This window comes from Variovorax paradoxus NBRC 15149, from assembly GCF_001591365.1.
Taxonomy (GTDB): domain Bacteria; phylum Pseudomonadota; class Gammaproteobacteria; order Burkholderiales; family Burkholderiaceae_C; genus Variovorax; species Variovorax paradoxus.
This window is the reverse complement of record NZ_BCUT01000006.1, coordinates 114162-222572: the sequence shown is the minus strand read 5'-3', so window position 1 is coordinate 222572 and position 108411 is coordinate 114162. Positions and strand designations below refer to the sequence as shown.

Sequence of the window (108411 nt, the reverse complement as noted above, 5' to 3'; positions counted from 1 at the left end):
CGAGCGCAAGGTGCAGCGCGCCTACGTGGTGGAGAACCGCCACCGCACGCCGATCGCGGTGCAGGTGCTCGAGGCGGCCCCCGTCTCGGTCGACGAGCAGGTGCGCGTGGCTGCGCAGTTCTCGCCGCAGCCCGGCGAGCTGGCCTGGAACAAGCAGCCCGGGCTTGCCATGTGGCGCTTCGACCTGGAGCCCGGAAAGACCGCGCGCGTCGCGGCCGACTACAGCATCAGCTACCCGAAGGACGCGCGCCTGCAGATGCGCTGACCTGCCTGCCGCCGGGCGTCAGTGGGCCTTGGGCGACCGCGCCTTGCGGGCGGCACCGGCGCAGGCCGCGCACACGCCATGCAGCGTCACTTCGTGGCTTTTCACCTGGAAGCCCTTGGGCACCAGGTCGGTCATGGGCCCGGGGCAGGCATGCAGCATGAAGACCTGCCCGCAGCTGCTGCAGTGGAAGTAGTGATGGTGGTGGTCGGTCTCTTGGCCGTGCTGGTGCGAATGGCGGTGCGCATCGGGCTTGCAGGCCACTTCGTAGCGCGCCGGCTCGCCGGGCAGCTCGACCTTGGCGATCTCGCCGTCGGCCAGCAGCATGGAGACCTGGCGGTACACGGTGGAGAGGCTGATCTCGGGCACGATGGCGCGGGCGCGCTCGAGGATTTCAGGTGCGGTCAGCACCAGGCCGGTGTCGCTGAAGGCCGAGAAGACCGCGTTGCGTTGGCGCGTGAGGCGTTGCATGGCTCGATGATAGTGGGCGGGTGGCCTCCAGCCGGTCAGTCCGGCCGTGGCCCTTCGCCCTCGGCCGATTCGGCAGCCGGCTTGCGCTTCTTGCCGCGCGCGGCCTTCTTGGCCGCACGCTCCGCATCGGCGCGCAGCCCCTCGGCGAGCCACTGCGCAAACTCCTCGGGCGTCTCGAGCGTGACGCGCCCGAGGTTGCCCGCGCGGAACTCGTGCATCACGATCTCGGCCGCCTTCTGCAGGTTGACGCGGCCCTTGCCCAGCAGCGCGCCGCGCTTGCGGCCGATGGCGTCGAGCACTTCCTCGTCCTTCATGGCGGCAATGGCCGCGGCATCGAGCTCGGCCAGCTTGAAGCGCTCGGTGATGCCTGCCGCGTAGTGCGTCTTCAGATAGTTGAGCAGCTCCAGCGCCACTTCTTCCTCGTCGAAGGCATTGCGCCCGACGGCGCCGCTGGCCGCCAGGTTGTAGCCGCTCTTGGGCACCACGATGCGCGGCCACAGCATGCCGGGCGTGTCCCACAGGTAGAAGTCGTCGGCCAGCGTGATGCGCTGCTCCAGCTTGGTGATGCCGGCCTCGTCGCCGGTCTTGGCCTTGCGGCTGCCGGTGAGCGTGTTGATGAGCGTCGACTTGCCGACGTTCGGAATGCCGCAGATCAGCACGCGCATCGGCTTGGCCATGCCGCCGCGGTTGGGCGAAAGCTCGCGGCAGGCGCGCACGATGGCCTGCGCGGGCGTGGTCAGGCTCGCGTCGAGCGCAATGGCGCGCGTGGCCGGCAGCGCGTTGTAGTGCGCAAGCCAGAGCGCCGTGCGCGCCGGGTCGGCCAGGTCCTGCTTGTTGAGCACCTTGAGCGTGGGCCGGCCGGAGGTGAGTTCGGCCAGCATCGGGTTGGCGCTGGAGCCGGGCAGGCGCGCGTCGAGCAGCTCGATGACCACGTCGATGTCCTTCACCCGCTCGGTGATGGCCTTCTGGGTCGTGTACATGTGCCCGGGGAACCACTGGATCGCCATCGATGGATGTTCTTTCTTTCGCTCTGTGGGGGAAGGTTGGCCCGAAGGCCGGTGCGCATTGTGGGCTTTGTGTAGCTGCGCAGGCCCATTTTGCCTGTGCCCGGGCGCACCGCGCCCTCTAGAATCCGCGCGCTGCATGCGCAGCCACTTTCAATAAATACGAGGGAAATCCATGTTCAAGCGCCTTGCCGCTGCCGCCCTGCTGGCAGCCACCGTCGTTCCCGCGACCGTCGTCCATGCCCAGCGTCCCTCGCCGCCGCCGGGCCCGCTGGTCAGCGGCTACCTGTGCTGCAACATGCGCACCTACGGCAACTCGATCAGCGACATCAACTACGACGAGCAGGGCACCAGCATCGTGGCCGTGGGCACGCCGGCGCGCATCACGGGCTACGACTTCCGCTGGTTCAACCTCGATCTCGCGGGCAAGCCCCAGCGCATCAAGAACGACTACAGCCGCAACATCACCTTGATCGACTTCGCGCAGCGCTACGTGGTGACCCAGGACCCGAAGCAGAAGATGGCGGCCTTCGCACCCGCCGTGCGCGACGCCATCATGGCCGGAAAGGTGGCGCCCGGCATGACGCGCGAACAGGTGCTGATGGCCATCGGCTACCCGGTGGCCAGCGAGAACCCCAGCCTCGATGCGCCCATCTGGCGCTACTGGCGCGACAGCTGGTCGGAGTACCAGGTGAGCTTCGACGACAAGGGCCTGGTCAAGGCCGTGGTGGGCGACCCGGTGGCGCTCAGCCGCGTGCTCGCAGCAACACCTTAGTTCGCTTCAGCGCGCGTCGCGGTGCGGCGCGCGCAATCCCCTAGAGGTTTTTGCATCGCGGGGGACGGTTCCGCCCCTATCATTTGACCGAGTGCGGCGCATGGACGCGCCGGCCCGAGCCAAACTTTTTGATGGAGCTACCGCGATGAAACCCGTCTCCGAACTGCTCAAGCGCCACGATTCCGCGGCCTGGCGCACCTCGCCCGACACCAGCGTGTTCGATGCGCTGGCCACCCTGGCGCGCTTCGAGGTCGGCGCGCTGATGGTGATGGACGGCGACCGGCTGGTGGGCTTCCTGTCCGAGCGCGACTACACCCGCAAGGTGGCGCTGCAGGGCAAGAACTCCAAGGAGATGAAGGTCTCCGAGATCATGACGCCCGACGTGATGACCGTGACCCCGCAGACCCGCACGCGCGCCTGCATGGCGCTGATGAGCCAGCGCAAGTTCCGCCACCTGCCGGTGGTCGACGGCGCCAAGGTGGTGGGCATGATCTCCATCCAGGACCTGATGGACGACATCATTGCCGACCACGAGGAAACCATCGCGCAGCTCACGACCTATATCCAGAGCTGAATCCCGCCTCGTCCCGGGGGTTGGGGAACACGCTACGCGTACCCGGGGCGTTCAGGGTGCACAGTAGGGCTTCGTTCATCCATCATCAGGGACAAGACAATGCAGATCCAGGTCAACACGAGCAACGGCGTCAACAACAAGGATGCGCTGGAGCGCTGGGCCGACGCGGAAATCAAGCAGCAGTTGGGCCGCTTCGTCGACGACGTCACCCGCGTCGAAGTGCACCTGAGCGACGAGAACCACGACAAGGCCGGCGGCGGAGACAAGTGCTGCGTGATGGAAGCACGCCTGGCCCACCACCAGCCGCTGGCCGTCACCCAGCACGCCACCACCCTGGACGAGGCCTTCCGCGGCGCGGCCGACAAGCTCAAGCGCCTGCTCGACAACACGCTGGGCCGCCTGAACAACCACCGCGACCGCGATTCGATCCGCAAGGACACGGGCTTCATCGCGGAGTAGGCGGCCGGCCGCCGCGCCTTTTCTGCCCGGGCGGCGGCGCGCGCGGCGCTTCGGCGGGCAGCAGCGGCGGCCTGTGGCCGCTCTGCATCCAGTCGTCGTAGAAATCGATCTTGCGCTCGACCAGCGACAGCGCCTGGTTCCAATCCGCGATGGTCTCGGCCACGCGCGCGCGGTGCGCGGCCAGCAGGTCGCGGCGCTGGCGCAGCGTGGCCTTGCCCTGAAGCGCGAGCGCGGTGTATTCGCGCATCTCGGCAATCGACATGCCGGTGCGGCGCAGCCGGTCCATCAGGTCGAGCCAGCCGACGTGCAGCTCGCCATACAGGCGCCGCCCGCCCTCGTCGCGCACCACGCCCGGCACCAGGCCCTGCGTTTCGTACCAGCGGATGGCATGCACGGTGCGGCCGGTGCGCTGGGCCAGCTCGCCGATGTGGAATGGGGTGCCGCCCTCAGCCGGCATGGGCAGGAACCGCAGCCGGCGGCGCCTCGAGCGCCCGCTCGACCAGCGCGGTGTCGAAGTACTCGGTCAGCTCTTTCACCTTGCCTCCTTCGATGCGATAGATGTAGCAGTAGCGGTTGTTGTAGCGCTTGCCGGCCCGGGTGGGCACGTCGCCGCTGAACAGCACCACCACCCGGTCGCCCTCGGCAATGATGCGCTCGGTCCTGCTCACATAGGGCCCCGCGAACTGCGCGAACAGCGGCTTGAGCAGCTCTTCGCGGATCGCGGCCTTGCCCGTGTAGGTGCGCGACCACGGCGTGCTGCCTTCGAGCGTCCAGCGGGCGTCGTCGGCCAGGCTGTCGATGAAGAACTGGCCGTTGCCCTGGTCCAGTTCGGAATGGATGCGCTGCACCAGCGCCCTGCTGTCGTCTGTCGTGTTCATGGCTGCTTTCCCCGGATGGATGAATGAACCGGAAGGCCCGGTGAATCCATTGGAAATGCTCGAGTGCACTCGAGGTCAAGCGGCCATGGACCGGATGGCGGATCAGCCCTTGCGGGCGTTCGCCATCGCCTTGCCGACCTCGTTGCTGCCCTGGGCCGAGCCGCTCTGCGGCACGATCTCGCCCTCGCGCGAAGTCACTTCGGCGAGCCGCGCAGCCAGCTGCTCGGGCGTGTCCGCGCCGATGCCGAGCCAGGCGCCCTGCGTCAGCGTGATGTGGGCGGCCTCGAAGGTGCCGGCGCCGGCGCAGAGAATGGTGCGGTTCGGCGCGTTCTCGGCCGCCAGCACCAGCATGGCGGGCACCACGGCCTCGGGCTTGAGCGCGTCCAGCACTTCCTGCGGCATCAGCCCCTCGGTCATGCGGGTGGCCGCGGTCGGCGCCAGGCAATTGACGCGGATGTCGTTCTTTGCGCCTTCGATGCTCAGCGTCTGCATGAGCCCCACCAGCGCAAGCTTGGCGGCGCCGTAGTTGCTCTGGCCGAAGTTGCCATAAAGGCCGGACGACGACGTGGTCATGACGATGCGGCCGTATTTCTGCTCGTTCATGAGCGCCCAGACGGCCTTGGTGCAGTTCACCGCGCCCATCAGGTGCACGTCGACCACCAGCTTGAAATCGGCGAGCTCCATCTTCGCAAAGCTCTTGTCGCGCAGGATGCCGGCGTTGTTGACCAGGATGTCGACCCGGCCCCAGGCGTCGACCGCCTGCTTCACCATGGCCTGCACCGCCTCGAAATCGGTGACGGAGGCGCCGTTGGCCATCGCCTCGCCGCCCGCGGCCTCGATTTCGTCCACCACGGCCTGTGCCGCGCTCACCGAGCCGCCGGAGCCGTCGCGGGCGCCGCCCAGGTCGTTGACCACCACCCTGGCGCCGCGCGCCGCCAGGGCCAGCGCATGCTGGCGGCCCAGGCCGCCGCCCGCTCCGGTCACGATGGCCACTCGGCCCTTGAAGTCGATGGTGCTGTTGCTCATCTCGCTGCTTTCTTTCCTTGGGAATGGGTGTGCCGAAGGCCGCCACGGCGGCCGCGTGGCGTTTTACCCCAGAAAGGCGTCCCGGCGGGACCACCCGGAAGCGGGCTCAGTCGCGCGCGTGACGCAGCGTTTCGCAGTAGGCCACCAGCTGGTCGAGCTCGGCGGACTTGTCGAAGAAGGCATCGGCGCCCAGCTGCGCGGAGCGCTGGCGCATCTCGGAGGTGGCGTAGTTGCTCAGCACCACGACCTTCTGCTTGGCCGCGCGGTGGCGGCAGGCCCGGACCACGCCCAGGCCGTTGCCGTGCTCCAGGAAAAGATCGACGATGGTCAGGTCCCAGTCGTCGCGGTGATGGTCGAGCCAGTGCACGGCTTCTTCCTCGCTGCTGGCGCAGGCCACCACGTCCGCGTCGGCCACGTCGTGCAGGAAGCCGACGAGGTTTTCGCGAATGAGCGGGCTGTCCTCGACAAGGTAGGCCTTGAAAGTCATGCCGCAATCTCCGGCCGAACCAGGGGCCGGAGTCGAAATCTGAAACTGGCGGGTTGCATGCCGCCCATGGTCGCCCCGGCAGCGGCGGCCACGGTGGGCGATGCCGGCCAATGCCTGTAGGCCATCGCGCTTCGCGCCTGTCGTCAGGCGGGCCGTGTGGCAGTGGGACGCGCCGGGCGCTCAGGCCGCGACGGCCACCCGCCCGCGCCCGATTCCCAGGCGCGCGGGGGACACGTACTGCTCCCGGTAGATCTCGAAAGGCATGGTGTCGGCGGCCTCGATGCGCTTTTGCTCCTGGATCGATTCCTCGGTCATGCGCTCGAATTCGGCCTGCTGCTCGGCCGAGAACGGCAGCGCCAGCAGCGTGGCGCGGGTCTGCTCCGCCTGGGCGCGCACGAAGCCGATGAAGGAATTGCCGTGCTGCTCCTCGACCGCCGCCAGCACCCGCGCCGAAGGCAGGCTGCCGGGGTCCTGCAGCGCGGCCAGTGCGGCGTGCACCGCATCGGCATGCTGCGTGCCGCCGCTCGCGGCGTCGAGCGCGGCGGCGATGGGCCGGCACTGCTCGACCAGCTCGATGCCCCAGTCGGCCAGGCCCACTTCGCGGCCGCCGCGCAAGAGCTGCAGGCCCGGCTCGCGTCCGCGCGCCGCCGTGAGGTGCTGGTTGTGGGCCAGTTCGGCGATTTCCTGGGGCGTGTCGGCCGGGCTGTCGCTCAGGAGGCACTGCAGCAGGAACACATCGAGAAAGCGCATGGTCTGGGCATTGATGCCCACGGGCTCGAAGGGGTCGAGGTCCATCAGCCGCACCTCGACGTATTCGACGCCGCGCTCGCGCAGCGCATGCAGCGGGCGCTCGCCGGAGTGGATCACGCGCTTGGGGCGGATGGTGCCGTAGAACTCGTTCTCGATCTGCAGCAGGCTGGTGGCCAGTTGGTTGTAGTCGCCTCCGAGGTTGCGGATGCCGATGGCCTCGTAGGCCGGCCAGGGCCGCGTGAGTGCGTCCTGCAGCGAGGCGCCGTAGCCCTCGAGGCTGTTGTAGCTCACGGCCAGCGAGGCCTGGGCGTCGCTCTGGTAGCCCAGGCGCCCCATGCGCAGCGAGGTGCCGTGCGGCATGAACATGCTGCCGTCGCCCAGCGGCTGCAGCTCGTGCGGGCGCCCCGCGACAAAGCTGGAGCACAGCGCGGGCGAAGCGCCGAACAGGTACAGCAGCAGGAAGGCATGGCGCCGGAAGTTGCGGATGAGCGCGAAATACTGTTCGCTCGACACGTCGGGCAGCGACCAGTTGTAGTGGATGCCCGAGATGGTCTGCATGCGCCGCCCGTAGCGGTGGCTCAGCCCCATGCGGTAGACGCTCTTGGCGCGCCCGACGTTCGAGGAGCCGTAGCGCCCGATGGGAATGGTCTCGTCGGTCGGCAGGCCGCAGGGCATGCTCGAGACCCAGAGGCGCTCGTCGCCGAGCGAGTCGAGCACGCGGTAGGTGAACTGGTGGACGCGCGTGAGCTCCTCCAGCGCCGACTCGGCGCTGGCATGCACGCCCGTGATGAGCTCGAGCTGCGATTCGCTGAAGTCGGTGGTGATGTGCGGATGGGTCAGCGCCGATCCCAGGGCCAGCGGGTGCGGCGTGAGCGCGAGCTTGCCGTCCGGCAGCGCGCGCAGGCTTTCCTTCTCGATGCCGCGCCGCATGCCCTTCAACCGCGCGGCTGAGAGCGCACCCAGCCTCTCCTGCAATCTGCTGCTCATATTGTTATGACCCGTCAATCTCTGAGGGGCTGGAAGGTAGCACGGCCGCGCGGGCGCTGCTCGTGCAGGGAATCCCGCCATCCGCTATGCTGCGCGCCGCTATTGTTTTGATAGCTTGACTCATGCGGGCTCGATTTCTTCCGACTGGTAGATGGAGATCTGCGGCGTGCCGTCGGCCATGGCGGCCAGCGCCTTGCCGAAGGCGCGCGACGCCTCGACGCGGAAATGCGCCTTCAGCGCCGCCATGTCGCTCCAGCGCTCGACGAAGCTCAGCCGCAGCGGCTGCTGCACGTCGGCGCTGACCTCGTGCGAGATGCAGCCGGGCTCGGTGCGCGAGCGCAGCACGTGCTCCACGCTGATGGCCAGCATCGCCTGCAGGGTTTCGGGTTTCGCCATGGCGTGTCCGATGACGAGGATCATTTTTTTGTCTCCAGTACATGCAGAAGAAAGCGGTTCAGGTCGGCGATCTCGTCCATGCAGACCGAGTGCGCCATCGTGTACTCATGCCACTCGACGGGATAGCCCAGCGCGGCGAGCGCGTCGCGCGACCGCAGCGCCGCTTCGAGCGGCACCACCGGGTCCTGCCGGCCATGGGCCAGGAAGACCGGCGTGTCGTGGTTGGCCGCATGCCGCTCGGCCGCGGTCGTGGCGGCAATCGGCAGGTAGCCCGAGAGGCCGACGATGCCGGCCAGCCGCTCGGTGTGGCGCAGGCCCGTCATCAGCGCCATGGCGCAGCCCTGCGAGAAACCCGCCACCACGATGCGGTTGGCCGCGATGCCGCGGGCCTTCTCGCTGGCGATCAGCGCCTCGATCGCGGCCTGCGAGCGGCGCAGGCCCGCCTCGTCCTCGCGCGCCACCAGGTCGGCCACGGCGATGTCGTACCAGGCCGGCATGCGGTAGCCGCCGTTGATGGTGACGGGGATCACCGGTGCATTGGGAAACACGAAGCGCACCGGGCCCACGCTCGAGAGGTCGAGCTCGTTGGCAATCGGCACGAAATCGTTCCCGTCGGCGCCCAGGCCGTGCATCACGATGACAGTGGCGGTGGGATTGGGAGCGGTCTCGATTTCGATCGGGGAGCTGGACATGGTCGGTAGAAGGTATTCAAAAAACGCGAAAAACCAGACCTTAGCGCATTCGGGCGGCCCAGGGCGCGGGCTCACGGAATGCAACACAATGCCGGTTCCACGGAAAACCCATGAGCCCGCATCCGAAGCCTCCCATCGCCGCCGCGGCGCCCGACAGCGAAACCCTGCTGCGCAGCAGCGGGCTGCGCGTGACGCGCGCCGCGCAAACCGTGCTCGAATTGCTGGAGCACGCCTCGCAGCCGCTCACGCACGACGACGTGGTGGCCGCCTACACCACGGCCACCGGAGAGGCGCCCGACCGCGTCACGGTGTACCGCGTGCTCGACCGCCTGGTCGACGCCGGCCTGTGCGACCGCCGCGTGGGTGCGGACCGCGTCAACCGCTTTTCGCGCCATGTGGAAGCCGCCTCGGGCAACACCTTCGAATGCGACCAGTGCCACAAGGTGCTCGCGCTCCCCTCCGATCCCGAGCTGCCCAAGGTGATGAGCCGGCTCGGCCGCGAGCTGCGCAAGCAGGGCATCGACACCCGCCACACCGCGCTCACGCTGCACGGCACCTGCGGGGAATGCAGGGGCTGAGGGAGCAGGCGCCAGGCACCCATGCGGCCAGGTTGCGCGCATAGACTCCTGCGCTCGATGCAAGACCCTCGCCTGCCCATCCTCTACAGCTTTCGCCGCTGCCCCTACGCGATGCGTGCCCGGCTCGCCCTGGCCGCCAGCGGTGAGCATTGCGAACTGCGCGAAGTGGTGCTGAAGAACAAGCCGCCCGACATGCTCGCCGCCTCGCCCAAGGGCACGGTGCCGGTGCTGGTGCTGCCCGATGCCGCCGTGCTGGAGCAAAGCCTGGACATCATGCTGTGGGCGCTGCGCCGCAACGATCCGCTGCGCTGGCTCGCACCCGAGGCAGGCGCGCTCGACGGCATGCTCGCGCTCGTGGCCGCGTGCGACAACCACTTCAAGCCGCAGCTCGACCGCTACAAGTACCCGGGCCGCTTCGCGGACGCGCCCGCCGGCACTGCGCGCGAACTGGGTGCGCAGTTCCTGCTGGAGCTGGAAGCCCGGCTCGCCAATGGCCCCGGGCCGCAGCTCTTCGGCGCGCGCGCGGCGCTGGCCGATGCCGCCGTCATGCCCTTCGTGCGGCAGTTCGCGATGGTCGAGCCCGCATGGTTCGAAAGCCAGCCCTGGCCACTGCTGCGCGCCTGGCTCGCGGGCTGGACGACCTCGCCGCTGTTCGAGCGCGCGATGCACAAGTACGCGCCCTGGGCCTCGGGCGAAGCAGGCGCCGCCTACCCGCCGGCCTGACAGCACTCCCCTACATCCACGCACAGGAGCCCCTCACCCATGCACACCCCCTCCACCGCCGCCACCCGCCATTTCTCGGGCACGTACGCCGAGGCGCGCGCCAAGTTCCTCGATGCCGCGGCAATGCGCGGCGCCGCGGTCGAATCCTTCGTGCTGCCGACGCACCGCGGCGCGCTCGGCGAGGAGCTGGCGACCGACGTGGCGCTGATCGGCGCCAGGGATGCGAAGAAGCTGCTGCTCGTCACCTCGGGCACGCACGGCCCCGAGGGCTTCTGCGGCTCGGGCGCGCAGCTTGCCACGCTGCACGACGCCGACCTGCTGGGGCGGCTCCACCAGGCGGGCGTGGCGCTGCTGCTGGTGCATGCGGTCAATCCGCACGGCTTCTCGCACCTGCACCGCACCAACGAGGACAACATCGACCTGAACCGCAACCACATCGACTTCGGCGCGCCGCTGCCGGTGAATGCGGAGTACGCCGAGGTCGAGCCGCTGGTGCTGCCCGCCAGCTGGCCGCCCACTGCCGCCGACGATGCCGCCATGGCGGCCTACATCGAAAAACACGGCATGCGCGCATTCCGCGCGGCCGTCACGCGGGGCCAGTACAGCTCGCCCGACGGCCTGTTCTACGGCGGCACGGCGCCCTCTTGGAGCAACCGCACGATGCGCGCCATCCTGCGCAGCTATGCCGCGTCGGCCACGCACATCGGCTGGATCGACATCCACACCGGCCTCGGCCCCTACGGCCATGGCGAGAAGATCTACCCGGGCCGCAATGCGCCGGCCGACCTTGCGCAGGCGCATGCCTGGTGGGGCGCCGACGTGTTCGCGCCCTTTGCCGGCGACTCGGCCTCGGCCGACGTGTCGGGGCCGGTGGTCTCCATTGCCTATGACGAGTGCCCCGATGCGAGCATCGCGCCCATGGGCCTGGAGTTCGGCACGCTGCCCGACAGCGAGGTGCTGACCCGCCTGCGCGCCGACACCTGGCTGCGGCGCCATCCCGAGGCGCCCGAAGCGCAGAGGCGCGAAATCCGCCAGCAACTGCGCGATGCCTTCTACTGCGACAACGACGAATGGAAGGGCATGGTGCTCGGCCAGACGCGCGTGGTGCTGCTGCAGACGCTGCAGGGCCTGAAGAAGGCCTGATTCGGCGAGTGGACTTCAGCCGAAGTTCGGCGCGCGCCGTTCGCGCAGCGAGGCCACGCCCTCGCGCACGTCGGCGCCCGCGAAGCCCATGAATTCGAGCGCCAGCGAGGCATCGAAGGCCGGGCCGGCCTGGCGCAGCCAGTTGTTGAGCGCGTACTTGGTCAGGCGGATCGCGCTCTGGCTGCCGACCGCGAGCCGGTCGGCCACCTCGTAGGCGCGCGGCAGCAGCTCGGCCTCGTCCACCGCGAGCGACACCAGGCCGATGCGCTCGGCCTCCGCGCCGCTCACCGGCTCGCACAGCAGCAGGTGGTACTTGGCCTTGGCCATGCCGCACAGCAGCGGCCAGACGATGGCCGCGTGGTCGCCCGCCGCCACGCCCAGGCGCGTGTGGCCGTCGACGATCTTCGCGTCCCTGGCGGCAATCGAAATGTCGGCCAAAAGCCCCGCCACCAGGCCCGCGCCCACGGCCGGGCCGTGCATGGCGCTCACGATGGGCTTGTCGCAGTTGATGATGTTGTAGACCAGGTCGCGCGCCTCTTTCCAGACGCGCTGGCGCACCGCGTCGTCGGTGGTCATGTCCTGCACCATGGCCAGGTCGCCGCCGCCCGAGAAGCCCAGCCCCTCGCCCCGCAGCACCGCGCAGCGCACCGTGTCGTCGGCCGCCACGTCGCGCCAGATCTCGGCCAGTTCGCGGTGGCCGTCGTGGCCGGCCGTGGGCAGCTTGCCGTTGGCCGCGCGCATCTGGATGTCGAGCACCGCGCCATGGGCGCCGCGGCGCGTGATGGCAAGGGTCTGGTAGCGTGTGTATTCCATGGCGTGTCTCCGCCCCGCATCGCATGCGGGGACTTGCTTTTGCGTCGAAGGACGGGACGCCTATTTTCGCGCCGCCACCTCGCGGCAGCGCTGCACATTGGCCTCGAAGCGCGGCGCCAGCCCGGGCTCGCATCCATCGCTCGCGGGATTGAGCCTGCACATGCCGACGACCACGTAGTCCATCACCGCCTCGGTGCACATCGGGTACTTGGCCAGGTCGGGATTGGCTTGCGCCTTGAAGCCCCAGCGCTCGGAGAACTCCACCGTGCGGGCCATCGCACCGTGGAAGAAGCTGCGGTCCCTGGCCGCGATGGCGGCCTCCATGCGCGGCAGCTCCTCGTTCAGGTAGCCGACCGAATCCAGCGGGAACGACGCCGGGTCCTGCTGGGCGGCCGCAAGGGAAGCGGCCAGGACGAGCGGCAAGGCGGCAAGGGTGCGCAGCAGCGAGGAAGGCGCAGAACGCGAAATGGGACGGTGTGGTTGCATGGCTTGGGATTTTGCAACGTTTGGAAGCATCTTTGAACGCCGGGCGATGCGTGCGCACGACGCCTGGCGCGGGCTACCGGCTCTTTTTCTGCCGATCGAACTTGCGCCAGTACTGGAACTCGTCCTCGTGCACTTCGAGGTCGACCTCCGAGATGCGCGACTGCAGCCGCTCCTGCACGTCGGCCACGGCCTTGTTGTAGACGATGGGGCCGACCTCTTCAAGAAAGAAGCCGAGCAGCGCGCCGGCCGCGATGTTGCCGATCTTCTCTTCCATGTTCTCGTTGAAGTAGCGCTCGATCGACGCGATGGCCTGCTGGCGGGCTTCCTTGGAGATTTCGATGGTCATGCGTGCGGCTCTCGCTGGTGGATCGATCGATTGTGCCGCTACCATGCGCTGCGGCCCCAGGGCCGGCACGACAACAACATACAACACGGAGACCGCCCCATGAAGTTTCGCCCCGCCGCACTGGCGACCCTTGCCCTGGCCGCACTCGCCGCGGTTTCGGGCTGCACCAATCTGACCCCCGCCACGGCGCAGCGCCAGCTGATGCTGGTCGCCAACGACGAGAAGCAGTCGTGGAGCGACGCCGGCGCCGTGATCCTCGCGCCGATGGGGCGCGACACGGTGCAGGTGCTGGACATCGGCACCGATCCGCTCGCGCCCAGGCTCGTCGGCAGCCTGCAGCTGGACAACACCATCGCCGGACCGCCCGTCAACCTCGCGATCACCCCCGGCGAAACGCTGGCGCTGGTGGCCAATTCGCTCAACGTGGTGGAAGAGAACGGCGTGCGCCGGCAGGTGCCCGACAACCGCCTGTTCGTGATCGACCTGAGCACCACGCCGCCCAGGCTGATCGACACGCTCACCGTGGGCAAGCAGCCCTCGGGCCTGTCGATCAACCGCGCCGGCAACCTCGCGCTGGTGGCCAACCGCGCCGACAACTCGGTCAGCGTGCTGCGCATCGCGGGCAAGCAGGTGACGCTGATCGACACCGTCGCCATGGGCGACTCGGTGGCGCACGTGCGCTTCACGCCCGATGGCAAGCGCGCGCTGGCGGCCAAGTTCACCAGCCACAAGATCGCGCTGCTGGAGGTGAACGGCGAGAAGGTCAGCTACAACAAGGTCGACCTCGCGGCGGGCCTGTGGCCCTACAACGTCGACGTGACGCCCGACGGCAAGCTCGCGCTCACGGCCGACAACGGCAACTCCGGCGCATCGGACGGACAGGTCGACACGGTGAGCGTGATCGACCTCGAGGCGGTGCCGCCGCGCGTGGTCGACAAGGTGGTGGTCGGCGACGGGCCCGAGGGCCTGGCCGTGAGCCCGACCGGCAAGCATGCGGTGGCCGTGATCCTGCGCGGCAGCAACTCGGCAAAGAACGCCTACTTCTACAACCGCAACGGGTCGGTGGTGCTGCTGAAGATCGACGGCAAGAAGGTCACGCGCGCCAACGAGGTGGTGGTGCGCGGCCTGCCCGAAGGCGCGGTGTGGAGCGCCGACGGCCAGTACCTCTACGTGGGCAACTTCATCGACCAGGACATCACGATCCTGCGCGTGGATGGCGACACGCTGGTGCCCACGGGCAAGTCGTTTGCGCTGCAGGGCCATCCGGCCGCAATGCGCGGGACAATGTCGCACTGACGCAACCCACCACCCCAGACGAAGAAGCCATGGCGCAACCCAAACGACAACTCCGCACGCTCGAGCGCGGCATTCTCTGCCTCGTGATCGGCGCCGCCGTTCTGCTGGCGCCGCGCTTCCTGCAGGGCACGCGCTGGTTCGAGATGGTGGCCGGCGCCTACCTGGTCGGCTGGTTCGCGCTGGTGCTGGGCGTGGCGCTGGTGGTGGTCGGGCTGGTCCGGCGCGGCAAGTAGCGCGGCAACGGGCCGGCCCGCAGCCGGCAGGGCTCAGCCCTTCTTGCCGCGCAGCTTGCCGGCGAGTTCCACGCACGCCAGCACGATGGCGCCCGCCACGATGCCGATGCCCGCATTCACCCCCATCGACCCGAGCGCGCCGAACACGCCGCCGGTGGCCTGGGCCCAGTCTTCGACGGCATGGCCGAGGGCCGGCACGCCGTGCACCAGGATGCCGCCGCCCACCAGGAACATGGCCGCGGTGCCGGCCACCGACAGCGCCTTCATGAGCCAGGGCGCGGCCGCGAGGATGCCGCGGCCCAGGGCCTGCGCGGCCTTGCTCGCCTTCCGGCTCAGGTAGAGGCCCGCGTCGTCGAGCTTCACGATGCCGGCCACCAGGCCATAGACGCCGATGGTCATGACCAGTGCAATGCCCGCCAGCACGGTGAGCTGCGTGAGAAAGGACTGGCCCTGCACGGTGCCCAGCGTGATGGCGATGATCTCGGCCGAGAGAATGAAGTCGGTGCGCACCGCGCCCTTGATCTTGTCCTTCTCGGCCGCCACCACGTCGACGGCCTCGTCGGCCACGGCGCGCTCGTGGCGCGCGGTGTCGGCCTCGTGCGCCTGCCTGTGCAGGAACTTGTGGGCGAGCTTCTCGAAGCCCTCGAAGCAAAGGAAGGCACCACCCACCATCAGGAGCGGCGTGACCAGCCAGGGCAGCCAGGTGCCGATGGCCAGCGCCGCGGGCACCAGGATGAGCTTGTTGACGAACGAGCCCTTGCACACCGCCCAGACCACCGGCAGCTCTCGGTCGGCCTTGACGCCCGAGACCTGCTGCGCATTGAGCGCAAGGTCGTCGCCGAGCACCCCGGCCGTCTTCTTGGCGGCCACCTTGGTGAGGACCGAGACGTCGTCCAGGACGGTGGCGATGTCGTCGAGCAGCAGAAGCAGGCTGGTGGCCATGGCAAGGGTCGGTGTGGAAAAAAAAGAAGCGGCGAGCTTAGCCGCAACCGCGGCGCGCGCCGGCAATACCCGTACGCGGCCGGCCGCCGGGCTCAGGCGTCAGGCAACGCTGCGCTTGAGCCGGATTTCCTCGACCCGCACCGTGCCCAGCGCGGTGGTCTTGGCGGTCTTCATTTCGCGCTTGAAGCCGGCGAGCTCGAAGAAGCGCATGGCGCGGTCGTTGCGGATGGGCACCCAGGCCGTGACCGTGGTGCAGCCCTCTTCCTCGAGGCCTTCGCGCGCGGCGTCCCAGAGGGCGACGCCGATGCCCTTGCCCCAATGCTCGGGCTTGACGTACAGGGCCCAGATCTCGCCCGTGGTGGACGGCGTCTTGGGGTCGCGCGAGCGGTCGAAGCCGACGAAGCCGACGATCTCGCCGTCCTGCACCGCCACCTGCACCTGCGGCTCGCTGAACTCGATGGCCTCGCGCCACTTGGCTTCGCGGGAGGCGGGCGCCAGCACGCGCAGCTCTTCTTCGGGCAGGATGCCTTCGTAGGCAGCCTTGGCGGCCAGGGCATGGACTTCGGCGACGGCCTTGGCGTCGCGCATGGTGGCGGGGCGAACTTCGTGATCTGACATGGATGCGGGGAAATCAAAAGGAACTGCGTATTGTCGCCGCACCGCTAAACTGCCCGCTACTACGCCGCATACGCAGCATCAAAAGGAGTCGATATGGCCAAGGGTCAACAGCGCGCAAACAAGGAAGCCAAGAAACCGAAGAAGGACACTTCGCCGCCCAAGCCGGTGGGCACCGGCGGCATCGAACCCGTCCGCACGATCACCACGGCGGTGATCCCGCGCGGCAAGCTCAAGAACAAGTGACCGACGAGGCCCCCGCCGGGCCGGCCCCGGCGCCCGCCAAGCCGGCCCAGCCCCGCAACCCGCTGCACGGGCTCACGCTGGAAGCCATCGTCACGGCGCTGGCCGACCACTACGGCTGGGAGCAGCTCGGCGAGCTCGTTCCGATCCGCTGCTTCGCCATCGACCCGAGCGTGGGCTCCAGCCTCAAGTTCCTGCGCAAGACGCCCTGGGCGCGCGAGAAGGTCGAGAGCCTCTATCTCTTCATGCTGCGCGAACAGCGCCGCGAGCAGCAGCAGCAGCAGCAACAACAGCCCCCGCAGCGATGAGGGTCCGGCTCGAACCGTCGGGCCTCGGCTTCGACGCCGAGGCCGGCACCACGCTCTTGAAATCGGCCGAGGCGGCCGGCATCGAAATGCCGAGCTCCTGCCGCAACGGCACCTGCCGCACCTGCATCTGCCAGCTGGTGGCGGGCTCCATCCGCCACGTCATCGAATGGCCCGGCCTGAGCGCCGAGGAAAAGGCCGAGGGCTGGATCCTGCCCTGCGTGGCCGAGGCACAGAGCGACCTCACGATCGATGCGCCCCAGGCGTTTTCGGTGTTCTGACGGCCGCGGCGCGGCGCCCTACTTGGCCGCCGCGGGCATCGCGACCACCAGCCGGTCGCGCCGCGCCAGCGACGGGAACAGCTTGAACCAGCCCAGCGCCACCATCATGGTTCCCACGCCGCCCACCACCACCGAGCCCACCGGCCCGAGCAGCGCCGCCGTGGCGCCCGATTCGAACTCGCCCAGCTGGTTGCTGGCGCCGATGAAGATCGAATTGACCGCGCTCACCCGGCCGCGCATGGCGTCAGGCGTTTCGAGCTGGACCAGGGTCTGGCGGATCACCACGTTGACCATGTCGGCCCCGCCGGACACGGCCAGCGCAATCAGCGAGACGATGAAGCTGCGCGAAATGCCGAACACCACCATGCACAGCCCGAAGAGCCCGACGGCCATCAGCAGCGTGCGGCCGATGTTGCGCTCGATGGGCCGGCGCGTGAGGGCGATCGACATCGCCAGCGCGCCCACCGCGGGCGCACCGCGCAGCAGGCCGAGCCCCCAGGGCCCCGTGTGCAGGATGTCCTTGGCGTAGATCGGCAGCAGCGCCACCGCGCCGCCCAGCAGCACCGCGAAGAGGTCGAGCGAGACGGCGCCGAGCACCGGCTTGCGCTTCCAGATGAAATCGACGCCCGCGAACACCGTGGCGAGCGTGACCGGCTCGCGCGCGGCCGGCGTGTAGGCATAGCGCAGCCGCAGCACCAGCGCGCAGGCCACCGCGAAGCACAGCACGCTGGCGCCGTACACCACCGCCATGCCGGCCACGAACAGCAGGCCGCCGAGCGCCGGCCCGCCGATGATCGCGCCCTGCATGCCGGCCGAGCTGAAAGCCATGGCGCGCGGCAGCATCGCGGGCGGCACCAGCAGCGGCGTGAGCGCCTGTTGCGCCGGCATCTGGAAGGCCCGCACCGCGCCCAGCACCAGCGACAGGCCCAGCAGCAGGCCGCGCGTGTCGAAGCGCTGCACCACCGCGAGCAGCAGCACCAGCGCCACCAGCCCCTGCACCGCAAAGCAGGCCGCCACGATGCGGCCGCGGTGGTGGCGGTCGACCACATGGCCGGCCAGCAGCGCGAGCAGCAAGGCCGGCACGAACTGGTAGAGGCCCACCAGCCCGAGGTCCCAGGCGCTGCCGGTGAGTTCGTACATGTGCCAGCCGATGGCCACCAGCAGCATCTGCGAGGCCGCGGTGCCGAAGAGCCGCGCCACCCACATCTGCATGAACGCTCGCTCGCGCCGGAGTTCGGTAAAGCCCGGGGAAACGGGAGCGGAGGCGGGAGAAGAGGCGGGAGAAGAGGCAGGGCCGGACATCTGTTCGAGGATAGCCGAGGCTTCATGAGCTTCGCATGAGCGCAGCGCCAAGGTGCAGCAGCGAGCGCGGGCTCTGCTCTCTACACTCCGGGCTACCCATGCCGGACATCGACCTCATCCACGAAGACGCCCACCTGCTGGTGCTGAACAAGCCCGCCGGCCTGCTCTGCGTGCCCGGGCGCGGCGAAGACAAGCAGGACTGCCTGAGCGCGCGCGCCATGCGGCGCTGGCCCGATGCGCTGATCGTGCACCGGCTCGACATGGCGACCAGCGGCCTGGTGCTGATGGCGCGCGGCGCGGCCATGCAGCGTGCGCTCGGCGATGCCTTTGCCGAGCGCCGCGTGCACAAGCGCTACGAGGCCATCGTGGACGGTGCGATGCCGGTGCAGGACGAATGGTCGGTCATCGACGCGCCGCTCATGGCCGACTGGCCCAACCGCCCGCTGCAGAAGGTGGACCCGGCCGGCAAGCCGAGCCTCACGCGCTGGCGTGCGCTGTCGTCTTCGTCTTCGTCTTCGTCTTCGTCTTCGTCTTCGTCTTCGTCTTCGTCTTCGTCTTCAGCACCGGATGGGAATTCGCAGGCCACGCACCTGCTGCTGGAGCCGCTCACGGGGCGCTCGCATCAGTTGCGCGTGCACCTGCTGTCGATCGGCCATCCGATCCTGGGAGACGCGCTCTACGGCAGCGCCGATGTCCAGGCACGTGCGCCGCGCCTGCTGCTGCATGCCAGCGAACTGGGCTTCGTGCACCCGGTCACGCAGCAGAGCCTTTGCCTGCAGAGCCCGTCCGGCTTCGATTTCTCTCGCCTTACAGCCCGCCCTTGACCACGAGCACCGGCATGGGCGCGTCCTGCAGCACGCGCTGCGTGACGCTGCCCAGCAGCAGCTTCTCGATGCCGCTGCGCCCGTGCGAGCCCATCACGATCAGGTCGGCCGCAATGGCGATGGCGGTGTCGACGATGCCTTCGTGCACCACGTGGCCGTCGATCACGCGCTGGTCGCTGTGCAGGCCCTCGGCGGCGAGCGCCGCCACGCCGCGGGCGAGCGCCGCATTCGCGCTCGCGGTGGCCGCGGCCAGGTACTCGTTCTGGCCCAGCGCATAGTCCGCACCCACGCCGATGAAGGGGTAGTTGTCGATCACGTGAATCAACGTGATGCGGCTTCCGAACGCCAGCGCCAGGCCGCTGGCCTTGCTGACCGCGAGCATGGAAGTTTCGGAGCCGTCGATCGGAACCAGGATGTGATTGAACATGGCGGACCTCACTTTTTCGTTCGCGGACAGGCGCGGCTCGCAACCGAGCCGGGCCCCGAATTTAACCTCTGCGCCGGGCAGTGGCTGTAGGACTCAAGCCAGCAGGATCAATCCCCCTGGAAAGCCCCGGCGCGGCAGGTGACGACGAGTGTGTCGCGCCAGCCGGCGCCGCCCTCCTCGAGCGGCTGGATCGGCGTGGACTCGTGGATCACGCGCGCGTCGTCGAGCAGGAGCAGCGTCCAGGGCTCGGTCATGGTGAAGCGCTCGCCGCGGCGGCCGCTGGCTTCGAACACGCGCGTCTCGCCGCCCTTGATGCCGCTGCGCCCGACCAGCGCCACCGCCACCAGGTCGACGCCGTCGCGGTGCGCGCCTTCAGGCGTGGGCCGGCCGATGCCGCCCGCGGTGTCGATGCGGAACTGGTGCGCCTCGACGAACCACGGCTGCGCCGCCGCCGCGCCGCGCATGCCGCTCGCGGCCTCGCCCAGGCGCTGCAGCAGGCGCTGCCAGGCCGGCTGCGCCACCGTGGCTTCGTGCATGGGCGCGAACCAGCGCTGCATGCCGCCATGCAGCGCGTTGTATTCGACCGGCTGCCAGTGCGCGCGGTGCGGCGCCTGCACGATCGAATCGCCTTCGACCGTGAAGCAGGCGTGGCGCCGCGTGCGATAGCGGCCGCCGTCCTTCAGGTATTCGTCCGGCGGGAGATCGTTCCAGTCGGCATGCAGTGCTTCGAGCTGCGCAAGCGGCACACCCAGCCAGTCGCTCACGCCCTGCGGGCTCAGCACGGCATAGCCTTGCTCGCGCAGCGCGGCCTGCAGCTCGGCAGGCTGGACGAAGGGTGGAGCGAACGCGGCCGTGGTCACGACGCGGTGACCTTCACGTCCTTCCAGAACGCCACGCGGTCGCGGATTTCCTCGGCCTCGGGCTTCGGGTCGGCGTAGTACCAGGCAGCGTCGGTGTGGAGCTCGCCGTTGACCAGCAGCGAGTAATAGCTGGCCGTGCCCTTCCAGGGGCAGGTGGTCTTGTGGTTGCTGAAGGTCACGTGGTCGCGATTGAGCGAGCTCATCGGGAAATAGTGGTTGCCTTCGACGAGCACGGTGTCGTCGCTTTCGGCGATGGTGACGCCGTTCCAGGTTGCTTTCATGTCTTGCACTCCAAGGGGCGGGGGGCGCGGGGCGCAGTTGGCGGATGCGGTGGCGCGCGGGGAAGGGATATTGTGCCCGTTGCTTTTGGGGGGCGAATCCATGGGGGCGGTATGCCGACGGATTGAGGTTCTGGGTTTGTTTGAGTTTTGGGGCCGGGTCTCGCCCCGGCGGGCGAGCTACTTTCTTTTGCTTCGCCAAAAGAAAGTAGCCAAAGAAAAGGCGACCCCACTGTCTGCGACCCTCCGCTTCGCTGCGGGCAACCTGCGGTGCTCGCGTTTCGCGGGGTCTCGCCCAAACTCGCTTCGCTCAAACAAGGGCGAGCCCTGATCCGCGAAACGCTGCGCTCCTCGGCGCATACAGAGGGGCTTCGAAACCACACGGGCCTTTGCTTCGCTCGGCCACCAAGCCACCGCAGGCGCGCAGCGCCTGCGGTGGTTGGCCTGTTGGTGTTGGCTGTTGGGTTTGGGGCCGAGCGAAGCGAAGGCCGCCCGCTCCAACCCCTTCTGTATGCGCCGAGGAGCGGAGATGGAGGCGGGATCAGGGCCGCAGCTGTTTGAGCGCAACGCAGTGGAGCGAGTTCTGCGGACCCCCGCCGTAATCGAGCACCGCAGGTTGCCCGCAGCGAAGCGAAGGGACGCAGACAGTAGGGGTCGCCTTTTCTTTGCTTACTTTCTTTTGGCGAAGCAAAAGAAAGTGAGTCGCCCGCCGGGGCGAGACCCGGCCCCGAAACTCAAAACAATTCAAGCCCCCAACCAATGCACGCTGAAGAGCCTCTCCGGATCCGTCCACACAGCCCCCGGCCGGAACCCCGCCTTCACAGCCAGCGCCCGCAATCCTTCCACAGTGAACTTGTGCGAGTACTCGGTGTGAATGGTCTCCCCTTCCTCGAACGCAAACCGCTCGCCGTTCAGCGAAACGATCTGGTCCCGCCGGCTCACCAGGTGCATCTCGATGCGCTGTTTCGGCGCGTTGTAGAACGCCGCGTGCGCAAAGCCCTCGAGATCGAAGTTCGCGTCGAGCTCGGCGTTGGCGCGCCGCAGCAGGTTGAGGTTGAACGCCGCGGTCACGCCCTGCGCGTCGTTGTAGGCCGCATGCAGGCGGCCCGGGTCCTTCACCAGGTCGACGCCGATCAGCAGCCCGCCGCCGCGCAGCATGCGCGCCGCGAGCTGCAGGAAGGCCAGTGCCTCGTCGGGCTCGAAATTTCCGATCGTCGAGCCGGGGAAAAAACCCACGCGCTTGCCCGCACCGGCGAGCGGCGCGGGCAGCACCAGCGGCATGGTGTAGTCCGCCGCGATCGGCTGCACCGCCAGCTGCGGGTAGTCGGCCCTGAGCCGCTCGGCGGCGGCCGCCAGGTGCTCGCCGGAAATGTCGATCGGCAGGTAGCGCCTGGGCGCCTCGAGCGCATCGAGCAGCAGCCGCACCTTGGTGAGCGAGCCGGCGCCGAACTCGACGATCTCGGCGCCCGGACCCACCTGCGCGGCGATCTCGCCCGCGCATTCGCCAAGAATGCGCAGCTCGGTGCGCGTGGGGTAGTACTCGGGCAGCTCGCAGATGCGGTCGAACAGCTGCGAACCCGCGGCGTCGTAAAAATACTTGGGCGAAATGCTGCGCGGCCTGCGCGCGAGGCCCGCCTGCATCTCGCGGCCGAACTCGGAGAGCAGCGCCGCATTTTTTTCCGCGGCGGCAGGCGCGACAGGCTGGCGCTGCTGCGGCTGGGCGGCGGCAAACGAAAAGGAGGACGAGGAGCTTGGATTGCGCATGATTCAGATGTCTTTCGCGAGCCGCAGCCCCGAGAACTGCCAGCGCGCCGCCGGCGGAAAGAAATTGCGGTAGCTGGGCCGCGTGTGCCCGGCCGGCGTCGCCACGCTGCCGCCACGCAGCACCAGTTGGCCCACCATGAACTTGCCGTTGTATTCGGCCGCGATGCCGGGCATGGGCCTGAAGCCGGGATACGGGTCGTAGGAGGAGCGCGTCCACTGCCAGACGTGGCCGCTCATCTGCGAGATGCCGGGCGCATCGAAGGCCGCTTCCCATTCGAATTCGGTCGGCAGGCGCGCACCGGCCCATTCGGCATACGCGGCGGCCTCGTAGAAGCTCAGCTGCGACACGGGCGCATCGGCCTCCATCGGCCGCACGCCATGCAGGCCGAACACCTGCCAGCCGCCCTGCGGCTGCTGGGCCTGCAGCCGGGGATCGTCGGCGGCCAGCCAGTAGGCGGGATGGCGCCAGCCCTGCGCCTGCACCGCTGCCCAGCCGTCGGAGAGCCAGAGCTCGGGGCGCTGGTAGCCGCCGTCGGCAACGAACTGCGCATAGTCGCCGCAGCTCACCAGCCGGTCGGCAATGGCATAGGGCTGCAGCAGCGCCGCATGGCGCGGGGTTTCGTTGTCGAAGGCAAAGCCCTGCTGCGGCCCCTCATGGCCCACCTGCACCATGCCGCCGGGCTGCGGCAGCCAGCGCATGGCCGGCGGCACGGCGGCCAGCCGCAGCGCAGGCCCGGCCGCGGGCCGGTAGGCGGGCAACAGCGGGTTGCACGACAAGGCATGCAGGATGTCGGTGAGCAGCAGCTCCTGGTGCTGCTGTTCGTGGTGCAGCCCGAGCGTGACGATGGGTTCGATGGCCGCCCAGTCGCTCTCGCCGGCGCCGCCGTCGAGCAGTGCGATCACCGCTTCGTCGACATGGGCGCGGTAGGCATGCACCTCGTCCACGGAAGGGCGCGTGAGCAGCCCCCGCTGCGGTCGCGGATGGCGCGGGCCGAGCGCTTCGTAGTACGAGTTGAAGAGGTAGTGGAACCGCTCGTCGAAAGGCCGGTAGCCCGCCGCATGCGGCTGGAGCAGCACGGTCTCGAAGAACCAGGTCGTGTGCGCGAGATGCCATTTGGTCGGGCTCGCGTCGGGCATCGACTGGATGCACTGGTCTTCGGCGGAGAGCGGCGCGGCGAGTGCCAGGCTGGCGGCGCGCACTTCGCGGAACTTGTCGCGCAGTGCGCTCGCCGCCTGGGTGATCGGCCGGGAAAGCGTCATGGTGTCTCCAGTCGGGTCAACCGCAATTTGTAGCCGATGGCCGCTGCAAAGGCGCGTAGGACAAGTTCGCGCCCTTAGCACGCCGTGGGCCGGGGGAGGCACAGGCAACCATCGGTGGGGGGAGCCACTTTGGCACAAGATCGGCCGGCTTGCAGGGCGGCTGGGTATCGGCTGCGTATCATCTGTTCGATGCAAACGACCAACGCCTCCGCCCGCCCCCATGTCGTCATCGTCGGCTGCGGATTCGGCGGACTCGAAGCCGCCCGCAGGCTCGAACGCGCCGACGTGGACGTGACGGTGATCGAAAAGACCAACCACCACCTGTTCCAGCCGCTGCTCTACCAGGTGGCGACCGCCGGTCTCGCCGCGCCGTCGATCGCGGCGCCGGTGCGGGCCCTGTTCCGCGCACAGCCGCGCATCACCACGCTGCTCGGCGAAGTGAGCGCCATCGATCCGGCCGCACGCGCGGTCCGGCTGGCCAACGGCAGCCTGGTGAGCTACGACCACCTGGTGGTCGCGGCCGGCGCGGCCCACAGCTATTTCGGCCATGACGAATGGGCGCCCCTGGCGCCGGGCCTCAAGACGCTGTCCGACGCCTTCGAGATCCGCCGCCGCGTGCTGATGTCCTACGAGGCGGCCGAGACCGCCACCGACCCCGAGCGCCGCCGCGCCCTGCTCACCTTCGTGGTGATCGGCGCCGGCCCCACGGGGGTCGAGATGGCCGGCACGCTGGCCGAGATCGCCAAGCACACGCTCTCCGGCGAATTCCGCCGCATCGATCCGGGGAGCGCACAGGTGCTGCTCGTCGAGGGCGGGCCGCGCGTGCTGCAGGCCATGCCCGAGAGCCTGAGCCAGAAGGCGCTGGAGCAGCTCCAGCGGCTGGGCGTCGAGGTGCGGCTCAATGCACGCGTGACCGCCATCGACGCCACCGGCCTCGAAGTGGAAGCCGGCGGCGGTGCCAGCGGCGCTCCGGCCACCAGCTACCGCATCGACAGCAGCTGCGTGGTGTGGGCGGCGGGCGTGGCGGCATCGCCGCTCGGACGCATGCTGGGCGAGGCGACCGGCGCCGAATGCGACCGCGCGGGCCGCATCAAGGTCGAGCCCGACCTGAGCCTGCCGGGCCATCCCGAGATCAGCGTGGTGGGCGACCTGGCCGCGGCCCTGAGCTACGCCCCCGGCAAGCCGCCCAAGCCGGTGCCCGGCGTGTCGCCCGGCGCCAAGCAGATGGGCCGCGCGGCGGCCGCCAACATTCTTCGCCGCATCGCGGGCGTGCCGACCGTGCCTTTCCGCTACCGGGACTACGGCAACCTGGCCACCATCGGCCGCAATTCGGCGGTGGTCGACCTGGAAACGCCCTTGGGACCGCTGCGCTTCAGCGGCCGGCTCGCGTGGCTGTTCTGGCTGTTCGCGCACGCGTACTTCCTGATCGGGTTCCGCAACCGCATCGTGGTGCTGATGGACTGGGCCAGCGCCTACTGGAGCTTCCAGCGCAATGCGCGCGTGGTGGCGGACGTGCGGGGCAAGAGCGAGTCGTAGGCTCAGAACAGGAAGCGGTCCGGGTGGTCCTCGCGCTGGCGGCGCCGCCATTCCCAGGGCGGCTGCGGCCTGGCGCCGGCCCACAGCCCGAGCCGCTGCGCACGCGCGCTGTCCTGCAGCTTGAACAGTTCGCCGCCGCGGCGCGTGGCGATGCCGTTGAAGTCGTACACCCAGGCCCAGCCTTCGGCCACCATGCGGGTGCCCGCATCCTCGCCGTTGCAGCGCACGTCGGCCACGGTGCGGCCGTAGCGGTCGGTGTCGCGCTCGGTGATGACCGCCTGCTCGAAGTAGCAGATGCGGCTCAGCGCCTGCCTGCTGCGCTGGCCGTAGGGCTGCGCGCGCTCAGGTGCGTCGATGGCGGCAATGCGCACCTTGACCTCCTCGTAGGCACCGAGGCGCCCGCAGCGCGCCGTGAGCGTGTCGCCGTCGCTGATGCCGACCACCAGGCAGGTGCGGGACGAAGAAGCGGCCTGCGACAGCAGCGGCAGCAGCAACGCAAGACAAACGGCGAACGGAAAGCGCAGGCGCATGGGCGGGGAAAATCGGGCGGTCGAAGCCCCGGATTCTCGGCGCGAAATGCGCCGCGCCCCGGCCGCGAACCCGCTGTTACCGCGCGCCGTTCTCGTCTTCCTGCAGCAGCCGCCACATCACCTTGCCGCTGCCGCTCTTGGGCAGCGCGTCGACGAACTGCACCTTGCGCGGGATCTTGTAGACCGCCATGTTCTCGCGGCACCAGTCGATGATCTGCTGCTCGGTGGTGTCCTTGTGCGTGGCGCGCAGCACCACCACCGCCTTGACCGATTCGCCGCGGTAGTCGTCCCGCGTGGAAATGACGCAGGCCTCCTGGATCGCGGGATGGCGGAACATCAGCAGCTCGACCTCGGCCGGCCACACCTTGAAGCCGCTCGCGTTGATCATGCGCTTCAGGCGGTCGGTCATGAAGAAGTAGCCGTCCTCGTCCATGCGGCCCATGTCGCCCGAGCGGAAGAAGCGCTTGCCCTCGAACTCGACGAAAGCCGCCTGGGTGGCGTCGGGGCGCTTCCAGTAGCCCTGGAACACCTCGGGGCCGTGGATGATGATCTCGCCCGATTCGCCGATGGGCATTTCGGCCAGCGTGTCGGGGTCGACCACGCGCGCATCGGTGCTCATGAACGGAATGCCCAGGCACTGCTGCTTGGGATGGTCCGACGGGTTGGTGTGCGAGGGCGCGGCGGTTTCGGTGAGGCCGTAGCCCTCCTGGTACTTGAGGCCGTACTGCTCGAAGAGGCGCTGCGCCACGGCCTGCGGCATGGCCGCGCCGCCGCCGCCGATGTGCGTGATGCTCGACAGGTCGTAGCTCGCGAAGTTGGGGCTGGCCATGAGGTCGATCACCATGGTGGGGATGTTGGTCCAGCTCGTGACCTTCCAGCGCGAGATGAGCCGGCCCGCCACCTCGCGGTCCCAGCGCGGCATGATGACCAGCGTGGCCGCCGCGAGGATGGAGGTGTGCATCATGCTCACCACGCCCGTGATGTGGAACATGGGCACCACCGCCAGCACCACCGCTTCCGAGGTGGCCTGGCCCCAGAGCTGGCCGGCCACCGCGTTGTGCATGAGGCTCGAATGGTGGTGCACGCAGCCCTTGGGCAGGCCGGTGGTGCCGCTGGTGTAGGGCAGCAGCGCCATGTCGTTGGCGCCCACCACATGCTCGGGCGCCGCATGGCCCGCGGCCAGCGCGTCGGTCCAGGCCATGGCCTTGCCGCCCGCGAGCTCGGGCAGCGGATGGCGCGTGGCGAGCCACTCCTTCCAGGCCGGCGCCGGCGCGTCGTCGCCGCTCGCATCGGCGTCGAAGGCGTCGGTGAACTGGGTCACGATCATGTGGGCCAGCTGCTGCGCGGGCGGCAGCGCGTTGCTGGCCTTGGCAAGCTCGCCGGCCAGGTCGCCGGTGGTGATGGCCACCTTGGCGTCGGGGTCGACGATGTAGTGCTTGAGCTCCTCGGCCCGGTTCATCGGGTTGACCGGCACCACCACTGCATTGGCGCGCAGGATCGCGAAATGCGCGATCACGAGCTGCGGACAGTTCTGCATGTCCAGCACCACGCGATCGCCGCGCTTCACGCCCAGGGCATGCAGCGTGCCGGCCAGCCGCTCGACCTGGTCCGCGAAGCCGCGATAGCTCAGCACCCGGCCGAAGAAGACCAGCGCGGCCTTGTCCGGATAGCGCGCCGCCGAGGTTGCGAGGTTGTGCCACAGCGAGGTGGCGGGGACGGTGATCGAATGCGGCAGGCGCTTGGGCCAGAACTTGTGGTGCGGGCGTGGTTGCATGGTCAAGGCGGGCGGAGGGAGAGGGAGAGAAAGAAGACAGGCCGCAGCCTAAGCCGAGCCGCGCGCCGCTCCCATCGGGGAAGCCCCCGGACGCGTCACCTTGGCGACGCCCTGCGCGCATTGCTCGATCTTCGCGATCTTCTTCGCATGCGCCCTGCGACTACAGACAAGCGCGGCGTTCCGCGCGATACCTGCGTCTCCCACCACCCGTCACCCCGACCGAAGGAGAGTTTTCATGGCAGCAGACAAGCACGCAAGCGTTCACTGGGAAGGCGCCGGCAAGACCGGCAAGGGCCAGGTCAGCACCGAGACCGGCGCCCTCAAGGACTATCCCTACGGCTTCGCCAGCCGCTTCGAGGACGACAAGCGCGGCACCAACCCCGAGGAGATCGTCGGCGCAGCCCATGCGGCCTGCCTGACGATGGCCTTTGCCTTCGCCCTGGAGAAAGAGGGCTTCACCGCCACCCGCATCGACACCAAGGCCGCGGTGCGGCTGGCCAAGGACGGCGAAGGCTTCAAAATCGACCGCATCGCGCTCGAGCTCGACGCCGCCGTGCCCAAGCTGGAGGAAGCGAAGTTCCAGCAGATCGCGGCCGCCGCCAAGGCCGGCTGCCCGCTGTCGAAGGCGCTGGCCAGCGTGCCGGAAATCACGCTGAAGGCGACGCTCGCCGCTTGAGCCGCTGCTTATGATCGTCTCCACTTGAAGAAAAGAGGAGACGATCCATGACCCGCCCAGCCCGCACCGCCCTCGTGGCGGCTTTGTTTTCGATCGCGTCTTTCGGCCTCGGCGGCGCCGCCATGGCCGCCTACCCCGACAAGCCGATCAAGCTCGTCATCGGCTTTCCGGCCGGCGGCCCGCTCGACCAGCATGCGCGCCTCCTGACCGACAAGCTGCAGGCGGTGCTGGGCCAGCCGCTGATCGTCGACTACAAGCCCGGCGCGGGCGGTTCGGTGGGCGCCGATGCGGTCGCCAAGAGCCCGCCCGACGGCTACACGCTGATGCTGGCCAACACCGGCGTGGCCGTGATCAACGGCGCGCTCTACAGCAAGCTGCCCTACAACACGCAGCGCGACTTCGTGCCCATTGCGCGCACCGCGATGCAGCCGCTGGCCCTGCTGGTCACGCCCAAGCTGCCGGTGCAGAACCTGCGGCAGTTCATCGACTACGCCAAGGCGCGGCCCGGCCAGGTCAACTACGGCTCGGCCGGCAACGGCGGCATCAGCCACCTGGTGCCGGAGATGTTCAAGACCGCCACCGGCATCTTCATGGTGCACATCCCGTATCGCGGCAGCGCCCCGGCCTTCACGGACCTGATGGCCGGGCAGGTGCAGTTCATGGCCGAGTCGATTCCGCAGGCGGCCAACTACCACAAGCAGGGCAAGGTGCGCGCACTGGCCGTGACCAGCCGCGAGCGCAACCCCGCGCTGCCGGATGTGCCGACGGTGATCGAGTCGGGCGTCAAGGGCTTCGAGGTGGTGGGCTTCTACGGTTTCTTCGCACCGAAGGACACGCCCAGGGACGTGGTCGCCAGGCTCAGCGACGCGTTCAAGCAGGTGCTGACGAGCGCAGAGGTGCGCGACCGGATGGTGAGCCAGGGCGCGGACCCGGCCTATCTGGGCAGCGAGGACTTCGCGCGCTTTCTTGCCACCGAGACGCCGCGCTGGGACAAGGCGGTGAAGGCTTCGGGCGCGCGGATGGATTGATTGCTGGCAGTTCCGGGTCGCTCTTGTTCAGGGCGGCGTGCACAGGCCACCGGGTACTCCCTCCGCGAATGTCTCCCGTCGGCGGGAGCGCGCCCTGAACAGCGGCACCCTGAACAGCAGCGCCCTGAAAAACAGCACCCTGAGCCGCGCGCCACGCACCACCGGCACGCAGCGCCGGCCCATTTCGGTGCACATAGCTTGCATACCAGTTGGCACAAAAGCTGCTGGTATGCATGCCAATGTCTACATCCGCATCCGAAATCAGTGCACGCATCGTCGAGGCGGTGATGGCGCAGAAGCTCGCGCCGGGCTCGCGCCTGGGCGAGCAGCCGCTGGCCATGCTGTTCGACTGCAGCCGCACCATCGTGCGCGAGGCGCTCACCCGGCTGGCGGCGCGCGGCATCGTCACTGTGAGTGCGCGGCGCGGCTGGTTCGTGATCGAGCCCTCGCAGGACGAGGCGCGCGAAGCCTTCGAGGCCCGGCGTGTCATCGAGCTCGGCCTCATCCGCAGTACGGGCAGCACCGGCAAGATCGACAAGGCCGCGCTGCGCCAGCTGAAGGCGCACCTGCAGCGTGAAAAGGCCGCACTGAAAGAGAGCGACGTCGGCAACCGCAGCTTCCTGCTCGGCGACTTCCACGTGTGCCTGGCCGAATGCCTGGGCAACACGCTCTTGGCCGACACGCTGCGCGACTTCACCGCGCGCACCACGCTGATCGCCATGCTCTACCAGTCCACGCACGATGCCGTGCAGTCCTGCGAGGACCATGTGCAGATCGTCGCCGCCCTCGAGCGGGGCGACCACGCCGCCGCTGAGGCGCTGATGGCCGCGCACATCGGCACGGTGCAGTCGGCGCTGCGCGTGCAGGCGCCGACCGATCCGCTCGCGCAGCTGCGCGACGCGCTGGCGCCGCTGCAGCAGAAGAACAAGAAAACCGCCGCGGCCGTTCCCCGGCGGCGCAAGGCCGCCGCGCCCTCCCCCGACGACACCGATTCATCGACTTACCTAGGAGCCCTGCTATGACTTTCTCTTCGTCCAAACGCCACCTCTCTCTCGCGCTTGCATCCGTTGCCATGCTGGTGGCGGCAGGTACGGCCCAGGCCCAGAACGCGCTGGACAACGTGCTGAAGGCCAAGACCATCAAGATCGCCGTGCCGACCGACTATCCGCCCTACGGCTCGGTCGACAGGAACATGAAGCCCCAGGGCCTGGACGTGGAAATGGCCGAGCTGATCGCCGCCAAGCTCGGCGTGAAGGTCGAGCTGGTGCCCGTGACCAGCGCCAACCGCATTCCCTACCTGCAGACGCGCAAGGCCGACCTCGTGATCTCCACGCTCGGCAAGAACCCCGAGCGCGAGAAGGTGATCGACTTCTCCGCCGCCTACGCGCCCTTCTTCCAGGCCGTGTATGCCGCCAAGAGCATGAAGCTCACCAGCTTTGCCGACATGGCCGGCAAGACCGTTGCCGTGACGCGCGGCGCGATGGAAGACCAGGAACTGAACAAGGTGGCGCCGCCGAACGTCGACTACCGCCGCTTCGAGGACAACAACGCCACCATCGCGGCCTTCGTGGCCGGCCAGACGCAGACCCTGGCCACCAGCGCGGCGGTTGCCGGCGACATGCTCGCCAAGAACCCGAAGGTGAGCGCCGAATTCAAGCTGCTGCTGAAGGACAGCCCCTGCTTCGTCGGCGTGGCCAAGGGCGAAACCGCATTGAAGACCAAGGTCAACGAGATCATTGCGGCCGCCAAGAAGGACGGCACGCTCGACGCCATGTCGAAGAAGTGGCTCGGCAAGGCCGCCGGCGACCTGCCGGTCTGAGCCTCGCTCGCTGAACCCCGAACAAAGGCGCGGCCATGGAATTCGACTTCGGTGCTGTTCTCGTCGACTGGCGGCTGCTCGCCAAGGGCATCGCGTGGACGGTCGGCCTGACGGCCATCGCCACCGTCATCGGCATGGCCGTGGGCGTGGCCTGCGCCTGGGCGCGCGCCAGCGGGCCGGCGTGGCTGCGCTGGGTGGTCGGCAGCTATGTGGAGCTGATCCGCAACACGCCCTTCATCGTGCAGCTGTTCTTCATCTTCTTCGGACTGCCCGCGGCGGGCGTCAAGCTCACGCCGGAGGTGGCATCGATCATTGCGATGGTGATGAACCTCGGGGCCTATTCCACCGAGATCATCCGCGCCGGCATCGAGGCCACGCCCAAGGGACAGATCGAGGCGGCCGTGAGCCTGGCGCTCGACAAGGTGCAGGTGTTCACCCGCGTGGTGCTGCCGCCGGCGCTCAAGAAGGTGTGGCCCGCCATGGTGAGCCAGATCATCATCGTGATGCTGGGCTCGGCCGTGTGCGGACAGATCTCCACCGAGGAGCTGAGCTACGCGGCCAACCTCATCCAGAGCCGCAACTTCCGCGCCTTCGAGGCCTTCATCGTCGCCACGCTGCTCTACCTGGCGCTGGCCGTTGCGCTGCGCAGGCTGCTCAACTGGGCCGGGCCAAGATTCTTCTTCGGCCGCTGAACGCAGGACGCCACCACCATGGTCGATTTTTCTCTCTGGGACATCCTGCGCAACCTGCTGATGGCGCTGCGCTGGACCGTCGTGCTCTCGCTCATCGCCTTCATCGGCGGCGGGCTGGTGGGCGCGCTGCTGCTGTTCCTGCGGCTGCGCGGCGGCAGCGCCATGGGCCGCGCCGTCGGCCTCTACGTGCAGCTGTTCCAGGGCACGCCGCTTCTGATGCAGCTGTTCCTCGCCTACTTCGGCATTGCGCTGTTCGGCATCGACGTGTCGGCGTGGACCGCGGCCAGCGTGGCGCTCACGCTCTACACCAGCGCCTTCCTCACCGAGATCTGGCGCGGCTGCGTGGCCGCCATTCCCAAGGGCCAATGGGAAGCCTCGGGCAGCCTGGCGCTGAGCTTCAATGAGCAGATGCGCCACGTGATCCTGCCGCAGGCGGTGAAGATCGCCATTGCGCCGACGGTGGGTTTCCTGGTGCAGGTGATCAAGGGCACGGCGCTCGCCTCGGTGATCGGCTTTGTCGAACTCACCAAGGCCGGCAGCATGATTTCGAACGCCACCTTCCAGCCCTTCGTGGTGTTCAGCTGCGTGGCGCTGCTTTATTTCGTGCTGTGCTTCCCGGTAAGCCTGTACGCCAAGAATCTCGAGAGGAAATCCCATGGCCGCCGTGCTTGAATCCCAGACCTTTGCCGCGCCGATCGTGCGCGTGACCGCCCTGCGCAAGTCGTATGGCGCCAACGAGGTGCTCAAGGGCATCGACCTCGAGGTGAAGCGCGGCGAGGTCATTGCCATCATCGGCAAGAGCGGCTCGGGCAAGAGCACGCTGCTGCGCTGCATCAACGGGCTCGAGGTGTTCCAGGAAGGCTCGCTCACGGTCGATGGCAAGCCCCTGCTGCACGAGAGCGCCATGGCCATGCGCGAGCTGCGCCAGCGCGTGGGCATGATCTTCCAGAGCTTCAACCTGTTTCCGCATCTCACGGTCGGCAAGAACGTGATGCTCGCACCCACGCTGGTGAAGAAGCGCAGCGGCATGGAGGCGGCTTCGCAGGCGCGCAAGCTGCTCGAGCGCGTGGGCCTGGCCGAAAAATTCGACGCCATGCCCGAGCAGCTCTCGGGCGGCCAGCAGCAGCGCGTGGCCATCGCCCGCGCGCTGGCAATGGAGCCGGCCGTGCTGCTGTGCGACGAGATCACCTCGGCGCTCGACCCCGAGCTGGTGGGCGAGGTGCTGCGCGTGGTGGAGTCGCTGGCCGACGAAGGCATCACGCTCCTGATGGTCACGCATGAGATGAGCTTCGCGCGCAAGGTGAGCGACCGCGTCATCTTCATGCACCAGGGCCGCGTGCACGAGATGGGGCCGCCGGCCGACATCTTCGGCAATCCGCAGACGGCCGAGCTGAAGCAGTTTCTCTCGTCGCTGCACGACTGAAGCGGTAGGCGGGCGCCGCGCTACTTGCGGCCTGAGCGCGCACGCGCCGGCTTTCGCACGGCCATGTCCGGCGGCGCTTCGAAGTTGTCGTCCTCCCCCAGCCCGGTGGCCACGCCGAGCCGGGCCGCCAGGTGCGCGGCGTCGTAGGGCGCGTGCACCTTGACGTCGTTGTCGAAGTAGCAGAACACGTCGCGCCCCTTGCGCCCGGAGAGCCGGCGCGAAGGCACGGCCAGCCTTGCATCCTTCACCTGCCGTCCATGTCGCCAGGCGTCGATGCGGTCGGCCCAGCGGTCGAGCGCGGCATCGTCGTCGCCGCTCGCGTAGAGCTCCTTGTCTCCGTGCAGCCGCATGTAGACGAAGTCGGCGCAGAGGTCTTCAAGCAGCGGCCAGCGCCCCGCCGTGTCGGCCACCACCAGCGCGACGCCATGGCGGCGCAGCATCGCGATGAAGTCCGCATTTGCAAAGCTGGCATGGCGCACTTCCACCGCATGCCGGATGCGCAGCTTTGCGGGCGCCTTCAGCAACGCACGCTCGTCGCTGAGCTTCTCGTTGTGCTGCCGCGCGAGCTTGAGGGCGGAGCGGCCGTCCCTGGGCAGCAGCGCCAGGAATTCCTCGAGGCGATCGGCGTCGTAGGCGAAGGACGGCGGCAGCTGCCAGAGGATGGGCCCGAGCTTGGCGCCCAGCGCAAACACGCCCGAGGCAAAGAAGTTGGCCAGCGCGGCGCGCGGTTCCTTGAGCCGCAGGTTGTGGGTGATGTAGCGCGGCCCCTTCACCGCAAACACGAAATCCTCGGGCGTCGCGTCGTGCCATGCCTGGTAGGACACGGGGCGCTGCAGCGAATAGAACGAGCCGTTGATCTCGATGGTGGGCAGCATGCGCGAGGCAAAGTCGAGCTCGAGCCGCTGCGCCAGCCCCTTGGGATAGAAGCGGCCGCGCCATGGCGCATAGCGCCAGCCAGAAATCCCGATTCGCGTCGTGCCCTGCATCGTTGGTCTTTTTTTCCGGAGCCTTGAACGTGGCCTGCCGGGCGGCCCGGCCGCGTAGGAGATTTTCCTGTCCGCATAGCAGCATGGGCCCAGCGCGCCGGCCGGAGGCCGTACTGGCCGGAACCCCGCGGGCTGTGGCAAGCTCCGAGGAGTATGCAAATCCGCTCCCTGCCCTTCACCACCTCCCGCCGCTGGATGCTGCGCGCGCTGTGCGGCGCCGCGGCCCTGCAGGCGCCGCTTGCCGCGCTGGCCGGCTTCAACTTCTTCACCAGCGAATACACCGCCACGCGCGACGAACTGCAGGCGCAGATCGCCAAGCGCTTTCCGGTGGCCGAACGCTATGCCGAGATCTTCATGGTCGGGCTGCGCGACCCGCAGCTGGGCCTGGACGCACGCGGCAACCGCGCGGCCATCACGGCCACGCTGACCATTGCCAGCCCCCTGCTGGCCGCCTCGCCGGTACAGGGCGTGGTCTCGGTCAGCAGCGCGCTGCGCTACGACGCCGCGGCGCGCGCGCTGCGCCTGGACCATCCCAAGGCCGAGCGCCTCGAGCTGCAGGGCGTGCAGGGCCGCGATGCGGAACGCCTGCAGCAGGTGGGCGCGGTGGTGGCGCAGGAGCTGCTGCAGGGGCAGGTGCTGCGCAGCTTCACGGCCGAAGAACTCACGGTGGGGCGCAAGACCTACGAGATCGGCGACATCACGGTGCAGGACGACGGCATCAAGGTGCAGCTGAAATGAAATTCCCACTGCTTGCCGCCGCGTTGCTCGTCGCGGGCTGCGCGGCCATTCTCCCCACGGCAAAGCAGCACTTCGACCTGCAGGCCCACCGCGGCGGACGGGGCCTTGCACCCGAGAACACGCTGGCGGCCTTCTCCAACGCGATCGACCTGGGCGTGAGCACGCTTGAACTCGACATCGGGCTCACGGCCGACGGCGTGGTCGTGATCTCGCACGACACCGCGCTCAATGCCGACCACACGCGCGACGCGAACGGTGCGTGGCTCGCATCGAAGGCCGGCCCCACCGTCCGCTCCCTGACGCTGGCCCAGCTTCAGAGCTACGACGTCGGCCGGCTGAATCCCGCGAGCAACTACGGCAAGCGGTTCGCGCTGCAGCTGCCGCGCGACGGCGAGCGCATTCCGACCCTGGCCGCACTGTTCGACCATGTGCGGGCACGCGGCGCCGCGGCGGCCACGGTGCGCTTCAACATCGAGACCAAGATCGACCCAACCAAGCCCGACGAAACCGCCGCGCCCGAGCCGATGGTGCGCGCCCTGCTCGCCGAGATCGACAAGGCGCAGATGGGCGGCCGCGTGACCATCCAGAGCTTCGACTGGCGCACGCTTGCGCTGGTCGGCCAGCTTGCGCCGCAATTGCCGCGGGCCTACCTGAGCTCCGCGCGCACGCTCAAGGACAGCCGCTGGACGGCCGGCCTCGACGCGGCGCAGTTCGCGTCGACGCCGCAGCTGGTCAAGGCCGCGGCCGGCACGGCGGGCGGGCCCGTCATCTGGTCGCCGGCCTACAACGACCTGACACGGCCCGCCATCAAGGAAGCGCAAGGCCTCAGCCTCAAGGTGCTGCCGTGGACCGTGAACCAGCGCGCCGACATGCTGCGGCTGATGGACTGGGGCGTGGACGGCCTCATCACCGACTACCCCGACGTGCTGCGCGACCTGATGCGCGAACGCGGCCTCTCGCTGCCGCCACCCGGAAAGGCTTCGCCATGAACACCGCCGCACGGCAACTCGAAACCATCGGCGGCGGCATCGCGGCGCTGCAAGGGGGCGGCGGATCGGTCGCCGCGCTCTCGAACGAGGCGCGTGCGAGCAGCGAACTGCTCGCGGCCCTGCCGCCGCGCTATGGCGAGGTGCTGCTGAACCTGCTCGACCGGCTCGAATCGAGTGCGCTGTTCAGCGAGGAGAGCTGCTCCTTCAGCCAGAAAGACCTGCTCGACAACCTGCAGGCGTGGGCCGACAAGGCCCGCGCGCAGCTGCCATCCTGAGGAGAAACAAGCCATGCAAAGACGCACCCTTCTTCTGCGCGCCGCCCCGCTGCTCGCGCTCGCATCCACGGCGGCATGGCCGCTGGCCGCATCGGCCGCCGCACCGATGGTCGAGATCTGGAAGGACCCGAACTGCGGGTGCTGCCAGGACTGGGTCAGGCACCTCGAGGCGAACGGCTTCGCCACCCGCGTGCACGATGCTGGCAACAGCGCCGCGCGCACCCGGCTCGGCATTCCCGCCGCGCTGGGCTCGTGCCACACCGGCCTGGTCGGCGGCTATGCGCTCGAAGGCCACGTGCCCGCGCGCGAGGTGCACAGGCTGCTGCGCGAAAGGCCCAAGGCCATCGGCCTCGCCGTCCCTGGCATGCCGGTCGGATCGCCCGGCATGGACGGCGCCGCCTATGGCGATCGGCGCGATCCCTACGACGTGCTGCTGGTGCTGGCCGATGGCGGCAGCCGCGTCTACCAGGGCTACCGCTGAGGAAGAACGCGCCGCGCGTCAGCCGAAGCGGGTGGGATCGAAAGGCGCCAGCGCCGTCTCGGGCGCGGTGCCCGCGAGCAATTGCGCCGCGAGCCTGCCGGTGCGCGCCGAACCGCACAGGCCCACGTGCCCATGCCCGAAGGCCAGCACGATGTCCGCACTGGCCGCGGACGTGCCGATGCAGGGCAGCCCGTCGGGCAGGCTGGGCCGGTGGCCGAGCCAGTGCTTCACGGCCACCGCCTGCGGCGCCTGGGCGGCCAGGGCCGGAAACATCGACAGCAGGTGCCGGTGCAGGATCTCGGCGCGCCGCCAGTCGGGCGCGGCATCGAGCCCGCCGATCTCGACCTGGCCGGCCGCGCGCAGGCCGCCGTCCATCCAGTGTGCGATGAGCTTGCCGTCGGCCGCCATCGTCGGCGTGCGCGGCCCCACCGAAGCGCCTTCGACGACCACGTGGTAGCCGCGCTCGGATTCGAGCGGCACCGGCGATCCGGCCGCAGCGGCCAGCGGGCCCGAGCGCGCACCGGCGCAGATGGCGGCGGCGTCGCATGCGATCTCGCCCGCATCGGTGCGCACCGCGCGCAGCCGCCCGCCCTCGATGCGAAAGCCGGTGGCGCGTGCCGCCACGCGCTGCGCGCCGGCCTCCTGCGCATGCCGCGCGAGCGCCGCCACATAGGCACCGGGATTGCGGCAGTGCCCGGCCTCGGGCACGAAGATGCCAAGCGTGTAGCGCGCGTCGAGGTCGGGCTCGCGCCGGCGCAGTTCGGCCGCCGGCCATTCCTCCCAGTGCACACCGGTGCGCCCGCGCACGCGCCAGCCGAGCGCATCGCCTTCGAATTCCTCGCGCGACCGGTAGGCATGCAGCAGGCCGCGCCGCTCGATGAGCTGAGGCACGCCGGCCTCGGCGGCGAGCCGGGCATGCAGGGCCGGCGCATCGGCCAGCAGCGTGCGCAGTGCGTCGGCCGTGCGCTGCACGCGTGCCTCGGTCCAGCCCGAGGCCAGGTAGCGCAGCAGCCAAGGCAAGGCCCGCGGCAGATGGCGCCAGCGCAGCGCGAGCGGCCCCAGCGGATCGGCCAGCCAGCCCGGCACCTTGCGCCAGGCGCCGGGCAGCGCGGGCGGCACCACGGAATGCGACGAGAGCCAACCCGCATTGCCGTAGCTCGTGGCCTGCGGGCCACCTGGTTCGCCGGGCTCCACCACCGTCACGCGCAGGCCGGCGCGCAGGGCCTCGATGGCGGTCGCGCTGCCCACGGCGCCTGCGCCGATCACGGCCACGTGGCGTCCCGCGCCCTCGCCGGAGAAACTTCTTGCAACTGTCATGGGGGCCTATCGTAGAGGGGCGGTCCCATAATCGGCCGCCATGCCTGCTCCGTCATCCGCTTTGTCCTCTTCCGCTGCTTCGTCTGCCGGCGCCATCACCGATGTGGCCGGCATCGAAGTCGGCCATTTCTCCGATACGCGCCGGCCCACCGGCTGCACCGTGATCCTCGCGCGCGAGGGCGCGGTGGCCGGCGTCGACGTGCGCGGCGCCGCGCCGGGCACGCGCGAGACCGACCTGCTCTCGCCCGGCAACCTGGTGCAGCAGGTGCACGGCGTGATGCTCGCGGGCGGCAGCGCCTGGGGCCTGGCCGCGGCCGAAGGCGCGATGCGCTGGCTCGAGGAGCGCAACGTCGGCATGGACGTGCGCTTCGGCACCCTGCCCATCGTGCCGGCCGCCGTGCTGTTCGACCTGCCCATGGGCGATGCGCGCATCCGCCCCGACGCCGCCGCCGGCTATGCGGCCTGCGAAGCGGCCACCCGCGATGCGCCGGAAGAAGGCAACGTGGGCGCCGGCAGCGGTGCGCTCGTGGGCAAGCTCTTCGGCGTGCACCGCGCGATGAAGGGCGGCATCGGCACCGCCTCGGTCACCGTGGGCGGCGTGACGGTGGGCGCGCTGATCGCGGTCAACGCGCTGGGCGACGTGATCGACCCCGACACCGCGCAGCCGGTGGCCGGCGCGCGCACCGAGGACGGCCGCGCGCTGCTCGACACCCGCCGCGCCCTGCTGCGCGGCGAGCTGCCCAAGCCCCTGCTCGCGGGCACCAACACCACGCTCGGCGTGATCGCGACCGACGCGGTGCTGACGAAGGTGCAGGCCAACCGCCTTGCGAGCGTGGCGCACGATGGCCTGGCGCGCGCCATCAACCCGGTGCACACCATGAGCGACGGCGACACGCTGTTCGCGCTGGCCACCGGCCGCATTCCGCTCGAAGGCCCCGGTGCCGAATCCCGCCCCGGCATGACCGTGCTCGGCACCATGGCGGCCGAAGCGGTGGCGCGCGCCACCCTGCGCGCGGTGCTGGCGGCGCGCTCCGTCACCGTTGGCGAGCTGCACGTGCCGTGCGCGGCCGATCTCGCCGCAACGAAAGGTTGAGTACCCCATGGCCATGCCCAAGACACTGAAGCTGATCCTGCTGTCGATCCGCGACCTGATCGCCTCGGCCGGTCCCGTCGTGTTCCTCGTGATCGGCCTCCTGATTGCCGCCTACTGGTGGCTGCAGCCGCAGCCGCCCAAGCATGTGACGCTGGCGACCGGCCCCACCGGCAGCGCCTATTCGCAGTTCGGCAAGCGCTATGCCGAGCTGCTCAAGAGCAGCGGCATCGAGGTGGAGCTCAAGGCCACCACGGGCTCTTCCGAAAACCTCGAACTGCTGCGCAGCGGCGGCGCCGACGTGGGCTTCGTGCGCGGCGGCAGCGCCGACCCGGTGGCCGACGAGGAAGCCGGCCTCACCTCGCTCGGCAGCCTGTTCTTCGAGCCGATCTGGCTCTTCTACCGCGCCGACAGCGCGCAGAAGATCGACCGCAAGACGGCCACGCTGACTTCGCTCGCCCAGCTGCGCGGCCTGCGCGTGAACGTCGACCTGGCGGGCAGCGGCCTGCCCGAGATCATGGAAAGGCTCTTCAAGGCCAACCACCTCGAGCCCGATGCGCTGCTGCTTTCCAACCTCGAACAGGCGGCCGCGGCCGAAGCGCTGCAGGCCGGCCTGCTCGATGCCATCGTGCTGTCCTCGGCGCCGCAGTCGCCGCAGGTGCAGCGGCTGCTGCGCGCGCCCGACATCAAGCTCATGGACTTCGGCCAGGCCGATGCGTACACGCGGCGTTTTCCGTTTCTCTCGGCGGTGACGCTGCCGCGCGGCGTGGTCGACCTGTCGAAGGACCTGCCGCCCACGGATGTCTCGCTGCTCGCGGCCACCACCTCGCTGCTCTCGCGCGACAAGACCCACTCCGCGCTGCGCCAGCTCTTCGCAGAGGCCGCGCAAAGCGTGCACAGCGACGCCGGCTGGTTCAACCGCGCACGCGACTTTCCCAACACGCGCACCAGCGAACTGCCCGTGAGCCCCGAGGGCGACCGCGCCATCAACGGCACGCCGCCGTTCTGGCAGCGCTACCTGCCGTTCTGGGCCAGCAACCTGATCGAGCGCATGTGGCTGGTGCTCGGCGGCCTGCTGGTGCTGATGCTGCCGCTGAGCCGCGTGGTGCCGCCGCTCTACCAGTTCCGCGTGCGCCGCCGCGTGTTCCGCTGGTATGCGCGGCTGCGCGACATCGAGGCCAAGGTCGATGCGCGCCAGGGCGGGCGCGACGAACTGCTCGACGAACTCGAGGAGCTCGACCGCGTGGTCAACAAGGTGGCCGTTCCGCTGTCGTATGCCGACGAGCTCTATGCGCTGCGCAACAACATCCACACGGTGCAAAGGCGCGTGCAGATGCGCTGGCCGCAGCCCGGCGATTTCGCGCCCCGCACACCGCCGACCGAAGAAGCCGCAAAAAGCGCTTGACTTGGAGCGCGCTCCAACCTCGAGAATTCCCGCCATGGAAGTCCACCTGACCATTGCGGAAGTCGCGCGGCGTACCGGCCTCACGGCCGACACGCTGCGCTACTACGAGCGCATCGGACTGATCGCCGCGGTGCCCCGTGCACCGGGCGGCCAGCGCCGCTATGCGAGCGCCGACCTGGACTGGCTGGCCTTCCTGTTGCGCCTGCGCGAGACCGGCATGCCCATCCAGGGCATGCAGGCCTTCGCCAGGCTTCGAAGCCAGGGGGACGCCAGTGTCGGGGAACGGCGCGAGATGCTCGAACAGCATCTTGCCGAGGTCCAGGCCAAGGTGGCGGCGCTGCAGCAATCGATGCAGGCACTGTCGCTGAAGATCGCGCACTACCGTGCCATCGACAAGAAGCGTCCCTCGTCACCGGGCACAGCCCCCGAAGGAAAGACGAGCGATGACCCACCCACAAGCAAGCCACAACGGCAACGACAACAACCTGCGCTACGAGCGCGGGTTGGCCAAACTTCAGGAAATCGACGGTGAAGGCGGCGTCAAGGTCGTCGAAAGCCTGGCCGGCATCGCACCCGACTTCGCGCGCCTCCTGATCGAGTTTCCGTTCGGCGACATCTACTCGCGCCCCGGCCTCGACCTGCGTTCGCGCGAGATCGCGGTGGTGGCCGCGCTCACGGCCATGGGCAATGCCGCGCCGCAACTCAAGGTGCACATCCAAGGCGCGCTCAACGTCGGCGCCACGCGCACCGAGGTTGTCGAGACCATCATGCAGATGGCCGTGTACGCGGGTTTTCCGGCCGCGCTCAACGGCCTGGCGGCGGCGCGCGAAGTGTTTGCGGCCGACGATGAAAAAAGCGCGCGGCCCCTTGCGGAACCGCGCGCTCTTGTCGAAACGCCCTGAGGCTTACTTGAGTGCCTTGTAGCGCATGCGCTTGGGCTTGGCACCCTCTTCGCCCAGGCGCTTCTTCTTGTCGGCTTCGTACTCCTGGTAGTTGCCGTCGAAGAAGGTCCACTGGCTGTCGCCTTCGGCGGCAAGGATGTGCGTGGCGATGCGGTCGAGGAACCAGCGGTCGTGGCTGATGACCATCACGGTGCCGGCGAACTCGAGCAGCGCGTCTTCGAGCGCGCGCAGCGTTTCCACGTCCAGGTCGTTCGACGGCTCGTCCAGCAGCAGTACGTTGCCGCCCGCGATCAGCGTCTTGGCCAGGTGCAGGCGGCCGCGCTCGCCGCCCGACAGCGTGCCGACCTTCTTCTGCTGGTCGGCGCCGTTGAAGTTGAAGCGGCCCGCATAGGCGCGGCTCGCCATCTGGAACTTGCCGACGTTGATGATGTCCAGGCCGTTCGAGATGTCTTCCCACACGGTCTTGTTGTTGGCGAGTTCGTCGCGGTGCTGGTCCACGAAGGCCATCTTCACGGTCTGGCCGATGACGACCTCGCCCGAATCCGGCTTTTCCTTGCCCGCGAGCAGCTTGAAGAGCGTCGACTTGCCGGCGCCGTTCGGGCCGATGATGCCGACGATCGCGCCCGGCGGCACGGTGAAGCTCAGGTTGTCGATCAGCATGCGGTCGCCGAAGGACTTGCTGACGTTGTGGAACTCGAACACCTGCTGGCCCAGCCGCTCCGCCACCGGAATGAAGATTTCCTGCGTCTCGTTGCGCTTCTGGTATTCCATGTCGCTCAGCTCTTCGAAGCGGGCGAGGCGGGATTTGCTCTTGGCCTGGCGTGCCTTCGGGTTCTGGCGCGACCACTCCAGTTCCTTCTTCAGCGCCTTGGCGTGGGCTTCTTCGCTCTTTTGCTCCTGCGCCAGGCGTTCGCCCTTCTGCTCGAGCCAGGTGCTGTAGTTGCCCTTCCAGGGAATGCCGCGGCCGCGGTCCATTTCCAGGATCCACTCGGCCGCGTTGTCCAGGAAGTAGCGATCGTGGGTGATGGCCACCACGGTGCCCGTGAAGCGCTGCAGGAACACTTCGAGCCACTCCACCGATTCGGCGTCCAGGTGGTTGGTGGGTTCGTCGAGCAGCAGCATGTCGGGCTTGGACAGCAACAGGCGGCACAGCGCCACGCGCCGCTTCTCGCCGCCTGACAGCAGGCCGATCTTCGCGTCCCACGGCGGCAGGCGCAGCGCATCGGCGGCGATCTCGAGCTGGTGCTCGGAATCAGTGCCGGCGGTGGCGATGATGGCTTCGAGCTGGGCCTGTTCGGCCGCCAGCGCGTCGAAGTCGGCGTCTTCGGCGCCATAGGCGATGTACACCTCTTCGAGGCGCGCCTTGGCCGCAAACACCGCGCCCATGGACTCTTCGACCGATTCGCGCACCGTGTGCTCGGGGTCGAGCTTGGGTTCCTGCTCCAGGTAGCCGATCGTCATGCCCGGCATGGGCAGCGCTTCGCCCTCGAACTCCTTGTCCACACCCGCCATGATCTTGAGCAGCGTGGACTTGCCCGAGCCGTTCAGGCCGAGCACGCCGATCTTGGCGCCGGGGAAGAAAGAGAGCGAAATGTCCTTCAAGAGCTGCCGCTTGGGCGGCACGGTCTTGCTGACGCGGTTCATCGAATAGACGTATTGAGCCATCTGTGGATAGTTACCTTGGGTAGCGGAAATTGGGGGAAAAGTGCGGGCGCCCGAAGAAGCTTTCGAACGCGGCAAACCATGGATTATCGACTCATGCGACAATAGCCACCGTTGCCGGGTCCAGTTGCCCGCAACACCGGCTCTCTGCCGGGGACGAAGAAAGCGCCTTTCAACCCTCTTGCGAGGGCGGACTTTCCGGCTCCCACCCCTGACCTTCATCAGCCTTGACTGGCTCGGCGTCACAAAAGACGCCAAGCGGGCCGATGCCACTGCGCCGTGTATGGCGCTTATTGTTTCCAATGAATTTTGACGAACTGAAGCTGGCTCCCGCCATCTTGAAGGCTGTGCACGAGCACGGTTACGACACCCCCACCCCCATCCAGGCGCAAGCCATTCCCGCGGTCCTCGAAGGCCACGACCTCCTGGGCGGCGCCCAGACCGGCACCGGCAAGACCGCTGCCTTCACGCTGCCCATGCTGCACAAGCTCAGCACGGGCGCGAGCGCCACCAACAAGTTCGGCGGCATCGGCATCCGTGCGCTGGTGCTCACGCCCACGCGCGAACTCGCGGCCCAGGTCGAAGAGTCGGTGCGCACCTACGGCAAGTACCTGGAGCTCGACTCCACCGTGATCTTCGGCGGCGTGGGCATGAACCCGCAGATCAGCAAGCTCAAGAAGGGCGTCGACATCCTCGTGGCCACCCCCGGCCGCCTCCTCGACCTGCAGCAGCAGGGCATGCTCGACCTGAGCCAGGTCCAGATGCTGATCCTCGACGAAGCCGACCGCATGCTCGACATGGGCTTCATCCATGACGTGAAGAAGATCCTGGCGCTAGTGCCCAAGGAAAAGCAGAGCCTGCTGTTCTCGGCCACCTTCAGCGACGAGATCCGCGACCTGGCCGCCACGCTGCTCAAGAACCCGCAGAGCATCCAGGTGACGCCGCGCAACACCACCGTGCAGCGCATCACGCAGGTGATCCACCCGGTGGGCCGCGGCAAGAAGAAGGCGCTGCTCGCGCACATCATCAACGAGAACAAGTGGAGCCAGGTGCTCGTGTTCACGCGCACCAAGTTCGGCGCCAACAGCGTGGCCGAATTCCTCACCAAGAACGGCATCGAGGCGATGGCGCTGCACGGCAACAAGAGCCAGAGCGCCCGCACCCAGGCGCTGGCCGGCTTCAAGAGCGGCGACATCCGCGCGCTGGTGGCCACCGACATCGCGGCCCGCGGCATCGACATCGACGAGCTGCCGCACGTCGTGAACTACGAGATCCCGAACGTCAGCGAAGACTACGTGCACCGCATCGGCCGCACCGGCCGCGCCGGTTCGAGCGGCGAGGCCGTGAGCTTCGTCTGCATGGACGAAGAAGGCTTCATGCAGGAAATCGAACGCTTCACCAAGCAGACGATCCCGGTGCAGTTCGTCGAAGGCTTCGGCCCCGAGGAAGGCGAACGCGCCGAGCCGATCGCCATGGGCCGCCAGACGATCTGGGGCGGCGCCGGCCGTCCGCCGAGCCGCGACGTGATGCAGGCGGCCGCCAAGGCTGCCCGCACCGAGATGCTGCAGCGCATCCGCGAGAACAAGGCCGGCCAGGGCGGCGGCGAGCGCGCCGGTGGTGGCGGCAACGGCGGCGGCCAACGCCGCGGTGGCGGCCAGGGCGGCGGCGGCCAGGGCCGCAATGCCAATGGCGGCGGCCAGGGACAGGTCCAGGGCCCGCGCGGCCAGGGCGCCCGCCCGGCACAAGGCCGCGGACCGCAAGGCCCGGCACGCGCGCCGCACCATGCGCCGCAGAACCATCTGCCGCATGACGAGCGCCAACCGCGCCATCACGGCAACAGCCACAGCCCGACGCAGGCCAACCAGGTCGCGCACCTGCGCGCCGAAGCGGTCGCCGGCGGCGACGGCCAGCCGGATCCGCTGCGCACCAGCGTCGACCACATGGGTGGCGGCCGCGGTCGCGGCCGTCCAGGCGGCGGCGGTGGCGGCTACGGCGGCAACCGTTCGGGCGGCGGTGGCCGTTCGGGTGGTGGCGGCGGCTACGGCGGCGGTGGCGGCGGCAACCGCTCAGGCGGCGGCGGCCGTTCGTTCGGTCGCTGACCGGCGCAGCGGGTAGATGGAACATCTGCCCGGCAACAAATACAAAGGGCACTTCGGTGCCCTTTGTTTTTTCGTTGCCGGTATGGCCTCTCCCGCGCGCCGGCCGCAGCGGACACAATCCCTTGCCATGCAAGACATCCCGCCCAACTACGCCACGCTCTTCGTTGCCACCTGCAACCTGCTGAATCTCGCGAACCCGCACCGGGTGTACTACGAGAACCAGGACGCCTATGACGAGCGCGAATACGAACGCAAGATCGCCTGGACCGGCGAGCGCTTCCACGCGCTCAATGCCGACGTGCTCGCGGTGCAGGAGGTCTGGGACGAGAGCGCGCTGAAGGCCGCCATTGCGCGCAGCGGCCTGCGCTACGACTTCGTCTCGGTCCCCGGCGCGGAGAACACGCCGCCGCCCGCGAGCCCGCCGGGCACGCCTGCACGGCCGGGCGCACAGGGCACGCCTCGGGTCGGCATTGCCACGCGGCTGCAGGTGGACGAGGTCCGGTCCTTCGTCGACTTTCCGCCCGGCTTCGGGGTCGAGGTGCCGGGCCTGGGCCCGCACACGCGCTTCGAGCGCCCGCCCCTTCTGGCCACGCTGCGCATGAAGCACGGGCAGCAGGTGCACGTGCTCACGGTGCACCTCAAATCGAAGCGGCCGAAGTTCCTGCAGGACGCGCAGGGCCATGCCCTGGAAGACCGGGAGGACCGCAAGGTCGGCGTGATGGCTTCGCTGCGCTCGCTGGTCATGCGCGGCGTCGAGGCGGCGGCTCTGCGCTGCATCGTGATCGACCTGCTGCAGGGCACCAACACGCCGCTGGTGGTGATGGGCGACTTCAACGACGACCCGCACAGCGTCACCACGCAGCTGGTGGCCGCCACCTCCGAGGTGGCCTACGACAAGGCCGCGCGCGACGTGGCGCTGTTCAACGCCTACGAGATGCAGGGCGAATCGGCACTCAAGAAGGACGTGGCCTATTCGCACATCCACCAGGGCTTTCCGGCCGTGCTCGACCAGATCTTCGTGAGCGAGGAATTCGTTGCGACGAGCCGGCGCAGCCTGGGCGACGTGCGCCGGGTCGACTACTTCAACGACCACCTGCACGAAGGCCGGGACCGCTCGCGCTCGGACCACGGCTTCGTGCGCGCGCTGCTGCGGCTGCGCACCGACTGAGCCGGAAGCTCAGGGCATGCGCCGGCCGCTCTGGCGGTCGAACAGGTGCACGCGGTTGGCATCGATCGCCAGGCCCACGGTCTGGTCGGGCTGCGCGTCGACGCGGCCATGCACCGCGAGCACCAGCTTCGCTTCGCCGACCTGCACCAGCAGTTCGGTCTCGGCGCCCGTGGGCTCGACCACGATCACCTGCGCATCGACGCCGCTGCCGCCGCCCAGCGTGATGTCGCCGGGGCGGATGCCGTAGTGCACCGGCTGGCCATCGGGCGCCGAGGTGCCCGGCGGCACGGGCAAGCGCGCGCCATGTGCCTCGACATGGCATTCGCCGCCCGAGCGCCGCACCGTGCCCTCGATCACGTTCATCGACGGCGAGCCGATGAACTGCGCGACGAACAGGTTGTCGGGGCGGTCGTACAGGTCGAGCGGCGTGCCGATCTGCTCGACGATGCCGTCGTGCATCACCACGATGCGGTCGGCCATGGTCATGGCCTCGATCTGGTCGTGCGTCACATAGACGGTGGTGGTCTTCAGGCGCTGATGCAGCGCCTTGATCTCGGCACGCATGGCCACGCGCAGCTTGGCGTCGAGGTTGGAGAGCGGCTCGTCGAACAGGAACACCTTGGGGTCGCGCACGATGGCGCGCCCCATGGCCACGCGCTGGCGCTGGCCGCCCGACAGCTCGCGCGGATAGCGCCCGAGCAGTGCATCGAGGTTGAGGATCTTCGCGGCGCGCGCCACGCGCTCGTCGGTCACCGACTTCTCGGCATTGCGCAGCCGCAGGCTGAAGCCCATGTTCTCGCCGACCGTCATGTGCGGATAGAGCGCGTAGCTCTGGAACACCATGGCGATGTCGCGGTCCTTGGACTCGAGGTCGTTGACCACGCGGCTGTCGATCATGATCTCGCCGCCGCTGATGTCCTCCAGGCCCGCGAGCATGCGCAGCAAGGTGGACTTGCCGCAGCCCGAGGGCCCGACCAGCACCACGAACTCGCCATCGGTGATGTCGAAGCTCAGGCCCTGGATGATCTGGACCTTGCCGAAGGATTTCTGGATATTGCGAAAGGATACGGATGCCATTTTTATTCCCAGGGTTCGCTCAGCTCTTGACGGCGCCTGCAGTGAGGCCGCCCACCATGTAGCGCTTGAAGGCGTAGTAGATCGCCGCGGGCGGCAATGCATAGATGAGGCCGGTGGCCATCAGCAGCTCCCACGGCGAATCGTCGGCCGAAAGAAAGTTGCCGAGCGCCACCGCCAAGGTCACGCTCCTGTCGTTCGACAGCAGCAGGAAGGCGTAGAGGTATTCGTTCCATGCCAGCAGCAGCGAATAGGTGCCCACCGCCACCAGCGACGGCACCATCAGCGGCAGGTACACCAGGCGGAACAGCTGCAGCGGCGAGGCGCCGTCCATGCGCGCGGCCTCGTCGAGCTCGTAGGGCAGCTTGTCGGAGGCCTGCTTGAGCACCCAGATGCAGTACGGCGAGGCGATGGTCACCATGGCAAGGATCAGCGCCCACTGGCTGTTGAGCAGGCCGTAGTTGCCCATGGTCTTGTACATGGGCACGGCAAGAAAGGCCGCGGGAATGAAGTAGGTGAAGAGCGCCAGGTTCATCACGGTGCGCCCGCCCCGCACGCGCAGCCGGCTGATCGCGAACGCGGCCGTGGTTGCGACGAACAGCGTGAGCGCCCCGACCGACAGTGCGATCAGCAGCGAGTTCCCCAGCTGCAGCCAGAAGTGGTCCAGGTAGAAGTGCTTCTGCTGGAACACGATGCGGAAGTTGTCCAGCGTCGGGTTCTTGGGCCACAGGTGGCCCGAGGTCGCGGAGTCCTTCGACGAGATCGCGAACAGCACCATGTGGTAGACCGGGATCAGCGTCCAGAGCAGCACCGGAATGCCGATCAGCAGCAGCTTGGCCTCGGTCGCTATGGCCTTGGGGGTCCAGCGTTTCATATCGTCCTCCGACGAGCCGCCTCTAGGAGGGCGAGCGCCCCCCCGGGGGGCAGCGAACACACGAAGTGGTGAGCGTGGGGGCTCATTTCGAGAGCCTTTTCATCATGAAGTAGACGAGTGGCAGGACGAGCGGCAGCGCCACCACGATCGATGCCATCGACAGGTCGACCTGGTCCAGCCGCAGATAGCGGATGCCCAAGGTTGCGAGCACGTGCGTCAGGTCGGCAGGTCCGCCGCCGGTCAGCAGGTAGACGCTGTTGAAGTCGCCCAGCGTCCAGATCATCGAAAGAATGAGGGACGTGACGTAGAGCGTCTTCAGCGCGGGCCAGCTCACGAAGCGGAACTTCTGCCACGTCGAGGCGCCGTCGACCGAAGCGGCTTCATACTGTTCGGCAGGAATGGCCAGCCGCCCTGCCACCAGGATCAGCGTCCAGAACGGCAGCGACTTCCATACGTGCACCACCATCGCCAGGGCCAGTGCCAGCGAAGGATCGTTGAGCCAGTTGGGACCATCCGCGCCGGTGAGGCGGAAGATGGTGCTGTTGATCACGCCCCACTCGGGGTTGAGCATGAAGCGGACCGACAGGATGGTGGGAATGGAGGGCATCGCCCATGGCAGGATGAAGATCGCCGAGACGATCTTGATCCACCAGCGCGATGTCACGAAGAAGCCCGAAAGCACCAGGGCCACGAGCATCTTGATGTTGATCGCCACGACCAGGAAGATGGCCGTGTTGATCACCGAGCGGAAGAAGATCGGGTCTTCGACCAGCTTGACGTAGCTTTGCGGATGGCGCGCGAGCCACAGCCCGTACCCCACCGGATAGAGCACGAACACCACGAACACCAGCAGGTAGGGCACGACCATGACCGCGCCCCAGAACTGCCAGCGCGCGTGCCGCGCCCCGAGATTGACAACAGGCGCCAGGGATGGCGCGGCGGTGGCAGTGGAGCTCATGCGAGTCGGCCCGGTGAAGGTGTTTTGGGGATGCGGCTTACTGCGCCGCGACCGTCTTGATGCGCGCGATCAGCTCGTCGACCGCCTTGTCCACCGGCACCTTGTCGGTGACGACGCGGCTCATGGCCTTGGCCCAGACGTTCTCGTTGTTGAGCACGGTGAACTTGTAGTTCTTGGTGAACTCGAAGGTCACGGTGCCGGCGGCGTACTGGTTGAACACCGACAGGCGATGGCGGTCGGCCTTCCAGAACGGGCTCGCCTGCGCGGCCTTGGTCACCGGGAACCAGCGGCCGAGCGAACCCTCGACGTACGGCGTGAGGTTCTCTTCCTGCATGAGGAAGGCAACGAACTCCTTGGCGCGCGCCTTGTTCTTGGCGTCCTTGAACACCACGCCGGTCTTCACCGCGGAGCGGTAGACCATCTTGCTGCCGTCAGGCTTGTTCGGAAAGCCCGCCGTGTGGATGCGCTCGGTGTAGTTCTTGCGCGCTTCCTCGCGCTGCTCGGGCGTGAGCGAGGCGTTGTTCGAATCGTCGAGCCACTTGGCGGCAATGGAGATGGTCGCGTTGTGCGTCATCACGGTCGTCTTGTTGTGGAAGGCGACGTTGTTGTCCGGGTCCTTCCAGCTGGTCGACGAGGGCGGCGTGCAGCCCTTCGTGTAGGGCGTGGTGTAGTCGGTCAAGGCGCTGATCAGGCCGGCGCGCACCTTGGGGTCGTCCACCAGCAGCTTGCCGCTGTCGTCCACCAGCTTGACGTTGTAGGCGTCCATGAAGGTCAGGAACGAATAGAAGGAATCGCTCGAATCCACGCCCATCGGCATGCCGATGCCGAAGGTGCGCTTGCCGGTCTGCTTGCGGCTGCCGGACTGCACCTTCTCGCACCAGAACGACCAGTAGTCCTTCCAGGCGGTGGGGATGTCGGACTCCTTGAACCCGGCCTCGTTGAGCATGTCGTTCCAGTACTCGATATGCATCGTCTGCTGCTTGATCGGGAACGCGTAGTAGGCCTTCTTCTTGGTCTGGTCGTTGTAGAGGAAGGCGGTCTCGAGCGTGTTGGGCGCGAAGCGGTCCTTCATGGGCGCGAGCACGCTGCCGATGTCCTCGAGCTTGCCGTCGTAGGCCCACTTGCCCGTGACCTGGAAGTCGTACACGTCGGCATACGCCACGTCGGGCGGGCTGCCGGAGTCGAGCGCGGACACGGTCTTGGGAATCATGTCCTGGATCGGGTACTGCGACAGCTCGATCTTCACGTCCTTGTTCTTGTCCTCGAACTTCTTGATGGCCGCAAACAACGCATCGTCCTCGGCCTTGTAGAAGCCCTTGACCCACCAGACGGTGAGCTTTTCCTGCGCGGCGGCGGGACCTGCCGACGCCAACAACCCCAGCGCGAACAACGTCGGCGCTATCAGCGACTTGACGACTTTCATGGTGTCTCCTTCTTTTTCGGTGGAAATGCTCGAACACGAGCGTGGGTGAAAAAAATCTGTGGCAACCTGCGCCGGCTCGCGCCTGGACCCGGGCTGCCCGGCTAGTGGGCCTTGAGCCGCGGCGGTGGGCGGCTGAGCCGCGGCAGCCGGCGGCGCGACGAGCCGAGCACGTCTTCGATGTCCTGCCGCGCGCCGTCGATGAGGCGGATGACCGCCTGCTCGGCCTTGGCCGGATCGTGCGCAATCACCGCGTCGAGCACCGCGCGATGCAGCGGCAGCGAAAGCGCGGGACCGTCGGGCTTGCTGGTCGATATCTCGAAACTGGTGCGAAGCAGTGCGTTGAGCGCCTTGCTCATCTGCGCGAGCATGCGGTTGCGCGCTGCGCTCAGGAGGCCGGTATGAAAGCGCAGGTCGAAGGTGACGTAGTCGCCGCCGTTCTCCACGGCTTCCTTCATGCCGGCGTAGGCACGCTCTATTTCCTCGATGTCCTGCGGGCTGGCGCGCTCGGCCGCGAGCCGCACGGCCGCCGGCTCGACCACGCGCCGCAGGTCCTGCAGGTCGCGCAGGAACTCGGGCGTGAGCCCGGCACGCGACTGCCAGGTGATGACGTCAGGGTCGAACCAGTTCCACTTGTCCTGCGGCAGCACCCGCGTGCCCACCTTGGGGCCCGTCACGATCAGGCCCTTGGCCGCGAGCGACTTGATGGCTTCGCGCACCACGGTGCGGCTCACGCCGAGCTCCTCGCCCAGAATGGGTTCGGCCGGGATCGACGCACCAATCGCATAGCGGCCGGCCACGACAGCTTCGCCGAGCAGCTCGAGCGTGCGACCGTGGATGTTCTTGATCATGTGCGTGATGTGAAATTTGATATGCCGACACTCGAAAACACTAAGGGTCCGGCAAGCTCTTCGCACTTATCATATGATGATTGAAATGATCGATCGGCAGGACAAACCCTGAGGTTTGGGGCCGCAAGCGGTCGCAAACGGAGACAACCCGATGAGCACTTCCCCTAAGAAAAAACCCGAAGACCTGCGCAGCCAGCAATGGTTCGGCCGCCATGACCGCGATGGCTTCATCTACCGCAGCTGGGTCAAGGGCAAGGGCGTGCCGCACGACCAGTTCGACGGGCGCCCGGTCATCGGCATCTGCAACACCTTCAGCGAGCTCACGCCCTGCAACTCGCACTTCCGCACGCTCGCCGAGCAGGTGAAGATCGGCGTCTACGAAGCGGGCGGCTTTCCGCTCGAATTCCCGGTGATGTCGCTCGGCGAAACGCTCTTGCGCCCCACCGCCATGCTGTACCGCAACCTCGCGAGCATGGACGTGGAAGAAAGCATCCGCGGCAATCCGCTGGACGGCGTGGTGCTGCTCATGGGCTGCGACAAGACCACGCCCGCGCTCATGATGGGTGCGGCCAGCGTCGACCTGCCGACCATCGGCGTCTCCGGCGGCCCGATGCTTTCGGGCAAGTGGCGCGGCCAGGAGCTGGGCTCGGGCACCGGCGTGTGGCAGATGAGCGAGCAGGTGCGCGCCGGCACGCTCAAGCTGCAGGACTTCTTCGAGGCCGAGAGCTGCATGCACCGCAGCCACGGCCACTGCATGACCATGGGCACCGCCAGCACCATGGCCAGCATGGTCGAGTCGCTGGGCATTGGCCTGCCCGGCAACGCCGCCTACCCGGCGGTGGACGGCCGGCGCAACGTGCTCGCGCGCATGGCGGGGCGGCGCATCGTCGACATGGTCCATGAAGACCTCCACATGTCGAAGATCCTCACGCGCCAGGCCATCGAGAACGCCATCAAGGTCAATGCGGCCATCGGCGGCTCCACCAACCTCGTCATCCACCTGCTGGCCATTGCGGGGCGCATCGGCGTCGATCTTTCGCTGGACGACTTCGACCGCCTGGCCTCGGACCTCCCCTGCCTGGTCGACCTGCAGCCTTCGGGCCGCTTCCTGATGGAAGACTTCTGCTATGCGGGCGGGCTGCCGGTGGTCATCAAGGAGATCGCGCAGTACCTGCACAAGGATGTGATCACGGCCAACGGCCAGACGCTGTGGGACAACGTGAAGGACGCCGAGAACTACAACCCGCAGGTGATCCGCCCGCTGGCCGAGCCCTTCAAGGACAAGGCCGGCATCTGCGTGCTGCGCGGCAATCTCGCGCCCAACGGCGCCATCATCAAGCCCAGTGCCGCCACGCCCGAGCTGCTGGTGCACAAGGGCCGCGCGGTGGTGTTCGAAAGCGCCGACGACCTGCACAAGCGCATCGACGACGAGAACCTCGACATCGACGAGCACTGCGTGATGGTGCTGAAGAACTGCGGCCCGCGCGGCTATCCGGGCATGGCCGAGTCGGGCAACATGCCGCTGCCGCCGAAAGTGCTGCGCAAGGGCATCACCGACATGGTCCGCATCAGCGACGCGCGCATGAGCGGCACGGCCTACGGCACGGTGGTGCTGCACACGGCGCCCGAGGCAGCCGCGGGCGGACCGCTCGCGCTGGTGCAGGACGGCGACATCGTCGAGCTGGACGTGCCCAACCGCAAGCTGCACCTGCATGTGAGCGACGAAGAGCTCGCCAGGCGGCTCGAGAAGTGGGTCGCGCCCAAGGCGCCGCTCGATTCGGGCTACTGGAAGCTGTACGTCGACACGGTGCTGCAAGCCGACCAGGGCGCCGACCTGGCCTTCCTGCGTGGTCGCCGCGGGGCCTTCGTGCCGCGCGACAATCACTGACATGACAAGACTGGTCGCCATCGATTGGGGCACGAGTTCACTGCGCGGCGCACTGCTCGATGCCGACGGCAAGGTGCTCGAAGAGCGCAGCGATGCGCGCGGCATCCTCAAGGTGCCGCAAGGCGGGTTCCCCGCGGTCTTTGAAGCGCTGTTCGGCGACTGGATGGGCCTCGAAGGCGCGCGCTGCCTGATCTCCGGCATGGCCGGCAGCAAGCAGGGCTGGGTCGAGGCGCCGTACTGCGCCTGCCCCGCCGGCCGCGTCGAGGTGGGCCGCAGCATCATCGACATCGACGTGCGGCCGGGCTCGCGCATTGCCATCGTGCCGGGCCTTCGCGACGAGCATGACGGCGTTCCCGATGTCATGCGCGGCGAAGAGGTGCAGATCTTCGGTGCCATGTCGATCGCCGGCCTCGACGAAGGCGTCTTCGTGCTGCCGGGCACGCACAACAAGTGGGCCACGGCCAGGAAGGGCCGCGTCGCGGGCTTTCGCACCTACATGACCGGCGAGTTCTATGCGCTGCTGAGCCAGCATTCGATTCTTGCGCGCACGCTCGATGCCGATGCGCCGCTCGACGAAGCGGCCTTTCTCGACGGCGTGACGCGCTCCGAGAACGGCCACGGCCTGCTGCACAACGCCTTCGGCACGCGCACGCTGGCGCTGTTCGAGCGCATGGCCACGCCGGAACTCTCCAGCTATCTCTCGGGCCTGCTGATCGGCGAGGAACTGCGCACGCAATCGCTGCAGGCCGCCGGCGAGGTCGTGCTGATCGGCGCCTCCGCCCTCACCCAACGCTATGCCCTGGCGCTGCGCGCCACCGGCACCGCCACGCGCACGCTCGGCGCCGAAGCCACCTGGGCCGGGCTGCATGCGCTGTCCGGCTTTCTCGACGCAGACCGGAATCCGCCATGACCACACCGCAACAAAAATTCGAAACCGCGATGCGCGCGCTGCCGCTGGTCGCCATCTTGCGCGGGCTCACGCCGGCCGAGGCCGCCGACGTCGGCGATGCCATCGTCGAATCGGGCTTCCGGCTGCTCGAGGTGCCGCTCAATTCGCCCAAACCCTACGCCAGCATCACGCTGATGCGCACGCGCTTTCCGCAGGCCCTGGTGGGCGCCGGCACGGTGCTCGACGTGCAGCAGGTGCGCTATGTGCATGCGGCCGGCGGCGAGCTGGTGGTGTCGCCCAACTTCAATGCCGAGGTGATCGCCGAAGCCGTGCGGCTCGGCATGGTCTGCCTGCCCGGCGTGCTGACGCCGACCGAAGCCTTCGGTGCGCTGGCCGCGGGCGCGACCGGGCTCAAGCTGTTTCCGGCCGAGCTCGCATCGCCCGCGGTGGTGAAGGCCCTGCTCGCGGTGCTGCCCCAGGGCACGCCGCTGATGCCCGTGGGCGGCATCACGCCCGCCAACATGTCCGATTGGCGCGCGGCCGGCGCGGCCGGCTTCGGCATCGGCTCCGCGCTCTACAAGCCGGGCAAGCAGGCTTCGGCCGTGCGCGCCGATGCGCAGAAATTCGTCGCGGCCTTCACCGGCGCGGCCGCCACCTGAAGAAAATCTTCTTTCCAACGTCCACGAGGGAGCGTCGATGTCCGCCGATTCAGATTACGCCAGCCCCGCCGTGCGCAAGCTGCGCGAAGACCTTGCGCTCGCGCTGCGCGCGGCTGCCCACCACGGCTTGTCCGAAGGGGTCTGCAACCATTTCAGCGTGCTGCTGCCGGGCGCGCAGGACCGCTACCTGATCAATCCGCGCGGCCTGCACTGGAGCGAGATCGGTGCCGACGACATCGTGCTGATCGACGTGCACGGCGAAGTGCTCGCGGGGCGCCACCGCGTGGAGCCCACGGCCCTCTTCATCCATGGCGCAGTGCATCGCATCACGGGCCACGCGGTCGTGCTGCATTGCCACATGCCCTACGCCACCGCGCTCACGCTCACGGCCGAGCGCGCGCTCGATCCCACGCTGAGCCAGAACGCGATGCGCTACATGAACCGCATCGCCATCGACGCGGTCTACAACGGCCTGGCGCTCGACGATGCCGAAGGCGAGCGCATCGCGCGCGCCATGGCGGGCAAGGACATTGCCTTTCTTGCGAACCACGGTGTGATCGTGGCGGGCGCCTGCATCGCGCATGCCTACGACGACCTCTACTACCTGGAACGCGCGAGCCTGCACCAGGTGATTGCGCAATCGACCGGGCGCCCGCTGGTTCCGGTGGACGCCAAGATGGCCGCGCATGTGGCGGCGCAGATCCAGGGCGAACGCGAGCAGTCGGACCTGTTCTTCGAGGCGCTGCGGCGGCTGCTGCCTCCGCCGCGCGGCTGAGGTCCGTCCACCGGGCTGCGAAGCACCGGAGCTTCGCGCAGGATGGCACCGGCGGCCGCAAAGCGGCTTACAGCTCTTCATCCGATTTCGCTCCAGCCTTACAAAGCGTTCACATGGGGCCGCGAGGATAGGGCTTCCAACCACTCCATGGGAGTTGCCATGAAAAAGCTCACTTACGCCATCGGCGCCGCGGCCCTGCTCTCGCTGGCTGCACTCAGCGCACCGGCACAGGCCCAGACCGGCGGCCGCTTCATCCAGGCCCAGGTGTACGTGGTGCCCGCACCGCCGCCCCCGCCGCGCCACTACTACGCACCGCCGCCTCCGCGGCACTACTACGGTCCGGGCTACTACCACGGGCGCGACCGCTACGAGCATCGGCATCGCCACTGGGAAGAGCGCCGCTACGGCCGCCGGGACTACGACGGCGACGGCGTGCCCAACCGCTACGACCGCCGGCCCGAGAACCCTTACCGCTACTGATCGGCCGGGCGCATCGACCTGAAGCGGTTCAGGCCTGCGCCACGCGCTGCAGCAGGCCGCGGGTGGTGCGCGGCCAGCCCACGCGGCCGAACCAGGCACCGCCGGCAATCGCCGAGGCGATGACGATGCCGTACACCACCAGCGCCGCCCCCTGCGCCGCGAACACACCGGCCAGTCCGCCGCCCCAGCGCAGGGCCAGCCAGCCACCCACGCCGGCCACCGCGAGCCGCGCGATGTTGCCGAGCACCGGCCACAGCAGGCGCCCCGCGCCCTGCGAGGCGAAGTACAGCACCAGCCCCACGCCGAAGAAGCCGTAGAGCGGCCCCACCACGCGCAAGTAGTGCGCGCCGGTTTCGAGCATGGCCGGGTCGCTGCCGAACAGCAGCAGCCATGGCAGCGGGAACAGCGCCGCGGCAAGGCCGATGGTTTCGGTCAGCGCAAAGGCCAGCGCCGCGCCGGCCCAGGTGGCGCGCAGCGCGCGCTCCCGCTGCCCCGCGCCCATGCAGGTGCCGACCATCGCGACCAGCGGCGCGCCCAGCCCGAACACCAGCGGCACCAGCAGGTATTCGAGCCGCGATGCGGTGCCGTAGCCCGCCAGCGCGCCCGAGCCGAAGTGCCCGGTCAAGGCCGTGGCAATGCCGATCGAGAGGTTGGTGGCCACCGTCGATACCGCGCCCACCAGCCCGATGCGCAGGATGTCGCGGAACAGCGGCCAGCGCAGCTTCAGTGCGGCGAGCGTGGGACGCAGCAGGCTGCGCGGCGAGCGCAGGTAGACGATGAGCGCGACCGAACCCAGCAGGTAGTACAGCAGCAGCGCCATCGCGCCGCCCGCGATGCCCATGCCCGGCAGCGGACCCCAGCCGAAGATCAGGAGCGGCGATGCCGGAACGAGGAACATCACGCCCACCACCGTCACGTTCGCCGGCACCGCCATGTTGCCGGTGCCGCGGATGATGGCCGAGAGCGAATTGAAGAGCCACACCAGCACCGCGCCCGCGAACACCCAGTTCGAGTAGGTCAGGGCCGCATCGAGCGCCGCGCCGGTGCCGCCCATGAGGGTATAGAGCCAGCGCCCGCCACCCAGCAGCGCGAGCGAGAAGCACAGGCCGAAGCCGATCGCGATGGCCACCGCATGCCACACCAGCGCGTCGGCGTCGGCGCGGCGGCGCGCGCCCAGCGCACGGGCGATCGACGAGGCGATGCCACCGCCCATTGCGCCGCTCGATGTCATCTGCATCAGCATGACGATGGGAAACACCAGCGCCATGCCCGCGAGCGCATGGGTGCCCAGCTTGCCGACAAAGTAGGTTTCGATGAGTCCGACGGAGGCTTGCGCCACCATCACGAGCACGTTGGGCGCGGCCAGGCGCAGCAGCGTGGGCACGATCGGCGCCTCGAGCAGGCGGCGCGTGCGCGGGTCGAGGTCTGCGGACGTCGATGCAGTCATGGCGCCGCTCCCCTCAGGCGCGCGCCGGCGCGGCCGGCACGGCCGCAGCGGCAGCCTTTGCGGGACGGCGGATCGCCATCACGATCAGCGCGGCGACCAGGCAGGCCGCACCCGCCGCATACAGCGCCGGCGTGTAGGTGAGCAGAAGCGTGCGCGCAAAGCCCGCGCCGTAGGCCGCGGTGGCGGCGCCCAGCTGGTGCGCGGCAAAGACCCAGCCGAACACCAGGCCCACCTTCGCGGCGCCGAACTCGGCGCCCGCGAGCTTGACGGTCGGCGGCACGGTGGCGATCCAGTCCAGGCCGTAGAACATCGCGAACAGGCCAAGGCCATAGATCGTGAATTCCGAATGCGGCAACCAGAAGAGCGACAGCCCGCGCAACCCGTAGTACCAGAAGAGCAGCTTGCGGTTGTCGTAGCGGTCCGAGAGCCAGCCCGAAAGAATGGTGCCCACGAAGTCGAAGGCGCCCATCATCGCGAGCACCGAGGCCGCCGGCACCGCACCCAGGCCGTTGTCGCCGCACAGCGAGATGAAGTGCGTCTGCACCAGGCCGTTGGTGCTGAGGCCGCAGATGAAGAAGGTGGCCGCAAGAATCAGGAAGGTGCGGTTGGTCGACACTTCCTTCAGCACGCGGAAGGGCGTCGCAAAATTCATGGCTGCGGCAGGTGCCGCCGGCGCCGCCGGCTGCGTGCCGGGCCGTTCGCCGTACGGCAGCAGGCCGAGGTCGGCGGGCCGGTTGCGCACCAGACACAGCGCGAGCAGCGCGATCAGCACGCTGCCGATCACGATCGGCACGATGGCCGAGCGCCAGCCCCAGTGCTCGATCATCCAGGCCGCGAACGGCAGGAAGGCCAGTTGTCCCGTGGCCGAACTGGCCGTGAGCATGCCGATGACCAGCCCGCGCCGCGCAACGAACCAGCGGTTGGCCACCACCGCGCCGAGCACCAGCGCCGTCATGCCCGTGCCCAGGCCCAGCATCAGGCTCCACAGCACGAACAGCTGCCACAGCTGCGAAGCCATGGTGACCAGCGCCATGCCCAGCCCGACCAGCGCCAGGCCGGTGCAGATCACGGCCCGCAGGCCGTAGCGCTCCATCAGCACCGCGGCAAACGGCCCCATGAGCCCGAACAGCGCGAAGCGCAGGGCCAGCGCCGAGGAGATCTGCTCGGTGCTCCAGCCGAACTCCTTGCCCAGCGGCTGCAGCATGGCGCCCGGCAGGCCCAGCGCCGCCGACATGGTCAGCATGGTGAGAAAAGTGATCGCGGCGACGATCCAGCCGTAGTGGATGCCGCGGCGCTGCAGCCATGCGGAAACGGGGGTGGCGAACATGGGACCTCTGCTGTTGGAATGGATTGGGAGGAAAAATATGTTCCGCACGCGGCCGTTGCCGCGGCTTGGTTGTTCTTTGCGGGGTGGCTTCAGTCCTGGAGGTCCGGCGAGTCGTCCGTGCCCAGCAGCTCGAGCGATTCGTCGATGAGCTGGTGCAGCGCCAGCACGCGCTCCACGCCCAGGAGCGCATTGAGCTTCTGCTGCGCGGCTTTCCAGTGCAGCTGCGCTTCGCGCCACTTGGCTTCGCCCGCCGGTGTGAGCGCCACCAGGCGGCTGCGCGCATCGGCACCCGCGCTCTGCTCGATCCAGCCCGCGGCAATCAGCGGCTGCAGGTTGCGGCTCAAGGTGGAGGCCGTCATCCGCAGATCGGCCGCAAAATCGACAGGGCGCACCGGGCCGAGCCGCTTGAGGTTCGACAGCAGCGAATACTGCGTGGTCTTGAGGCCGCTCTGCGAGACCTCCGCGTCATAGTGCTGCGAGAGGCGCCGCATCAGCTGGCGCACCTTGAAGCTGGTGCAGCCGCGGGGTTTGGTCTGGATGTCCATGGTTTATCATTGTAGGTACAACCATTGCATATGCAACTTAATCGTCCCGCAATGCCCACAGGAGAAACACAGGAATGACGCAAGCCCCCTCCCAGCTCGAGGCCTGGATCGCCGAAGAACGCCGGGTTGCCGGCCGGCTCGAAAGCGGCCCCGGCCCCGGACTCGCCCGCCCCGAGCAGATCGCCGGCAAGACCGGGCTCGAGATGATGCAGGCCATGCTGAACGGGGACATTCCCTTTGCGGCCATCGCGAAGACGCTCGACTTCACGCTGCTGTCGGTGAGCCCCGGCGTGGCCGTTTTCCAGGGCACGCCGCTGGCCCAGCACCTGAACCCGCTCGGCACCATCCACGGCGGCTGGATTGCCACCGTGCTCGATTCGGCGCTGGGCTGCTCGGTCCACACCATGATGCCGCCCGGCCGCGCCTACACCACCGCCGAACTCAGCGTGAACTACGTGAAGGGCCTCACGCCCAAGGTGCAGCGGGTGCGCGCCGAAGGCAAGGTGATCCATTGCGGCCGGCAGCTCGCCACCGCCGAGGCGCGGCTCGTGGGCTCCGACGGCACGCTGTATGCGCACGCCACCACCACCTGCCTGGTGTTCGAGATCCCGTCGCCGCGCTGAACGCGATCGGCCCGCAGCCCATGCCCTCCTCCATCCCCCGCGACCCCACGCTCGCGCCGGCCTTCGAGGCCCTGCTCGCGGAGCGCTACAGCTGCCGCGGCTACCTGGCCGAGCCCGTTGCGCGCGAGACGATCGATGCCATCCTCCGGCTGGCGCAGCGCACCGCCTCGTGGTGCAACTCGCAGCCCTGGCAGGTGATCGTGGCCAGTGCCGCGGCCACCGAACGGCTGCGCCAGGCCTTCGATTCGGACGAAGCCGCGGCCGATGCCGCATTCGACATTGCACCGCCCGCGGAATACCGCGGCGTGTACCGTGAGCGCCGCCGCGAATGCGGCTTCCAGCTGTATGAAAGCGTGGGCGTGGCGCGCGGCGACCGCGAGGCCTCGCAACGGCAGGCGCAGGAGAACTTCAGGTTCTTTGGCGCACCGCATGTGGCGCTCGTCACCACCGAGGCGCTGCTCGGCACCTATGGCGCGCTCGACTGCGGCGCCTATGTCAACAACTTCATGCTGGCGGCGCGCAGCCTGGGCGTGGCCAGCATCGCGCAGGCGGCCGTGGCCTCGCGCTCGAAATTCCTGCATCGCTGGTTCGATATCCCGGACGATCGCCAGGTGGTCTGCGGCATCGCCTTCGGCTACGAGGACCCCTCGCACCCGGCCAACCGGTTCCGCACGTCGCGGGCGCCGCTGGCCCAGGTTTGCCAATGGGTGGATTAGCAATGTAAGTGCAAGGAGGTAAAAAACCGCCCCAAGGGCAGTGATAATGATTCTCATCGTCACCCTCGCGGTGGCGATGACTTTCCACAACACGTCTCTGCACCTGGAGGATCCTTCATGACCGACCGCCCCGGCGTCCAAGGCCGCGCCGCCCGCGCACTGATCGGCGTCACCGCCGCCTGGCTGGCTGCCGCCGCTGCCCTGCCCGCGCACGCTGCCAGCGATGAGCTCACGCTCTACACCACGCGCGAAGCCGCGCTGATCCAGCCCCTGATCTCGGCCTTCAGCGCGCAGAGCAAGATCAAGGTGAACACGGTGTTCGTGAAGGACGGCCTGCTCGAACGCGTCAAGGCCGAAGGCGCGCGCTCGCCGGCCGACGTGCTGATGACGGTGGACATCGGCAACCTGATGGACCTGGTCGATGGCGGCGTGACGCAGCCGGTGAAATCGGCCGCGCTCGAATCGGCCGTGCCCGCCAACCTGCGCGGCGCCGACGGCCAGTGGTTCGCGCTCTCGCTGCGCGCGCGCGTGCTCTACGCCGACAAAGACCAGCCGATCACCAGCTTCCGCTACGAAGACCTGGCCAACCCCAAGTGGAAGGGCAAGGTCTGCATCCGCGCGGGCCAGCACCCCTACAACACGGCGCTGATCGCGGCCATGATCGCGCACGACGGCGAGGCCAAGACCGAGCAGTGGCTGCGCGGCGTCAAGGCCAACCTGGCCCGCAAGGCCACCGGCGGCGACCGCGACGTGGCGCGCGACATCCTGGGCGGCATCTGCGACATCGGCCTGGCCAACTCCTACTACGTCGGCCAGATGAAGAGCGCTGCGGCAGGCACCGACGCGCGCAAGTGGGGCGACGCCATCAAGGTGGTCCGCCCGACCTTTGCCGGCGCCAAGGGCGGCGGCACGCACGTCAACATCAGCGGCGCGGCCGTGGCCAAGAACGCGCCGCAGCGCGCCAATGCGGTCAAGCTGCTCGAGTTCCTGGTGTCGGAGCCGGCGCAGGCGCTCTACGCACAGGCCAACTACGAATATCCGGTGCGCAAGGGCGTGGCGCTCGATCCGATCATCGGAGAGACCATCGGCGAGCTGAAGGCCGACCCGCTGCCGGTGGCCGAAATTGCCAAGTACCGCAAGCAGGCCAGCGCGCTGGTCGACAAGGTCGGCTTCGATCAGTGATGGAAATGGCAGGGCACGCCTTGCCGATGCCCGGATGTTGATCGCGAAGCGCCACCCGCTGGTGCTGCAGGCGGCGGGCCCGGTCTGGCGCTTCGCCTCGATGGCCATCGCCATCGGCGTGCTCGCGCCGGTGCTCATGCTCGTCTGGCTCGCCTTCGGCTCGGGCGTCGCGCACTGGGGGCCGCTGTTCGCGCACGTGCTGCCGCAGGCCGCGCTGAACACGGCCCTGCTGCTCATGGGCGTGGGCGCGCTGGTGCTGCTGATCGGCACCGGCTGCGCATGGCTCGTGACGGCCTGCGACTTTCCGGGGCGCGGCGTGCTGAACTGGGCGCTGCTGCTGCCGCTCGCAATGCCGACTTACATCGTCGCCTTTGCCTACCTGGACCTGCTGCATCCGATCGGCCCGGTGCAGGGCGCGATCCGCTGGGCGCTGGGCTTCGACAGCCCGCGCCAGTTCCGCCTGCAGGACCTGCGCTCGATGCCGGGTGCGATCTTCGTGCTCGGCTTCGTGCTCTACCCCTACGTCTACATGACGGCGCGTGCCATGTTCATGACGCAGCCCGCGCACCTGATGGAAGCGGCGCGCACGCTGGGCGAAAGCCGGCGCGGCGCCTTCTTTCGCGTGGCGCTGCCGCTGGCGCGGCCGGCGCTCGCAGTGGGCCTGAGCCTGGCGCTGCTCGAAACGCTCAACGACATCGGCGCCTCCGAATTCCTGGGCGTGAACACGCTCACGGTGGCGGTCTACACCACCTGGATCACGCGCTCCGACCTGGCCGGTGCGGCGCAGATCGCCTGCGCCATGCTGTTCGTGGTGGTCGCGCTGGTCTGGCTCGAACGCAACGGGCGCCGGCACCAGCGCTTCGGCTCGGCGCAGCGCATGCGCGCCGTGCAGCCGCGGCGCCTGCACGGCGGCGCCGCCTGGCTCGCCACCGCCATGGCGTCGCTGCCGGTGCTGATCGGCTTCGTGGCGCCCGCGCTCTACCTGGTCTGGGAAAGCGCCAAGCGGCTGCGCCAGGGCGGCGGCGTGTCGCAAGGGCTGCTCGCCAGCCTCGGCAACACGGTCACGCTGGCCGCCGGCGTCACCGTGGCGGCCGTGGCCGCGGGGCTGGTGGTGGCGTGGGCCACGCGCAGCCAGGGATCGCGCCCGAACCGCGCACGCTGGCAGGCGCGCGCGGCCACGCTGGGCTATGCGCTGCCGGGCACGGTGCTCGCCATTGGCCTGCTCACGCCCGCGCTCGCCTTCGATGCCGCGCTGGCCGGCATGCTCGGCCTGCAGGGCCTGCCGCTCATGGGCGCGGGCATCGTGCTGGTGGTGGCCTGCGCGATCCGCTTCCTCGCCATGCCGGTCGGCGGCATCGAGGCCGGGCTCGCCCGCATTCCGCCCGCCATCGAGCAGGCTTCGCGGCTGCTGGGCGAAACCAGCGGCGGCACGCTCCGGCGCGTGCACCTGCCGCTGCTGCAGCCCGCCATTGCCACGGGCGCGCTGCTGGTCTTCGTCGATGCCATGAAGGAACTGCCGGCCACGCTGCTGCTGCGGCCGGCCAATTTCGACACGCTGGCCACCTGGCTCTATGCCGAGGCCGCCCGAGGCACGTATGAAGAAGGCGCGATTGCCGCGCTCGCCATCGTGGCGGCCGGCCTGCTGCCGGTGGTGCTGCTGGCGCGCAACCAACTGGGCACGCCAGCCGCAGAGACACAATGAGTTCCCCTCTTTCCATCGAATCGATCCAGCTCGCCTACGAAACGCCGCGCGGCCTGCATGCCGTGGTCAACGACTTTTCGCTTTCGCTGCGCGCCGGCGAGATCGCCTGCCTGTTCGGCCCCTCGGGCTGCGGCAAGACCACGGTGCTGCGGGCGATCGCGGGCTTCGAGCCGCTGCGCGCGGGCGCCATCCGGCTCGGCGACGTGCTGCTCTCCTCCACCCAGGTGCACCTGCCGCCCGAGCAGCGGCGCGTGGGCATGATGTTCCAGGAGTACGCGCTGTTTCCCCATCTCTCGGCCAGCCGGAACGTGGCCTTCGGCCTGCGCCGCTCGAGCCGTGCGCAGCAGCAGGCCCGCGTGGCCGAGATGCTGGCGCTGGTGGGCCTGGCCGATGCCGGCGAGCGCTTTCCGCATGAGCTGTCGGGCGGCCAGCAGCAACGCATTGCGCTCGCCCGCGCACTGGCGCCTTCGCCCGAACTGCTGCTGCTCGACGAGCCGTTCTCCAACCTCGACGGCGGCACGCGCGAGCGCCTCACGGCCGAGGTGCGCGGCATCCTCCGGCGCGCCGGGCAGACCGCGATCCTGGTCACCCACAACGAGGCCGAGGCCCATGCCATGGCCGACCGCATCGGCGTGATGCACGGCGGCCGCATCACGCACTGGCTGGACACCACTGCCAAATAGCACAGGGCGCCCGTTCGGCGAATGGGCTTTTCGGGAAAAGGTTGTTCGGGGCCGCAAGAATTGCCGCGGTCCCAACTGCAACTTTTCCGGAGCGCCCACGCCATGTCCAACAAGCCCCTCACCCTCGTCAGCCACCTGCTGTGCCCCTATGTGCAGCGCGCCGCCATCGCACTGGCCGAAAAGAACGTGCCCTTCGAGCGCGTGGTGATCGACCTGGCGAACAAGCCGGACTGGTTCGTTGCCATCTCGCCCCTGGGCAAGGTGCCGCTGCTGCGGCTTCAACGCCCCGACGGCAGCGAAGCAGTGCTGTTCGAGAGCAATGTGATCTGCGAGTACCTCGAAGAAACCCAGCCCGGCCCGCGCCTGCATCCCGAAGATCCGCTCACCCGCGCCGAGCATCGCGCATGGATGGAGTTCGGCTCGGCCATCCTGGGCGACCTGTGGGGCTACGAGACCACGCGCGACGCCGAAGTGTTCGAGCAGAAGCGCCTGGCCCTTGCCGCCAAGTTCGAGCGCGTCGAAGCCGCGCTGGGCGCCGGCCCCTACTTTGCAGGCAAGAACTTCAGCCTGGTCGACGCGGTGTTCGCGCCGATCTTTCGCTACTTCGAGGTGTTCGATGAGATCAGCAACTCGCACATCTTCGATGCCCTGCCCAAGGTGAATGCGTGGCGCAAGGCACTGGCGGCGCGGCCGAGCGTGCAGAGCGCGGTGGTGCCGGAGTATCCGCAGCACCTGCGCGAATTCCTGCGCAAGCACGAGGCGCACTTGCTCGCGCTCGCCTAGCGCCGACAATGGAATTCTTCCCCCCGCAACAACAGAGATCCCACGAGATGCGACTCCTCCACACCATGCTGCGCGTCGGCAACCTCCAGCGTTCGATCGATTTCTATACCCAGGTGCTTGGCATGAGCCTGCTGCGCACCTCGGAGAACCCCGAGTACAAATACAGCCTCGCCTTCGTCGGCTACGGCGGCGGCAACCCCGGGCAGGCCGAGATCGAGCTCACCTACAACTGGGGCACCGAAAGCTACGAACTCGGCACGGCCTACGGCCACATCGCGCTTGGCGTGCCCGACGCCTACGCGGCCTGCGAAAAGATCAAGGCCGCCGGCGGCAACGTCACGCGCGAAGCCGGGCCCGTGAAGGGCGGCACCACGGTGATCGCCTTCGTGACCGATCCCGACGGCTACAAGATCGAGCTCATCCAGGACAAGGCAAAGGCTTCCGGCGACGGCAGCCCCGCCGGTTCCGACGCCCTGCGCGCGTCCTAGCCGGGCCCCCGCGGCGCCCGCGCCCGGCGCCGCCATCAGCGCTTCGCGGCCGCTGAATTGAGGATACAAATGATCACCTTTTAAAGGCGATCGGCATATTCTTTGCTGGTATTTTCAAGGGGTAGTGCTGATGCAGGACGCATCACATTCTGATACCCGGAATCGCGATCGAAGAGCTTCACAGTTCAGCAAGATCGTCCATTCGGACGCGGCGCCGAATGCTCCTTATTCCTTGAACTATCTTCTACATGAGCGCTTTCTTCCAAGCGGAATGAAAATTGACGATTCTGAGCATACGCGGCAAGCCTATTGATCCGGCCATATCGCTGATCATCTTTTTCTTTTCCGCCCTGATCGTCGGCGTCATTCCGTTTCTCTACCACGACACGGCGGCCCAGAATTTTCCGGACGAAGAAACGCTATTGAGTTTCTTCGGCGCCGATTTGTGCCAGCTCACCTCCACCACGATCGAGGAAAGAAACTCCTACGCCTGCAGCGCATTCCTGCTGGAGTCGGCCGGGCTCAGCGCCAAGACGGCGCCCATTGCCGGCGCCTTTCTGAGCGTCACGCTCACCGTCATCCCCATACTCCAATTCAGCCGAATTCCCCTTGGCGTATTTTTCGTCTCGCTCGGCTGGGGATTCATCAGGGCCATTTTTCTTTCGGTTCTTTCGAAAGACATGCTGTCGGCCTGCGTGGTGCTGCTTTCGGTGATGGCGGCGCAGCACAGCGGGTTCGGGCTGACGTGGTTCCTGTCGTCGACGATCTACGGCTGGGTGGTCAGAAAGTATTGGCTGCTGGTCAGCGCCGTCTGGCTCGGGCTGCGCTTGATAAGAAAGCAGCTCACCGTATTCAGGCTCCTGGTCATCATCGTCCTGGTCTATATCGCGCTCGCGCTGACCTTCCAGATCGCACTGGGCGCCACCCTGGACTTTGCCCGCGCAACGGTCAATGAGAACCGGGAGGTCGGCGCCGAAGGATCGCGGACGGTCATCGAGGCGGTCATCGCTTCCGACAATGCCCTGCTGCAGGCGCTCAACGCCACGATCACCTTCTTCCGCCTGGCTTTTCCGCTCGAGCTTCTGCGCTTTGGTTCGGTCAGCCAACTGGCGTTCATCTCGATCATGCCTTTCACGTTCGTGTGGATGGTGAAAGTCATCGTCGAGGGCGCGAAGTCGGGCAACAAGAACCTGATCCAGGCCGGCAAGGTGGCCCTTGCGCCTTTGTCCTTTCTCATCATCGAGGGGGTGTTCGAGCCAGACTTCGGCTCGTTTGCGCGCCACTTCGCCATTGTGAGTCCGCTCGTCTTTTCGGCCATGGCACTGGCGCAGAAAACCGAACTGGCCGAAAAAAGGCTGCTGCGGCGCAGGCAGGCCGCTGCCATTTCGAGCAACCCGCTCTTTGTCCGCCCCACTCGTCAGGATCGAATTTCGTGAAATCCCAATCCATTGCGGTGGACCAGCCACAGTACGTCGAATCCATCCAGGCAGGCCGAGGCATTGCCGCGCTGCTGGTCGTGATTCATCACGCGGCGCAGAAAGCCCATGCGCTTTCCGGCGGCGCCATTCCGCTGTTCGATTTCGGGATCATCGGGGTCGATATCTTCTTCATGATCAGCGGCTTCATCATCTACTTTGTCACGGCCAACAAGACCATGACCCACGTGGAATTCATGGAGAAGCGGATCATCCGTGTGTTTCCCCTTTATTGGGGACTGTCCTTGCTGGCGTTGGTGGTCTTCATGCTTGCGCCGAAGCTGATCAACAGCAATGCGCAGGAGCCCACCGACATTGCCGCGTCATTCTTCTTGTGGCCCACGTCCGCCCCGTACCTGGTCAACAACGGATGGACGCTCACCTACGAAATCATTTTCTACGGCTTGTGGGCGCTGGTCGCATTGCCGACCGCCAGGCCAAGGAACGCCTATCTCGCGTGCCTGGTATTGGCCGCGGCATCGTTCATTGGATTGCTTTCCGGCCTCGACTACAAGGTCATGAATTTTTCATTGTTCCTGGAGTTCGCATTCGGCGTGACCATTGGCGTGGCGTTCAAGAAAGGGCTGATCCGGCAGAGCGCGCCGGTGTCCATCGTCCTGATGGCCGCCGGGGCATTTCTTGCGCACCTGGCCATTTCGGAAGGCCTTGGCAGCAGCGAACTCCGGGGATTTGCGCTGGCAATTCCCTCCGCAATGATTTTCTTCGGGTTGATATCGCTCGGGGCGTTCTGGGCCAGGCTGCGCGTGATCCTGGCCATCGGGGACAGCTCCTATTCGCTGTACCTGTTCCACCCGTTCATCCTGGTTGCGATCCCTCTCACAGTCAAACTGCTGGGCTTCAGGTCGACGCCTCAGATCCTCGCCATTTCCGTTGCGATCTGTATCGCGTCGATCTGGGCTTCGCACATGGTCTACCGCTTCGTGGAATTCCCGCTCACGCAGATGATGCGGGGAATGATCAAGTCCGCGAAATCCTTCAGCGCGGCCAGGGCAAGGTGACGGCGCCGCGCGCGCAGATGCCGATGGTTCTTCAGCAGCCCAGCAGGTCGGCCAGCTGCCTGATGTCGCGCGCGTGCAGGTTGTTGTCGGGGTTCGGCGAAACGTCCTTCGGCTGGGCGCGGCCGAATTCATGGGGCCGCTCGATGTAGGCGGTCTTGAGGCCGCAGGTGCGCGCCGCCGCCAGGTCGTCGTGGTGCGCCGCGGCGAGCATCACCTGCCCCGGCGTCGCATCGAACACGCCCGCCACGCCAAGGTAGGTGCGCGGATCGGGCTTGTAGGCCTTGAACACCTCGGCCGACAGCACGCAGTCCCAGGGCAGGCCGGCGCGCTTGGCCATTTCGGTCAAAAGGCCGATGTTGCCGTTGGAGAGCGTGCAGATGGTGAACTTCTTCTTGAGGCGCGTGAGCCCCTCCACCGCATCGGGCCACGCCGGCAGGCGGTGCCAGGCGCGGCTCAGGTCGCGCTTGGCGGCGCCGTCGAGCCGGTCGGCCAGGCTGAAGTCGTGCAGCACCTGTTCGAGCATGCTCAGGTGCAGCTCGTCGAGCAGCGTGAAGCCGCCCTCGCCCGCCGCAATGCGCTCCATCACGGATTTCATGGCGGGCTGGTAGCCCGCGCGCCAGGCCAGCGCAAAGGCGGCGCCGTCGACGCCCGGCAATGCGCGCTCGGCCTCGGCGGCGATGCCGCTGTGCCAGTCGACCACGGTGCCGAAAACGTCGAAGGCAATGACCTTCAGGTCACTGGCGTCGAAATCCGCACGCATGACCGGCTCAGCGCGAGAGCTGGCTCGCCGCGCGCGCGAGCTGTTCGATGCGCGCCCAGTCGCCGTTGCGGATGGCGTCGGCCGGCACGATCCACGAGCCGCCCACGCAGGCCACATTCGAGAGCGCCAGGAACTCGGCTGCGTTGTCGGCATGGATGCCGCCGGTCGGGCAGAAGGTCACGTCGCCGAACGGGCCCTGCCACGCCTTCAGCATGGGAATGCCGCCCGCCTGCAGCGCGGGAAAGAACTTGAGCTCGGTGTAGCCGTCTTCCTGCGCCGTCATGATCTCGCTGCCGGTGGCCACGCCGGGCAGAAGCGGCAGGCCGAGGTCGTGGCAGGCCTTGCCCACTGCACGCGTATAGCCCGGGCTCACGCCGAACTTCGCGCCGGCCAGCGCCGAGGCCTGCGCATCGGCCGCGCTGCGGATGGTGCCCGCGCCGGCCACGGCCTCGGGCACGTCCCTGGCAATGGCCTCGATGCATTCGAGCGCCTGCGGCGTGCGCAGCGTGACCTCGAGCATGCGGATGCCGCCGGCCACCAGCGCGCGCGCCAGGGGAATGGCATGTTTCACGTCGTGCAGCACGATCACCGGAATGACCGGTGCATCGCGCATGACCTCGAGTGCGGTGAGTTTGTCTGTCATTTCATTGCTCCAATGTTCACAGCCACGAGCATGCGCCTTCTTCCGCCGTCAGCGCATTGCGCCGCATGCCAGCGAACAGCTCGCGGCCCAGGCCGTGGCTGTCTGCGATGCGCTGGGCCTCGGGCAGCTCGGCGATCTCGCGTTCGGCCCATTCGTCGTCGGGCACCAGCACCGCCAGTGTGCCCGCCACGGCGTCCAGGCGCACGACGTCGCCGTCGCGCACCTTGGCGAGCGGGCCGCCCGCGGCGGCTTCCGGCGAAACGTGGATGGCCGCGGGCACCTTGCCCGAGGCGCCGCTCATGCGGCCGTCGGTGACCAGCGCCACGCGAAAGCCCTTGCCCTGCAGCACCGACAGCGGCGGCGTGAGCTTGTGCAGCTCGGGCATGCCGTTGGCCTGCGGCCCCTGCCAGCGCACCACGCAGACCACGTCGCGCTCCAGCTCGCCGGCGGTGAAGGCCTGGTGCAGCGCAGCCTGCGAATCGAAGACGCGCGCCGGCGCCTCGATCACGTGGCGGTCGTCGGGCACCGAGGACACCTTGATCACGCTGCGCCCCAGGTTGCCGTTGAGCAGCTTCAGCCCGCCGGTCGCGCTGAAGGGGTTCTCCACGGGCCGCGCGACGGCTTCGTCCTTGGAAGGCGCGGCGGAGGTCCAGGCCAGGCGCTTGTCCTGCGCAAGGGAGGGAATGTTCGCGAATTCGCGGATGCCGCCGGCACGCACCGTGAGCACGTCGGCGTGCATCAGGCCGGCGTCGAGCAGCTCGCCGATCACGAAGCCCGGGCCGCCCGCGGCCTGGAACGCGTTCACGTCGGCGCTGCCGTTGGGATAGACGCGCGTCAGCAGCGGGATCACGTCGGAGAGCCGGGAGAAATCGTCCCAGTCGATCACGATGCCGGCCGAGCGCGCCACGGCCACCCAGTGGATCAGGTGGTTGGTGGAGCCGCCGGTGGCCAGCAGCGCCACCATGGCATTGACGATGCAGCGCTCATCGACCATTTCGCCGATGGGGGGGCAACTGAATTTCGCCTCGCCCGCGCGGCCCAGCACGGTGCGCACGGCCTCGCGCGTGAGCGTCTCGCGCATGGCGTCGCCGGGCTGGATGAAGGCGGTGCCGGGCACGTGCAGGCCCATGGCCTCGAGCAGCATCTGGTTGCTGTTGGCGGTGCCGTAGAAGGTGCAGGTGCCCATGGTGTGGTAGGCCGCCATCTCGGCGTCGAGCAGGCCCTGGCGGCCGACCAGGCCTTGTGCCGCCTGCTCGCGCACCTTCGACTTTTCGTTATTCGACAGGCCCGAGGGCATGGGGCCGGCGGGCACGAACACCGTGGGCAGGTGGCCGAAGTGCAGCGCGCCGATCAAAAGGCCCGGCACGATCTTGTCGCACACGCCCAGCAGCAGCGCGCCGTCGAACATGTCGTGCGTGAGCGCGATCGCGGTGCCCATGGCGATCACGTCGCGGCTGAAAAGGCTCAGCTCCATGCCGGGCGTGCCCTGGGTCACGCCGTCGCACATGGCGGGCACGCCGCCGGCCACCTGAGCGGTGGCGCCGAGGCTGCGCGCCTCCTGCTTGATGATGTCGGGGTAGCCCTGGTACGGCGCGTGGGCCGAGAGCATGTCGTTGTAGGCGGTGACGATGCCGATGTTGGGCGCGCGCTCCGTCACCACCTTGAACTTGTCGTTGGCCGGGATGCCGGCCACGGCGTGCGCGACGTTGGCGCAGCCCATGCGGTCGGAACCCCTGTCGCGGTTGCGGATTTCCGCGAGCCGCCGGAGGTATGCGCTGCGCGGCCCCTGGCTGCGCTCGCGAATGCGATCGGTAACGTCAAGGACGGTGGGATGTGTGCTCATGGGGATGGTTTCGGTCGCGCTGCCGGCCTCTGGCCACTGTCGCTTTTGCGACCTTCGACGTGGAAGTCAATGGTACCAAGACCCCGCGGCCGAGGCCGATGGAAATCCGCACCCCGGCAATACGGATTGGCGGGCCGCAAGGGCCCGCGGCTGGCTCAGTCGACCAGCTTGACTTCGACGCGCCGCGCCTGGGCGTCGTTGCCCGAACCCGCGGTGACGGCGGGCCGCTGCAGGTCGACCTTGCCGGCCGGCACGCCCAGGCCCACCAGCACGTCACGGACTGTTTCAGCGCGTTTCTTGGCGAGCTGCTCGTTGATGGCCGCGTCGCCGGTGGTGTCATGGAAGCCCGAGACCACGGCCTTGCGGCCGCTCTCCACGCCCTTGATGACGGCGGCCAGCGCCTCGGCCGCGCCGGGCGCCAGGTCGGCGCTGCCGGTGGCGAAGTAGAAATTCACCACGCCGTCGGCCACGCGGATGCTGGCCCCGTCGGGAATGACGACTGTCACCGTCTCGGTCACCTCCGCCACCGTGGTGTGGGTGGCCGGCCCTGCGGCCGCCGCAGCCACGGCGACGGCAGGCATGGCAGCCGGCGCCGCGGCATGGTTCTTGTGCCAGAGCACGATGCCCAACACGAAGAAAATCACCAGCGCGATCAGTGCCAGGAGAAATCCGAGGATGAAGTTTTGCTGGCTGTCGTCGTCGCTCATGAGGGGTCGTACTCCGTAAGAAGAAAGAGGCCGGTAAATAATGGTGCGGTGAACCATGATCGCGAAATTGTAGGCGGCGGCCCCTCCGGCCCCGCACCCGATCCCGGACCGCCGGGCCTGGACCCGATGCCCAGGCCGCTGCGCGACCCGCAGCCCATGCTCGAACAGGCCATTGCCGACTGGGGCGGGCGCGACGACCTGTGGCTCTTCGGCTACGGCTCGCTGATCTGGCGGCCCGAGTTCGATTTTGCGGAGCGCCGCCCGGCCTCGGTGCACGGCTGGCATCGCGCGCTCAAGATGTGGAGCCGCATCAACCGCGGCAGCGTGCAGACGCCCGGCCTCGTCTTCGGCCTGCTGTCGGGCGGCAGCTGCCGCGGCATGGTGTTCCGCGTGCCGTCGGCCCACGGGCTCGACACGCTGCGCAGGCTCTGGCTGCGCGAAATGCCCACCGGCGTGTACGACCCGCGGTGGCTCAAGTGCAACACGCCCGAAGGCCCGGTGCGCGCGCTGGCCTTCACGCTTTCCAGGCGCAGCCCCAACTTCACCGGCGAACTCAGCGACGAGCGCTACCGCCACATCTTCACGCACGCCGTGGGCCGCTACGGCAGCTCGCTCGACTACGCGCGCCAGACCCTGCTGGAGCTGCGCCGCCATTCGATCCACGATGCGGCGCTGGCGCGGCTGGTCGCGCTGGCGCAGGAGCGGCAGGAGGAACAGGAGCGCCAGGCACAGGCCGAGGCGGCGGCCGATTGCGGGACGCCGCAGCCTCCGGTATATGTTCCAGGGTCTCCGGACAAAAATTCTTCGTCCCCCCTTCCCCAACAATCCTCCGGACCGTCCAAGGAAAAACCATGAACCATCGCCTTCTCGCCGCCACCGGCACCGCCCTTCTCGCCAGCGCCCTGCTTTCGGCCTGCGGCAGCATGATGGGCGGCAAGCCGAGCGCGGCTGCCGAACTGATGCCCACCGCCGCGATCTCGCCCAACCCCACGCGGGGCACGGTGATCTTCACCGCGCTGGACCATGGCGTGCGCGTGGCCGGCGAGGTGCGCGGCCTGGCACCGGGCAGCGAGCACGGTTTCCACATCCACGAAAAGGGCGACTGCGGCGACAACGGCAACGCCTCGGGCGGCCACTTCAACCCGGCCGGCGGCACGCACGGCAAGTTCAGCGCGCCGGGCAGCCATGCCGGCGAACTGCCGAGCCTGGTGGCCGACGGCAGCGGCGTGGCCCGCTTCAGCGTCGACGTCCACTCGATCTCGCTGGCCGAAGGCACTGCCAACAACGTGGTGGGCCGCGCGCTCGTGGTGCACCGCGACCGCGACGATTTCACCACCCAGCCGGCCGGCAACTCCGGCCCGCGCACCGCCTGCGCGGTGATCGCGCGGCGCTGACCGGCTAGCCCGGCAGGCGCGCCAGCCAGAGCGCCTCGGCGGCGGCCAGCGCCTCGGGCGTGTCGATGTCGGTCACGATGCCGACGTCGTCCACCGCGAGCTCGGCCACTGCATCGATGGCGCGCATCGCCTTCAGGATGGAGGATGCGCCCAGCGGTCCCCGGAGCGCCGCAAGCTGCGCGCCGCAGCCGGCCGAAAAGCCCACCGGATGGCCGCGCTCGCCCCTGTATTGCGGCTGCACCGCGCGCGCCCGGCCGACCAGCGCGCCGGCCACGGCCCGCAGCGTCTCCGGGCGCACCAGTGGCAGGTCGCCCGGAAGAATGAGCCAGCCGGCGGCATCCGGCGTGGCGCGCACCGCGGCGGCAATCGAGTCGCCCATGCCCGGATGGCCCGCGTCTTCGAGCCGCCATGGCAGGCCGCTCGCACGCACCGCGTCCAGCGTGCGTTCGATCAGCGGCTTGCCCGCCAGCGGCGCCTGCAGCTTGGGGCCCGTGCCGCCGGCCGCGATGAAGCGCTCGCCGCGGCCCGAGGCCAGCACGATCACGCACGGGGAATTCGCCTTTGTCGCCATGCGCCGAGTATGTGCGCGGAATGCCCCGCGGTGCCTTGCGGCGGCGGCGCATGCGCAACAATGCCGGCATGAGTTCTTCCTCTTCCCCTCCCACCAGCGAAGCGCTGGCCGCGCTGCGCAAGAGCTACGAGCGCGCCGAACTCGGCGAAACCCACAGCGCCGACGATCCGCTCAGGCAGTTCGAGCGCTGGCTCGGCGAAGCCATCGACGCGCAGGTGCCCGAGCCCAACGCGATGACGCTGTGCACGGTGGGCGGCGACCTGCGGCCCTCGAGCCGCATCGTGCTCATCAAGGGCTATGACGCGCGCGGCATCGTCTGGTACACCAACTACGAAAGCCGCAAGGGCCGCGAGCTTTCGGGTAACCCGTACGCGGCCCTGCAGTTCCACTGGGTCGAGCTCGAACGCGTGGTGCGCATCGAGGGCCGGGTGGAAAAGGCGAGCGCGCAGGAAAGCGACGCCTACTTTGCGAGCCGCCCGCTCGATTCGCGCATCGGCGCCTGGGCCAGCCCGCAGAGCGAGGTGATCAGCGGCCGCGACGTGCTGGTCAAGAACGCGGCCGTGGCCGCCGCCAAGCACCTGCTGTCGCCGCCGCGCCCGCCGCACTGGGGCGGCTACCGCCTGGTGCCGGACCGCTGGGAATTCTGGCAGGGCCGCAAGAGCCGCCTGCACGACCGGCTGCGCTACCGGCTCGAAGGCAGCAACTGGGTGCGCGAGCGGCTGGCGCCCTGAGCCTGGTCAAGCCTCGCAGGGCGCGACCTTGAACTCGACGCGCCGGTCGAGCGCATCGCTGGCGTCGTCGGCACCCGTGCCCACGATGTTCTCGCGGAAGCCCATGCCGGACTCGCGCAGCTTCTTCGACAGCGGCGGCGCCTCGCCCACCAGCCGGGTCTTCACGCTGAGCGCGCGCTGCAGCGACAGGCGCTCGTTGACCGACTCCGAGCCGGTGCGGCTCGTGTGGCCGGTGACCACCACGCAGGAATCGATCTGCGCCGCCTGGCGCGCGATCTGCCGCAGCCACATCGGATAGGCGGCGCTGATCTTCGGGTCGGCCAGGAAGTCGGTCGAGCCGGGCTTGAACAGGAACTTCACGCTCAGGTTGTTGGTTTCGAGCCCGAGCCGCGCCAGGGTGCCGAAGGTCTTCTCCGCATCGGCCGTCCGGCCGAGGCTGGCCTGCGTGAGATACAGGCCGCTGTAGATGCGCAGCTGCTGGCCGTCGGGCCGGCGTGAAGCGGCCTCGTAGCGGCTGAGCGCCTCGCTCATGCGGCCGGCCTCGTAGGCGGCGGTGGCTTCCTGCAGCACGGTCGACGTGGGCAGGCGCTCCAGGTAGAGCGCATCGGCGGCTTGCCCGGGCTGCGTTTCGGCGGTGCGGATGTAGCCTTCCACGCCCCGGTCCTTGCCGTTCACCGGGCTGTCGCGGAAGAAGGCCGTGGGGCGCGTGTCGAGCGTTGCATCGCTGATGCGCGCCACCGACTGCGCGATGACCATGCCGCTCTTGATCTCGGTCAGCGCCAGGTTCAGACGGTAGCGCCCATCGGCCGAATCCTTGTCGCGCACCAGCGTGCCGTTGAGTACGTACTGCGCGCGCTCGATCTCGGCGTTGTTGAAGGGCGTGACGGTGAACTGCCTGAACTGCGACTGCATGCGCTGCACGATGCGCTGCTCGGCCACGCGCGTGACCTCGGTCTGCTGGCCGCTCGCGCCCTCGAGCAGCGGGTCGATCACGATGCGGCTCTGCTTGATCGACGACTCCACCTTGGCCAGGAAGGCCGGCAGCTTCTGCGTCTGCACGATCAGGTCGTCCACCGCCTGGTTGACGGCCTGCTCGAAGGGCATGGCATTGCCCGGCGCCGGCCGGTGCGCGCAGGCGGCGCAAAGCAGCGCGGCGCACGACAGCGCGAGCGCGCGCAGGGCCGTGCGGATCGGGTGGGTGGTCTTCGTCATCAGCATTGGCTCCTCAGGATCTTCATGTCTTCATCCGACAGCGGCTCCCCCACCGCTGCGCGCATGTTGATTTCGCTGCAGCGCCTGGAGGGCGGCGGCCTTTTCGGGGCCGGGGCCTTCTCCGCTTCCGCCGTCGGCGGCGCAGCCACGGCAACCGCCTGCGGCTTCGGCCTGGCGCTCGGCTTCGGAGCCGGGGCAGGCGCCGGCTTCGGCTCCACCGGGCCGGCCGCAGCCGGCGGGGCCGGCGCCGGCTCGCGCGGCACGGCGGCTGAAAGGCAGGGCGTCCGGCACGGCTTCGTATCGGCGGCCGCCGGCATGGCGCCGCCGCACAGCGCGATCACCATCGCAATCGGCGCCATGGCGGAAAACGGCGAAGACCGCGGCGGGTAAATCATCAGCGGGCAAATGTAGAGCGAGAGGCGCCGCTCGCCATCTCGCCAAATGGCCACCCTGCCGAATGGCATAGGGCCCGTCAACGCTATGAGAGTCTCAAGGCAGCCACTGCACCAGCGTCATGACCAGGGTCAGCGTCGCGAGCGCGAGCACCGTCGACACCGCGACGCTGGCCGTGACCAGGTCTTCCGATGTGCGGTAGCGCTGCGAAAAGAGAAAGACGTTGGCGCCGATCGGCAGCGCCGCCGCCACCACCATCACGGTGAGCGGTATGCCGCGCACGCCCAGCAGCCAGCCGATGCCGGCCACCAGCAGCGGATGCAGCAGGTTCTTCACCAGCGCCTGCACCGTCGCTTCGCGCCAGTGCCGCCCCACGGGCGTCAGCGCGAGCGTGATGCCCACCATCACCAGCGCCACCGGACCGAAGGCCTGGCCGAGCAGCAGGATCGGCTTGTCGAGGAAATCGGGCATTGCAAGCCCAGTCTGCGCGAACAGCAGCCCCGCGATGATCGGCATCGGCACCGGGTGGATGATGGCGTTGCGCAGTGCGCGCAGCACGGTGCGCGCCATGGGGCGCTTCTCGTGGCCGTCCCGCTGCGCATGCTCGCGCGCCACCGCCAGTTCGAGCACGACCGTGGCGCTGGTCAGGAGCACCAGCGAGTGCAGCGAGATCAGCGTGAGCAGCACCACCATGCCTTGCTCGCCATAGGCCAGGCCGACCAGTACGATGCCGATCATCACCGTGTTGCTGTAGGTGTTGGCCAGCGCAATGACGGCTGCCGTGCGGTTGAAGCCGCGCAGCGCCAGCGTGCCCGCGAACAGCAGGCCCGAGGCGATGAAATACGCCGCCACCGGCTTCAGGCTCAGCTCCTGCACGTGCACCGTGCTCATCGCGCGGAAAAGCAGCGCCGGCGCAAGCAGCAGGAAGATCAGGTTGGAAAGGTCCTTGACGGCAGTGCCGCCGATCCAGCGGCGCCGGCCGGCCAGGTAGCCTGCCGCGATCAGGACGACGACCGGCAGCAGCGAAGAAATGACGAACGAATTCACCCGCCGAGGATAGCCTCAAGCCTGCAGGCAACGCCGGCGGGTTCGTTCAGAAGGTCACGCGCAGCCCGACCTTCAGCGAACGCCCCGGCAGCGGCGCGTTGGGGTACACCGTTGTCGTCAGGATCGAGGTCGGGCTGTAGGCCAGCTTGTTCGTGATGTTGTCGATGCGCGCATACCAGGTGAGGTTGGCGCGCTGCACCTTCATGCGGTAGGCGATCGAGGCATTCCAGAGCGTGTAGGCATCGGTCTCGCGCGCGCCCACGCTCGGCACGTGGCGCTGCGCGGCGTTGTAGTCGAAGCCCAGGCGTGCGCTCCAGGGGCCGTTGCCGTAGGCCAGCGTCGCGCCCGCGCGGAACGGCGCGATGCGCGGCAGCGGCTCGCCGGTGTCGAGGTTCTTGGCACGCACCACGTCGCCGCGCCATTCGAGGTCCAGCGTCGCGGCATCGGCCAGCCGCCCGAAACCGTCGGTGCCCAGGAGGCGCAGGTTGCCGCTCGCCTCGATGCCGGTGAAGCGCGCGCGCACGCCGCTGTAGAGGTACTCGGCCAGCGTGTCGGTGGCTTCGGGGTCGGTCACCACCTGGCCTTCTTCGTCGAGCGTGCGGCCCGATGCCGTCAGGCCGATGTAGTTGCGAAAGCGCGTGACGTAGGCGTTGACACGGGCCGTGTTGGCGCCCGACTTCCATTGCGCGCCGAGGTCGAAGCCGACCGACTTTTCCTTGTCGAGGTTCGGGTTGCCGACCTCCCAGGCCGCCGTTGCCACGTGCGGGCCGTTGGCGAGCAGTTCGTAGTCCTTCGGTGCGCGCTCGGTGTAGGCCAGGTTCGAGGTGAGCTGCCACTGCGGCGCCAGGTTGACCAGCGCGCCCACGGCCGCGCTGTGCGGGTTGAACGTGCGTTCGCCGATGGCAAAGCGCGTCACCGACGGATCGTCGGGATAGCCGAGCGACCTGACGCGGACCTTCTCGGTGCGCGCGCCAAAGCTCAGCCGGCCCCACGACGTGCCGAGTTCCTCGTACAGGAACAGCGCATTCGAGCGCGTGCGGCTGTGCGGCGCAAAGGCTTCCGCGCCGTCCGCGGCAAAGCGGTTGCTCTCGCTGCTGAAACCGACCAGGCCCTCGAAGTTGCCGATCTTCTGGTGGCGCGCCTCGATGCGCAGGTCGTTGCTCAGGTTCGAGAAGGTGGTGCCGGCCTCGCCGCCTTCGTACTCGGTGTGGCGGTAGTTGGTGTGGCTGGCCTTGGCGTGGATGCTGCTGATGAAGCCGCCCGGGCGCCACTCGCCTTCGATGGCCTGGCGGTCGGACTTCATGCCGATGGTCACATCGTCCTCGGCCACGGTGCCGTAGGTGCTGCGGTAGGTGCTGGCCGAGGCGCCGATCCAGCCCTGGTCGAAGAACAGCGTGCCGCCCACCGCGCCGCCATGCGCCTCGTTGGCCGAATTGCAGATCTTGCGCGCGAGCCAGGGCCGGCCGGGCTTGCTGCATTCCAGGTCGATGGGCACCGAGACATCCTTGGAGTCGCGGTTGAACGCATCGACGTGCAGCGCGAAGCGGTCGTTGCCGCCTTCGAGCACCACGCCGCCGTTCTTTTCCTTGTTGCCGGTGGAAAAGCCCAGGTCGGCACGGCCGCCGAAGCCGTTGATCGGCTCGCTCGGAATGCGGTTGTCGATCACGTTGACCACGCCGCCCACCGCGCTGCCGCCGTACTGCAGCGCCGACGGGCCGCGCAGCACCTCGACGCGTTCGGTGACCAGCGCGTCCATCGGCACCGCGTGGTCGTAGCTCAGCGACGAGGCGTCGGGCGCGCCGCCGCCGTTCTGCAGGATGCGGATGCGGTCGCCGTCCAGCCCGCGGATGATCGGCCGGCTGGCATTGGGGCCGAAGTAGCTGCTGCTCACGCCGGGCAGGTTGTCCAGCGTTTGGCCGAGCGTCGATTCGGAGCGCATCAGGAGCCTGTCGCCCGAGAGCGTGGTGGTGGGTGCGATCAGTTCGCTCGCGCCCAGCGGATTGCCGGTGACGGCGATCTCCGGCAGGGCCGGCGGGGCCGCTTCGGCGGGCTGCGCCTGGAGCGCGGGTTGAGGCTGGGCCTGGGCCATGGCCGCGAAGGAGGCCAGCGAAAGAACGGCAGCGCCGATGGCGTTGCGACGGAAATTGGGAATCATGATGAACACTCGTTGAACCAGGGGGCGATCGCCGGCATCCGCAAGGCGCGGATGCAGCAACCGGAACACAGGGGGATTCAGCGAGTGGAAGGCGGGCCGCGCGCGTCGAACAGCGCAACCCAGCGGGCGATGGCCTCGCCCTGCAGGTAGGCAAAAGTGGCCGAGGGCAGCAGCACCGGCAGCACCACCATCGGCACGCCGGGTGCGCCCGCACCATGCGAGAGCTGGTCGTAGAGCCGGCATTCGGCGTCGGAGTGGTCGCCGAACAGGTCGCCGATGCCGTGGGCGTGCGCCGCATGCTCATGCGCGCCCGCCGGGTGCGCCGCCAAAGCGGCCGAGTGGACCTGCGCAAGACCGGGCACATGCAGCGTCCGGTGCACCAGCCCCAGCGTGCCCGCGAACCACAGCGCCACCATCAGCGCGACGGCGATCGCGCGGGTCGACAGGATCGACCGGTTCGGAGCAGGGTTGGCGAGGTGCACGGAACGCTGGGCCTGAAAGAGAACGGTCAGGCCTTGACGCGCGACGCGAAAGTCTTCTGGAACTTCTCGACCTTGGGCCCGACCACGAAGGCGCAGTAGCCCTGGTTCGGGTTGTTGAGGAAGTAGTCCTGGTGGTAGGCCTCGGCCGCCGAATAGTTGGCAAGCGGCGCCACCTCGGTCACGATGGGCGCGCTGTAGGTCTTGCTTGCCTCGATCTCGCGGATGACCTCTTCGGCCACCTGCTTTTGCGCATCACTCGTGTAGTAGATGCCGCTGCGGTACTGCGTGCCCACGTCGTTGCCCTGGCGGTTCAGGCTCGTGGGGTCGTGCACCACGAAGAAGATCTCGAGAATCTCGCGCAGGCTGATGGCCGCGGGGTCGAATTCCACCTTCACCACCTCCGCATGGCCGGTGCGGCCGGTGCAGACCTGCTCGTAGCTCGGGTTGACGACCTGGCCGTTGCAATAGCCCGATTCGACGTCCACCACGCCCTGCACGCGGTCGAACACCGCCTCGGTGCACCAGAAGCAGCCTCCGCCGAGCACGATGGTTTCAGTGGGCGACGATGAAGAGGACATGGCTGCTCCGGCAGGTGGGGGAAAAGCGAACCCGATATTGTCGCGGCTTGACGGGCCGGATGCTGGTCACTACATTACTAACCCGCGAGTCATTAAAATCATGCCGACCCCCCGATTCTTTGCCGACAAGATCTGCCCGGTGCGCGCCAAGCGCGAGCGCCGCAAGGAGGCGCGTCCGGGCGAACTGCTGGCGGCGGCGCTCGACCTGTTCGTCGAAAAAGGCTTTGCCGCCACCCGCGCCGAGGAAGTGGCGGCGCGCGCGGGCGTCTCCAAGGGCACCCTCTTTCTTTACTTCCCGAGCAAGGAAGAGCTCTTCAAGGCCGTGGTGGTCGAGAACCTCGGCGGCCGGTTCGCCGAGTGGAACGACGAGTTCGAGGCCTTCGAGGGCACCACGGCCGACATGCTGCGCTACTGCATGCGCGTCTGGTGGGAGCGCGTGGGCATGACCAAGGCCTCGGGCCTGACCAAGCTCATGATGAGCGAAGGCGCCAATTTTCCCGAGCTGGCCGAGTTCTACCGCAAGGAGGTGGTGCGGCCGGGCCACGCGCTGCTGCGGCGCATCCTGCAGCGCGGCATCGACCGTGGCGAATTCGCGCCGGTCGACATCGACCACGCGATCTACGCGGTGGTGGCACCCATGATCTTCCTGATGCTGTGGAAGCATTCGGCCATGGTCTGCGTCGACGCGGACACCTCGCTCGACCCCGAAAAATACCTCGCCACGCAGGCCGAAACCGTGCTTTACGGCCTCACCCGGCAGCCCGGAGCCGCCGCATGACGCGCAAATGCATCGCCGGCCAGCCGCGCGCCCGCGCCGCGCAACCTAAAATTGAAGGTTTGTCCTGAGCCCCACAAGGAAAAGCCTCCCATGAACCCCACCCCCTCCCTCGAGCGCCTGCGCTTCAACATGATCGAACAGCAGATCCGGCCCTGGGATGTGCTCGATCTGGAAATCCTCGATCTGCTGGCCGCCATCCGGCGCGAAGACTACGTGCCGCCCGCGCACCGCGCGCTGGCCTTCTTCGACATGGAACTCCCGCTGGGCGACGGCTCGGTTCCCGGCCAGGTGATGCTCTCGCCCAAGGTCGAGGCGCGCATGCTGCAGGACCTGCATGTGCAAAAGCACGAATCGGTGCTCGAGATCGGCACGGGTTCGGGTTTCATGGCCGCCCTGCTCGCCCATCGCGCGGCCCAGGTGCTGTCGCTCGAGATCGATCCCGCGCTGGCCGCCCGCGCCGCCGAGACGCTGCGCCAGAACGGCGTGGCCAATGTCGAGGTGCGCAATGCCGACGGCGCCGTGCCGCTGCCGAGCGGCCCGAGCTTCGACGTGATCGTGCTCAGCGGCTCGGTGGCGCGCATTCCGCAGAACCTGCTCGGCTCGCTCAAGGTGGGCGGCCGCCTTGCCGCCATCGTGGGCGAGGAGCCGATGATGCGCGCCCACTTCGTCACCCGCAGCAGCGAAAGCAAGTGGGACACCATCCAGCCCTGGGACACCGTGGCGCCGCGGCTGCTCAACTTCCCCGAGCCCTCGCGCTTCTCGTTCTGAACGGCGGCTTCGAATGATCGACCAAGTCCGCCCCGCCGATCTTGCCGCCTGGTTTGCGCAGCATCCCGAGGCGCCGCCCGTGCTGCTCGACGTGCGCGAGCCCTGGGAGCTGCAGACGGCCAGCGTTGCGCCGCAGGGCTTCACGCTCGTGGCCATCCCGATGAACGAGATTCCGGCGCGGCTTGCCGAGCTCGACGAGGGCCAGCGCATCGCATGCCTCTGCCACCACGGTGCGCGCAGCCAACGCGTGGCGGCCTTCCTGAGCCAGAACGGCTTTGCCGAGCTCGCCAACGTGGCCGGCGGCATCGACGCCTGGTCCGCACAGCACGATCCCTCCGTGCCGCGCTACTGATTCTTTCTTCAAGGACGTTCAATGCCTTTCAGGCCCAGGCTTTTGCCTCTTTCCGCAGCGCTCGCAAGTCTCTTTGCCACCCTGCTCGCGCTGCCGGCCCAAGGCCAGACACTGAACGAACTCTACGAATCCGCACGCGGCTTCGACGCCACCTACCAGGGCGCGCGGGCCCAGTACGACGCGAGCGTGGCGCGCGCTGCGCAGGCCAAGGCCGGCATTCTTCCGGCCGTGGGGCTCACGGCCGGCGCCACGCGCAACAACCTGGACATCGACACCCTCACGGGGCCCGGCCGCGGAACCACCACGCCGCGCGACTTCACCACGCAGAACATCGGCATCAACGCCACGCAGCCGCTGTACCGGCCCGCCAACTGGGCCACCTACGAGCAGGGCAAGCGCCAGGCCGAGATCGCGCAGTCGGTGCTCACCATTGCCGAGCAGGACCTGATCGTGCGCGTGAGCCAGGCCTACTTCGACGTGCTCGCAAGCCAGGACAGCCTGACGCTGGTGCGCGCGCAGAAGGTGGCGGTGGCCGAGCAGCTCGCGTCGGCCAAGCGCAACTTCGAGGTCGGCACCTCCACCATCACCGACACGCGCGAGGCCCAGGCCCGCTACGACCTCGTCATTGCGCAGGAGATCGCCGCCGAGAACGATCTGCAGGTCAAGAAGGTGGTGCTCGACCAGCTGGTCGGCCGGCCGGGCAGCGTGCCGGTGCCGCTGGCGCAGCCGGTGGTGCTGCCGACCGCCACGCCGGCCAACATCGAAGCCTGGGTGGCGCAGGCCGAGGAAGCGCACCCGGCCATCCGCCAGGCGCAGCTCGGGCTCGACGTGGCCGGGCTCGAAATCCGCAAGGCCGAAGCCGGCCACAAGCCCACGCTCGACGCCAACCTGGGCTACAACGTCACGCGCAATCCGCAGGGCACCAGCACCAGCACCGTGGGCACGCGCATCGATGCCGCCTCGGTCGGCGTGGTGTTCAACCTGCCGCTCTTCGCGGGCTTTGCCACCGAGAACCGCATCAAGGAAACGCTGGCCCTCGAGGACCAGTCGCGCAGCGTGCTCGAAGGCACCCGCCGCAGCGTCGCGCAGGCCACGCGCGCGGCCTACCTCGGGCTGGTGTCGGGCGCGGGGCAGGTCAAGGCGCTCGAGGCGGCCGAGGCATCGAGCCAGAGCGCGCTCGATGCCAACCGGCTCGGCTACCAGGTGGGCGTGCGCATCAACATCGACGTGCTCAATTCGCAGAGCCAGCTCTACCAGACCAAGCGCGATCTCGCGCAGGCGCGCTACAACGTGCTGCTGGGCAACCTGAAGCTGCGCCAGGCCAACGGCACGCTAACGGTTGACGACATGAACGCGATCAACGCGACGCTGGCAAAGAACGGCAGCACGGCGGCAACGCCTGCGCCCGGCGAACGGCCGCAGGCCGCGCCTTCGGTGCCCGTGACGCCGCCGCCCATTCCCGTGGTGCCGCCGGTGCCGGTGCAGCCGTTCAACCCGCCGGCACCGACGATGCCTTCGGCACCGCCGCCGCCGGTCATCCTGAACCCGCCGGTGCGCTGAGGAATCAACCCGCAGCTACTCGAGCGTGGGTTCCGCCCGCGCATCCTCGAGCGGCGCGGCTTCGGTCGCCACCGGATCGGCGGCCTGCGCAATGGCCAGCACCGCGGCCGCGGTGCGTTCGGCGGCGCCGCGGTTCGATGACGAGAAAGCCAGCGCGGCCTCGGCCATGGCGGCGCGCCGCTCGGGGTTCTCGACCAGCTTGAGCGCCGCGGTGACCGCCTGCTCCATGTTCTCGACGCGCAGCGAGGCACCGGCCGCCAGCGAGAGCTGCGCCGCTTCGGCAAAGTTGAAGGTCGAGGGCCCCATGACCACCGGGCAGCCGCAGGCGGCCGGCTCGATGAGGTTCTGCCCGCCCAGCGGCTCGAAGCTTCCGCCGAGCAGCGCGACGTCGGCCAGGCCGTAGTACAGCGCCATTTCGCCGAGCGAATCGCCGAGCCAGATCTCGGCGTCCGACGGCTCGCCCGCGGCGCTGCGGCGCGCCACGGCAAAGCCTTCGGCCTCGATCAGCGCGGCCACTTCGTCGAAGCGCTGCGGATGGCGCGGCACGATCATCCACTGCACGTCGTGCACGCGCTTGGCAATGGAGCGGATGGCGCCCTGCTCTGGCGGCACGGGCGCCGTGGCGCCGAAGCGCCTGAGCACGTCGAGCAGCATGCGCTCCTCGCCGTCGCGCGAACTCGCGAGCACCACCATGGGCTTGGGCAGCCGCTCGCGCAGCGTCGCGGCCGCGGCCAGCTGGCGCGCGTCGGGCGAGGCGTCGAACTTGAGGTTGCCGTAGATGCCGGCCACCTTGGCGCCCAGCGACACCAGCCGGTGCGCGTCGGCCTCGGTCTGCGCCCACACGGCGGCCAGCGCCGAGTACGCGGGCCGCGCGAGCCAGCCGAGGCGTTCGGCCGCGGCCAGCGATTTCTCGTTGAGCCGCGCATTGGCCAGCACCAGCGGAATGCGGCGCTCGGCGCAGGCGGCGGCCATCTCGGGCCAGACCTCGGTTTCCATCAGCACGCCGATGCGCGGCTGGAAGCGGTCGAGAAAGCGCTGCACCGCGCCCGGCATGTCCCAGGGCTGCCAGACCTGCGTGTCGCCGGGTTCGAGCAGCTTGGCGCCCTCCTCGCGGCCGGTGGCGGTGCCGTGCGTGAGCAGGATCGGTATGCCCGGGTACTGCCTGCGCAGCTCCGCGATCAGGATGGCGGCGGCGCGCGTTTCGCCGAGCGAGACCGCATGCACCCAGCACTGGCCCTCGCCGGTGGTTGCATCGTCGTAGTGGCCGAAGCGCTCCTCCACGGCCACGCCGTAGCCGGGCTCGGCCTCGGCCCTGCGCCGGAGCTTGCGGCGAACCAGCGGTTGCACGGCGGTGGTGAAGGCGCCGTAGAGGCGCAGCAGCAGCGAACGCACGGTGCTCAGTGCGACGCTTCGGCCAGCGTCGCGTCGGCCTTCACGGTCTTGAGGAGCGCGAGCATCTCGGCCTCGATGCGCTTGAGGGCCGCATCGGTCTGGCCTTCGAAGCGCAGCACCAGCACCGGCGTGGTGTTGGACGCGCGAATGAGCCCGAAGCCATCGGGCCAGTCGACGCGCAGGCCGTCGATGGTCGAGACCACCGCGGGGGCCGCGAAGCTCGCGCCCGCGACGAGCTTGTCGACCACCGCATGCGGTTCGCCCTCGGCGCACTTCACGTTGAGCTCGGGTGTCGAGAAGCTCGTGGGCAGCGCGTTGAGCGTGTCGCTCGCATTGGGCGTCTTGCTCAGGATCTCGAGCAGGCGGCAGCCCGCGTAGGTGCCGTCGTCGAAGCCGAACCAGCGCTCCTTGAAGAAGATGTGGCCGCTCATCTCGCCGCCCAGCGGCGAATCGATTTCCTTCATCTTGGCCTTGATCAGCGAATGGCCGGTCTTGAAAATCATCGGCTTGCCGCCCGCGGCCTCGATGGCCGGCGCCAGGCGCTGCGAGCACTTCACGTCGTACACGATGGTGCCGCCCGGCACGCGCGAGAGCACGTCCTGCGCAAAGAGCTGCATCTGGCGGTCGGGGAAGATGTTCTGGCCATCCTTGGTGACGATGCCCAGCCGGTCGCCGTCGCCGTCGAAGGCCAGGCCCAGTTCGGCGTCGCCCGAGGCCAGCGCGGCCATCAGGTCCTTGAGGTTCTCGGGCTTGCTCGGATCGGGGTGGTGGTTGGGAAAGTTGCCGTCGACCTCGCTGAAGAGCTCGGTCACTTCGCAGCCGATGGCGCGGAAGATGGCCGGGGCCGAAGCGCCCGCAATGCCGTTGCCGGAATCGACCACGATCTTCAGCGGACGGGCCAGCTGGATGTCGCCGACGATGCGCTTCGTGTAGGCGTCGGTCACGTCGACCTTGCGCACGCTGCCGCCGGGGGCGAGCCTGGCGGTGCCTTCTTCCATCACCTTGCGCAGGCCCTGGATCTCGTCGCCGTAGATGGCGCGTCCGGCCAGCACCATCTTGAAGCCGTTGTAGTCCTTGGGGTTGTGGCTGCCCGTGACCTGGATGCCGCTCGTGCACAGCGTGTGGGCCGCAAAGTAGAGCATCGGCGTGGTCACCGCGCCCACGTCGATCACCTCGATGCCGCTGGCCACCAGGCCGCTGATCAGTGCCTTGGCGAGCGCGGGCCCCGAGAGGCGGCCGTCGCGGCCCACGGCCACGGTCTTTTCACCGGCGGCGCGGGCGGCGCTGCCGAAGGCCCGGCCGAGCGCTTCCGCGACCTCGGCATCGAGCGTGACGGGCACCACGCCTCGGATGTCGTAGGCCTTGAAAATCGACGCACTGAGTTGCATGAAGAGGCATTCCCTGTAGGTTCTGGAGAACGGGCCATTGTAGGCAAGCGCCTGGGGGCCCACATGTCCGAAAACGGCCAGTTGAAACGAGTCGAAACCGTATCATTTGCCCATGCCTACCTCACATGCATCCACCGACGCACTCGAGAGCGACGCCTGCTACCTGGCGATGAAGACGCACGATGCGCGCTTCGACGGCTCCTTCTTCACCGCGGTGACCTCCACCGGCATCTACTGCCGGCCGGTCTGCCGCGTGAAGCTGCCGCGGCGCGAGAACTGCCGCTTCTTCCGCCACGCGGCGCAGGCCGAGGCCGAGGGCTTCCGCCCCTGCCTGCGCTGCCGGCCCGAGCTCGCGCCGCGGGCGGCGAGCTGGTCGACCGAAGATGCCTCGCGCATCCTCGCGCTGCAGGCCGCGCGGCTCATTGACGAGCCCGATGCCTGGTCCGAGGAGGGCCCAGGCGCGGCGCAGATCGCCGCACGGCTCGGCGTGAGCGACCGCCACCTGCGGCGCATCTTCGAGGCGCAGTTCGGCGTCTCGCCGCTGCAATACCTGCAGACGCGCCGCCTGCTGGCCGCCAAGCAGCTGATCGCCGACACGCGCCTGCCGATGACGCAGGTGGCGCTGGCCAGCGGCTTTGCGAGCGTGCGCCGCTTCAACGCCGCGTTCCTGGAGCACTACGGCCTCAACCCGAGCGCGCTGCGGCGTGCCGGCGGCGCCGAGAGCGGCGAGGGAAAGGCCATCGAGGTGCGGCTGGGCTTTCGGCCGCCCTACGACGTGGGCGCGATGCTCGGCTTCTTTGCCCGGCGCGCGCTGCGCGGGGTCGAGCTGGCCAGCACGGCCGACGGCAAGGAGCCGGCCAAGGGCAGCACGCCCACCTTCGTTCGGCTGGTCCGCACGCTGCGCGTGCAGCAGGGCGGACAGGCACACGCCGGCTGGCTGCAGCTGCGCTTCGACATGGAGCGCGAGCAGATGCTGCTGTCGGTCAGCGACTCGCTCGCCGCGGTGCTGCCGATCGTGATCAGCCGCGCACGCGCCATGCTCGACCTCGATGCCGAGCCGATGGCCATCAACGCCGCGCTGCACGAGGCCTTTCCGCACGGCGACGGGCTGCGCGTGCCGGGCACGGTCGACGGCTTCGAGCTGGCGGTGCGCGCGGTGCTAGGCCAGCAGGTCACCGTGGCCGCGGCGCGCACGCTGGGCTCGCGGCTGGTGGAGGCTTTCGGCGAAGCCATCGCCACGCCCATCGAGGGCCTCGACCGCCTGTTTCCCACGCCCGCGGCACTGGCCGCCGCGAGCGGCGATGCACTCGGCAAGCTCGGCATCGTGCGGCAGCGCCAGGCCGCGCTGCAGGCCATCGCGCGCGACGTCGCTGGCGGCAAGCTCGCGCTGCATGCGGGCGCCGACGTGCCTTCGACCATTGCCGCGCTGCAGGAGCTGCCCGGCATCGGCGCCTGGACCGCGCAGTACATCGCGATGCGCGCGCTGCGCTGGCCCGACGCCTTCCCCGCGGGCGACGTGGCGCTGCAGAAGGCACTGGGCGTGAGCACCGAGCGCGCGGCCAGCCAGGCGTCGCAGGCCTGGCGGCCCTGGCGCAGCTATGCGGTGCTGCGCGCCTGGCATGCGCCGGCGCCCTCCTCTCCCGCTGCCGCCACTGCGGCCCCGTCGGCGGCGGCAGCGCCTTTCAACAACCTCACTACGGCAGGCGCCTCCGCCTGAAATGCCATGAAGTTCAAGAGCAAAGTCATCTACACCTCGCACATCGACACGCCGCTCGGCGGCATCACGATGGCGGCCACCGACGAGGGCCTGGCAGGCGTCTGGTTCGACCAGCAGCGCCACTGGCCCGACACCACGGGCTGGCAGGCCAGGGACGACCATCCCGCGCTGGTCGAGGCCGGCGCCCAGCTGCGCGACTACTTCGCGGGCAGGCGCGACAGCTTCGACGTGAAGCTCGACCTGTCGCACGGCACCGCGTTCCAGCAGAGCGTGTGGCAGGCGCTGCTCGCCATTCCGGCGGGCAAGACCATGACCTACGGCGCGCTGAGCGCGAACGTGGGCAACCCGGCCGCGGTGCGCGCGGTGGGCGCGGCCGTGGGGCGCAACCCGATCAGCGTGATCGTGCCCTGCCACCGCGTGCTGGGCGCCGACGGCTCGCTGACCGGTTACGCTGGCGGGCTCCACCGCAAGACCGCACTACTGGAACTCGAAGCGAAATAGAGAGCGCGCGCCCGCCCGAGGGCCGCGAAGACCCCATGAGCACGACAACAAAAGACAACAGCACCACCGCCCTTCCCTCGCCCAAGCCCAACAAGCCCTGGCTCATCGACCTCGTGCTGCTCGGCGCGCTCTGGGGGGCGTCCTTCCTTTTCATGCGCATCGGCGCGGCCGAGTTCGGCGCCTTGCCGGCGGCCGCGGTGCGCGTGGCGGTGGCCACGCTGTTCCTGCTGCCGCTCCTGTTCATGCGCGGCCACGGCGCGGCGCTGGCGCAGCACTGGAAGGCGTCGATGGCCATCGGCGTGCTGAATTCGGGCATTCCGTTCGCGCTGTTCTGCTTTGCGCTGCTGACCATCAACAGCGGCCTGGCGGCGGTGATCAATGCCACGGTGCCGATGTTCGGCGCGCTGGTGGCCTGGGCCTGGTTTCGCGACCGGCCCGATGGCTCGCGCATCGTGGGCCTGGTCATCGGCTTCGCGGGCGTCGCCATGCTGGCGAGCCGCAGCGCGGGCCTGCATGCCGACGCCAACGGCAACGCCGCGCTATGGGCCGTGCTGGCCTGCCTCGGCGCCTGCGCCAGCTACGGCGTGGCGGCCAGCGCCACACGGCGCTACCTGGGCGGCGTGCCCGCGCTGGCCACCGCCACCGGCAGCCAGATCGGCGCCACGCTGTTCCTTGCGCTTCCGGCGCTGTGGTTCTGGCCCGCGCAGATGCCGAGCCTGCGCGCCTGGCTGGCATTGCTGGCCCTGGGCATCGCATGCACCGGCCTTGCGTACATCCTGTTCTTCCGGCTCATCGCCAATGCGGGACCGGCGCGCGCGCTCACGGTGACTTTCCTGGTGCCGGTGTTCGCGGTGTTCTACGGCGCCGTGTTCCTGGGCGAGAACATCACGCAATGGATGCTGATCTGCGCGGGCGTGATCGTCTGCGGCGTGGCGCTCTCCACCGGCATCGTGAAGCTGTGGCCGCGCGCGGGCGGCGCGGCCGCTACATCGCCCCCGCGACCACGTTGACCGACAGCGCGAGCACCAGCATGTTGAAGGCGAAGGCGAGCACGCTGTGCACCAGCGTGATGCGCCGCATCTCGCGCGAGGTGGCCTGCACGTCGGACACCTGCGTGGTCATGCCGACCACGTAGGCGTAGTACAGGAAATCGAAATAGTCCGGCTCTTCCTTGCCCGGAAAATCCAGCCCGCCGTCGGGCGAACCGTCGCGCTGGTCGATGTAGTAGCGGTGCGCGTAGTGAAAGGCGTAGATCGTGTGCATCATGAGCCACGAGCCCACCAGCGCCACCAGCCCCAGCGCGATGTGGCCTGCCCGCGCCGGCCCGCTCATCAGCTTGACCTGCTGCAGCAGCATCGCGATGGCCACCACGCTCGCCGCAATGACCACCAGCATCGAGACCAGGATCACCACGTTGGGCTGGTCCAGCGACTGGGCGCGCTTGCGGGTCTGCGCCGCATCGAAGGTGTCGGCCAGCCACCACGTGAGCAGCAGGAACACCGCCGCGCTGGTGCACCAGCCCGCGAGCCCGCGCGCCATGGCGTCGAGCGGCCAAGGGACGGCCGCGACGGCGATGCCCGCCACGCCGGCATAGAGAAGACGCTGCGGCCCGGTGGTGGTGGACAGACTTTTTGGCATCTCCAAAGCTTACCTTGAGTACTTTTTGAGGTGTGCGAACGCCTGGGTCGCCATCGTCCTACACGCACAGCGGCAATCGGCGCATGGGCTTTGCGCAAGGGGACTATTAACTTGGCGCTCATCAACAGGGAGCAACCGCCCGGAAGACTGGCGCGCACACAAATTGCGTGTCGATCCCGAGGCGTATTTTTTTGCCTTTTCCTCCTCTTAAGGATCTCTCCATGCTGTTGCTCCGCTCCTGCCCGCTTGCCGGCCCCGCAAGGCTGACGAAGCTGGGTGCCCTGGCTGGCGCCGGATTTCTCCTTGCTCCCGCACTGGCCTGGGCCGAGCCGTCGCCCGCGCTGGACCGTTTCAGCTTCTCGGCGGGGGCCTTCAGCGCGGACCCCAAATTCAACGCATCGGTCAGTTCGCCTTACGGCGCGCTGCGCACGCGCGACCTCGAGCCCGGCCGCGTGACCATGCCGCGCATCACGGCCGACCTGCTGATCGGCGACAGCCATGGCCTCTCGTTCGACTACTACCGCTACAAGCGCGACTACTTCGGCCAGGCCGCGGGCAGCGATTCCTTCGGCGGCTTCGGCACGCTCAGCGCGGTGGGCAATGCCAACATCAACGTGAAGCTCGACTTCGCCAAGCTCTCGTACAAGTGGTGGCTCGGCTCGGGCAACACGGTGTTCGGCCTGGGCGCCGGCGCCGCCTACTACAGCATCGACGTGGGCACGAACGCCAACGTCGCGGTGAACGGACGGATCCGTACCTTGAACGAGGATGCGAGCGACAACGCCGTTGCGCCGCTGCTCGAACTTGGCGTGCGGCATGCCATCAACCCCGACCTGCGCCTGTTTGCCGACCTCTCCGGCGTGCGCAAGGGCGGCGGCCGCTTCCACGGCAACATCTACAACGCCAGCGCGGGCGTGGAGTGGTTCCCGGTGAAGAACGTCGGCCTGGTGCTGGCCTATGGCGTCACCAACATCGACCTGGCGCGCCAGAGCAGCACGGCGGAGACCCGCGTCAAGGTCAAGCTGCACGGGCCTTCGGCCTTCCTCAAGGCGAGGTTCTGAGCCCCCCGCAGCGCGGCTGCCATGCCACGGGCGGGCGGCTGCGCGCATAGGTGCTTGCGATCATCGGCGGCCGGGCGGCGGCCCCCTATGATCTTTTGATGTACATCCCAGCCCCCCTCCGCTCCGGCCAACCCGACGGTAGCCGCACCCGCCATCCGAACCCGCTTCGCCTTGCCGCCCCGGCGGTGGCAGCACTGCTGCTGGCAGCGGGCGCCCCGGCGCACGCGCTGGTCATCGGCGTGACCGAAGGCGTGAGCTACCAGACCACCGAAAGCCAGATCGCGCCCCGCTTCGAGCCCCTTGCCGAGGTGCTGAGCAAGGCGCTGAAGCAGCCCGTGACCATCAAGGTGCTGATCTCCTACACCAGCGCGCGCGAGGCCTTGAAGGAGCAGCAGGTCGACCTGGCCTTCATCCACCCGGCCCACGTGGCGCTCGAGGCCGTCAAGAGCGGCCGCTACCAGGCGCTGGCCTGGACCAGCGGCTTCACGGCCTACAAGGTGTCGCTGCTGTGCAAGGAGCCGCAGCCCATCTCCAACTGGAAGAGCATCTCCGGCAAGGGCCTGGTGATGCCCGACGCGGATTCGATCACCTCGGTGATCACGCGCGCCATGCTGCGCGAGCAGGGCCTGCAGCCGGCCGCGCTCAAGCTCACCAACACGCGCTACCAGGACGCGGTGCCCTTCTACGTGCAGAACGGCTTCGCCGCCTACGGCGCCACCGCGGCATCGGGCGTGGTCAAGACCTGGAAGGACGGCGGCGGCAATGTGTGCGCGGAATCGCGGGCGGTGCCCATCAAGCAATGGCTGGCCTCGCGCAAGCTCGATGCCGCCACGGCCAGCGCGGCGCGCGAAGCCCTGCTCGGCCTGGCGCAAAGCGATGCCGGCAAGCGCGCGCTCGCCACATCGACCTACACTGGCTTTGTCGCACCCTCGGCCGAGGTCGAGACGGCCCTGATGAGCTGGCTGGGCATCTGACCCCCTGCGGGCGCGGCGTTCCAAACTCCGCTTTTCATGAATCGCCCATGACCGACCTGTCCCGCTTTCCCATCACCCAGAAATGGCCCGCACAGCATCCTGACCGGCTGCAGCTGTATTCGCTGCCCACGCCCAACGGCGTGAAGGTGTCGATCATGCTGGAGGAAACCGGCCTTGCGTACGAGCCGCACCTCGTGAGCTTCGAGACCCACGACCAGATGTCGCCGGAATTCCTCTCGCTCAATCCGAACAACAAGATCCCCGCGATCCTCGACCCCGACGGGCCCGGCGGCAAGCCGCTCGCGCTGTTCGAATCGGGCGCCATTCTCCTGTACCTGGCCGACAAGACCGGCAAGCTCATTCCGCAGGATGCGGCGGGCCGCTACGAAACCATCCAGTGGCTGATGTTCCAGATGGGCGGCATCGGCCCGATGTTCGGCCAGCTCGGCTTCTTCAACAAGTTTGCCGGCAAGGACTACGAGGACAAGCGCCCGCGCGACCGCTACGTGGCCGAATCGAAGCGCCTGCTCGGCGTGCTCGACAAGCACCTGGCGAACCGCGCCTGGATCATGGGCGACGACTACACCATCGCCGACATCGCCTCGTTCCCGTGGATCCGCAACCTGATCGGCTTCTATGAAGCGGGCGACCTGGTGGGCTTCAGCGAGTTCAAGAATGTGGCGCGGGTGCTCGAAACCTTCGTGGCGCGGCCGGCCGTCGTGAAGGGCTTGGGCATTCCCAAGCGCGGCTGACCGGCCTTCGGGGCCGCAGCGCGCGCCCCAAGCGAAAACAAAGCTACTCACTTTTCGATCCGAGTGTCTTTTTCAGGCACGCGCACGGGGTTTCCGCAGCTTTTCCGGCTTCGTTCAGAAGCGGTTAAGGTTACACTTCAATAAGAATAATTCTTATTCAATCGCCCGAGCCACCCCGCGTCACGCGGCGGTGGCCGGTCAGGGAAACCACACGTTGATGCTTGCGAGAAGGCGATCGGATGCGCGACATCGTCCAGGAACTGCTGGCCCACTATGCGGACTTGCGCCGGCAGCTGACGCGCGACCTGCGCGACCCGCACTACGCGGCGGACATCGCGCAATCCAGCTTCGAGCGCGTGTATGCGCACGCGCTCAAGATAAACAACGGCATCCGCATCGACGATGCGGCGCCGGACGGCGCGCAACAAGGCTCCGGCGGCATCGAATCGCCCCGCGCCCTGCTCTTTCGCGTGGCGCGCAACCTGTGCGTGGACGATGCGCGCCGCCGCAAGGTGGCACAGGACTGGGTCAGCACGCATTTCAACTCGGGCTCGCGCCAGGTAGCGCCGTCGTGCGAATTCATCGCGTCCCAGCAGCAGGTGCTGGCGCGCGTGGTCGAGACGCTTGAAACGCTGCCGCCCCGCCGGCGCGAAGTGTTCCTGCTGTTCCGCGCCTATGGACACACGCGCGCCGAAATCGCCCAGCAGCTGAAGATCACCGAGATGGCAGTCGCCAAGCACCTGCTGCGCGCCGCCATCGACTGCTCGCGCGTGTTCGCCCGGCTGCGTTCGGAACTGGTCGAGCAACCGGTCGTCTCGATGCGGCCGGGCTTCGACGCAGTGTTCGCCGAAGATTTCGCCTGAGCGGACGGTTGCACCGTGGCAAGCGTTCCGAACGAGAAGCTCATCGAGCGAGCCCTCGCGCTGATCGTGCAGAGCGAGATCGCCGCTGCGCAAGACGCCGCCATGGCCGCCCGCCTGGCGCTTGTGCGGTGGCGCAGCCGGTCGGCGGAGCATGCGGCCGCGGCCCAGGAAGCGCGCCGCCGTTGGGACGCGCTCGGCGGCATCGCGGCGGATCTGCGCGACCGGCAGAAGTAGCGGCCGGGCTTCACTGCAGGCGCCCCTCTTCGCGCAGCGCCTCCTGCATCGACGGCTTGATCAGCGCGGCCCCGGCCAGCGCCCAGAGGGTCAGCACGTCGTCCAGCGCGCAGATGTTTCCGGGGTCCACGCCGAGCCAGCGGATGAGCTCTTCGGCGCGCTCCGGCGAGGGCGAGTCGTGCAGCGTGCAAAAGAGCGTCCACGCGGCGTCGAAGGCGGGATCGTCGGGCACACGGTCACGCATCATGCAGCCAGGCTTTCGGGCGGGACGTACGCCTTGTCTTCCTCGATCTTTCCGGCGCGCATCGTGACCACGCGGTCGGCCAGGTGGAAGTACCTGTCGTCGTGCGAGATCACCACCAGCAGGTGCCCCTTGGCGCGCAGTTCGGGCAGGAGCTCCGTGTAGAACAGGTGCCGGAAAGCCGGGTCCTGGTCGGCGGCCCATTCGTCGAACACCAGCACCGGTCGGCCTTCCAGGTACGCATGCACCAGCGCCAGCCGCTTGCGCTGCCCGGTCGAAAGGTCGGTGGTGGTGAAGGCGCCGTCCTTCACGCTCACCTTGTGCGCGATTTCCAGGCGCTCCAGGTAAGGCAGCGCGGTCTGCGGCAGCGTGGCCGTGCCCGCGCCGTCTTCGCCGGCCGCCAGGTCCTCGAACAGGTAGAAGTCCGAGAACACCGTCGTGAACAGCTGCCTGTAGTCGTCGCGCCCCTGTGGCGTCACCACGCCGCCGTCGAGCAGCACTTCGCCGCCGTGCGGTGCATAAAGGCCGAGCAGCAGCTTGATCAGCGTCGTCTTGCCGGAGCCGTTGTCGCCCACGATGAACACCATCTCCCCGGGCCGCAGCAGCAGGTCGATCGGCCCGAGCGTGAAAGCCTCGCCGCCTTCGGGCGCATCGAAGCTGTAGCGCACGCCGCGCATGGCGATCTCGCGGTGAAGCATCACGCCGTTGGATGCGCGCTCCAGGTGCAGGTGCGGCTCCGGCGTTGCAAAGCGCGCCGACAGGTCGGCAATGCGCCGGAATGCGATCTTGGCCCGGCCCACGCCCGGCAGCGCGCCCGCGATCTGGTCCACCGGCCCCTTCAGGAACAGCATCACCAGCACGAAGCCGCTCAGCACCGCCGGCTCGGTCGGCCGGAACGCGGCCCAGCCCAGGATCAGCGCGATCAGCAGGAAGAACAGCGCCGAGCTGAAGGCCGTCGCCATCACATAGGTGTTGATGGCGCGTCCGTTGACGGTGCGGATGTTGTCCACGATGCGCTCGATCTGCCCGCCGAACATCCGCGTGCGGCGCGCGCGGTGCATGCGGAATTCCTTCGCGCCTTCGCTGATCGCGCGGTAGGTCTTGTGCAGTTGCTCCTCGTATTCGCGCGCCTTCCAGAAACCCACCTCGGCGCGCACCTGCGCGCGTGTCTGGATGGCCGCGCCGATCGCGAGCGCCACCACCAAGAGGCAGAACAGCGGCAGCGACAGGTACGCGAGGTACGCCAGGCAACCCAGCGCAATCGCGAACGCGATGAGCGTGGACGACAGCACGAAGGCCACGTCGCTGATCATGTCCACGTCCTGCGACAGCACCGGCATCAGCCGGTGCGTGCGGTAGCGCTCCAGTGCATCGATGGGCGCCGAGAGAATCTTCTGCGCGAGGCTCTTGCGCACCTGCGCCACCAGCCGCTGGCCGACGAAGTTGGTCGACACGTCCGAGGCCATGCGCCCCAGCAGCGCCACCGCGCACAGCCCGACGAAGGTCAGCAGCAGCCCGCCCGCCATGCCGCCCTCGCGGTTGAGCACCTGGTTGATGGTGCCCAGCAGCGCGACGGTGGCCGCACCCGCGCTGATGCCGGTGACCGCGGACAAGAGGATCCACGGAAGAAACGGCTTGAGCAGGCGCCCGAGCTCGGCGGTGTTGCCACGGTGGGTCGTGGTGGTGGTCGGTGTCATGCAAAGGCTCTTTCCGCCCACCCGGGGCAAAACGGCTTGAAAACGGCCATGCCCTGTCGACATCGCCCGTGCGGCTGCACGCCGCTTACTGCATAGACGGTTGGGTCCGGCCAATGTTCATGCGCGGCGCCGGATGAACACCCTCGCCGCCAAACCGTCTTCAAGGGATGCATTCCCCGCACCTCTTGCAGGCCGCCTCGTGATCGCGCTGCTGAAACCCCTGTTCCCCGGTGCACTGGCCGTGCATGCCGAGCGGCTGCAGTGCGCGGACACGGTACCGGCCGGCGCACTGCGCGTGGCCGAACTGGCGCATTCGCCTTCGCTCCTTGCCGACGTGCTGCACCTTCACGCGCGAGCGCGCGGCGCGGCCGGCGCGCTCGACCTGCGGCCGGTCGCCTCGGCATGGAGCCTGGACTATCTCTCCGCGTTGCTGCCGCCCGTGGTGGCCGCCGCCAGCGTGCTGCAGCACGTGCTTCCCGTTTCAGCGGAGCACATCTGGGTGCGGCTCGACGACAAGGGCGCGCCCGCGAGCTTTCATGTGCTGCACCTGGGCGATGCGCGCCGCGGCGCCGACACCGCGCAGCGCTATGCGCCGCTGCTGTGGCAGCACCTTCAGCCGCTTTTCACTGCCCTGTGCAGCCTCACGCGGCTTGCGCCCAAGATCCTGTGGGGCAACACCGCGCGCCACCTCGAACCGATCTTCGACATGGCGCTGGCCGCGACCGGCGGTGCAGCCCACATCGCACACGACCGCGACCGTCTCCTGCACCACCCCGCCTGGCCGGACGAGGCCCGGCCGCTCAACCCCTTGCACGCCCGCTGCCGCGAGGTGCGGCCGGCCGGCGCCGGCCAGGGCCGGCCGGTCAAGCTGCACCGCCAGTGCTGTCTCTACTACCTGCTTCCGCGCGAGGACTACTGCGGCGCCTGCCCGCTCGCGCCGCAGCACCGCAAGAGCGCCGGCGAAATCCTGCAGCCGTGAACAGATGGCGCGCTGCCACGTCTTCTCTCCTGAAGGCCCCACGCCTGCCTGCTCCCGAGCCAACTCCAACGCCGATCCATCCTTTCACGCCACACCCATGTCCAAGGCAAAGCTCGTCTACATCCTGTCCTTGAGAAACGCGGCCGCCGACAAGGCCGGCCAGTACATCGACTTCAAGGGCACGCAGCGCTATATGGCGTCCCCGCTCGAATACCTGGCCAAGGCACTGGACGAAAGCCCGCTGGGCGAGGCCTATTCGCTCGAAGGCATCGTCTACGACGACGACGAAGGCTCGCCGCGGGACCGCGCGGCGCTACAGGACTACGGCTTCTCCTGCCAGCCCGGCCGCCAGTGGATATTTCCGGGCGACCTGAAGACGCAGGGCAAGCAGCTCAACGGCATGCTCCACGCGGTGCCGTCCGAATACCGGCGGCTTCCGCTCGATGCGAAAGAACGCCCCGCCGCCAAGAGCGCCTTCGAGCGCCGCCTGCTGGACAAGCTGCTCACGCTGCAGGCCGACATCGTCGTGCTCGACGGCCTGCTGGTCATCCTGGACGAGCTCGTGCGCCCGGGTGCGCCGTTCCACCGCAGGATCGTCAACATCCACCCCGGCATCACGTGCATCGAGTCGCCCTACGAGCGCCGCGGCGCCCGCGCCACGCTCGATGCGCTGCACGGCGCCAAGGGCCGCAAGGTCGTGAACTGGCAGACGATGGAAAGCATCGCCGCCCCGCCGCTCCTGAAGACCGGCGCCTCGCTGCACTACGTGGACAACGGCATCGACTCCGGCGAGGTCATCCACGACGTGCTCGGCACGCACATCGACCCCGCGGATTCGATCCTCGAGCTGCGCTGGAACAACTTCAACCACAGCCTCTTTCCGGCGCTCCACCAGGGCCTGGCCCTGCTCGCGAGCCGCCGGTCCACCGAAGGAACCCCATGACCCTCACCTCCTACGCCGACGGCACGCCGCACGACATCACCCTGGACGGCGGGATGCTCGCCGTGCGCAGCCGCCAGGGCGACACGCGCTCGCTCTGGCGGCTCGCGACCGGGGGGGCCGATGCCGCGCTCCAATGGGTCGACGGCAGTGCGGCCTCCACCCCTCACCTGCTCGCGGCCCTGGAAGCCGCCTTCGAGCACCTCCCCGCGCACAAGAGCCTCGCGGTGGCGGCGCCCGCGCTGGCCGAGGAGCTGGCCCACACCGGCGTGCTGCTCGCGTCGCCGGACGGCGGCGTGCGCGCCTTTCGCGACATGCTCTGGCAGCAGCCGCGGCTGTGGCTTCCCGCCGTGCATGCCCCGATGGCGCAGCGCTATGCGCTCAGCAACGGCAAGGTGCATCCGCTGCGCACGCCCAAGCCCCGCGGCGTGCTCTACCAGCGCTTCATTCCGTGGCTCGGCAAGACCTTCTCGTTTCGCAGCATCGACTTCGAGCGCGACCTGGGCATCTTCAACCGCTGGATGAACGACCCCGACGTGGCCGAGATCTGGGACGAGGAAGGCGACCTGGACAAGCACCGCGCCTACCTCTCGGGCATCGATCGCGATCCGCACATGTACTCGATGATCGCGAGCTTCGACGGCGAGCCCTTTGCCTACTTCGAGATGTACTGGGCCAAGGAAAGCCGCATCGCGCCCTTCTACGACGTGCAGGACTACGACCGCGGCTGGCACGTGCTGGTCGGCGAGCCGTCGTTCCGCGGCAAGGCATTCGCCACCGCGTGGCTCACCTCCATCTCGCACTACATCTTCCTGTGCGACCCGCGCACCCAGCGCGCCGTGGGCGAGCCGCGCATCGACCACGTGCAGCAGATCCGCAACCTCGACAAGTCGGGCTACGCCAAGGTGAAGGAGTTCGACCTGCCGCACAAGCGCGCACAGCTCGTGATGATGCTGCGCGAACGCTACTTCATCGACGGCCTCTGGCTGCCGCGCGGCGACGCGCCGGCAGCCACTCGCGCCAAGCCCGTCTAACTCCCCAACCGCTTCGCAGCAAAAGGAATCCGCCATGGTCATCCACGACGTCATCGGCATCGGCTTCGGCCCCTCGAACATCGCGCTGGCGATCGCGCTCGACGAGAAGCGGCGCGACGGGCACCGGCTCGACGCAATGTTCATCGAGAAGCAGCCGGCCTTCGCCTGGCACAAGGACATGATGCTGGAGCATGCGCACATGCAGATCTCCTTCCTGAAGGACCTGGCCACGCTGCGCAACCCGACCAGCCGCTTCACCTTCATCAACTACCTGCACGAGAAAAAACGCCTGCAGGACTTCATCAACCTGAAGACCTTCTTTCCGAGCCGCCACGAGTTCAACGACTACCTGGCCTGGGCCGCCGCGCAGTTCGAGGATGCCTGCGTCTACGGCGAGGAAGTGTTCGAGGTGCTGCCCGAGCGCGAGGCCCATGGCGACGACGTGACGCTGCTGCGCGTGCGTTCGCGCGACCGCACGGGCCACCAGAGCGAGCGCCTCGCGCGCAACCTCGTGGTGAGCGTCGGCGGCATGCCGAACATTCCGGACTGCTTCCGGGCGCTGCGCGGCGACCCGCGCGTGTTCCATTCGAGCACCTACCTGCAGGGCCTTGCCGCGCAGGACGGCGCGCAAAGAATTGCCATCGTCGGCGCCGGCCAGAGCGCCGCGGAGATCTTCATGGACCTGCAGGGCCGCCCCCATGCGCCGCAGGTCGATCTCGTCATGCGGGCCCGCTCCATCCTTCCTTCGGACGACAGCCCCTTCGTGAACGAGGTGTTCAACACCGAGTTCACCGACTACATGTACAGCCGGCCCGACGACGAGCGCGCCGCCCTGCTCGAGGAGTTCGGCCACACCAACTATGCGGTGGCCGACCTGGAGCTGATCCAGCAGATCTTCGAGATGTTCTACCAGCAGAAGGTGCGCGGCGAGAACCGCATGCGCTTCCTGCGCCGGCACGACATCCACGCCGCCCACGCCACCGCCGACGGCATCCACCTGACCATGTGCGACCAGAACACCGGTCGCGAAAGCACCTCCCGCTACGACGCCGTGGTGCTGGCCACCGGCTACGCGCGCGAGCAGCACAAGGAACTGCTGACGCCTCTCGCGCCGTACCTGGACGGTTTCTCGGTGGACCGCCACTACCGCGTGCGCAGCACCGGGGACTTCCGCCCCGCCATCTTCCTGCAGGGCGCCTGCGAGTCCTCGCACGGCCTGAGCGACACGCTGCTGTCGGTGACCTCGGTGCGCACGGGGGAGATCGGCAGCGCGCTGCTGAAGGCCAGCGCCGCCGGTGCCGGCCGGAGCGAGCGCCAGGCCGTCCGCATCCAGGCAGCCGCCGAAGCCCGGTGACGCGGGCGGACGGCACGCGCTGAAGCATGGGGTACAGGGTGTCTCTCTTTTTGTAGTTCAAACGTCTCATGTACGGAAGCGCCAGAACTGCGGAAACGGCAGGCCTTGCGCTGAAACCCGAACACGTCGTTTTTTCACTGCTCCTGGAGTACCTCAACCTATGCGTCCCCTGCCCCGACCCCGCCTGCTGAGCGCCGCGCTTGCCTCGGCCTTCGGAACCGCCTGCACCCTGTGGGCGGCCCCCGCCTTCTCGCAGGACAGCAGCAACCTGCCGGCGGTGACCGTCACGGCCGATACGGAAGCGTCGGCCAAGGGCCATGTGAACGGCTACGTGGCCAAGCGCAGCGCCACCGGCACCAAGACCGACACCCCGATCCTGGAAACCCCGCAGTCGATCTCGGTGGTCACGGCCGACCGCGTGGCCGCCATCGGCGCCACCACCGTGAAGGACGCGCTGGGCTACACCCCCGGCGTCACCACCACCGTCTTCGGCGCCGACTCGCGCTACGACTGGATCTCGATCCGCGGCTTCGACGGCTACGCGCCGGGCTTCTACCTGGACGGCATGCCCCTGCGCAACAACGGCAACTGGGGCGTCTGGCAGATCGAGCCCTACGGCATGGAGCGCATCGAAGTGCTGCGCGGACCGGCCTCGGTGCTCTACGGCCAGGCCAGCCCCGGCGGCGTGGTCAACGTCGTGAGCAAGCGCCCCACCACCGAGCCGCTGCGCGAAGTGCAGCTGCAACTGGGCAGCAACAACCGCACCCAGGTCGCCGCCGACTTCTCCGGCCCCATCGATGCCGAGGGCAAGCTCAGCTACCGCCTGACGGCCGTGGGCCGCGACAGCAAGCTGCCGGCCGCCAGCATGGACGACGACCGCTTCTACATCGCGCCCTCGCTCACCTGGCGCCCCTCGGCGGACACCACGCTCACGCTGCTGTCGCACTTCAACCGCGTGCGCGGCGGTGTGTACACGCGCGGGCGCCCGACGGTCGGCTCGCTGGTCCCCACGCGTTTCGGCAACTACATTCCCGACTCGCTCTTCGTGGGCGATCCCAACTTCAACCACTTCGACGTGGACCAGTGGATGGTCGGCTACGAGTTCGAGCACCGCTTCAACGACACCTTCACCGCGCGCCAGAACCTGCGCTACGGCCGGCTCGACGTCGACTACGGCGCCGTGCAGGGCCGCGCGATCGTGCCGCTCAACAGCAACGTCTCCGACCCGCGCAACTACCAGATGCTGCGCCGGAGCATCTCGGGCAGCCGCGAGAGCGTCTCGACCTTCACGCTGGACAACCAGCTCGAAGCCAACTTCGTCTCGGGCGACTGGAAGCACAAGGTGCTGATCGGCCTGGACCACCAGCGCACCGGCATCGAGCAGGCCAGCTACAGCGGCGGCAGTGCGCCGAGCATCAACATCTACGCGCCCGTGTACGGCGGTCCGTTCTTCGTGCCCGCGCCCTATGTGGACGCCAACACCCGCCTGACGCAGACCGGCCTGTACATCCAGGACCAGATCAAGTGGGGCGAGCGTTGGAGCCTCACGCTCGGCGGCCGCTACGACCGCGCCTCCACGGTCATCCACAGCAACCTGGACGGCACGCGCAGCGACATCCCCGAGCACAAGTTCACCAAGCGCGGCGGCCTGGTCTACACCTTCCCGAGCGGCTGGGCGCCCTACCTGAGCTACTCCGAATCGTTCTCGCCCTCGGCGCGCCTGAACCCGGACACCCAGAGCCCGTTCAAGCCCGAGACCGGCCGCCAGTACGAAGCCGGCGTGCGCTACCAGCCCGTGGGCACCACGGACAGCTACAGCGCCGCCCTCTTCGACCTGCGCCGCCAGAACTACATCACCGCCGACGCCAACTTCCGCCCGCGCCAGACCGGCGAGGTGCTGGTACGCGGCCTGGAGCTCGAGGCGGCCTTCCAGCCCGTCAAGCGCATGAACGTGACGGTGTCCTACGCCTACACGCCCAAGGTCGAGATCACGGCCAGCAGCACGCCGAGCGAAATCGGCACGCCGCTGCTCGCGGTGTCCAGGCACCGCGCCGCGCTCTGGGCGGACTACCGCTTCGACAACGGCATCAAGGTCGGCCTGGGGGCGCGCTTCACCGGCTCGAACCGCGGCGACCTGAACAAGGCGCCGGTCCAAGTGCCTTCGTACACCGTGTTCGACGCAATGATCGGCTATGACATCGACCGCTGGAGCCTCGCGCTGAACGTGCGCAACCTCGCCGACAAGACCTACTTCGCGAACTGCGACCAGTACGGCAACTGCTACTACGGCGACCAGCGCAAGGTCACGGCCACGGCCACCTACCGCTGGTAGGCCGCGGACTGGGCTGCCTGCACGGTGCCATGCGCCGCATCGGCCTCGCGCAGCAGCCCCTTCAGCGAAGCGCACAGCGCGGGGTGGCGAACGATGTCCAGGTGATCGGCCTGCGGCAGCACTTCGGCCGACACCACCGGCGCATGGTCGGCCCAGTTGCGCAGCGTCTCCTCGCGGCGCAGCGAACTGTCCGCGAGGAACACATGCAGCGGCAGCGGCGACCGCGCGCAGGTGTAGCGCGCGGCCTGCACGCGCTTGTCGATCGTCGCCCACAGCAGGTACTCGGCCGCCTCGTCCCCGGTGCCGTCGAGCGGCAGCGGCTGCGCCGGGTTCAGCACCTGCTCGGCCACCCAGGCAAGCTCCTCGCCGTCCATGCGGGCGAAGAGCGCCTTCCAGTGCCCGGCCATTTCCGAGCGGCCCAGCCACTGCGCGAGCACCTCGTCGGCCTGGGCGCGCCGGGCCGCACCGAGCGGCGCCGAGGCGCGCAGCGGCGCGGTCTCGAACACGTCCAGCATGCCGGTGAACACGATCTCGATGCGCCCCTGCAGTTGCCGCGCAAGCTCGAAGGCCAGGTCGCCGCCCGACGACCAGCCCAGCAGCGCGCAGCGCCCCTCGGTGGCCGTGGCGAGGATGAAGCTCGCGTACTCGGCGGCCAGCGCCTGCAGGTCGAACCCGCGCCAGCGCTTGCGCGTGTAGACGTGGCTCACGAAGCCGTACACCACGCGCTCGCCCTGCAGCGCCTCTGCGAGCGGCAGGAACTCGCGCGTGTTCACGATGAGGCCCGGCAGGCAGAACAGCGGCACGCCGGTGCCGCTCGCGCTCAGGCAGACGGCATCGTGCGAACCCTCGAACTTCTGCCGCAGCCGCTCGGCGAGGCTGCCGAGGCTGCTGGCCTGCATCACATCCGGCAGGCTCAGCTGGCCGCCGCCGGGCAGCTGCTTGCGGATGCGCGCCACCAGCTTCAGGCTCAGGATGGAGTCGCCACCCAGCGCAAAGAAGTTGTCGCCACGCGCAATGCGGTCCACGCCGAGCACCTGGCTCCAGATGCGGGCCAGCGCCTCTTCGGTCGGGCCCTGCGGGGCGTCGAAACCGCGCGCGGGCTCGGGCTGCGCCGGGCGCGGCAGCGCCTTGCGATCGATCTTGCCGTTGGCCGTGAGCGGCAGCGCGTCGAGCAGCACGATGCGCTCGGGCACCATCCACGCCGGCAGGCTGTCCGCCAACGCGTGCCGGAGCTCTTCCACATCGAGCGAAGTGCCCGGCCTGGCGACCACGTAGGCGCGCAGCACCGTGCTCTCCTGCGCGCCCTGCTCCGCGACGACCACGGCATCGGCCACGCCATCGAGCCCGCGGATGCGGCCCGCCACTTCGCCCGGCTCGACGCGGTAGCCGCGAATCTTCACCTGGTCGTCGCTGCGGCCCAGGAACTCCAGCGTGCCGTCGCTGCGCTGGCGCACGCGGTCGCCCGCGCGGTAGATGCGCTGCCCGTCGCCGAAGGGCGAGGCAACGAAGCGGTCGGCGCAAAGACCGGCGCGCGAAAGATAGCCGCGCGCCACGCCGGCACCGCCGATGTAGAGCTCGCCCGCCATGCCGGGCTGCACGGGCTGCAATGCGTCGTCGAGCACCCAGGCGTCCATGTTCGCGATGGGCTTGCCCAGGGGCAGGTTGCCGGCATCGTCAGCCTGCGCCGGCGCCGCATGCGTCAGCATGCCGACCGAGGTCTCGGTCGGCCCGTAGTGGTTGAAGATGCGCAGGTCCGGCCGCAGCGCGCGAATGGCCTGCAGCGTTGCCGCGTCCGTCGCCTCGCCACCCAGCACGAGCGCGTGCGACGGCAGCACCGCGGCCGCGCGCTGCGCGTTCAGCAGGCCCTTCAGGTGGCTGGGCACGATCTTCAGCACGCCGGCGCGCGTCTTCGCCATGCGGTCCGCAAACGCATCGGGATCGAAGGCCGCCTCGCTCGGGACGAGGTGCAGCGCACCACCCGAGCACAGCGCACCGAACAAGGAGGTGTGGCCAAGATCCGCCGCGACGGTGGAGACCATCGCGAAGCTCTCGCCCTCGGGCAGCGCCAGGCGCGCGAGCACGCCCTGCACATAGTTGGCCAACGCGCCGTGGTGAACGACCACGCCCTTCGGCCGGCCGGTCGATCCGGAGGTGTAGATCAGGTAGGCCGCCTGCGCGGGGTGCACCGCACGCGCGCGATGCGGCATGAAGCCGCCCGGCAAGTCGAAGCCCACCTGCATGCATGGCAATGCTGCCTGCCGTGGCTTGCCGCCGGACACCAGCACCAGCGCGGCGCCGCAATCGGCCAGCAGCTCGTCGATGCGCTGCTGCGGCAGCGCCGGGTCGATGGGCACGTAGGCGCCGCCGGCCTTCAGCACCGACAGCACCGCCAGCACGAACTCGGGCGTGCGCTCCATGCAGACGGCCACGCGCTGCTCGGCACCAATGCCGCGGCTTTCGAGCTCGGTGGCCCAATGGCCGGCCGCGCGCGACAGTTCATCGAAGCTGTGCGCGCGGTCGCCGAAAGTGAGCGCCGTCGCGCCGCCGCGCCTTGCGGCCGCCTGGTCGAACAGGGCCAGCACGTTGTCGGCGGGCCAGGAGGTGGGCTCTCCCCGCAGGCTCGAATCGCCGGACAGTTGCGTTGCGGCCAATGCGCGCGCCGGATCGGCCGCGACCTGGGCGGCCAGGCTGCGCAGCGCATCGGCCAGCCGCTCGATGGTCGCGTGGTCGAAGATGTCCGCGGCATACGCGAGAACGAAGGACAGCGCGCTGCCGGCGTCGATCAGGTCGAAGCTCAGGTCGAAATGCACCTCGTCCACGCCGATGCCGTGCGCGGCAGCGGCCGGATCGGCGGGCACAGCCCCTGCCGCCTGCTGCGTCGACTTGATCTGGAACAGCGGATGCAAGCCCGGCGTGCGCTCCAGCGCCAGCGCCTCGACGAGCATGTCCAGCGGCAGGTCCTGGTGGCTCTTGGCTTCGAGCACGCGCTCGCGCACCTGCAACAGCAGCGCGACGAAGCCGGCCGCGGGGTCCACCTTCATGCGCAGCACCAGCACGTTGGTGAAGTGGCCCACCAGGGCGGCCAGCTCAGGGCGGTCGCGCGTGGTCGATGGCGAGCCGATGCACACGTCGCGCTCGCCGCAGTAGCGGTAGACCAAGAGGCCGAGCAGCGCGATCGCCACCATGTACGGCGATGCGGCGTGCTTGCGCGCCAGCTCCTTCAGGCGCTGCGATACATCGGGCGGCAGCGCGAAGCTGATCTGCCCGCCGCGCGCATCGCGCGCCTTCTGGCGCGGACGGTCCAGCGGCAGCGGCGTGCTTTGCGGCGCATCCCGCAGCTGTTCGCGCCAATACGCAGTTTGCCTTTCGAGTTCGCCGGCTTCGAGCCACTGGCGTTGCCACATGGCGTAGTCGGCGTATTGCAGGGCCGGTGCCGCGGGCTGTGCACTCCCGGCGGGCGCCGCGAGCAGCGCCTGCAGTTCGGCGACGAGCAGCGCCACCGATTGGCCGTCGGCCGCGATGTGATGCACCGCCAGAAAGAGTTCGGGCGCGCCATCGGCAAAGACGTTCAGTTCACCGCGAAAGACAGGCCCGTGCTCCAGGTCGAAGGGCCGCGCGCCAAACTCGGTGGCGGCAGCCGCAAGCTCGCGCTCGCTGTCCGCGCGCGAGCCAGTCCATTCGCGCACCGCCCAGCCGAAGCGATGCCCGGGGTCGATGTGCTGCAGCGGCTGCCCTTCGGCGCCGGCCGGGTAGGTGGTGCAGAGCACCTCGTGCCGCGCCACCAGCTGGGCGAGGCAGGCTTGCACCTGCTGCGGCGTGCACGGCAGGGGCAGCGCCAGCCGCCCCGACAGGTTGTACGCCGGCGACTGCGGCGCGCGCTGCCACACCAGCCACAGCGCGCGCTGCGCATAGGCCATCGGCACCGGTGCCGCGGGATCGCGCGGCACGATGGGCAGCGCGTCGAAGCCCACGCCGTTCGCGCGCAGCTTCTCCAGAAACACGCGCTGCTTGGCCGCCGGCAAGGCAGCGAAGCGGCGCGACAGCGCGGTCATTTCCAGGCTCATAGGTCTTCCATCTCCAGTTCGCCCAGGAGGGCATTGATGCGCTCGGCGCCGCGGTCCTGGGAGACCGCCGCGCCGGCCGGCGGTTCAGCGGCCGCGGCCGAGACGGCGGCGGCGAATGCCATCAGCGAGGGTTGCTCGAACACCGTGCGCAGCGGCAGCTCGATGCCGAAGCGCCGCCTGGCGCCCGACACCAGCTGCACCGCCAGCAGCGAATGGCCGCCGAGCTCGAAGAAGTTGTCGTGGCGCCCGGCGCGTTCCACGCCCAGCACCTCGGACCAGATCGCCGCGAGCGCGGTCTCGACCTCGCCCTGCGGCTCGGCAAAGTCCGTTGCGCTGGCCAGCTCCGGATCGGGCAGTGCCCTGCGGTCGACCTTGCCGTTCGCGTTGAGCGGCACCGCGTCGAGCGGCACGATGGCCGAGGGCACCATGTAGTCGGGCAGGTGCTGCGAGAGCCGCTCGCGCAGCACCGCGACATCCAGCTCATGGCCGGCGCGCGGCGACACATACGCGACGAGCCGCGCACCCGCCGGCCCGTCCTTGGCCAGGACCACCGCTTCGCGCACCTCGGGCTGCGCCTGCAGCTGGGCTTCGATCTCGCCAAGTTCGATGCGAAAGCCCCGGATCTTCACTTGGTGGTCGATGCGCCCGAGGTAGTCGAGCTGCCCATCGGCACGCCAGCGCACCAGGTCGCCGGTGCGGTACAGCCGGCTGCCCGGCTCGCCGAAGGGCGCGGCGATGAAGCGCTCCGAGCTCAGGCCGGCGCGGTTGAGATAGCCGCGCGCCAGGCCGGCGCCGGACACGTGCAGCTCGCCCGCCACGCCCACGGGCAGCGGGTTGAGATCGCTGTCCAGCACCCACAGGCCGAGGTCCGGGATGCACACGCCCACGGGGCTGCGCTTCTCGTCGAGGTCGGCGCGCACGATGGGCCGGTAGGTGACGTGCACCGTCGTCTCGGTGATGCCGTACATGTTGACCAGCTGCGGCTGCGCATCGCCGAAGCGATCGATCCAGGGCCGCAGGCTCTCGGGCTCCAGCGCCTCGCCGCCGAAGATCACGCAGCGCAGCGCAAGGCGTTCGCCGCCGTCCAGCGCCGGGCTGTGGATCAGCTGGCGGAAGGCCGACGGCGTCTGGTTCAGAACGGTCACGCGCTGTGCGCGCAGCAAGGCCACGAAGTCGTCGGGCGAGCGGCTCACCCAATACGGCACGATCACCAGCTTGCCGCCGGTGCACAGCGCGCCGAAGATTTCCCACACCGAGAAGTCGAAGGCGTAGGAATGGAAATTCGTCCACACGTCCTGTGGGCCGAAGCGGAACCAGCCGTGAGTGGCGCCCAGCAGGCGCGCCACGT

The 108411-nt window shown here is 68.6% G+C and carries 116 protein-coding genes (2 of these 116 running past the window's edge); 66 read left to right on the top strand and 50 right to left on the bottom strand.

The window, feature by feature from the left end; translation table 11 throughout:
• Window positions 1-265, top strand: partial view of a DUF4139 domain-containing protein gene (locus VPA02S_RS25120; protein WP_062366275.1) — the end only. It extends 1364 nt beyond the left edge of the window; only the last 265 of its 1629 coding nucleotides appear in the window; its start codon lies beyond the left edge, outside the window; its stop codon occupies window positions 263-265.
• An 18-nt stretch (window positions 266-283) separates the two neighbouring features.
• Here the strand turns inward: VPA02S_RS25120 and VPA02S_RS25115 are convergent, their stop codons facing one another.
• Entirely contained in the window at window positions 284-733 is a 450-nt protein-coding gene (locus tag VPA02S_RS25115) for a Fur family transcriptional regulator (protein ID WP_018906281.1), read from the bottom strand.
• A 35-nt stretch (window positions 734-768) separates the two neighbouring features.
• Entirely contained in the window at window positions 769-1740 is a 972-nt protein-coding gene (gene ylqF, locus VPA02S_RS25110; protein WP_062366273.1) for a ribosome biogenesis GTPase YlqF, read from the bottom strand.
• Between the two features lie 172 nt (window positions 1741-1912).
• Between ylqF and bamE the strand changes: the two genes are divergently transcribed.
• The 3 genes from bamE to VPA02S_RS25095 all read left to right on the top strand — a co-directional run bounded on the left by bamE (window position 1913) and on the right by VPA02S_RS25095 (window position 3545).
• The gene (bamE, locus tag VPA02S_RS25105) at window positions 1913-2512 is read left to right on the top strand and encodes an outer membrane protein assembly factor BamE domain-containing protein (RefSeq protein ID WP_062366271.1); all 600 of its coding nucleotides are present in this window, start codon (window positions 1913-1915) and stop codon (window positions 2510-2512) included.
• A gap of 145 nt (window positions 2513-2657) precedes the next feature.
• Window positions 2658-3086, top strand: a complete 429-nt coding sequence (locus tag VPA02S_RS25100; protein WP_015866410.1) for a CBS domain-containing protein — start codon at window positions 2658-2660, stop codon at window positions 3084-3086.
• 99 nt (window positions 3087-3185) lie between these two features.
• Entirely contained in the window at window positions 3186-3545 is a 360-nt protein-coding gene (locus tag VPA02S_RS25095) for an HPF/RaiA family ribosome-associated protein (RefSeq protein ID WP_018906278.1), read from the top strand.
• Here the strand turns inward: VPA02S_RS25095 and VPA02S_RS25090 are convergent.
• The 7 genes from VPA02S_RS25090 to VPA02S_RS25060 form a co-directional block, all read right to left on the bottom strand.
• Window positions 3532-4002: a MerR family transcriptional regulator gene (locus VPA02S_RS25090; RefSeq protein WP_015866412.1), complete on the bottom strand. Its 471-nt coding sequence runs from the start codon at window positions 4000-4002 to the stop codon at window positions 3532-3534. The genes VPA02S_RS25095 and VPA02S_RS25090 overlap by 14 nt on opposite strands.
• Entirely contained in the window at window positions 3992-4423 is a 432-nt protein-coding gene (locus VPA02S_RS25085; protein ID WP_062366269.1) for a nuclear transport factor 2 family protein, read from the bottom strand. Before VPA02S_RS25085 ends, VPA02S_RS25090 begins: the two co-directional genes overlap by 11 nt.
• A 102-nt stretch (window positions 4424-4525) precedes the next feature.
• On the bottom strand, window positions 4526-5449 hold the full coding sequence (locus tag VPA02S_RS25080) for an SDR family NAD(P)-dependent oxidoreductase (protein WP_015866414.1): 924 nt from the start codon (window positions 5447-5449) through the stop codon (window positions 4526-4528).
• 106 nt (window positions 5450-5555) lie between these two features.
• Complete coding sequence (locus VPA02S_RS25075) at window positions 5556-5936, bottom strand: response regulator transcription factor (RefSeq protein WP_018906274.1); 381 nt, start codon at window positions 5934-5936, stop codon at window positions 5556-5558.
• Between the two features lie 180 nt (window positions 5937-6116).
• A complete protein-coding gene (gene gshA / locus VPA02S_RS25070) occupies window positions 6117-7673 on the bottom strand; it encodes a glutamate--cysteine ligase (RefSeq protein ID WP_015866416.1) in 1557 nt (518 codons plus the stop codon).
• A 120-nt stretch (window positions 7674-7793) separates the two neighbouring features.
• Window positions 7794-8093: a putative quinol monooxygenase gene (locus VPA02S_RS25065; protein ID WP_015866417.1), complete on the bottom strand. Its 300-nt coding sequence runs from the start codon at window positions 8091-8093 to the stop codon at window positions 7794-7796.
• The gene (locus VPA02S_RS25060) at window positions 8090-8761 is read right to left on the bottom strand and encodes an alpha/beta hydrolase (protein WP_062366266.1); all 672 of its coding nucleotides are present in this window, start codon (window positions 8759-8761) and stop codon (window positions 8090-8092) included. Before VPA02S_RS25060 ends, VPA02S_RS25065 begins: the two co-directional genes overlap by 4 nt.
• A gap of 110 nt (window positions 8762-8871) precedes the next feature.
• On the opposite strand from VPA02S_RS25060, the gene VPA02S_RS25055 reads away from it, so the two are divergent.
• Genes VPA02S_RS25055 through VPA02S_RS25045 form a run of 3 tightly spaced genes read left to right on the top strand, consistent with a single transcriptional unit; the run spans window position 8872 to window position 11205 of the window.
• Window positions 8872-9339, top strand: a complete 468-nt coding sequence (locus VPA02S_RS25055) for a Fur family transcriptional regulator (protein WP_062366265.1) — start codon at window positions 8872-8874, stop codon at window positions 9337-9339.
• Window positions 9340-9396: 57 nt separating this feature from the next.
• The gene (locus VPA02S_RS25050; protein ID WP_062366264.1) at window positions 9397-10062 is read left to right on the top strand and encodes a glutathione S-transferase; all 666 of its coding nucleotides are present in this window, start codon (window positions 9397-9399) and stop codon (window positions 10060-10062) included.
• A 39-nt stretch (window positions 10063-10101) separates the two neighbouring features.
• Window positions 10102-11205, top strand: coding sequence for a M14 family metallopeptidase (locus tag VPA02S_RS25045; RefSeq protein ID WP_062366263.1), 1104 nt, complete (start codon window positions 10102-10104; stop codon window positions 11203-11205).
• A gap of 15 nt (window positions 11206-11220) precedes the next feature.
• Here VPA02S_RS25045 and VPA02S_RS25040 read toward each other — a convergent pair whose 3' ends face one another.
• From VPA02S_RS25040 to VPA02S_RS25030, 3 genes are all read right to left on the bottom strand, one after another.
• The gene (locus VPA02S_RS25040) at window positions 11221-12018 is read right to left on the bottom strand and encodes an enoyl-CoA hydratase/isomerase family protein (RefSeq protein ID WP_028256213.1); all 798 of its coding nucleotides are present in this window, start codon (window positions 12016-12018) and stop codon (window positions 11221-11223) included.
• A gap of 60 nt (window positions 12019-12078) precedes the next feature.
• Entirely contained in the window at window positions 12079-12504 is a 426-nt protein-coding gene (locus VPA02S_RS25035; protein ID WP_062366262.1) for a hypothetical protein, read from the bottom strand.
• A 73-nt stretch (window positions 12505-12577) separates the two neighbouring features.
• On the bottom strand, window positions 12578-12850 hold the full coding sequence (locus tag VPA02S_RS25030; RefSeq protein WP_015866424.1) for a DUF2164 domain-containing protein: 273 nt from the start codon (window positions 12848-12850) through the stop codon (window positions 12578-12580).
• A gap of 99 nt (window positions 12851-12949) precedes the next feature.
• On the opposite strand from VPA02S_RS25030, the gene VPA02S_RS25025 reads away from it, so the two are divergent.
• A complete protein-coding gene (locus VPA02S_RS25025; protein WP_062366261.1) occupies window positions 12950-14146 on the top strand; it encodes a YncE family protein in 1197 nt (398 codons plus the stop codon).
• A gap of 29 nt (window positions 14147-14175) precedes the next feature.
• Window positions 14176-14379 (top strand): hypothetical protein, encoded by a 204-nt coding sequence (locus tag VPA02S_RS25020; protein ID WP_015866426.1) that lies wholly within the window; start codon window positions 14176-14178, stop codon window positions 14377-14379.
• 33 nt (window positions 14380-14412) lie between these two features.
• On the opposite strand, the gene VPA02S_RS25015 is transcribed toward VPA02S_RS25020, so the two are convergent.
• Together VPA02S_RS25015 and VPA02S_RS25010 are read right to left on the bottom strand one after the other, a co-directional pair.
• Window positions 14413-15321: a DUF808 domain-containing protein gene (locus tag VPA02S_RS25015; protein WP_062366259.1), complete on the bottom strand. Its 909-nt coding sequence runs from the start codon at window positions 15319-15321 to the stop codon at window positions 14413-14415.
• A gap of 99 nt (window positions 15322-15420) precedes the next feature.
• Window positions 15421-15939 (bottom strand): GNAT family N-acetyltransferase, encoded by a 519-nt coding sequence (locus VPA02S_RS25010; protein ID WP_018906264.1) that lies wholly within the window; start codon window positions 15937-15939, stop codon window positions 15421-15423.
• Window positions 15940-16032: 93 nt separating this feature from the next.
• Here VPA02S_RS25010 and VPA02S_RS32025 point away from each other — a divergent pair, with 93 nt between their 5' ends.
• From VPA02S_RS32025 to VPA02S_RS25000, 3 genes are read left to right on the top strand one after another with little or no spacing between them, the layout of a single operon-like run.
• On the top strand, window positions 16033-16182 hold the full coding sequence (locus tag VPA02S_RS32025) for a hypothetical protein (protein WP_015866429.1): 150 nt from the start codon (window positions 16033-16035) through the stop codon (window positions 16180-16182).
• Entirely contained in the window at window positions 16179-16487 is a 309-nt protein-coding gene (locus VPA02S_RS25005; RefSeq protein ID WP_062366257.1) for a VF530 family protein, read from the top strand. Before VPA02S_RS32025 ends, VPA02S_RS25005 begins: the two co-directional genes overlap by 4 nt.
• A complete protein-coding gene (locus VPA02S_RS25000) occupies window positions 16484-16765 on the top strand; it encodes a 2Fe-2S iron-sulfur cluster-binding protein (protein WP_062366255.1) in 282 nt (93 codons plus the stop codon). Before VPA02S_RS25005 ends, VPA02S_RS25000 begins: the two co-directional genes overlap by 4 nt.
• Window positions 16766-16783: 18 nt before the next feature.
• On the opposite strand, the gene VPA02S_RS24995 is transcribed toward VPA02S_RS25000, so the two are convergent.
• Window positions 16784-17977, bottom strand: a complete 1194-nt coding sequence (locus VPA02S_RS24995; RefSeq protein ID WP_062366253.1) for an MFS transporter — start codon at window positions 17975-17977, stop codon at window positions 16784-16786.
• A gap of 188 nt (window positions 17978-18165) precedes the next feature.
• Here VPA02S_RS24995 and VPA02S_RS24990 point away from each other — a divergent pair, with 188 nt between their 5' ends.
• Window positions 18166-18891, top strand: a complete 726-nt coding sequence (locus tag VPA02S_RS24990; protein WP_062366252.1) for an RluA family pseudouridine synthase — start codon at window positions 18166-18168, stop codon at window positions 18889-18891.
• On the opposite strand, the gene VPA02S_RS24985 is transcribed toward VPA02S_RS24990, so the two are convergent.
• The 5 genes from VPA02S_RS24985 to egtB all read right to left on the bottom strand — a co-directional run bounded on the left by VPA02S_RS24985 (window position 18875) and on the right by egtB (window position 23480).
• Entirely contained in the window at window positions 18875-19318 is a 444-nt protein-coding gene (locus VPA02S_RS24985; RefSeq protein ID WP_015866434.1) for a universal stress protein, read from the bottom strand. The two genes, VPA02S_RS24990 and VPA02S_RS24985, sit on opposite strands and share 17 nt — an antisense overlap.
• Window positions 19319-19425: 107 nt before the next feature.
• Window positions 19426-20178 (bottom strand): 2OG-Fe dioxygenase family protein, encoded by a 753-nt coding sequence (locus VPA02S_RS24980; RefSeq protein ID WP_018906259.1) that lies wholly within the window; start codon window positions 20176-20178, stop codon window positions 19426-19428.
• A complete protein-coding gene (locus VPA02S_RS24975) occupies window positions 20175-20459 on the bottom strand; it encodes a DUF427 domain-containing protein (protein ID WP_015866436.1) in 285 nt (94 codons plus the stop codon). The genes VPA02S_RS24980 and VPA02S_RS24975 overlap by 4 nt, the downstream gene beginning before the upstream one ends.
• A gap of 741 nt (window positions 20460-21200) precedes the next feature.
• A complete protein-coding gene (gene egtD, locus VPA02S_RS24970; protein WP_062366250.1) occupies window positions 21201-22220 on the bottom strand; it encodes an L-histidine N(alpha)-methyltransferase in 1020 nt (339 codons plus the stop codon).
• A 3-nt stretch (window positions 22221-22223) separates the two neighbouring features.
• Window positions 22224-23480: an ergothioneine biosynthesis protein EgtB gene (egtB, locus tag VPA02S_RS24965; RefSeq protein ID WP_062366249.1), complete on the bottom strand. Its 1257-nt coding sequence runs from the start codon at window positions 23478-23480 to the stop codon at window positions 22224-22226.
• Window positions 23481-23669: 189 nt separating this feature from the next.
• Here egtB and VPA02S_RS24960 point away from each other — a divergent pair, with 189 nt between their 5' ends.
• The gene (locus VPA02S_RS24960; RefSeq protein WP_018907545.1) at window positions 23670-25016 is read left to right on the top strand and encodes an NAD(P)/FAD-dependent oxidoreductase; all 1347 of its coding nucleotides are present in this window, start codon (window positions 23670-23672) and stop codon (window positions 25014-25016) included.
• Between the two features lie 2 nt (window positions 25017-25018).
• On the opposite strand, the gene VPA02S_RS24955 is transcribed toward VPA02S_RS24960, so the two are convergent.
• Both VPA02S_RS24955 and VPA02S_RS24950 read right to left on the bottom strand, forming a co-directional pair.
• Window positions 25019-25546, bottom strand: a complete 528-nt coding sequence (locus tag VPA02S_RS24955) for a thermonuclease family protein (protein ID WP_015866441.1) — start codon at window positions 25544-25546, stop codon at window positions 25019-25021.
• Window positions 25547-25622: 76 nt separating this feature from the next.
• On the bottom strand, window positions 25623-27320 hold the full coding sequence (locus VPA02S_RS24950; protein WP_062366247.1) for a long-chain fatty acid--CoA ligase: 1698 nt from the start codon (window positions 27318-27320) through the stop codon (window positions 25623-25625).
• 235 nt (window positions 27321-27555) lie between these two features.
• Between VPA02S_RS24950 and VPA02S_RS24945 the strand changes: the two genes are divergently transcribed.
• The 7 genes from VPA02S_RS24945 (at window position 27556) to VPA02S_RS24915 (ending at window position 32958) form a co-directional block, all read left to right on the top strand.
• Window positions 27556-27996 (top strand): OsmC family protein, encoded by a 441-nt coding sequence (locus tag VPA02S_RS24945; RefSeq protein ID WP_018907542.1) that lies wholly within the window; start codon window positions 27556-27558, stop codon window positions 27994-27996.
• A 47-nt stretch (window positions 27997-28043) separates the two neighbouring features.
• Entirely contained in the window at window positions 28044-29024 is a 981-nt protein-coding gene (locus VPA02S_RS24940) for a Bug family tripartite tricarboxylate transporter substrate binding protein (protein WP_062366245.1), read from the top strand.
• Window positions 29025-29263: 239 nt separating this feature from the next.
• Entirely contained in the window at window positions 29264-30046 is a 783-nt protein-coding gene (locus tag VPA02S_RS24935; RefSeq protein WP_015866445.1) for a GntR family transcriptional regulator, read from the top strand.
• Entirely contained in the window at window positions 30043-30843 is an 801-nt protein-coding gene (locus tag VPA02S_RS24930; protein WP_018905540.1) for a transporter substrate-binding domain-containing protein, read from the top strand. The genes VPA02S_RS24935 and VPA02S_RS24930 overlap by 4 nt, the downstream gene beginning before the upstream one ends.
• A 35-nt stretch (window positions 30844-30878) precedes the next feature.
• Complete coding sequence (locus VPA02S_RS24925) at window positions 30879-31535, top strand: amino acid ABC transporter permease (RefSeq protein WP_015866447.1); 657 nt, start codon at window positions 30879-30881, stop codon at window positions 31533-31535.
• An 18-nt stretch (window positions 31536-31553) separates the two neighbouring features.
• Window positions 31554-32207, top strand: coding sequence for an amino acid ABC transporter permease (locus VPA02S_RS24920; RefSeq protein WP_062366243.1), 654 nt, complete (start codon window positions 31554-31556; stop codon window positions 32205-32207).
• Complete coding sequence (locus tag VPA02S_RS24915) at window positions 32191-32958, top strand: amino acid ABC transporter ATP-binding protein (RefSeq protein ID WP_018905539.1); 768 nt, start codon at window positions 32191-32193, stop codon at window positions 32956-32958. Before VPA02S_RS24920 ends, VPA02S_RS24915 begins: the two co-directional genes overlap by 17 nt.
• Before the next feature lie 20 nt (window positions 32959-32978).
• Here VPA02S_RS24915 and VPA02S_RS24910 read toward each other — a convergent pair whose 3' ends face one another.
• Entirely contained in the window at window positions 32979-33944 is a 966-nt protein-coding gene (locus VPA02S_RS24910; RefSeq protein WP_062366241.1) for a DUF72 domain-containing protein, read from the bottom strand.
• Between the two features lie 153 nt (window positions 33945-34097).
• Here VPA02S_RS24910 and VPA02S_RS24905 point away from each other — a divergent pair, with 153 nt between their 5' ends.
• The 4 genes from VPA02S_RS24905 to VPA02S_RS24890 are packed head-to-tail and all read left to right on the top strand — an operon-like array spanning window position 34098 to window position 36427.
• Window positions 34098-34682, top strand: coding sequence for a YceB family lipoprotein (locus VPA02S_RS24905; RefSeq protein ID WP_062366239.1), 585 nt, complete (start codon window positions 34098-34100; stop codon window positions 34680-34682).
• Window positions 34679-35671, top strand: coding sequence for a glycerophosphodiester phosphodiesterase (locus tag VPA02S_RS24900; RefSeq protein ID WP_062366237.1), 993 nt, complete (start codon window positions 34679-34681; stop codon window positions 35669-35671). Before VPA02S_RS24905 ends, VPA02S_RS24900 begins: the two co-directional genes overlap by 4 nt.
• Window positions 35668-35946: a hypothetical protein gene (locus tag VPA02S_RS24895; protein WP_062366234.1), complete on the top strand. Its 279-nt coding sequence runs from the start codon at window positions 35668-35670 to the stop codon at window positions 35944-35946. The genes VPA02S_RS24900 and VPA02S_RS24895 overlap by 4 nt, the downstream gene beginning before the upstream one ends.
• A 13-nt stretch (window positions 35947-35959) precedes the next feature.
• Window positions 35960-36427 carry a DUF411 domain-containing protein gene (locus VPA02S_RS24890; protein WP_062366232.1) on the top strand — a complete coding sequence of 156 codons (468 nt, stop codon included), beginning with the start codon at window positions 35960-35962 and terminating at the stop codon, window positions 36425-36427.
• Between the two features lie 18 nt (window positions 36428-36445).
• Here VPA02S_RS24890 and VPA02S_RS24885 read toward each other — a convergent pair whose 3' ends face one another.
• Window positions 36446-37744, bottom strand: a complete 1299-nt coding sequence (locus VPA02S_RS24885; protein ID WP_062366231.1) for an NAD(P)/FAD-dependent oxidoreductase — start codon at window positions 37742-37744, stop codon at window positions 36446-36448.
• A 40-nt stretch (window positions 37745-37784) separates the two neighbouring features.
• On the opposite strand from VPA02S_RS24885, the gene VPA02S_RS24880 reads away from it, so the two are divergent.
• The 4 genes from VPA02S_RS24880 to VPA02S_RS24870 are packed head-to-tail and all read left to right on the top strand — an operon-like array spanning window position 37785 to window position 41141.
• Entirely contained in the window at window positions 37785-38837 is a 1053-nt protein-coding gene (locus VPA02S_RS24880) for a P1 family peptidase (RefSeq protein ID WP_018905532.1), read from the top strand.
• 7 nt (window positions 38838-38844) lie between these two features.
• The gene (locus tag VPA02S_RS24875; protein ID WP_018905531.1) at window positions 38845-40239 is read left to right on the top strand and encodes a TAXI family TRAP transporter solute-binding subunit; all 1395 of its coding nucleotides are present in this window, start codon (window positions 38845-38847) and stop codon (window positions 40237-40239) included.
• Between the two features lie 34 nt (window positions 40240-40273).
• Window positions 40274-40771, top strand: coding sequence for a MerR family transcriptional regulator (locus VPA02S_RS31555; RefSeq protein WP_081247630.1), 498 nt, complete (start codon window positions 40274-40276; stop codon window positions 40769-40771).
• Complete coding sequence (locus VPA02S_RS24870; protein WP_062366229.1) at window positions 40683-41141, top strand: carboxymuconolactone decarboxylase family protein; 459 nt, start codon at window positions 40683-40685, stop codon at window positions 41139-41141. Before VPA02S_RS31555 ends, VPA02S_RS24870 begins: the two co-directional genes overlap by 89 nt.
• Window positions 41142-41144: 3 nt before the next feature.
• Here VPA02S_RS24870 and ettA read toward each other — a convergent pair whose 3' ends face one another.
• A complete protein-coding gene (gene ettA / locus VPA02S_RS24865) occupies window positions 41145-42806 on the bottom strand; it encodes an energy-dependent translational throttle protein EttA (RefSeq protein WP_015866459.1) in 1662 nt (553 codons plus the stop codon).
• Window positions 42807-43105: 299 nt separating this feature from the next.
• Here ettA and VPA02S_RS24860 point away from each other — a divergent pair, with 299 nt between their 5' ends.
• Entirely contained in the window at window positions 43106-44902 is a 1797-nt protein-coding gene (locus tag VPA02S_RS24860; protein WP_062366227.1) for a DEAD/DEAH box helicase, read from the top strand.
• Window positions 44903-45029: 127 nt separating this feature from the next.
• Entirely contained in the window at window positions 45030-46070 is a 1041-nt protein-coding gene (locus VPA02S_RS24855; protein WP_062366225.1) for an endonuclease/exonuclease/phosphatase family protein, read from the top strand.
• A 9-nt stretch (window positions 46071-46079) separates the two neighbouring features.
• Here the strand turns inward: VPA02S_RS24855 and VPA02S_RS24850 are convergent, their stop codons facing one another.
• From VPA02S_RS24850 to VPA02S_RS24830, 5 genes are all read right to left on the bottom strand, one after another.
• On the bottom strand, window positions 46080-47147 hold the full coding sequence (locus VPA02S_RS24850; RefSeq protein WP_062366222.1) for an ABC transporter ATP-binding protein: 1068 nt from the start codon (window positions 47145-47147) through the stop codon (window positions 46080-46082).
• A 19-nt stretch (window positions 47148-47166) separates the two neighbouring features.
• Entirely contained in the window at window positions 47167-48018 is an 852-nt protein-coding gene (locus tag VPA02S_RS24845; RefSeq protein WP_015866463.1) for a carbohydrate ABC transporter permease, read from the bottom strand.
• Between the two features lie 82 nt (window positions 48019-48100).
• Window positions 48101-48976 (bottom strand): carbohydrate ABC transporter permease, encoded by an 876-nt coding sequence (locus VPA02S_RS24840; protein ID WP_015866464.1) that lies wholly within the window; start codon window positions 48974-48976, stop codon window positions 48101-48103.
• 37 nt (window positions 48977-49013) lie between these two features.
• Window positions 49014-50399, bottom strand: a complete 1386-nt coding sequence (locus VPA02S_RS24835) for an ABC transporter substrate-binding protein (RefSeq protein ID WP_018905525.1) — start codon at window positions 50397-50399, stop codon at window positions 49014-49016.
• 101 nt (window positions 50400-50500) lie between these two features.
• The gene (locus tag VPA02S_RS24830) at window positions 50501-51247 is read right to left on the bottom strand and encodes a FadR/GntR family transcriptional regulator (protein WP_015866466.1); all 747 of its coding nucleotides are present in this window, start codon (window positions 51245-51247) and stop codon (window positions 50501-50503) included.
• 151 nt (window positions 51248-51398) lie between these two features.
• Here VPA02S_RS24830 and VPA02S_RS24825 point away from each other — a divergent pair, with 151 nt between their 5' ends.
• From VPA02S_RS24825 to VPA02S_RS24805, 5 genes are all read left to right on the top strand, one after another.
• Window positions 51399-53135 carry an IlvD/Edd family dehydratase gene (locus VPA02S_RS24825; protein WP_015866467.1) on the top strand — a complete coding sequence of 579 codons (1737 nt, stop codon included), beginning with the start codon at window positions 51399-51401 and terminating at the stop codon, window positions 53133-53135.
• 1 nt (window position 53136) lies between these two features.
• Window positions 53137-54045: a 2-dehydro-3-deoxygalactonokinase gene (locus VPA02S_RS24820; RefSeq protein WP_062366221.1), complete on the top strand. Its 909-nt coding sequence runs from the start codon at window positions 53137-53139 to the stop codon at window positions 54043-54045.
• Entirely contained in the window at window positions 54042-54683 is a 642-nt protein-coding gene (locus tag VPA02S_RS24815; protein ID WP_062366213.1) for a 2-dehydro-3-deoxy-6-phosphogalactonate aldolase, read from the top strand. Before VPA02S_RS24820 ends, VPA02S_RS24815 begins: the two co-directional genes overlap by 4 nt.
• Before the next feature lie 37 nt (window positions 54684-54720).
• Window positions 54721-55458, top strand: a complete 738-nt coding sequence (locus tag VPA02S_RS24810; protein WP_062366211.1) for an aldolase — start codon at window positions 54721-54723, stop codon at window positions 55456-55458.
• A gap of 159 nt (window positions 55459-55617) precedes the next feature.
• Entirely contained in the window at window positions 55618-55938 is a 321-nt protein-coding gene (locus VPA02S_RS24805) for a hypothetical protein (protein WP_062366209.1), read from the top strand.
• Between the two features lie 28 nt (window positions 55939-55966).
• Here VPA02S_RS24805 and VPA02S_RS24800 read toward each other — a convergent pair whose 3' ends face one another.
• From VPA02S_RS24800 to VPA02S_RS24790, 3 genes are all read right to left on the bottom strand, one after another.
• Window positions 55967-57385 carry an MATE family efflux transporter gene (locus VPA02S_RS24800; RefSeq protein WP_062366207.1) on the bottom strand — a complete coding sequence of 473 codons (1419 nt, stop codon included), beginning with the start codon at window positions 57383-57385 and terminating at the stop codon, window positions 55967-55969.
• 13 nt (window positions 57386-57398) lie between these two features.
• The gene (locus VPA02S_RS24795; RefSeq protein WP_015866473.1) at window positions 57399-58712 is read right to left on the bottom strand and encodes an MFS transporter; all 1314 of its coding nucleotides are present in this window, start codon (window positions 58710-58712) and stop codon (window positions 57399-57401) included.
• Between the two features lie 89 nt (window positions 58713-58801).
• A complete protein-coding gene (locus VPA02S_RS24790) occupies window positions 58802-59257 on the bottom strand; it encodes a MarR family winged helix-turn-helix transcriptional regulator (RefSeq protein ID WP_062366205.1) in 456 nt (151 codons plus the stop codon).
• Between the two features lie 74 nt (window positions 59258-59331).
• Here VPA02S_RS24790 and VPA02S_RS24785 point away from each other — a divergent pair, with 74 nt between their 5' ends.
• The 9 genes from VPA02S_RS24785 to VPA02S_RS24745 all read left to right on the top strand — a co-directional run bounded on the left by VPA02S_RS24785 (window position 59332) and on the right by VPA02S_RS24745 (window position 67928).
• Entirely contained in the window at window positions 59332-59880 is a 549-nt protein-coding gene (locus VPA02S_RS24785) for a PaaI family thioesterase (RefSeq protein ID WP_062366203.1), read from the top strand.
• 20 nt (window positions 59881-59900) lie between these two features.
• A complete protein-coding gene (locus tag VPA02S_RS24780) occupies window positions 59901-60596 on the top strand; it encodes a nitroreductase (RefSeq protein ID WP_028256348.1) in 696 nt (231 codons plus the stop codon).
• A gap of 117 nt (window positions 60597-60713) precedes the next feature.
• Window positions 60714-61778 (top strand): Fe(3+) ABC transporter substrate-binding protein, encoded by a 1065-nt coding sequence (locus tag VPA02S_RS24775; protein ID WP_062366202.1) that lies wholly within the window; start codon window positions 60714-60716, stop codon window positions 61776-61778.
• Between the two features lie 34 nt (window positions 61779-61812).
• Window positions 61813-63480 carry an ABC transporter permease gene (locus VPA02S_RS24770; protein ID WP_062366200.1) on the top strand — a complete coding sequence of 556 codons (1668 nt, stop codon included), beginning with the start codon at window positions 61813-61815 and terminating at the stop codon, window positions 63478-63480.
• Window positions 63477-64163 carry an ABC transporter ATP-binding protein gene (locus tag VPA02S_RS24765; RefSeq protein ID WP_015866479.1) on the top strand — a complete coding sequence of 229 codons (687 nt, stop codon included), beginning with the start codon at window positions 63477-63479 and terminating at the stop codon, window positions 64161-64163. The genes VPA02S_RS24770 and VPA02S_RS24765 overlap by 4 nt, the downstream gene beginning before the upstream one ends.
• Before the next feature lie 102 nt (window positions 64164-64265).
• Window positions 64266-64946 carry a glutathione S-transferase family protein gene (locus VPA02S_RS24760; protein WP_028256345.1) on the top strand — a complete coding sequence of 227 codons (681 nt, stop codon included), beginning with the start codon at window positions 64266-64268 and terminating at the stop codon, window positions 64944-64946.
• Between the two features lie 47 nt (window positions 64947-64993).
• The gene (gloA, locus tag VPA02S_RS24755; protein WP_015866481.1) at window positions 64994-65434 is read left to right on the top strand and encodes a lactoylglutathione lyase; all 441 of its coding nucleotides are present in this window, start codon (window positions 64994-64996) and stop codon (window positions 65432-65434) included.
• 278 nt (window positions 65435-65712) lie between these two features.
• Window positions 65713-66870, top strand: coding sequence for a hypothetical protein (locus VPA02S_RS24750; RefSeq protein ID WP_018905513.1), 1158 nt, complete (start codon window positions 65713-65715; stop codon window positions 66868-66870).
• The gene (locus VPA02S_RS24745; protein WP_062366197.1) at window positions 66867-67928 is read left to right on the top strand and encodes an acyltransferase family protein; all 1062 of its coding nucleotides are present in this window, start codon (window positions 66867-66869) and stop codon (window positions 67926-67928) included. The genes VPA02S_RS24750 and VPA02S_RS24745 overlap by 4 nt, the downstream gene beginning before the upstream one ends.
• Window positions 67929-67959: 31 nt before the next feature.
• On the opposite strand, the gene VPA02S_RS24740 is transcribed toward VPA02S_RS24745, so the two are convergent.
• The 4 genes from VPA02S_RS24740 to VPA02S_RS24725 form a co-directional block, all read right to left on the bottom strand.
• A complete protein-coding gene (locus tag VPA02S_RS24740; protein WP_062366195.1) occupies window positions 67960-68688 on the bottom strand; it encodes a haloacid dehalogenase type II in 729 nt (242 codons plus the stop codon).
• 7 nt (window positions 68689-68695) lie between these two features.
• Window positions 68696-69331 (bottom strand): bifunctional 4-hydroxy-2-oxoglutarate aldolase/2-dehydro-3-deoxy-phosphogluconate aldolase, encoded by a 636-nt coding sequence (eda, locus tag VPA02S_RS24735; RefSeq protein ID WP_062366194.1) that lies wholly within the window; start codon window positions 69329-69331, stop codon window positions 68696-68698.
• Between the two features lie 16 nt (window positions 69332-69347).
• Window positions 69348-71174, bottom strand: a complete 1827-nt coding sequence (edd, locus tag VPA02S_RS24730; RefSeq protein WP_062366190.1) for a phosphogluconate dehydratase — start codon at window positions 71172-71174, stop codon at window positions 69348-69350.
• Window positions 71175-71329: 155 nt separating this feature from the next.
• On the bottom strand, window positions 71330-71881 hold the full coding sequence (locus VPA02S_RS24725; RefSeq protein WP_062366188.1) for an OmpA family protein: 552 nt from the start codon (window positions 71879-71881) through the stop codon (window positions 71330-71332).
• 48 nt (window positions 71882-71929) lie between these two features.
• Here VPA02S_RS24725 and VPA02S_RS24720 point away from each other — a divergent pair, with 48 nt between their 5' ends.
• Complete coding sequence (locus tag VPA02S_RS24720; protein ID WP_244883749.1) at window positions 71930-72736, top strand: gamma-glutamylcyclotransferase; 807 nt, start codon at window positions 71930-71932, stop codon at window positions 72734-72736.
• On the top strand, window positions 72733-73275 hold the full coding sequence (locus VPA02S_RS24715) for a superoxide dismutase family protein (RefSeq protein ID WP_015866489.1): 543 nt from the start codon (window positions 72733-72735) through the stop codon (window positions 73273-73275). Before VPA02S_RS24720 ends, VPA02S_RS24715 begins: the two co-directional genes overlap by 4 nt.
• Before the next feature lie 4 nt (window positions 73276-73279).
• Here the strand turns inward: VPA02S_RS24715 and VPA02S_RS24710 are convergent, their stop codons facing one another.
• On the bottom strand, window positions 73280-73846 hold the full coding sequence (locus tag VPA02S_RS24710) for a nucleotidyltransferase family protein (RefSeq protein WP_062366186.1): 567 nt from the start codon (window positions 73844-73846) through the stop codon (window positions 73280-73282).
• 50 nt (window positions 73847-73896) lie between these two features.
• Here VPA02S_RS24710 and pdxH point away from each other — a divergent pair, with 50 nt between their 5' ends.
• Window positions 73897-74577 carry a pyridoxamine 5'-phosphate oxidase gene (pdxH, locus tag VPA02S_RS24705; RefSeq protein ID WP_062366185.1) on the top strand — a complete coding sequence of 227 codons (681 nt, stop codon included), beginning with the start codon at window positions 73897-73899 and terminating at the stop codon, window positions 74575-74577.
• A gap of 6 nt (window positions 74578-74583) precedes the next feature.
• On the opposite strand, the gene VPA02S_RS24700 is transcribed toward pdxH, so the two are convergent.
• Entirely contained in the window at window positions 74584-75795 is a 1212-nt protein-coding gene (locus tag VPA02S_RS24700) for an OmpA family protein (protein ID WP_018905505.1), read from the bottom strand.
• A 57-nt stretch (window positions 75796-75852) separates the two neighbouring features.
• On the opposite strand from VPA02S_RS24700, the gene VPA02S_RS24695 reads away from it, so the two are divergent.
• Window positions 75853-76179 (top strand): hypothetical protein, encoded by a 327-nt coding sequence (locus VPA02S_RS24695; RefSeq protein ID WP_244883747.1) that lies wholly within the window; start codon window positions 75853-75855, stop codon window positions 76177-76179.
• A 99-nt stretch (window positions 76180-76278) separates the two neighbouring features.
• On the opposite strand, the gene VPA02S_RS24690 is transcribed toward VPA02S_RS24695, so the two are convergent.
• The 4 genes from VPA02S_RS24690 to msrA form a co-directional block, all read right to left on the bottom strand.
• Window positions 76279-77229: an AEC family transporter gene (locus VPA02S_RS24690; RefSeq protein WP_062366181.1), complete on the bottom strand. Its 951-nt coding sequence runs from the start codon at window positions 77227-77229 to the stop codon at window positions 76279-76281.
• Between the two features lie 46 nt (window positions 77230-77275).
• Window positions 77276-79384: a TonB-dependent receptor gene (locus VPA02S_RS24685; RefSeq protein WP_062366419.1), complete on the bottom strand. Its 2109-nt coding sequence runs from the start codon at window positions 79382-79384 to the stop codon at window positions 77276-77278.
• A 77-nt stretch (window positions 79385-79461) separates the two neighbouring features.
• Entirely contained in the window at window positions 79462-79866 is a 405-nt protein-coding gene (locus tag VPA02S_RS24680) for a hypothetical protein (protein ID WP_027730075.1), read from the bottom strand.
• A gap of 26 nt (window positions 79867-79892) precedes the next feature.
• Window positions 79893-80444 carry a peptide-methionine (S)-S-oxide reductase MsrA gene (msrA, locus tag VPA02S_RS24675; RefSeq protein WP_027730074.1) on the bottom strand — a complete coding sequence of 184 codons (552 nt, stop codon included), beginning with the start codon at window positions 80442-80444 and terminating at the stop codon, window positions 79893-79895.
• Window positions 80445-80544: 100 nt separating this feature from the next.
• Between msrA and VPA02S_RS24670 the strand changes: the two genes are divergently transcribed.
• The 4 genes from VPA02S_RS24670 (at window position 80545) to VPA02S_RS24655 (ending at window position 83902) form a co-directional block, all read left to right on the top strand.
• A complete protein-coding gene (locus VPA02S_RS24670; protein ID WP_015866498.1) occupies window positions 80545-81222 on the top strand; it encodes a TetR/AcrR family transcriptional regulator in 678 nt (225 codons plus the stop codon).
• A 90-nt stretch (window positions 81223-81312) separates the two neighbouring features.
• The gene (locus VPA02S_RS24665; RefSeq protein WP_015866499.1) at window positions 81313-81990 is read left to right on the top strand and encodes a protein-L-isoaspartate O-methyltransferase family protein; all 678 of its coding nucleotides are present in this window, start codon (window positions 81313-81315) and stop codon (window positions 81988-81990) included.
• Window positions 81991-82003: 13 nt separating this feature from the next.
• Window positions 82004-82342: a rhodanese-like domain-containing protein gene (locus tag VPA02S_RS24660; protein WP_015866500.1), complete on the top strand. Its 339-nt coding sequence runs from the start codon at window positions 82004-82006 to the stop codon at window positions 82340-82342.
• 21 nt (window positions 82343-82363) lie between these two features.
• Window positions 82364-83902: a TolC family outer membrane protein gene (locus VPA02S_RS24655; RefSeq protein ID WP_018905499.1), complete on the top strand. Its 1539-nt coding sequence runs from the start codon at window positions 82364-82366 to the stop codon at window positions 83900-83902.
• 15 nt (window positions 83903-83917) lie between these two features.
• Here the strand turns inward: VPA02S_RS24655 and VPA02S_RS24650 are convergent, their stop codons facing one another.
• Both VPA02S_RS24650 and VPA02S_RS24645 read right to left on the bottom strand, forming a co-directional pair.
• Window positions 83918-85294, bottom strand: coding sequence for a 3-deoxy-D-manno-octulosonic acid transferase (locus VPA02S_RS24650; RefSeq protein ID WP_015866502.1), 1377 nt, complete (start codon window positions 85292-85294; stop codon window positions 83918-83920).
• Window positions 85295-85299: 5 nt separating this feature from the next.
• A complete protein-coding gene (locus VPA02S_RS24645; RefSeq protein WP_015866503.1) occupies window positions 85300-86682 on the bottom strand; it encodes a phosphomannomutase/phosphoglucomutase in 1383 nt (460 codons plus the stop codon).
• 112 nt (window positions 86683-86794) lie between these two features.
• Between VPA02S_RS24645 and VPA02S_RS24640 the strand changes: the two genes are divergently transcribed.
• From VPA02S_RS24640 to VPA02S_RS24630, 3 genes are read left to right on the top strand one after another with little or no spacing between them, the layout of a single operon-like run.
• Window positions 86795-88399, top strand: a complete 1605-nt coding sequence (locus VPA02S_RS24640; protein WP_062366180.1) for a DNA-3-methyladenine glycosylase 2 family protein — start codon at window positions 86795-86797, stop codon at window positions 88397-88399.
• Window positions 88400-88405: 6 nt separating this feature from the next.
• Window positions 88406-88900, top strand: coding sequence for a methylated-DNA--[protein]-cysteine S-methyltransferase (locus VPA02S_RS24635; RefSeq protein ID WP_015866505.1), 495 nt, complete (start codon window positions 88406-88408; stop codon window positions 88898-88900).
• 35 nt (window positions 88901-88935) lie between these two features.
• Entirely contained in the window at window positions 88936-89910 is a 975-nt protein-coding gene (locus tag VPA02S_RS24630) for a DMT family transporter (RefSeq protein WP_015866506.1), read from the top strand.
• On the opposite strand, the gene VPA02S_RS24625 is transcribed toward VPA02S_RS24630, so the two are convergent.
• Window positions 89885-90538: a DUF1345 domain-containing protein gene (locus VPA02S_RS24625; protein ID WP_062366417.1), complete on the bottom strand. Its 654-nt coding sequence runs from the start codon at window positions 90536-90538 to the stop codon at window positions 89885-89887. The two genes, VPA02S_RS24630 and VPA02S_RS24625, sit on opposite strands and share 26 nt — an antisense overlap.
• 221 nt (window positions 90539-90759) lie before the next feature.
• Here VPA02S_RS24625 and VPA02S_RS24620 point away from each other — a divergent pair, with 221 nt between their 5' ends.
• The 5 genes from VPA02S_RS24620 to VPA02S_RS24600 all read left to right on the top strand — a co-directional run bounded on the left by VPA02S_RS24620 (window position 90760) and on the right by VPA02S_RS24600 (window position 94422).
• Window positions 90760-91599: a hypothetical protein gene (locus VPA02S_RS24620; protein ID WP_062366178.1), complete on the top strand. Its 840-nt coding sequence runs from the start codon at window positions 90760-90762 to the stop codon at window positions 91597-91599.
• Between the two features lie 185 nt (window positions 91600-91784).
• Window positions 91785-92573, top strand: a complete 789-nt coding sequence (locus tag VPA02S_RS24615; protein WP_244883744.1) for a phosphate/phosphite/phosphonate ABC transporter substrate-binding protein — start codon at window positions 91785-91787, stop codon at window positions 92571-92573.
• A gap of 47 nt (window positions 92574-92620) precedes the next feature.
• A complete protein-coding gene (locus tag VPA02S_RS24610) occupies window positions 92621-93325 on the top strand; it encodes a glutathione S-transferase N-terminal domain-containing protein (RefSeq protein ID WP_062366174.1) in 705 nt (234 codons plus the stop codon).
• A 239-nt stretch (window positions 93326-93564) separates the two neighbouring features.
• The gene (locus tag VPA02S_RS24605; protein WP_062366172.1) at window positions 93565-94188 is read left to right on the top strand and encodes an RNA polymerase sigma factor; all 624 of its coding nucleotides are present in this window, start codon (window positions 93565-93567) and stop codon (window positions 94186-94188) included.
• 15 nt (window positions 94189-94203) lie between these two features.
• Window positions 94204-94422 carry a hypothetical protein gene (locus VPA02S_RS24600; protein WP_062366170.1) on the top strand — a complete coding sequence of 73 codons (219 nt, stop codon included), beginning with the start codon at window positions 94204-94206 and terminating at the stop codon, window positions 94420-94422.
• Window positions 94423-94432: 10 nt separating this feature from the next.
• Here VPA02S_RS24600 and VPA02S_RS24595 read toward each other — a convergent pair whose 3' ends face one another.
• The gene (locus VPA02S_RS24595) at window positions 94433-94669 is read right to left on the bottom strand and encodes a hypothetical protein (RefSeq protein WP_047785419.1); all 237 of its coding nucleotides are present in this window, start codon (window positions 94667-94669) and stop codon (window positions 94433-94435) included.
• A complete protein-coding gene (locus VPA02S_RS24590) occupies window positions 94666-96360 on the bottom strand; it encodes a cyclic peptide export ABC transporter (RefSeq protein WP_062366165.1) in 1695 nt (564 codons plus the stop codon). Before VPA02S_RS24590 ends, VPA02S_RS24595 begins: the two co-directional genes overlap by 4 nt.
• A gap of 133 nt (window positions 96361-96493) precedes the next feature.
• On the opposite strand from VPA02S_RS24590, the gene fhuF reads away from it, so the two are divergent.
• The 5 genes from fhuF to VPA02S_RS24565 all read left to right on the top strand — a co-directional run bounded on the left by fhuF (window position 96494) and on the right by VPA02S_RS24565 (window position 102999).
• Complete coding sequence (gene fhuF / locus VPA02S_RS24585; RefSeq protein WP_062366164.1) at window positions 96494-97339, top strand: siderophore-iron reductase FhuF; 846 nt, start codon at window positions 96494-96496, stop codon at window positions 97337-97339.
• Window positions 97340-97436: 97 nt separating this feature from the next.
• Entirely contained in the window at window positions 97437-98282 is an 846-nt protein-coding gene (locus tag VPA02S_RS24580) for a formyltransferase family protein (protein WP_062366162.1), read from the top strand.
• On the top strand, window positions 98279-99313 hold the full coding sequence (locus tag VPA02S_RS24575) for a GNAT family N-acetyltransferase (RefSeq protein WP_062366160.1): 1035 nt from the start codon (window positions 98279-98281) through the stop codon (window positions 99311-99313). The genes VPA02S_RS24580 and VPA02S_RS24575 overlap by 4 nt, the downstream gene beginning before the upstream one ends.
• Window positions 99314-99347: 34 nt before the next feature.
• The gene (locus tag VPA02S_RS24570) at window positions 99348-100667 is read left to right on the top strand and encodes a lysine N(6)-hydroxylase/L-ornithine N(5)-oxygenase family protein (protein WP_062366159.1); all 1320 of its coding nucleotides are present in this window, start codon (window positions 99348-99350) and stop codon (window positions 100665-100667) included.
• 160 nt (window positions 100668-100827) lie between these two features.
• On the top strand, window positions 100828-102999 hold the full coding sequence (locus tag VPA02S_RS24565; RefSeq protein ID WP_062366157.1) for a TonB-dependent siderophore receptor: 2172 nt from the start codon (window positions 100828-100830) through the stop codon (window positions 102997-102999).
• Here VPA02S_RS24565 and VPA02S_RS24560 read toward each other — a convergent pair.
• Complete coding sequence (locus tag VPA02S_RS24560; protein WP_062366155.1) at window positions 102987-107063, bottom strand: non-ribosomal peptide synthetase; 4077 nt, start codon at window positions 107061-107063, stop codon at window positions 102987-102989. The two genes, VPA02S_RS24565 and VPA02S_RS24560, sit on opposite strands and share 13 nt — an antisense overlap.
• Window positions 107060-108411, bottom strand: partial view of a non-ribosomal peptide synthetase gene (locus tag VPA02S_RS24555; protein ID WP_062366154.1) — the final stretch only. Its footprint extends 6520 nt past the window's final position; the window shows 1352 of its 7872 coding nt (coding positions 6521-7872); its start codon lies beyond the right edge, outside the window; its stop codon occupies window positions 107060-107062. Before VPA02S_RS24555 ends, VPA02S_RS24560 begins: the two co-directional genes overlap by 4 nt.

Coding starts and splice junctions, on each gene's coding strand:
- VPA02S_RS25100 (WP_015866410.1), top strand. CDS start 2,658: ATGAAACCCGTCTCCGAACTGCTCAAGCGCCACGATTCCGCGGCCTGG.
- VPA02S_RS25080 (WP_015866414.1), bottom strand. CDS start 5,449: ATGAGCAACAGCACCATCGACTTCAAGGGCCGAGTGGCCATCGTGACC.
- VPA02S_RS24910 (WP_062366241.1), bottom strand. CDS start 33,944: ATGCAGGGCACGACGCGAATCGGGATTTCTGGCTGGCGCTATGCGCCA.
- VPA02S_RS24700 (WP_018905505.1), bottom strand. CDS start 75,795: ATGCTGATGACGAAGACCACCCACCCGATCCGCACGGCCCTGCGCGCG.
- VPA02S_RS24560 (WP_062366155.1), bottom strand. CDS start 107,063: ATGAGCCTGGAAATGACCGCGCTGTCGCGCCGCTTCGCTGCCTTGCCG.
- VPA02S_RS24845 (WP_015866463.1), bottom strand. CDS start 48,018: ATGAAACGCTGGACCCCCAAGGCCATAGCGACCGAGGCCAAGCTGCTG.
- VPA02S_RS24570 (WP_062366159.1), top strand. CDS start 99,348: ATGGTCATCCACGACGTCATCGGCATCGGCTTCGGCCCCTCGAACATC.
- VPA02S_RS24880 (WP_018905532.1), top strand. CDS start 37,785: ATGCCTGCTCCGTCATCCGCTTTGTCCTCTTCCGCTGCTTCGTCTGCC.
- VPA02S_RS24930 (WP_018905540.1), top strand. CDS start 30,043: ATGACTTTCTCTTCGTCCAAACGCCACCTCTCTCTCGCGCTTGCATCC.
- VPA02S_RS24670 (WP_015866498.1), top strand. CDS start 80,545: ATGCCGACCCCCCGATTCTTTGCCGACAAGATCTGCCCGGTGCGCGCC.
- VPA02S_RS24715 (WP_015866489.1), top strand. CDS start 72,733: ATGAACCATCGCCTTCTCGCCGCCACCGGCACCGCCCTTCTCGCCAGC.
- VPA02S_RS24840 (WP_015866464.1), bottom strand. CDS start 48,976: ATGAGCTCCACTGCCACCGCCGCGCCATCCCTGGCGCCTGTTGTCAAT.
- VPA02S_RS24790 (WP_062366205.1), bottom strand. CDS start 59,257: ATGGACATCCAGACCAAACCCCGCGGCTGCACCAGCTTCAAGGTGCGC.
- VPA02S_RS24895 (WP_062366234.1), top strand. CDS start 35,668: ATGAACACCGCCGCACGGCAACTCGAAACCATCGGCGGCGGCATCGCG.
- VPA02S_RS25090 (WP_015866412.1), bottom strand. CDS start 4,002: ATGCCGGCTGAGGGCGGCACCCCATTCCACATCGGCGAGCTGGCCCAG.
- VPA02S_RS24640 (WP_062366180.1), top strand. CDS start 86,795: ATGCCTACCTCACATGCATCCACCGACGCACTCGAGAGCGACGCCTGC.
- VPA02S_RS25035 (WP_062366262.1), bottom strand. CDS start 12,504: ATGCAACCACACCGTCCCATTTCGCGTTCTGCGCCTTCCTCGCTGCTG.
- VPA02S_RS24620 (WP_062366178.1), top strand. CDS start 90,760: ATGCTGTTGCTCCGCTCCTGCCCGCTTGCCGGCCCCGCAAGGCTGACG.
- VPA02S_RS24610 (WP_062366174.1), top strand. CDS start 92,621: ATGACCGACCTGTCCCGCTTTCCCATCACCCAGAAATGGCCCGCACAG.
- VPA02S_RS24805 (WP_062366209.1), top strand. CDS start 55,618: ATGAAAAAGCTCACTTACGCCATCGGCGCCGCGGCCCTGCTCTCGCTG.
- VPA02S_RS24950 (WP_062366247.1), bottom strand. CDS start 27,320: ATGCAACCACGCCCGCACCACAAGTTCTGGCCCAAGCGCCTGCCGCAT.
- VPA02S_RS24635 (WP_015866505.1), top strand. CDS start 88,406: ATGAAGTTCAAGAGCAAAGTCATCTACACCTCGCACATCGACACGCCG.
- VPA02S_RS25060 (WP_062366266.1), bottom strand. CDS start 8,761: ATGTCCAGCTCCCCGATCGAAATCGAGACCGCTCCCAATCCCACCGCC.
- VPA02S_RS24890 (WP_062366232.1), top strand. CDS start 35,960: ATGCAAAGACGCACCCTTCTTCTGCGCGCCGCCCCGCTGCTCGCGCTC.
- VPA02S_RS24665 (WP_015866499.1), top strand. CDS start 81,313: ATGAACCCCACCCCCTCCCTCGAGCGCCTGCGCTTCAACATGATCGAA.
- VPA02S_RS24625 (WP_062366417.1), bottom strand. CDS start 90,538: ATGCCAAAAAGTCTGTCCACCACCACCGGGCCGCAGCGTCTTCTCTAT.
- VPA02S_RS24825 (WP_015866467.1), top strand. CDS start 51,399: ATGAGCACTTCCCCTAAGAAAAAACCCGAAGACCTGCGCAGCCAGCAA.
- VPA02S_RS25030 (WP_015866424.1), bottom strand. CDS start 12,850: ATGACCATCGAAATCTCCAAGGAAGCCCGCCAGCAGGCCATCGCGTCG.
- VPA02S_RS24820 (WP_062366221.1), top strand. CDS start 53,137: ATGACAAGACTGGTCGCCATCGATTGGGGCACGAGTTCACTGCGCGGC.
- pdxH (WP_062366185.1), top strand. CDS start 73,897: ATGCGCAACAATGCCGGCATGAGTTCTTCCTCTTCCCCTCCCACCAGC.
- ylqF (WP_062366273.1), bottom strand. CDS start 1,740: ATGGCGATCCAGTGGTTCCCCGGGCACATGTACACGACCCAGAAGGCC.
- VPA02S_RS24590 (WP_062366165.1), bottom strand. CDS start 96,360: ATGACACCGACCACCACCACGACCCACCGTGGCAACACCGCCGAGCTC.
- VPA02S_RS24760 (WP_028256345.1), top strand. CDS start 64,266: ATGTCCAACAAGCCCCTCACCCTCGTCAGCCACCTGCTGTGCCCCTAT.
- VPA02S_RS24870 (WP_062366229.1), top strand. CDS start 40,683: ATGACCCACCCACAAGCAAGCCACAACGGCAACGACAACAACCTGCGC.
- VPA02S_RS24795 (WP_015866473.1), bottom strand. CDS start 58,712: ATGTTCGCCACCCCCGTTTCCGCATGGCTGCAGCGCCGCGGCATCCAC.
- egtD (WP_062366250.1), bottom strand. CDS start 22,220: ATGCGCAATCCAAGCTCCTCGTCCTCCTTTTCGTTTGCCGCCGCCCAG.
- VPA02S_RS24885 (WP_062366231.1), bottom strand. CDS start 37,744: ATGACAGTTGCAAGAAGTTTCTCCGGCGAGGGCGCGGGACGCCACGTG.
- VPA02S_RS24655 (WP_018905499.1), top strand. CDS start 82,364: ATGCCTTTCAGGCCCAGGCTTTTGCCTCTTTCCGCAGCGCTCGCAAGT.
- VPA02S_RS25075 (WP_018906274.1), bottom strand. CDS start 5,936: ATGACTTTCAAGGCCTACCTTGTCGAGGACAGCCCGCTCATTCGCGAA.
- VPA02S_RS24855 (WP_062366225.1), top strand. CDS start 45,030: ATGCAAGACATCCCGCCCAACTACGCCACGCTCTTCGTTGCCACCTGC.
- VPA02S_RS24955 (WP_015866441.1), bottom strand. CDS start 25,546: ATGCGCCTGCGCTTTCCGTTCGCCGTTTGTCTTGCGTTGCTGCTGCCG.
- VPA02S_RS25065 (WP_015866417.1), bottom strand. CDS start 8,093: ATGATCCTCGTCATCGGACACGCCATGGCGAAACCCGAAACCCTGCAG.
- VPA02S_RS24985 (WP_015866434.1), bottom strand. CDS start 19,318: ATGTTCAATCACATCCTGGTTCCGATCGACGGCTCCGAAACTTCCATG.
- VPA02S_RS25020 (WP_015866426.1), top strand. CDS start 14,176: ATGGCGCAACCCAAACGACAACTCCGCACGCTCGAGCGCGGCATTCTC.
- VPA02S_RS24725 (WP_062366188.1), bottom strand. CDS start 71,881: ATGAGCGACGACGACAGCCAGCAAAACTTCATCCTCGGATTTCTCCTG.
- VPA02S_RS25055 (WP_062366265.1), top strand. CDS start 8,872: ATGAGCCCGCATCCGAAGCCTCCCATCGCCGCCGCGGCGCCCGACAGC.
- VPA02S_RS24575 (WP_062366160.1), top strand. CDS start 98,279: ATGACCCTCACCTCCTACGCCGACGGCACGCCGCACGACATCACCCTG.
- gloA (WP_015866481.1), top strand. CDS start 64,994: ATGCGACTCCTCCACACCATGCTGCGCGTCGGCAACCTCCAGCGTTCG.
- VPA02S_RS24775 (WP_062366202.1), top strand. CDS start 60,714: ATGACCGACCGCCCCGGCGTCCAAGGCCGCGCCGCCCGCGCACTGATC.
- VPA02S_RS24815 (WP_062366213.1), top strand. CDS start 54,042: ATGACCACACCGCAACAAAAATTCGAAACCGCGATGCGCGCGCTGCCG.
- VPA02S_RS24695 (WP_244883747.1), top strand. CDS start 75,853: ATGTTGATTTCGCTGCAGCGCCTGGAGGGCGGCGGCCTTTTCGGGGCC.
- VPA02S_RS24830 (WP_015866466.1), bottom strand. CDS start 51,247: ATGATCAAGAACATCCACGGTCGCACGCTCGAGCTGCTCGGCGAAGCT.
- VPA02S_RS24605 (WP_062366172.1), top strand. CDS start 93,565: ATGCGCGACATCGTCCAGGAACTGCTGGCCCACTATGCGGACTTGCGC.
- VPA02S_RS25040 (WP_028256213.1), bottom strand. CDS start 12,018: ATGGAATACACACGCTACCAGACCCTTGCCATCACGCGCCGCGGCGCC.
- bamE (WP_062366271.1), top strand. CDS start 1,913: ATGTTCAAGCGCCTTGCCGCTGCCGCCCTGCTGGCAGCCACCGTCGTT.
- VPA02S_RS24780 (WP_028256348.1), top strand. CDS start 59,901: ATGCCCTCCTCCATCCCCCGCGACCCCACGCTCGCGCCGGCCTTCGAG.
- VPA02S_RS24710 (WP_062366186.1), bottom strand. CDS start 73,846: ATGGCGACAAAGGCGAATTCCCCGTGCGTGATCGTGCTGGCCTCGGGC.
- VPA02S_RS24935 (WP_015866445.1), top strand. CDS start 29,264: ATGTCTACATCCGCATCCGAAATCAGTGCACGCATCGTCGAGGCGGTG.
- VPA02S_RS25000 (WP_062366255.1), top strand. CDS start 16,484: ATGAGGGTCCGGCTCGAACCGTCGGGCCTCGGCTTCGACGCCGAGGCC.
- VPA02S_RS32025 (WP_015866429.1), top strand. CDS start 16,033: ATGGCCAAGGGTCAACAGCGCGCAAACAAGGAAGCCAAGAAACCGAAG.
- VPA02S_RS25050 (WP_062366264.1), top strand. CDS start 9,397: ATGCAAGACCCTCGCCTGCCCATCCTCTACAGCTTTCGCCGCTGCCCC.
- VPA02S_RS24925 (WP_015866447.1), top strand. CDS start 30,879: ATGGAATTCGACTTCGGTGCTGTTCTCGTCGACTGGCGGCTGCTCGCC.
- fhuF (WP_062366164.1), top strand. CDS start 96,494: ATGAACACCCTCGCCGCCAAACCGTCTTCAAGGGATGCATTCCCCGCA.
- VPA02S_RS31555 (WP_081247630.1), top strand. CDS start 40,274: ATGGAAGTCCACCTGACCATTGCGGAAGTCGCGCGGCGTACCGGCCTC.
- VPA02S_RS24850 (WP_062366222.1), bottom strand. CDS start 47,147: ATGGCATCCGTATCCTTTCGCAATATCCAGAAATCCTTCGGCAAGGTC.
- VPA02S_RS24645 (WP_015866503.1), bottom strand. CDS start 86,682: ATGCAACTCAGTGCGTCGATTTTCAAGGCCTACGACATCCGAGGCGTG.
- VPA02S_RS24770 (WP_062366200.1), top strand. CDS start 61,813: ATGTTGATCGCGAAGCGCCACCCGCTGGTGCTGCAGGCGGCGGGCCCG.
- VPA02S_RS25025 (WP_062366261.1), top strand. CDS start 12,950: ATGAAGTTTCGCCCCGCCGCACTGGCGACCCTTGCCCTGGCCGCACTC.
- eda (WP_062366194.1), bottom strand. CDS start 69,331: ATGACAGACAAACTCACCGCACTCGAGGTCATGCGCGATGCACCGGTC.
- VPA02S_RS25045 (WP_062366263.1), top strand. CDS start 10,102: ATGCACACCCCCTCCACCGCCGCCACCCGCCATTTCTCGGGCACGTAC.
- egtB (WP_062366249.1), bottom strand. CDS start 23,480: ATGACGCTTTCCCGGCCGATCACCCAGGCGGCGAGCGCACTGCGCGAC.
- VPA02S_RS25115 (WP_018906281.1), bottom strand. CDS start 733: ATGCAACGCCTCACGCGCCAACGCAACGCGGTCTTCTCGGCCTTCAGC.
- VPA02S_RS24920 (WP_062366243.1), top strand. CDS start 31,554: ATGGTCGATTTTTCTCTCTGGGACATCCTGCGCAACCTGCTGATGGCG.
- VPA02S_RS24960 (WP_018907545.1), top strand. CDS start 23,670: ATGCAAACGACCAACGCCTCCGCCCGCCCCCATGTCGTCATCGTCGGC.
- msrA (WP_027730074.1), bottom strand. CDS start 80,444: ATGTCCTCTTCATCGTCGCCCACTGAAACCATCGTGCTCGGCGGAGGC.
- VPA02S_RS24800 (WP_062366207.1), bottom strand. CDS start 57,385: ATGACTGCATCGACGTCCGCAGACCTCGACCCGCGCACGCGCCGCCTG.
- ettA (WP_015866459.1), bottom strand. CDS start 42,806: ATGGCTCAATACGTCTATTCGATGAACCGCGTCAGCAAGACCGTGCCG.
- VPA02S_RS24740 (WP_062366195.1), bottom strand. CDS start 68,688: ATGCGTGCGGATTTCGACGCCAGTGACCTGAAGGTCATTGCCTTCGAC.
- VPA02S_RS24685 (WP_062366419.1), bottom strand. CDS start 79,384: ATGATTCCCAATTTCCGTCGCAACGCCATCGGCGCTGCCGTTCTTTCG.
- VPA02S_RS24900 (WP_062366237.1), top strand. CDS start 34,679: ATGAAATTCCCACTGCTTGCCGCCGCGTTGCTCGTCGCGGGCTGCGCG.
- VPA02S_RS25085 (WP_062366269.1), bottom strand. CDS start 4,423: ATGAACACGACAGACGACAGCAGGGCGCTGGTGCAGCGCATCCATTCC.
- VPA02S_RS24660 (WP_015866500.1), top strand. CDS start 82,004: ATGATCGACCAAGTCCGCCCCGCCGATCTTGCCGCCTGGTTTGCGCAG.
- VPA02S_RS24915 (WP_018905539.1), top strand. CDS start 32,191: ATGGCCGCCGTGCTTGAATCCCAGACCTTTGCCGCGCCGATCGTGCGC.
- gshA (WP_015866416.1), bottom strand. CDS start 7,673: ATGAGCAGCAGATTGCAGGAGAGGCTGGGTGCGCTCTCAGCCGCGCGG.
- VPA02S_RS25095 (WP_018906278.1), top strand. CDS start 3,186: ATGCAGATCCAGGTCAACACGAGCAACGGCGTCAACAACAAGGATGCG.
- VPA02S_RS24860 (WP_062366227.1), top strand. CDS start 43,106: ATGAATTTTGACGAACTGAAGCTGGCTCCCGCCATCTTGAAGGCTGTG.
- VPA02S_RS24945 (WP_018907542.1), top strand. CDS start 27,556: ATGGCAGCAGACAAGCACGCAAGCGTTCACTGGGAAGGCGCCGGCAAG.
- VPA02S_RS24905 (WP_062366239.1), top strand. CDS start 34,098: ATGCAAATCCGCTCCCTGCCCTTCACCACCTCCCGCCGCTGGATGCTG.
- VPA02S_RS25015 (WP_062366259.1), bottom strand. CDS start 15,321: ATGGCCACCAGCCTGCTTCTGCTGCTCGACGACATCGCCACCGTCCTG.
- VPA02S_RS24990 (WP_062366252.1), top strand. CDS start 18,166: ATGCCGGACATCGACCTCATCCACGAAGACGCCCACCTGCTGGTGCTG.
- VPA02S_RS24940 (WP_062366245.1), top strand. CDS start 28,044: ATGACCCGCCCAGCCCGCACCGCCCTCGTGGCGGCTTTGTTTTCGATC.
- VPA02S_RS24975 (WP_015866436.1), bottom strand. CDS start 20,459: ATGAAAGCAACCTGGAACGGCGTCACCATCGCCGAAAGCGACGACACC.
- VPA02S_RS25010 (WP_018906264.1), bottom strand. CDS start 15,939: ATGTCAGATCACGAAGTTCGCCCCGCCACCATGCGCGACGCCAAGGCC.
- VPA02S_RS24765 (WP_015866479.1), top strand. CDS start 63,477: ATGAGTTCCCCTCTTTCCATCGAATCGATCCAGCTCGCCTACGAAACG.
- VPA02S_RS24630 (WP_015866506.1), top strand. CDS start 88,936: ATGAGCACGACAACAAAAGACAACAGCACCACCGCCCTTCCCTCGCCC.
- VPA02S_RS24785 (WP_062366203.1), top strand. CDS start 59,332: ATGACGCAAGCCCCCTCCCAGCTCGAGGCCTGGATCGCCGAAGAACGC.
- VPA02S_RS24810 (WP_062366211.1), top strand. CDS start 54,721: ATGTCCGCCGATTCAGATTACGCCAGCCCCGCCGTGCGCAAGCTGCGC.
- VPA02S_RS24580 (WP_062366162.1), top strand. CDS start 97,437: ATGTCCAAGGCAAAGCTCGTCTACATCCTGTCCTTGAGAAACGCGGCC.
- VPA02S_RS24995 (WP_062366253.1), bottom strand. CDS start 17,977: ATGCAGATGTGGGTGGCGCGGCTCTTCGGCACCGCGGCCTCGCAGATG.
- edd (WP_062366190.1), bottom strand. CDS start 71,174: ATGAGCACACATCCCACCGTCCTTGACGTTACCGATCGCATTCGCGAG.
- VPA02S_RS24875 (WP_018905531.1), top strand. CDS start 38,845: ATGGCCATGCCCAAGACACTGAAGCTGATCCTGCTGTCGATCCGCGAC.
- VPA02S_RS24565 (WP_062366157.1), top strand. CDS start 100,828: ATGCGTCCCCTGCCCCGACCCCGCCTGCTGAGCGCCGCGCTTGCCTCG.
- VPA02S_RS24835 (WP_018905525.1), bottom strand. CDS start 50,399: ATGAAAGTCGTCAAGTCGCTGATAGCGCCGACGTTGTTCGCGCTGGGG.
- VPA02S_RS24595 (WP_047785419.1), bottom strand. CDS start 94,669: ATGATGCGTGACCGTGTGCCCGACGATCCCGCCTTCGACGCCGCGTGG.